This is a genomic window from Anaerobacillus sp. (assembly GCF_046314235.1).
Taxonomy (GTDB): domain Bacteria; phylum Bacillota; class Bacilli; order Bacillales; family Anaerobacillaceae; genus Anaerobacillus.
The window spans coordinates 1-102,328 of the sequence record NZ_JBKBWN010000015.1; the positions used below are offsets into that span (position 1 = coordinate 1).

76 protein-coding genes and 3 riboswitches are annotated in these 102,328 nt (G+C 36.6%); of the genes, 68 read left to right on the top strand and 8 right to left on the bottom strand.

Translation table 11 applies throughout. The features are described from left to right. On the top strand, positions 1-229 hold a 229-nt coding region (locus ACK4M9_RS17705), incomplete at its 5' end, for an LPXTG cell wall anchor domain-containing protein (RefSeq protein ID WP_409853481.1). Positions 230-384: 155 nt separating this feature from the next. On the opposite strand, the gene ACK4M9_RS17710 is transcribed toward ACK4M9_RS17705, so the two are convergent. From ACK4M9_RS17710 to ACK4M9_RS17730, 5 genes are all read right to left on the bottom strand, one after another. Further along, on the bottom strand, positions 385-636 hold the full coding sequence (locus ACK4M9_RS17710) for a YuzF family protein (RefSeq protein WP_409853484.1): 252 nt from the start codon (positions 634-636) through the stop codon (positions 385-387). Positions 637-762: 126 nt separating this feature from the next. Next, positions 763-1,584, bottom strand: coding sequence for a PhnE/PtxC family ABC transporter permease (locus tag ACK4M9_RS17715; protein ID WP_409853663.1), 822 nt, complete (start codon positions 1,582-1,584; stop codon positions 763-765). A 47-nt stretch (positions 1,585-1,631) separates the two neighbouring features. Continuing rightward, positions 1,632-2,417 (bottom strand): PhnE/PtxC family ABC transporter permease, encoded by a 786-nt coding sequence (locus ACK4M9_RS17720; RefSeq protein WP_409853486.1) that lies wholly within the window; start codon positions 2,415-2,417, stop codon positions 1,632-1,634. Next, on the bottom strand, positions 2,407-3,195 hold the full coding sequence (gene phnC, locus ACK4M9_RS17725) for a phosphonate ABC transporter ATP-binding protein (RefSeq protein ID WP_409853489.1): 789 nt from the start codon (positions 3,193-3,195) through the stop codon (positions 2,407-2,409). The genes ACK4M9_RS17720 and phnC overlap by 11 nt, the downstream gene beginning before the upstream one ends. Before the next feature lie 21 nt (positions 3,196-3,216). After that, the gene (locus tag ACK4M9_RS17730; protein ID WP_409853492.1) at positions 3,217-4,317 is read right to left on the bottom strand and encodes a PhnD/SsuA/transferrin family substrate-binding protein; all 1,101 of its coding nucleotides are present in this window, start codon (positions 4,315-4,317) and stop codon (positions 3,217-3,219) included. 405 nt (positions 4,318-4,722) lie between these two features. Between ACK4M9_RS17730 and ACK4M9_RS17735 the strand changes: the two genes are divergently transcribed. The 9 genes from ACK4M9_RS17735 to ACK4M9_RS17775 all read left to right on the top strand — a co-directional run bounded on the left by ACK4M9_RS17735 (position 4,723) and on the right by ACK4M9_RS17775 (position 19,461). Beyond that, on the top strand, positions 4,723-5,520 hold the full coding sequence (locus ACK4M9_RS17735) for a Cof-type HAD-IIB family hydrolase (RefSeq protein ID WP_409853494.1): 798 nt from the start codon (positions 4,723-4,725) through the stop codon (positions 5,518-5,520). Between the two features lie 262 nt (positions 5,521-5,782). Beyond that, positions 5,783-7,354: a response regulator transcription factor gene (locus ACK4M9_RS17740; protein WP_409853497.1), complete on the top strand. Its 1,572-nt coding sequence runs from the start codon at positions 5,783-5,785 to the stop codon at positions 7,352-7,354. A 16-nt stretch (positions 7,355-7,370) separates the two neighbouring features. Next, on the top strand, positions 7,371-9,173 hold the full coding sequence (locus ACK4M9_RS17745; protein WP_409853500.1) for a sensor histidine kinase: 1,803 nt from the start codon (positions 7,371-7,373) through the stop codon (positions 9,171-9,173). 134 nt (positions 9,174-9,307) lie between these two features. Further along, positions 9,308-10,597, top strand: a complete 1,290-nt coding sequence (locus ACK4M9_RS17750) for an ABC transporter substrate-binding protein (RefSeq protein WP_409853503.1) — start codon at positions 9,308-9,310, stop codon at positions 10,595-10,597. Positions 10,598-10,723: 126 nt separating this feature from the next. Then, positions 10,724-11,680, top strand: a complete 957-nt coding sequence (locus tag ACK4M9_RS17755) for a carbohydrate ABC transporter permease (RefSeq protein ID WP_409853505.1) — start codon at positions 10,724-10,726, stop codon at positions 11,678-11,680. Then, the gene (locus tag ACK4M9_RS17760; protein WP_409853507.1) at positions 11,673-12,500 is read left to right on the top strand and encodes a carbohydrate ABC transporter permease; all 828 of its coding nucleotides are present in this window, start codon (positions 11,673-11,675) and stop codon (positions 12,498-12,500) included. The genes ACK4M9_RS17755 and ACK4M9_RS17760 overlap by 8 nt, the downstream gene beginning before the upstream one ends. 20 nt (positions 12,501-12,520) lie before the next feature. Beyond that, positions 12,521-15,586 carry a beta-galactosidase, LacZ type gene (lacZ, locus tag ACK4M9_RS17765; protein WP_409853509.1) on the top strand — a complete coding sequence of 1,022 codons (3,066 nt, stop codon included), beginning with the start codon at positions 12,521-12,523 and terminating at the stop codon, positions 15,584-15,586. A gap of 34 nt (positions 15,587-15,620) precedes the next feature. Beyond that, positions 15,621-17,807, top strand: coding sequence for an alpha-galactosidase (locus ACK4M9_RS17770; RefSeq protein WP_409853512.1), 2,187 nt, complete (start codon positions 15,621-15,623; stop codon positions 17,805-17,807). A 568-nt stretch (positions 17,808-18,375) separates the two neighbouring features. Beyond that, complete coding sequence (locus ACK4M9_RS17775; protein ID WP_409853514.1) at positions 18,376-19,461, top strand: Gfo/Idh/MocA family protein; 1,086 nt, start codon at positions 18,376-18,378, stop codon at positions 19,459-19,461. A gap of 190 nt (positions 19,462-19,651) precedes the next feature. On the opposite strand, the gene ACK4M9_RS17780 is transcribed toward ACK4M9_RS17775, so the two are convergent. Continuing rightward, on the bottom strand, positions 19,652-20,428 hold the full coding sequence (locus ACK4M9_RS17780; RefSeq protein ID WP_409853517.1) for an AraC family transcriptional regulator: 777 nt from the start codon (positions 20,426-20,428) through the stop codon (positions 19,652-19,654). A gap of 235 nt (positions 20,429-20,663) precedes the next feature. Between ACK4M9_RS17780 and ACK4M9_RS17785 the strand changes: the two genes are divergently transcribed. The 38 genes from ACK4M9_RS17785 (at position 20,664) to ACK4M9_RS17970 (ending at position 68,969) form a co-directional block, all read left to right on the top strand. Continuing rightward, the gene (locus ACK4M9_RS17785) at positions 20,664-21,416 is read left to right on the top strand and encodes a sugar phosphate isomerase/epimerase family protein (RefSeq protein ID WP_409853519.1); all 753 of its coding nucleotides are present in this window, start codon (positions 20,664-20,666) and stop codon (positions 21,414-21,416) included. Positions 21,417-21,450: 34 nt separating this feature from the next. After that, positions 21,451-22,173: a ThuA domain-containing protein gene (locus ACK4M9_RS17790; protein WP_409853521.1), complete on the top strand. Its 723-nt coding sequence runs from the start codon at positions 21,451-21,453 to the stop codon at positions 22,171-22,173. Positions 22,174-22,273: 100 nt separating this feature from the next. Further along, on the top strand, positions 22,274-23,242 hold the full coding sequence (locus ACK4M9_RS17795) for a sugar phosphate isomerase/epimerase family protein (RefSeq protein ID WP_409853523.1): 969 nt from the start codon (positions 22,274-22,276) through the stop codon (positions 23,240-23,242). Positions 23,243-23,266: 24 nt separating this feature from the next. After that, on the top strand, positions 23,267-24,319 hold the full coding sequence (locus ACK4M9_RS17800) for a Gfo/Idh/MocA family protein (protein ID WP_409853525.1): 1,053 nt from the start codon (positions 23,267-23,269) through the stop codon (positions 24,317-24,319). Between the two features lie 221 nt (positions 24,320-24,540). Next, complete coding sequence (locus tag ACK4M9_RS17805) at positions 24,541-25,656, top strand: sugar ABC transporter substrate-binding protein (protein ID WP_409853527.1); 1,116 nt, start codon at positions 24,541-24,543, stop codon at positions 25,654-25,656. A gap of 90 nt (positions 25,657-25,746) precedes the next feature. Further along, positions 25,747-27,267 carry an ATP-binding cassette domain-containing protein gene (locus ACK4M9_RS17810; protein ID WP_409853529.1) on the top strand — a complete coding sequence of 507 codons (1,521 nt, stop codon included), beginning with the start codon at positions 25,747-25,749 and terminating at the stop codon, positions 27,265-27,267. A 12-nt stretch (positions 27,268-27,279) separates the two neighbouring features. After that, positions 27,280-28,452, top strand: coding sequence for a sugar ABC transporter permease (locus tag ACK4M9_RS17815; RefSeq protein WP_409853531.1), 1,173 nt, complete (start codon positions 27,280-27,282; stop codon positions 28,450-28,452). Positions 28,453-28,591: 139 nt separating this feature from the next. Next, positions 28,592-30,280, top strand: coding sequence for a methyl-accepting chemotaxis protein (locus ACK4M9_RS17820; protein ID WP_409853534.1), 1,689 nt, complete (start codon positions 28,592-28,594; stop codon positions 30,278-30,280). Positions 30,281-30,500: 220 nt separating this feature from the next. Beyond that, complete coding sequence (locus ACK4M9_RS17825) at positions 30,501-31,478, top strand: sugar ABC transporter substrate-binding protein (RefSeq protein ID WP_409853537.1); 978 nt, start codon at positions 30,501-30,503, stop codon at positions 31,476-31,478. Beyond that, complete coding sequence (locus tag ACK4M9_RS17830; protein WP_409853539.1) at positions 31,475-32,938, top strand: sensor histidine kinase; 1,464 nt, start codon at positions 31,475-31,477, stop codon at positions 32,936-32,938. The genes ACK4M9_RS17825 and ACK4M9_RS17830 overlap by 4 nt, the downstream gene beginning before the upstream one ends. Continuing rightward, positions 32,913-34,439 carry a response regulator gene (locus ACK4M9_RS17835; protein ID WP_409853541.1) on the top strand — a complete coding sequence of 509 codons (1,527 nt, stop codon included), beginning with the start codon at positions 32,913-32,915 and terminating at the stop codon, positions 34,437-34,439. The genes ACK4M9_RS17830 and ACK4M9_RS17835 overlap by 26 nt, the downstream gene beginning before the upstream one ends. Positions 34,440-34,481: 42 nt before the next feature. Next, a complete protein-coding gene (gene xylF / locus ACK4M9_RS17840) occupies positions 34,482-35,576 on the top strand; it encodes a D-xylose ABC transporter substrate-binding protein (protein ID WP_409853543.1) in 1,095 nt (364 codons plus the stop codon). Positions 35,577-35,737: 161 nt separating this feature from the next. Further along, positions 35,738-35,926, top strand: a riboswitch (cobalamin riboswitch). 241 nt (positions 35,927-36,167) lie between these two features. Then, a complete protein-coding gene (locus ACK4M9_RS17845) occupies positions 36,168-36,782 on the top strand; it encodes a TetR/AcrR family transcriptional regulator (RefSeq protein ID WP_409853545.1) in 615 nt (204 codons plus the stop codon). 382 nt (positions 36,783-37,164) lie between these two features. Further along, a complete protein-coding gene (locus ACK4M9_RS17850; RefSeq protein WP_409853547.1) occupies positions 37,165-37,758 on the top strand; it encodes a hypothetical protein in 594 nt (197 codons plus the stop codon). Between the two features lie 86 nt (positions 37,759-37,844). Then, a riboswitch (cyclic di-GMP riboswitch) is annotated at positions 37,845-37,939 on the top strand. A 252-nt stretch (positions 37,940-38,191) separates the two neighbouring features. Then, positions 38,192-41,272: an Ig-like domain-containing protein gene (locus ACK4M9_RS17855; protein ID WP_409853549.1), complete on the top strand. Its 3,081-nt coding sequence runs from the start codon at positions 38,192-38,194 to the stop codon at positions 41,270-41,272. Between the two features lie 106 nt (positions 41,273-41,378). Further along, positions 41,379-41,505, top strand: a riboswitch (adenosylcobalamin (AdoCbl) riboswitch). A 151-nt stretch (positions 41,506-41,656) separates the two neighbouring features. Next, on the top strand, positions 41,657-42,643 hold the full coding sequence (locus tag ACK4M9_RS17860; protein WP_409853551.1) for an ABC transporter substrate-binding protein: 987 nt from the start codon (positions 41,657-41,659) through the stop codon (positions 42,641-42,643). Then, complete coding sequence (locus ACK4M9_RS17865; protein WP_409853553.1) at positions 42,643-43,647, top strand: FecCD family ABC transporter permease; 1,005 nt, start codon at positions 42,643-42,645, stop codon at positions 43,645-43,647. Before ACK4M9_RS17860 ends, ACK4M9_RS17865 begins: the two co-directional genes overlap by 1 nt. Further along, positions 43,644-44,450, top strand: coding sequence for an ABC transporter ATP-binding protein (locus tag ACK4M9_RS17870; protein WP_409853555.1), 807 nt, complete (start codon positions 43,644-43,646; stop codon positions 44,448-44,450). The genes ACK4M9_RS17865 and ACK4M9_RS17870 overlap by 4 nt, the downstream gene beginning before the upstream one ends. 56 nt (positions 44,451-44,506) lie before the next feature. After that, a complete protein-coding gene (locus ACK4M9_RS17875; RefSeq protein WP_409853558.1) occupies positions 44,507-45,172 on the top strand; it encodes a Dph6-related ATP pyrophosphatase in 666 nt (221 codons plus the stop codon). A gap of 215 nt (positions 45,173-45,387) precedes the next feature. Beyond that, positions 45,388-46,401 carry a LacI family DNA-binding transcriptional regulator gene (locus tag ACK4M9_RS17880; protein WP_409853561.1) on the top strand — a complete coding sequence of 338 codons (1,014 nt, stop codon included), beginning with the start codon at positions 45,388-45,390 and terminating at the stop codon, positions 46,399-46,401. A gap of 215 nt (positions 46,402-46,616) precedes the next feature. Next, complete coding sequence (locus ACK4M9_RS17885) at positions 46,617-48,956, top strand: glycoside hydrolase family 65 protein (RefSeq protein WP_409853563.1); 2,340 nt, start codon at positions 46,617-46,619, stop codon at positions 48,954-48,956. Positions 48,957-49,041: 85 nt separating this feature from the next. Then, positions 49,042-49,716 (top strand): beta-phosphoglucomutase, encoded by a 675-nt coding sequence (pgmB, locus tag ACK4M9_RS17890; protein WP_409853566.1) that lies wholly within the window; start codon positions 49,042-49,044, stop codon positions 49,714-49,716. A gap of 106 nt (positions 49,717-49,822) precedes the next feature. After that, complete coding sequence (locus ACK4M9_RS17895; protein ID WP_409853568.1) at positions 49,823-51,109, top strand: ABC transporter substrate-binding protein; 1,287 nt, start codon at positions 49,823-49,825, stop codon at positions 51,107-51,109. Positions 51,110-51,362: 253 nt separating this feature from the next. Continuing rightward, positions 51,363-52,277 carry a carbohydrate ABC transporter permease gene (locus ACK4M9_RS17900; protein WP_409853571.1) on the top strand — a complete coding sequence of 305 codons (915 nt, stop codon included), beginning with the start codon at positions 51,363-51,365 and terminating at the stop codon, positions 52,275-52,277. A 15-nt stretch (positions 52,278-52,292) separates the two neighbouring features. Then, a complete protein-coding gene (locus ACK4M9_RS17905) occupies positions 52,293-53,123 on the top strand; it encodes a carbohydrate ABC transporter permease (protein WP_409853573.1) in 831 nt (276 codons plus the stop codon). Positions 53,124-53,466: 343 nt separating this feature from the next. Then, on the top strand, positions 53,467-54,693 hold the full coding sequence (locus ACK4M9_RS17910) for an ROK family transcriptional regulator (protein ID WP_409853576.1): 1,227 nt from the start codon (positions 53,467-53,469) through the stop codon (positions 54,691-54,693). A 169-nt stretch (positions 54,694-54,862) separates the two neighbouring features. Continuing rightward, positions 54,863-55,786, top strand: a complete 924-nt coding sequence (locus ACK4M9_RS17915) for an ArsR/SmtB family transcription factor (RefSeq protein ID WP_409853578.1) — start codon at positions 54,863-54,865, stop codon at positions 55,784-55,786. Between the two features lie 198 nt (positions 55,787-55,984). Beyond that, positions 55,985-57,025: a family 43 glycosylhydrolase gene (locus ACK4M9_RS17920; protein WP_409853581.1), complete on the top strand. Its 1,041-nt coding sequence runs from the start codon at positions 55,985-55,987 to the stop codon at positions 57,023-57,025. A gap of 119 nt (positions 57,026-57,144) precedes the next feature. After that, positions 57,145-58,446 (top strand): ABC transporter substrate-binding protein, encoded by a 1,302-nt coding sequence (locus ACK4M9_RS17925; RefSeq protein ID WP_409853583.1) that lies wholly within the window; start codon positions 57,145-57,147, stop codon positions 58,444-58,446. Positions 58,447-58,529: 83 nt separating this feature from the next. Then, on the top strand, positions 58,530-59,501 hold the full coding sequence (locus ACK4M9_RS17930) for a carbohydrate ABC transporter permease (protein WP_409853586.1): 972 nt from the start codon (positions 58,530-58,532) through the stop codon (positions 59,499-59,501). 12 nt (positions 59,502-59,513) lie between these two features. Further along, positions 59,514-60,356 carry a carbohydrate ABC transporter permease gene (locus tag ACK4M9_RS17935; RefSeq protein WP_409853589.1) on the top strand — a complete coding sequence of 281 codons (843 nt, stop codon included), beginning with the start codon at positions 59,514-59,516 and terminating at the stop codon, positions 60,354-60,356. A 4-nt stretch (positions 60,357-60,360) separates the two neighbouring features. After that, positions 60,361-61,029: a YesL family protein gene (locus ACK4M9_RS17940; protein WP_409853592.1), complete on the top strand. Its 669-nt coding sequence runs from the start codon at positions 60,361-60,363 to the stop codon at positions 61,027-61,029. Between the two features lie 27 nt (positions 61,030-61,056). After that, entirely contained in the window at positions 61,057-62,835 is a 1,779-nt protein-coding gene (locus tag ACK4M9_RS17945) for a glycoside hydrolase family 2 protein (RefSeq protein WP_409853595.1), read from the top strand. Between the two features lie 86 nt (positions 62,836-62,921). Next, positions 62,922-63,863, top strand: a complete 942-nt coding sequence (locus tag ACK4M9_RS17950) for a glycoside hydrolase family 43 protein (RefSeq protein ID WP_409853598.1) — start codon at positions 62,922-62,924, stop codon at positions 63,861-63,863. Positions 63,864-64,076: 213 nt separating this feature from the next. Continuing rightward, a complete protein-coding gene (locus ACK4M9_RS17955) occupies positions 64,077-65,240 on the top strand; it encodes a galactokinase (protein WP_409853600.1) in 1,164 nt (387 codons plus the stop codon). A gap of 50 nt (positions 65,241-65,290) precedes the next feature. After that, on the top strand, positions 65,291-66,283 hold the full coding sequence (gene galE, locus ACK4M9_RS17960; protein WP_409853603.1) for a UDP-glucose 4-epimerase GalE: 993 nt from the start codon (positions 65,291-65,293) through the stop codon (positions 66,281-66,283). 28 nt (positions 66,284-66,311) lie between these two features. Then, positions 66,312-67,835 (top strand): UDP-glucose--hexose-1-phosphate uridylyltransferase, encoded by a 1,524-nt coding sequence (galT, locus tag ACK4M9_RS17965; protein WP_409853605.1) that lies wholly within the window; start codon positions 66,312-66,314, stop codon positions 67,833-67,835. 84 nt (positions 67,836-67,919) lie between these two features. Next, complete coding sequence (locus ACK4M9_RS17970) at positions 67,920-68,969, top strand: aldose epimerase family protein (protein WP_409853608.1); 1,050 nt, start codon at positions 67,920-67,922, stop codon at positions 68,967-68,969. Positions 68,970-69,140: 171 nt separating this feature from the next. Here the strand turns inward: ACK4M9_RS17970 and ACK4M9_RS17975 are convergent, their stop codons facing one another. Then, positions 69,141-70,130, bottom strand: a complete 990-nt coding sequence (locus ACK4M9_RS17975) for a LacI family DNA-binding transcriptional regulator (RefSeq protein WP_409853610.1) — start codon at positions 70,128-70,130, stop codon at positions 69,141-69,143. Between the two features lie 551 nt (positions 70,131-70,681). Between ACK4M9_RS17975 and ACK4M9_RS17980 the strand changes: the two genes are divergently transcribed. From ACK4M9_RS17980 to ACK4M9_RS18050, 15 genes are all read left to right on the top strand, one after another. Then, positions 70,682-71,638 (top strand): carbohydrate kinase family protein, encoded by a 957-nt coding sequence (locus tag ACK4M9_RS17980; RefSeq protein WP_409853614.1) that lies wholly within the window; start codon positions 70,682-70,684, stop codon positions 71,636-71,638. 12 nt (positions 71,639-71,650) lie between these two features. Beyond that, a complete protein-coding gene (gene gtfA, locus ACK4M9_RS17985) occupies positions 71,651-73,120 on the top strand; it encodes a sucrose phosphorylase (protein ID WP_409853617.1) in 1,470 nt (489 codons plus the stop codon). Between the two features lie 492 nt (positions 73,121-73,612). Continuing rightward, positions 73,613-75,475 (top strand): LTA synthase family protein, encoded by a 1,863-nt coding sequence (locus ACK4M9_RS17990; RefSeq protein WP_409853620.1) that lies wholly within the window; start codon positions 73,613-73,615, stop codon positions 75,473-75,475. Positions 75,476-75,899: 424 nt separating this feature from the next. Then, positions 75,900-77,936 (top strand): methyl-accepting chemotaxis protein, encoded by a 2,037-nt coding sequence (locus ACK4M9_RS17995; protein ID WP_409853623.1) that lies wholly within the window; start codon positions 75,900-75,902, stop codon positions 77,934-77,936. Positions 77,937-78,196: 260 nt separating this feature from the next. Beyond that, entirely contained in the window at positions 78,197-79,204 is a 1,008-nt protein-coding gene (locus ACK4M9_RS18000; protein ID WP_409853626.1) for a LacI family DNA-binding transcriptional regulator, read from the top strand. Between the two features lie 313 nt (positions 79,205-79,517). Then, on the top strand, positions 79,518-80,867 hold the full coding sequence (locus ACK4M9_RS18005; RefSeq protein ID WP_409853628.1) for an ABC transporter substrate-binding protein: 1,350 nt from the start codon (positions 79,518-79,520) through the stop codon (positions 80,865-80,867). Between the two features lie 74 nt (positions 80,868-80,941). Further along, positions 80,942-81,826, top strand: coding sequence for a carbohydrate ABC transporter permease (locus tag ACK4M9_RS18010; protein ID WP_409853630.1), 885 nt, complete (start codon positions 80,942-80,944; stop codon positions 81,824-81,826). A gap of 12 nt (positions 81,827-81,838) precedes the next feature. Continuing rightward, positions 81,839-82,669: a carbohydrate ABC transporter permease gene (locus ACK4M9_RS18015; RefSeq protein ID WP_409853633.1), complete on the top strand. Its 831-nt coding sequence runs from the start codon at positions 81,839-81,841 to the stop codon at positions 82,667-82,669. A gap of 25 nt (positions 82,670-82,694) precedes the next feature. After that, entirely contained in the window at positions 82,695-84,029 is a 1,335-nt protein-coding gene (locus ACK4M9_RS18020; protein WP_409853636.1) for a GH1 family beta-glucosidase, read from the top strand. Positions 84,030-84,067: 38 nt separating this feature from the next. Then, positions 84,068-85,405, top strand: coding sequence for a glycoside hydrolase family 30 protein (locus ACK4M9_RS18025; protein WP_409853639.1), 1,338 nt, complete (start codon positions 84,068-84,070; stop codon positions 85,403-85,405). A gap of 143 nt (positions 85,406-85,548) precedes the next feature. Beyond that, positions 85,549-88,719, top strand: coding sequence for a hypothetical protein (locus ACK4M9_RS18030; RefSeq protein ID WP_409853642.1), 3,171 nt, complete (start codon positions 85,549-85,551; stop codon positions 88,717-88,719). Between the two features lie 314 nt (positions 88,720-89,033). Beyond that, positions 89,034-93,833, top strand: coding sequence for a carbohydrate binding domain-containing protein (locus ACK4M9_RS18035; protein WP_409853644.1), 4,800 nt, complete (start codon positions 89,034-89,036; stop codon positions 93,831-93,833). Positions 93,834-94,129: 296 nt separating this feature from the next. After that, positions 94,130-94,705: a YesL family protein gene (locus ACK4M9_RS18040; RefSeq protein ID WP_409853666.1), complete on the top strand. Its 576-nt coding sequence runs from the start codon at positions 94,130-94,132 to the stop codon at positions 94,703-94,705. A gap of 19 nt (positions 94,706-94,724) precedes the next feature. Next, positions 94,725-95,717, top strand: a complete 993-nt coding sequence (gene mgrA, locus ACK4M9_RS18045; RefSeq protein ID WP_409853647.1) for an L-glyceraldehyde 3-phosphate reductase — start codon at positions 94,725-94,727, stop codon at positions 95,715-95,717. A gap of 260 nt (positions 95,718-95,977) precedes the next feature. Beyond that, the gene (locus tag ACK4M9_RS18050) at positions 95,978-98,047 is read left to right on the top strand and encodes a bifunctional aldolase/short-chain dehydrogenase (protein WP_409853650.1); all 2,070 of its coding nucleotides are present in this window, start codon (positions 95,978-95,980) and stop codon (positions 98,045-98,047) included. Between the two features lie 176 nt (positions 98,048-98,223). Here ACK4M9_RS18050 and ACK4M9_RS18055 read toward each other — a convergent pair whose 3' ends face one another. After that, positions 98,224-98,979 (bottom strand): IclR family transcriptional regulator, encoded by a 756-nt coding sequence (locus ACK4M9_RS18055; RefSeq protein WP_409853652.1) that lies wholly within the window; start codon positions 98,977-98,979, stop codon positions 98,224-98,226. 170 nt (positions 98,980-99,149) lie between these two features. On the opposite strand from ACK4M9_RS18055, the gene ACK4M9_RS18060 reads away from it, so the two are divergent. The 5 genes from ACK4M9_RS18060 (at position 99,150) to rhaM (ending at position 102,271) form a co-directional block, all read left to right on the top strand. Beyond that, a complete protein-coding gene (locus tag ACK4M9_RS18060; protein WP_409853654.1) occupies positions 99,150-99,368 on the top strand; it encodes a hypothetical protein in 219 nt (72 codons plus the stop codon). Positions 99,369-99,372: 4 nt separating this feature from the next. Further along, positions 99,373-100,203, top strand: a complete 831-nt coding sequence (kduI, locus tag ACK4M9_RS18065) for a 5-dehydro-4-deoxy-D-glucuronate isomerase (protein WP_409853656.1) — start codon at positions 99,373-99,375, stop codon at positions 100,201-100,203. A 38-nt stretch (positions 100,204-100,241) separates the two neighbouring features. After that, positions 100,242-101,024 (top strand): 2-dehydro-3-deoxy-D-gluconate 5-dehydrogenase KduD, encoded by a 783-nt coding sequence (gene kduD / locus ACK4M9_RS18070; RefSeq protein WP_409853658.1) that lies wholly within the window; start codon positions 100,242-100,244, stop codon positions 101,022-101,024. 92 nt (positions 101,025-101,116) lie between these two features. After that, positions 101,117-101,950 (top strand): sugar phosphate isomerase/epimerase family protein, encoded by an 834-nt coding sequence (locus tag ACK4M9_RS18075; protein ID WP_409853669.1) that lies wholly within the window; start codon positions 101,117-101,119, stop codon positions 101,948-101,950. Positions 101,951-101,956: 6 nt separating this feature from the next. Continuing rightward, positions 101,957-102,271, top strand: coding sequence for an L-rhamnose mutarotase (gene rhaM / locus ACK4M9_RS18080; RefSeq protein ID WP_409853661.1), 315 nt, complete (start codon positions 101,957-101,959; stop codon positions 102,269-102,271). Positions 102,272-102,328: the final 57 nt, after the last annotated feature.

Below are 102,328 nucleotides of genomic sequence, written 5' to 3' on the forward strand. Positions count from 1 at the left end.
AGGTGATGGAGACGAAACAGCAGTACCAGGTGATGGAGACGAAACAGCAGTACCAGGTGATGGAGACGAAACAGCAGTACCAGGTGATGGAGATGAAACAAAACCTGATTCAAAAGAAAAACTTCCTGATACCGCTACAACAACATACAATAGTTTAATGGTCGGAACATTACTACTACTGATAGGGCTTATACTACTATTTATTAGTAGAAAAAAATTGCTACAATAAGATTTTAAATATTTCCAACGTTTATATAAGTAACTTGCAAAATGTGGGCATAGCAAAAGAGATGCAGCTTCTATTAAAACGGAAGGAGCATCTCTTTGTTTTGTACAATTGAATTCTTTCTAGGAACTATTGTGAATCAGCAATTCAATTCTCTACTAGTCAATTGGCATAATTGATACAATTTGTTGAATGCGAACAAAAAACGGGAAGTTGCCAGCCAGCAGCATGACATGATCTGGTTTTACATCCTTTAAAACTCCACGAATGGTGTCTTTTGTCGTTTCAACGACAAGTTGCTTTCCAATGACTGTTTGTAACGTCTGAATTACAAATGGGTCCACGTTTGTTTGATACTGTGTATTAAAATTATTAACTTGCTCACGTTGCGTATCATATCCGTAATACATTTCCAAACCTCCCAAAATCAATAATCAAAAACATTATATGTTTGATTGCCTATTGTGTATGGGCGGTACGTAGATTTCTTTGTTTTATAAAGTCATCTAAAATCTCTAAATCTAAAAACTATGTTACTATTGGACAGTTCTTAACTTCGATTTAATTTTTGTCGCTAGTAATTCAAGCATAATTGCAATAAATAATACGAAGTAAGTAATTGTACCAAGTTCTCTTATATCATAATAAAATGCGCTAGCCATAAATAATTCAAAACCAATACCACCGGCAGCGGCTGCCGCTCCCATTGCTATAGCTACTCCAAAGTTAATTTCAAACCGGAGAAATGTCCAAGAAATTAAGTAGCTCATAGTCGATGGTATGACAGCTTGAAAGACGATCTGCCACCAGCTTGCACCACTAGCTTTTAAGGCTTCGATAACACCTTCGTCTAGCTCTTCAAATGATTCTGAATAGACTTTAACCAAGTAACTAACGGAATGAAAGGTCATCCCAACGACAGCTGCAACACTTCCAAGTCCTGCAGCAATTGCAAAAATTAAAACCCATAGAACAGTTGGAACAGCTCTGACAACGGCAACAACACTTTTAACTGCGGCGGATACTCTCGGAGTTGATAAGTTTTGCGCTGCTAGTAAACCTAAGAATAAAGCAATCATCGCCCCAAACAATGTAGTTAAAACTGCAAGACTCAATGTTACGGTCGAGGCGTAAATTGCTTCACTAAATGTAAAATGATTAAAATGAGGCTCTGTAAACATAGTCTTAAAGTTTAGAACTGTTGCTGTTATTGCCTCTATAATATTAATACCTTTGTAATCATAAAAGTAAAACCCATAAATCGTTATTAAAAGCAGAGACAGAAGTGTTGCACGAATGACGAAGGTGGCTTTCGTAAGCTTTTTAACTTTTATTGTTTTTGATAAATATTGATCTATTAATATACTTTGGGCAGGTTGTGTCTTGGTGAAGTTTTCAAGTCCCACTACAAAATCACCCTTCTTACATAGTTTGAAATATACTCAATTAATAAGATTGTTAATACTATGACGATTACAACTAAGCTAGCTGCATTGTAATTCATACTTTTATAGTACAAATCAAACGCAAAGCCAATTCCCGTCCCTGTTAAAATTCCGATTAAAGTAGCACTTCTAATATTGGTCTCTGCAACAAATAGAACCCAGCTAATCAGCATTGGAATACTAGATGGGATGACAGATTGAAAGATCGTTGAGAGGTAAGGCGCTCCAGTTGCTTGTAATGCTTCAACAGAACTGCTACTAGCCTCATCAATAACTTCAATAAATGCACGTGTTAAAAATCCGAATGAAACGAAAAATAAAGCAAAGAAACCAGTAAGTGCGCTTTGACCAAATGTAAAGAGTAAAATCATTGACCAAACGGCAATATCAATATTCCGAAATAGAGTTGCAAACCCCCTTGCCATTCCACTTAAAAATCGATTTACTCTAGTCGTTGTTGAACCCATGATGGCAAAGGCAAGAGCAAAAATAGCTGCTACTGTAGTAGCACCAATCGATACGAGGATCGTTTCAAAAAGTTTATCTAAGATATTCGGCAATCGTTCGAGAGACTTTGTATTTGGATAAAAGTTTGTTATTCCCCACTCAAATGCTTTTGGAATAGAAGCAAGCCCTTTAAGGAGGCTAAATTCAGTAATAATCATCGCGCCGTACGTTACTAGAAAAATGATAAAAAAGATAACGGAAGATTTGATCCTTTTTTTTACAAAGTATTTATCCTGCATTTCTTCCTCCTAGATCTAGCATGAGGTCTCCTGCTTCTGAACCATAAATATTGTTAATCTGAGTAGTTGTAATTTCTTTGGGAGAACCGTTATATACAATTTCACCTTTACTTACACCGATTATTCGATCTGAATAGCTTAACGCAACATCTACTTGGTGTAGATTAACGATTACAGTAATACCCATTGTTTTCGAAACAGATTGTAGATAATCCATAATAATTTTGGAGGCATTAGGATCTAAAGAAGCAATCGGTTCGTCACACAATAATAATTTCGGGTTTTGAATTAATGCTCTTGCAATACCAACACGCTGTTTTTGACCACCACTTAATTGGTCACAACGTTTATACACTTGTTCCTCTAACCCAAGCATTCCTAATAGCTGAATAGCCTGTCTTTTTTCTGCTTCATTATATAACCCTAATACTCCAGCTAACGTTGATTTGTGCCCAAGTCTACCGTGTAAAACATTTTCAATAACGCTTAAGCGGTTAACTAGGTTGTAATGTTGAAAGATCATACCAATCTTTGTGCGTAACTGTCTTAAGTTACGCTTTTTATAATTTAAAATATCTTCGTTATCAAAAATAATTTCTCCGCCAGTTGCATCAATCATCCGATTAATACAGCGAAGGAGAGTAGATTTTCCAGCGCCAGATGGGCCAATAATGGAAACGAACTCTCCTTCATTTACAGAGAAGTTAACATTGGATAACGCTAATGTATCTTGGCTATATCGCTTTGAGACATTTTTTAAATCCAATAACGTATGCATAGTTAACTCCTTTATACAAATTTATTGTAGTTCTCTAAGAGGGTTAAACCAACTGTCTTCAACACGAACGAAACGCTCATCGGCTCTTTTACTAAATAAACCTTTGAATTCAGAGTCTCCTGGAACAAACACTGATGGGTTGTTTGCTACTTCATCAGAAGTAAAGGCTACGATGATTTTCTCAATCATTTCAGCACTTAGATTATTTGTGTTTGCAACAAACGGTGCATTTAATACTGGTGTAACTGAGATAATCGTAAACTCTTCACCAGGGAACCCGTTTAAAGGCTCATCTGCATCATCTCTTACACGATATACAGCTCCACGAACGTTCTCTTCACCCTCAATTAATTCAATATAGTTGTCTATACAAGCATCACAAAATGCTGCCACATCTGAGCGATCTAATAGGAGGTTAACTAATGTACCTTGATGTGAATTTCCGTAAGCTACCTCACTGAAAAGCTTGTTACTACCACCTTCTAATAAGTCTTCTGATGAGAGGTTTTTCCACTCATCTTTTTGATTAAAATAACCTGTAATTGTACTAGCTGGAACAACAAAGCCAGAAGCTGAACTTGTTGATACGAAAGAAAATCTTTTCCCTTGAATGTTTTCTATTGTAAATTCAGAACCAGACTTGTATAGATCTGCATTTTCTCTTTTAACACCAATCCAAGCATTGTATAAAGCATCATCGAGTGTACCTGACTGCCCACTTGGTACAACGATTGGAACAACTGCACTATTCTTCTTGTTTGCTTCAATATATCCAACTGCTCCCATGAATGCTAAATCGGCATTTCCATTAGCGATTGTTTCTATCGCAATATTGTAATCAGTTGTCGTACGATGTTCCACCTCTAAACCAGTTGCCCCTTTAATAATTTCAGCAAGGGCGTCTCTGGCCTCGGCTAAATCAGAGCCAGATTCATTGGGATACCAAACGATCGATATTGGACCGGTTGGTTTAGCAGGTTCCTCAGTTGCTTTGCTTTTTGTTTCAGTAGAAGTATTACTTTTCGCTTCAGTTGACGTATTTGTCGAAGACTCGTTAGATGTGCTACATCCTGCTAGGAACATAAAAAAGGTGGCTAGTGAAATAATAAGAAATTTTTTCATTTATAATTCCCCTCTCATTTTTGTTTTTCCGTTTTGATTACTGAAAATTAATAGAAAAGAAATCTATATGTATTCCCTCCCAATTCATTCAATTTTATTTACAAATGTTATTCTATCTAGCAATTATTAAGTGTGTGTGGTTACAGTGTAGAGAAAAGGTAAACTTTTTTAAAAATGGGCATTATTTGTAAAGGTTATAGAGTTGGTAAAACGAGCTGGTCTTAAGGATATATTAGGAAAAAGATGTTCAAGTTAGAATCAAATGTAAAAAACATAAACACAAATGAATTAAAAACTAATTGATATTTACAATCATTTACATTATTTTAGCGTTTGTTTAATAGTAGATTTATAGCTAGTTGTTATGATCACAGAATAAGTGATTATTATAACTAGGAGGAACATATGAGTAGATTAAAAGCAATTGTCCTTGACTTAGACGGAACCCTACTTAACAATGATAGTAAAATATCAGCTCAGACAAAGAGATTTTTACTAGAACAGAAACAACAAGGAACGAGAATTATTCTGGCAACGGGACGACCGTTGAATATGACTACCAAATTTCATAAGGAGCTAGCACTAGATACACCAATTATTTGTTTAAATGGTGCACTAGTTTATGACTGTCATCAAGATCGAGTCATTTATCATGTACCACTACGAAATTATGAGGTTGATCATGCCCATAAAACGGTATGTAATGAAGCGGAACTGTTACTTTACCATACATCCCATGCTAATTTTCAGATGAAAAATATCTCTGGTTTGAAAGTAGAAGACGAATATCCAATTGAGAAATTAGGTTGTATTCCAGAAGCGTCTGCCACAATTCTAAAAATTTCTGTATATATAAAAAATCAGAAAAAGCTTGAACGTACGTTGAATGAATTGTCTCGTGATTTTGAATTAGCTATATGGGAAAATAACTTTGAAATTACAAAGAAATCAGTCACAAAATGGCATAGTCTTCAAGTTGTACTGAAGCAACTAGAGATAAATCCAACGGATGTAATCGCATTTGGAGATGGAACAAATGATTTTGAAATGATAAAGAATGTTGGCATTGGCGTGGCAATGGCTAATGCAATTCCCTCATTAAAGGTGGTGGCTAATTTCATCACATTATCAAACGATGATGACGGAATTATTCATTTTATTAAGAATTATCAATTGAATAATACTCTCGTAGAAATTGACTAGTAAGACAAAAGACTGTCCCATCAACCCCAAATTGAACTATAGGTTGATGGGACAGTCTTTGTTTAAAAATAGTTTCAGTATAACGAAATTTCATGAGAAACATGAAAAGTGAATTCGACCAATTGTGTTGAAAGAGGTGAATAAAGTTTCGGCATTAGGGCTTTTTCCTTTGTTTCATTATACTTCCAAAAAATGTACAACACTCATCTAGAAAAAGATATAATACTAAATATAAAACGCTTCATATAAAGGAGTGAGTACAGTGATAAACGAGCAATATTGTAGAGTGGTGATTGTCGACGATGAACTATTGATTAGACAAGGAATTAAGCATTATATAAATTGGGAGCAGGAAGGCTTTCGTATAGTTGGTGAGGCTTCAAATGGAAGAGAAGCCCTCGAACTTATTTCAACTACTGCTCCACATATTGTTATCACGGATATCGTAATGCCTATTATGGATGGGGAAGAATTGACGAGATCAATTAAGGAGAATTACTCTCATACGGAGGTTATTATTCTTAGTAGTTTTGGAGAGTTTGACTACGTCAGGTCTACTTTCCAAAGTGGGGTTGTTGATTATATTTTAAAGCCAAAACTTAATGGGAAAATACTTTTAGAAGCGTTAAAAAAAGCTGTCAGCAGAATACCAAACTTTCAATTACTAACTCAAAAAAATGGTGCTAACAATTTCGAAAACAATTTATCGATAGAGCAAGTGATCAGCAAATTAATATCTGGTTACGAAGTTCAACTTGAGTCGCAACTCCTATCACGAGCTTTTCCACATGATTATTATTGTTTATTAGGTGTAAGTTTAAAAAACAATCGATGTAATGAAGAGGCTAATCTCATTGCTAATAAGCAAAAGGCGATAGAAAAAGCATTAAGTCTCAACCTTAGCAAAACTCAATACTACTCCTTTAGACCAGAGGAATACCTCCTGGTGTTCGTGATCAATTTTGACAAAAGTGAAAGCGCTAATCTATTTTCTTTTATAAAAAAATTAGCGGCATCTGATCAAGGTCTCTCACTTACAATGACAAAGAAGTTTACTAGGATGAAAGATTTATCTACGATTTATAAAGATGACCTAATGAAATTGTTGCGTTATAAATTTTACTTTCCGGAGCAGCAACTGCTACTTCAGGAGGAACTACCGAATCCATTGCCAAAGGTTGAGAGTTTTAACTTGGAGTGGTTTACAAATGAATTCAAGAGAGAGCAGTTCGACTCTGCCTTTACTTATCTAGAAGAATTTATCTCGTCTTTTTCCATCTGTTTTACGACAGATGTTTACGAATTTAAAGCGTTTTTTAATAACATTATTTTTAATATTACCATTCTTCTTAGTAATATGAACTATGATATTGGGGATTTGGATAAAGCTAAATACACATCTTTTAAAGCGATAGATGAGGCAGAGGCGGCTGAAGTTGTTCTGCAAGAATGGAACAAGTTTCTTTTAGATGCGAGAAAGCAAATTGCAGATAGTAGAAGTCAGACTGGGAATCCAAATATGAAGAAGCTATTGCTTTATATTGCAGATCATTATGCAGAGCCAATTACTCTTACTGATGTTGCACAACATTTTCATTTTAATCCATCATATCTCTCAAACTATTTTGCTACACACAATAAAGAAGGCTTCATTGAACACTTAAATAATATTCGGATAAAGGAAGCGACAAAGCTGTTAACTAACAATTCAGCTGCTATCTCGGAAATCGGCAGCTTGGTGGGCTATTCGGATCATAGTTATTTTTGCAGGGTTTTTAAGAAGAAAATGGGTATGTCACCTAGCCAATACCGAAGGAAACAACTATTGAAATAGAGATGAGATGTTTGATATGAGAAAAATAATATGGCGTTTAAAAAGAAGTAGAATGTTTATTATTATGTTTTTAATAACGGTTTTTAGCATTATTAGCGTTACAATCACAATTACGTGGACGACGATTCGAATGTCCGAGGATTTCTTTATTGAAACGTTTAGCATAACGAATGCAAAAGTACTAAATCAAATAAAGGATAATTTCGAGTCTTTTAATTATTCTGTAGTCATCGCTTCTAACAATCTTTTGCAAAGTGGGACAATGAAGCAACTTCTATCAGATGAAATACTAACAAATTTTCAGTTAATGAATGCGTATTATGATATGAGACTACAAATCAATCGGGTAAAATCAAATTTCAATACATATGAGGTTGGAATTATGGTTTCTGGTAGTAATGGCATTGGTTTTGCCACGGATTCATCTTATTGGTCTATTTCAGCTAAGGAATTAGAAGAACATTCAATTACGTTGAGCACGATTAATGAGCCATATTGGTTGAAATACCATTTCTACCAATCATCAGATGAGCGCGAAAACAGCAAAATAATTGCCTCTAGAGCCTTTATTGAGCGATCTTCGGGAAGCATTTACGGTACAATGTATTTTTCATATAACGAAAGTGAACTGAGAAAGTTCTACAATAGTTTTACAAGTCCAGGTAATGATATTTTTGTTCTTAATCGTTCTGGCATTATCGTATCTAGTAATCATACCAAGCAGATTGGTGAAAAAGCAGAGGATCTGCTTGGTTTTGCAATAAAGTTAGCTGAGGGGTCAGAAACCCATATTAAGGCCAATTTAATGGGTAAGAACCATATTGTTTTGTCTGAATATCTTCCTACGTATGATATGTACTTAATAAACTTAATTGATAGAAAGACGGCTATTGGAAACTTTGTAGACAAGAAGGCGATTGCCCTTATTAGTATGTCGATTGTTGTAGTAGCGTTAATTATCGTATTTTTCATTTCGCGTAAAATGACAAATTCATTATCTAGATTAGTTAAACAAATTGAAAATGCACCAAAAAAACAGTTTCATGAATACGTTACAGTGTCAGGTATGTATGAAACGAGACAAATCGGAAATGCCTTCAATGCTATGCTTGATGAGCTTCACGAATATGTAGATCAACTTGTCCTATCTCAAAAGCAGAAACAGGAAGCAGACCTTGCTGCACTTCAACAACAGATTAACCCCCATTTTTTATATAATACACTTACTTCGATAAAATTTATGGTACAACAAGTCAATAAAGAGGATGCAGACAATACGATAAATGCACTTATTTCACTTTTACAAAACACGATTGGTAATGTGGATGAAACAGTATCAGTAAATCAAGAATTAGAAAACCTAAAAAACTACGTCTTTATAAATCAAAAAAGATATGGAAATCGAATTAAGGTTAATTACTTCGTAGATCCTAAATGTGTTGACTATCAAATTCCAAAACTAGTCCTGCAACCGTTTATTGAAAATTCCTTTTTTCATGCGTTTAATCAGAAGGCAGAGGGGTACATTAATGTTCTTGTCTGGCAAGAGGGCGAAACGTTAATTTGTGAGATAGTAGATAACGGCGATGGAATGGAAATTTCAAGAGAACATAAATTACCAAATACGAAGCGGAACCAGCAACTATTTAGTGGAATTGGTGTAAAAAATGTCAACGATAGAATTCAATTAATATATGGTGAGCCATATGGAGTAACAATTTCGAGTAAATTAGGTGAAGGAACGAAGGTCAGAATTTCCTTTCCAGTGAATAAAAAGATAAAAAATTTAAAAGAATCTCAAAATAATCTTATTTTATAAAAACCGAAAATTCAAAATATAAAAATAACCCAAAACTGCGTAGAAATCGTCCTAACAATAACAATTAGGTAGGTGCTAACATTAAATCAGGTAAGAGAAAGCGCTTACAAAATATAATACAGGGGGCAAGTAAAATGAAGAAAATTGTTATTGGATTAGTGTTTTTAGTGAGTTTCATGATTTTAGTTGTGGGATGCTCATCAGGTTCTAACAAATCAGTTTCTGGAGATAATGTAGAAAAAATTACAGTCTGGACTTGGGACCCCAATTTCAACATTAAAGCAATGAACTTGGCAAAAGATGCTTATGCTTCTATTAATGAAGATTTAGAAATTGAAATCATCGAATATGCTCAGGATGATATTATTCAAAAATTAAACACAAGTTTAAGCTCTGGAACGAAATCAGGACTACCTAATATTGTTTTAATTGAAGATTACCGTGCCCAAAGCTTTCTTCAAGCATATCCAGATGCATTTCACAAACTAACGGGTTCCTTTAACGCGAGTGATTTCGCACAATACAAAATGGCACCAACAAGTTTTGATGGCGAAAATTACGGATTGCCATTTGACACTGGGGTTACAGGATTGTATATACGAACAGATTATTTAGAGCAAGCAGGATATACATTAGAAGATATTAAGAATATCGATTGGAATCAATACATTGAAATCGGAAAAAAAGTCAAAGAAGCCACAGGAAAGCAAATGCTTACACTTGACCCCAACGATCTAGGTCTTATTCGAATGATGATTCAATCTAGTGGTTCATGGTATGTGAAAAGTGATGGAATTACACCTGATTTAGAAGGAAATGAAGCACTAAAAGAGTCCTTTTCTTTATACAAACAAATGATTGAAGCAGATATAATCAAACCAATTTCTGACTGGAGTCAATTTTTAGCTGGCTTTAATAGCGGAGATGTTGCATCAGTAGTTACTGGTAACTGGATCACTGCCTCAGTAAAAGCAGAAGCCTCTCAAGCAGGAAAGTGGGCAGTTGTTGGTCAACCTAAGCTTCCTGGAATGTCAAACTCAGTAAACGCTTCTAACCTAGGGGGAAGCTCATGGTATGTGCTAAATATTGATGGGAAAGACCAAGCTGCTGATTTCTTAGGGAAAACCTTCGGATCAAATGTTGAGTTATATCAAAGTTTCATAACTGAAATTGGGGCTATGGGAACGTACAATCCAGCAGTAGAGGGAGACGCCTATAAAGTGGAAGATGAATACTTTGGTGGACAACAAATCCTTGCTGATTTCTCTAAATGGTCCGAAGAAATTCCACAAGTTAACTATGGCGCACACACATATGTCATTGAGGATATCCTAGTTGTTGCAATGCAAAAATATCTGAACGGAACGGATATTGATACTGTTCTTAAAGAGGCTCAACAACAAGCAGAAGCACAAATTAAATAAAATAATGAGAATTGAGCCTCGGTAACTCGTTGGCTTTGGCCATTCGCAACATAGGAGCGGTCCTATAAGTCAGGCGAGTTGTATCGGGGCTCTTTGCTTTTACAGAATGGTAAGGAGTGACTTCACATGATAGTAGCAACTACTAAGAGTGATCCGGGTATCCACCCACCAAAACCGAATTTCCCCTTAAAGCAAAAGAAATCAAGATTTAGTAATCGAACGAAGAATGCAATCGTTGGCTGGGTCTTTATTGGCTTATCTTTTTTATTAATTAGTATATTTTATTTCTATCCAATGTTTCAGGCTTTATTGTTGTCTTTTCAATCGGGAAAAGGGACGAATTTAACTTATGCTGGACTCGATAATTATCGACGGTTATTTGGAGATCCTACTTTCCATGCAGCTGTAAAAAATACAGTGATTTATCTATTAGTCCAAGTACCCTTAATGATTATTCTTGCATTAGTATTCTCTGTTTTATTAAATGATAAAAAATTAAAATTTAAAGGTTTTTATCGAACTGCGATTTTTTTACCGTGTGTAACCTCTTTAGTTGCCTATTCAGTCATTTTTAAATATTTGTTTGGTACAGATGGGATCATTAATATGCTGTTAATGAATCTAGCTATTATTAGCCAACCGATTCAGTGGATAACAGACCCATTCTGGGCGAAAATAACCATTATTATTGCAATTACATGGCGTTGGACAGGTTACAACATGATTTTCTATTTATCAGCACTTCAAAACATTGATAACTCTATCTATGAAGCAGCAAGAATTGATGGGGCAAATGCTTTTCAACAGTTCTTTAAGATTACTGTTCCGATGCTAAAACCGATTATCTTGTTTACTTCGATAACTTCTACCATTGGTACACTCCAATTATTTGACGAGGTTATGAATATTACAGGTGGTGGACCTGGAAATGCCACAATGACGATTTCACAATACATCTATAATATTTCTTTCAAATATACGCCGGACTTTGGTTACGCGGCAACTGTTTCGTACGTTATTGTTGTTATGATCGTCTTCTTTTCTATCATTCAGTTTAAAGTAGCGGGTGAAAAAAATGGCTAAACTTAAAAGAATATTTATCTATCTATTTCTAACGGGAGCTGCCATCATCTCAATTTTTCCATTCTTGTGGATGATCGCTAGTGCCACGAACAAATCGGTGGATGTCACAAAAGGTAGATTATTACCAGGGACACATCTCATTGAAAACTTTCAAAACTTAATAGAAACCGTGAACCTCATGCCATCCTTAATTAATTCTGCAAAGGTATCAATTTCTACGACAGTTCTTTCGCTTCTCATAGCCTCATTAGCAGGTTACGGATTTGAAATATATCGAAGCAAGGCGAAGGATGTTGTATTTAATATATTACTATTATCGATGATGATCCCTTTTGCAGCCTTAATGGTACCGCTGTTTCGCATGTTTGCTGGAATTTCGCAAGTACTTCCCTTCATCGGTATTAACACATTATCAGCCGTTGTCTTACCGACACTAACTACGGCATTTTTAATTTTTTTCTTTCGCCAAAGTACTAAAATGTTTCCTAAGGAGTTGCTTGAGGCTGGAAGGATTGACGGATTAACAGAAATAGGTGTATTTTTCCGAATTTACGTTCCAACAATGAAGACAACTTATGCAGCAGCAGCAATCATTACGTTTATGGCTAGCTGGAACAATTATTTATGGCCGTTAGTTGTCCTCCAATCAACGGATAAAATGACGATACCATTGCTTATTTCGAACCTAGGCTCAAGTTATACACCTGATTTTGGTGTGATAATGACAGCGATTGTCATTGCAACCTTACCAACAGCTCTCATCTTCTTTATTATGCAGAAGCACTTTGTTGCTGGAATGATGGGATCTATTAAAGGTTAGATAGCTATAAATAAAAAAGGATGTGTACTTTAAACGTGAAAACTATCCCTAGTATCAACTGGTTAACAGATCTTTCTATATTTGCAGTAAACCGTCTTCCTGCTCATTCGGATCATATTTACTTTGAAACAATGAAGGAAGCACTAAGAGGTGAGCCAATGCCCTTAAGGCATGATTTGAACGGGTATTGGAAATTTAATTATGCTATCAATCCATTAAATCGCCCCATAAAGTTTTATGAGCTTGATTTTAATTGTGCTGGATGGGGAGAAATTTCAGTACCTGGTCACATTCAGTTACAAGGACATGGGGAACCACAATATGTGAATACAATGTATCCATGGGATGGTCATAATGATATAAGGCCACCAGAAATTCCTGCTGATAACAATCCAGTAGGAAGTTATATAAACTATTTTCATGTTCCTGAGAATATGAAAAACGGAAAACCAGTTTATATCTCCTTTCAAGGTGTAGAATCAGCTTTTTATGTTTGGTTGAATGGTGAATTCGTAGGGTATAGTGAAGACAGCTTTACCTCAGCTGAGTTCGAATTAACTCCATATCTGGTTGATGGAGAAAATAAGCTCGCAGTTGAAGTGTACCAACGAAGTACTGGCAGTTGGCTTGAGGATCAGGACTTTTGGAGATTTTCAGGGATATTTAGAGATGTATATCTTTTTACAGTCCCAGAAATTCATGTTTATGATTTGCATGTTCATACAGAACTAAGCTCGTCTTTTGATAACGGGACAGTTAATGCAGATCTCAAGTTCTGCTCTCCTGTCCCTCAGGATTCTAAGATAGTAGCTGAGTTGATGGATTCTAATGGACAATCGGTTGCTAGTGGTGATGCCAAGGTTTCCGATAGCGTTAGTTTGAAACTTTCTCTCCCTGTCAATAGACCAAAGCTATGGAGTGCGGAAAAACCAACTTTATATACGCTTTATCTTCAAATTTATAACGAATTTGGTAGCTTAGTAGAGGTTATTCCTCAGAAAGTAGGCTTTAGAAAATTCGAATTGAAAGATAAACTAATGTACTTAAACGGTAAGCGCATTGTTTTTAAAGGAATAAATCGCCATGAATTTAACTGTCGCCGTGGCCGTGCTGTTACGAAGGAAGATATGCTTTGGGATATTAGAACGTTGAAACAAAATAATATTAACGCTGTTCGTACATCCCACTATCCGAACCAGAGCTATTGGTATGAGTTATGTGATGAATATGGCGTATATGTCATTGATGAGATGAACTTAGAAACGCATGGCTCTTGGCAAAAGATGGGTGCTGTAGAACCTTCTTGGAATGTACCAGGTAATAAACCCGAATGGCAGGACATTGTTATGGATAGAGCAATTTCAATGTTAGAGCGCGATAAAAATCATCCATCAATACTGATTTGGTCTTGTGGGAATGAATCCTACGCTGGTGAGGTCATTCTTAATGTAAGTAAATTTTTTAAGGAAGCTGACCCAAGTCGCCTTGTTCATTATGAAGGTGTATTCTATGACCGAAACTATCATGAGACGAGTGATATGGAAAGTCGCATGTATGCTAAGCCACATGAAATTGAAGATTATCTAAAAAATCACCCTGATAAGCCTTATATTAGCTGCGAGTATATGCATGCCATGGGTAATTCTGTTGGCGGGATGTATAAATATATAGAACTTGAGCAGAAGTATCCAATGTATCAAGGCGGTTTTATTTGGGATTACATTGATCAATCGCTTATAAAAAAAGATCGGTATGGTAAGGAATTTCTTGCTTTTGGTGGTGACTATGGTGATCGCCCTACAGATTATCATTTTTGTACGAATGGGATTGTCTACGGGAACCGCGAGTTATCACCAAAGATGCAAGAAGTTAAATATTTGTATCAAAATCTAAAATTAACCGTTGCTAAAAATAATGTAAAGCTCAAAAATGACAACCTATTTATTAATACGAATGAGTATGATTTAGAATATATTTTGTTTTTTGAAGGGAAGGAATTGTATCGTAATAAGATTGGTGTTGCTGTCGCCCCACAGAGTGAAAAAGAAATAGCATTTAATTGGCCACTAAATATTAATGTTCAATCTGGAGAATATTGTATTCATGTTGCATGTCTTCTCAAAGAGGATAAGCTTTGGGCTAAAAGGGGACATGAGGTAGCATTTGGGCAATATGTTTATAATGAAGGAACGGTATCAAGACAATCCACAACACCTAATTCAGATAAATTACGGCTTGTCCATGGTGATGTAAATATTGGTTTACACGGCTCTGACTTTAGTATCCTATTTTCAAAGCAGATTGGTAGTTTAATTTCCATCAATTACGGTGGAAAGGAAATGATTTCCCTACCTCCTGCACCGTTGTTTTGGAGAGCTACTACCGATAATGATAGAGGATTTTCACAAGGATTTCACTCAGGTTGCTGGCACACAGCAAGCATCGCTAGAAAGTGTGTTGCCGTCAATACGGTGGAAGGCGATGGCTTGGTAACGGTTACGTTTACTTATAAATTTTCATTTAATGATGACATTGAAGTGAAGGTCGCTTATTCCGTTTACTCTGATGGGAGAATGAACGTTAAGTCAAGTTATCTCGGTGCTAAGACAGAACTGCCACCTATGCCAATTTTTGCGTTAGCCTTTAAGGTTCCGGCAGACTATGATCAATTGGATTGGTATGCTCTTGGACCAGAAGAGAATTACTCAGACCGAGCAATGGGGGCAAGACTAGGTAACTTTAAAAATTGCGTGAAAGATAATATATCTAATTATGTGATGCCGCAGGAGTCAGGTAATCGCACTGGTATACGTCAAGTAAGCCTGACAAATATGGACGGAAAAGGTATTAAAATCTCTTATGTGAAAGAACCGCTAGAATGTAACTTTTCACCATACACTGCTTTTGAATTGGAAAATGCAAACCATCATTACGAACTACCAAATATTCACTACACGGTTGTCACTATAGCTGGTAAACAAATGGGGGTCGGTGGGGACGATACCTGGGGGGCTCCAGTACATGACGAGCACCTTATTAACCCCAATGCAGATCTGGAATTTGAGTTTGTCATTCAGCGAATATGATCGTTTTAAACACTTATAAATCAAGGAGGTTAATATGTCTATAAGCTTCTGCGAAACAACGCGTACATTTCATTTAAAAGCCAATAACACAAGTTACATTTTCCAAGTGGCCAAGGACGGCTACTTAGCGCATCTTTATTGGGGCAAAAAAATAAACGAGTATAGTCATTCTAATGAATTAAGATTTGCTGATCGCGCGTTCTCTGGAAATCCAGTAGCAGAAGATCGAACCTTTTCTTTGGATACACTTCCACAAGAGTATCCTTCCTTTGGGCATACGGATTACCGAAATCCAGCTTTTCAAATCCAGTTAGAGAACGGCACGACTGTAACTGATTTAAGATATAGTTCTCACAAGCTGATAAATGGAAAACCAAACCTAGAGGGGTTACCGTCGACCTACGTGGAAAGTGACGATGAAGCCGAGACGTTGGAAATAACGTTAAAGGATGACCTCATAGGATTAACTGTGATTTTGTCGTATACAGCATTTCATCAGTTTGATGTGATAACGCGATCAGTGCGTTTTGTTAATGAAGGGAAGACAAATCTAATACTATTAAAGGCAGCTAGTGGAAATGTTGATTTCAGAGCTTCTGAGTTTGACCTCATTAGTCTTCCTGGGGCTTGGGGAAGAGAAAGGCATGTCGCAAGAACTGAGCTAAGACCGGGGATTCAGTCGATTGAAAGCAGGCGTGGCGCGAGCAGTCATCAACACAATCCATTTATGGCTTTAGTTAGCAAAGAAACAAACGAAGATTATGGTGATGTATTTGCTTTTAGCTTCGTTTATAGTGGGAATTTTTTAGGCACTGTTGAGGTCGATCAATTTGGTTACAGTCGTGCGACAATGGGAATTAATCCTTTTGACTTTTCTTGGTTACTAGAACCAGACCAGTCTTTCCAAACTCCAGAAGTAGTTATGGTTTATTCTGCAAATGGTTTAAGTGAAATGTCTCATACATTCCATCGCTTGTATCAGACACGTCTTTGTCGTGGAGAATTCCGAGATAAAAATCGTCCAATCTTAATTAACAACTGGGAAGCAACTTATTTTAACTTTGACGAAGGGAAAATCAAGGAGATTGCTAGACATGGCAAAGAGTTAGGCATAGAACTATTCGTTTTGGATGATGGCTGGTTTGGCAAAAGAGATGATGATACAACTTCATTAGGTGATTGGTTTGTCGATAAAAGGAAGCTTCCAAACGGATTAGAGATTTTAGCTCAATCTATTCGTGACATGGACATGGAATTTGGATTATGGTTTGAGCCTGAAATGGTTTCTGTGGATAGTGAGCTTTATCGCAAACACCCGGATTGGTGCATTCATGTACCGAAAAGAAGACGTTCTGAGAGTAGGCAGCAATTAATCTTGGATTATTCAAGACAGGAAGTTTGCGATGAAATCATTAATCGTGTTTCTGATATCCTAAAAAATGCACCAATTACCTATGTTAAATGGGATATGAACCGTCATATGACAGAGGTCGGCTCTGCCAGCTTACCAGCTGAACGGCAAAGGGAAACGGCACATCGCTATATGCTAGGTCTTTACCGTGTCATGGAAACGATTACGACAAAATTTCCGCATATTTTATTTGAGAGCTGTTCCGGAGGAGGCGGTCGATTTGACCCAGGGATTCTCTATTACATGCCACAGACGTGGACGAGTGATAATACTGATGCGATTTCTCGCTTGAAAATTCAATATGGAACGAGTTTTGTTTATCCAACAAGTTCCATGGGTGCTCATGTTTCAGCTGTTCCAAACCACCAAGTCAATCGAATTACCTCACTGGAAGTTCGTGGCCATGTAGCGATGTCCGGAAATTTCGGTTATGAGCTTGATATTACACAATTATCTTTTGATGAGAGAGAAACGATGAAAGAACAAATTAATTTCTATAAAAAAATAAGAACGATTATCCAGTTTGGAAACTTTTATCGTCTATCAAGCCCTTTTACAAATAACCATACTGCGTGGTTACATGTATCGCAAGATCAGTCAGAGGCAGTCTTAACATATGTCATGGTCCTTGCAGAACCTAATGATCCGTTTAGAAAAATTCGTTTAAAAGGGCTAGACCCAACGAAGAAATATCAGATCTGTGGTGAAGGTAAAAGTTTTTATGGCGATGAATTAATGAATGTAGGAATTAATATACCAAGATTGAATGGTGACTTCAAGAGCATTATGTGGAGGTTAAAATCAGAATAAACGATCGGGTAATTTAATGCTAGTTTTAAAGCCGTATGACTATTGATTATGAAATTTCTTAGGCTATAAAATAAATACTAATAAAAGGAGGTCATATTTACCCTTGACCTTCTTTTTTGTATGAAACTGTATTTTGGAATACTAACTATATGTCGCTGGATTTCTCTAAAATTCGTTAGAGTTTTACAGCGAAGAGAAAGGGGATTCAGCGACTTTTAAAATGAAATGGGTGGCAGCTTATTTTTACCGTCACGGAGGTTTACTGTAAAACTATTTTCGGGCTGAATATATGATGGCAAACAACTGACTATAATAAATAGCAAAATAGTATAGGTTTTAATGATATTATCTATTTTTATTTATTGCTGGATCAAATATGATGAAGTCAAATAAAAAATGAATACAATGAGGAAAGGAAGTGTTAGACAAGCGCATTGGTACAATCAAATAGTGAAGATAGGTTATTGTGGGATTTTTTTTTAGAGGTGTTAGGGTTTTAATTAAAACCGATATTTGAAAACGCTTTATATATAAGCACATGTAAAAATACTAAGGGAGTTGTTTGAGTATGGAAAAGAAATTAAAAGTTGCTATTATTGGTTGCGGAGGAATTGCTATCGGGAAGCATATGCCAAGTCTTTCAAAACTCGAAACAGTAGAAATGGTTGCTTTCTGTGATATTGAGCTTAAACGAGCTGAAGAAGCAGCTACTAACTTTGGGACGAAGGATGCAAAAGTATATAGTGATTACCAAGAGCTACTAAAAGATGAAGCGATTGATGTCATTCATGTTTGTACACCAAATAGCTCACACTGTGAAATTACCGTTGCATCTTTAGAGGCTGGCAAGCATGTGATGTGTGAAAAGCCAATGGCTAAAACGACTGAAGAAGCGCGGTTGATGGTGGAGGCAGCTAATCGTACAGGGAAAAAATTAACGATTGGCTACCAAAATCGTTTCCGCTCGGACAGCCAATATCTACATACAGTTTGTTCAAACGGGGATCTAGGTGAAGTCTATTATGCTAAAGCCCATGCAATTCGCCGCCGTGCCGTACCAACATGGGGCGTGTTTCTAGATGAAGAAAAGCAAGGTGGAGGACCATTAATTGATATTGGAACGCATGCCTTAGATTTAACATTGTGGATGATGGATAACTATAAACCACAAGTCGTTATAGGGTCGACGTTCCATAAGTTAGGTAAAAAAGAAAAAGCTGCTAATGCATGGGGATCTTGGGATCCGAAAAAGTTTACTGTAGAAGATTCCGCATTTGGGTTTATTAAAATGGAGAATGGCGCAACAATTGTTCTTGAGTCGAGTTGGGCTCTTAATTCTCTAGAAGTAGATGAAGCAAAATGTACCCTTTGTGGTACAGAAGGTGGAGCTGATATGAAAGATGGCTTACGCCTAAATGGTGAAAGATATAGTCAATTATTTACTGAAAAAGTAGAGTTAAATGCAGAGGGCGTTGCTTTTTATGATGGATCTGAAGAAAGTGCTGCAGATAAAGAAGCAAGATTATGGATCGAAGCCATTCTAACTGATAAAGAACCAGTGGTTAAACCTGAAGAAGCATTGGTTGTTACACAAGTTTTAGAGGCGATCTATGAGTCGGCTAAAACTGGAGAACCTGTATTCTTAAATAGGTAATTACTAGAGTAGAACAAAATAATAGTTAAATGGTTATCTTATGACTTGAGGCTGCCCAAAAGCCAAGTATCAGTCACCACGTCTACTATAAATAGATCGTTTACAATCATCCCCTTCTATTTATAGAGTAGTTCGAGGTGTGCTGACACTTATGGGACAGCCTCTTTGCTTTAACTCAAAAGAAAAAGGGCTACTCCTTACGACGATACTCTCCAGGTGAGACACCGTACTTCTTTTTAAACACACGATGAAAATAAGGATAGGTACCGAAGCCACAGTTTTCAGCAATATGTTCGAGTGTCATGGGTGTGTACTTCATTTGGTTTAAAGCAGTAGAAAGTCTTATTTCTAGAGCGTATTCAATCATCGTTTTACCAACGCTGCTTTTAAACAAGTGTAGGGCTCGGGAGACACTGAGGCCTGAGAATTGGGCAACATCTTCAACCTTGAAGGCTGTTGTTGCATGCTCTTCGATATAGCGCAGCATTCTTGTCACCGTGAAAGGTCGACTGACAGTTGGAGAAGTTTCGTCGATTGCTCGTTCTATTGTCAAACAAAGTGCCTTTAGCAAATAAGACGATAGCTCGTTGTTTTTTTCGGTTAATGGCCGACGTTCTTCAATCGTCAGATGGCGCCACAATGTGAGGAGCTTTTCATCAAGACCAATTTGAGAGACTGTCCGCTTGTGGGAACGATTCCACCACTCATCCAACCAAGAACCCTCGCACAATAAGTTATAGTCACCACTAATTTGGTTGCCATCAATTCGTATTTCATATAAGTCTCCAGGCTTAGCAAGAAAAAGATCCCCTTTTTTGATGTTAAACTTTCTCTTGTTAACGATGATTTCGCAATCTCCTTCTGTTTGAAGCCGAAATAAATAACCTGGTAATCCTGATTTATCTTCTTGGGAGGAATACCCTTTTGTGTGATGAGAATAACTACAAAAACGAATGTGAGAAGACATGATATCGCTCTCCTTAATAAGTAGCAAAATAGTATATGTTTTAATTATATAATCTATTTAAAAACTAATCTATATCGCATATAATTTTTTTGAAGTAAGAAATGAAGAATATGTGAAGAGAAATAGGATGATAGTCTATGTTATGAAGATGAATAGACACCCCGTAATTCAACTAGTAAATTCCAGTTTGTTTGCAATGTAAGCGTTTAATTATCTAGTGAAATGAGGTAAATGCATGGCGAAAATTCCAATTGCTGTACAAATGTATACTTTGCGTGAAGAGGCAGAGCGAGATTTTGCAGGAACACTTAAAAAGGTTGCAGAGCTGGGCTTTGATGGAGTGGAATTTGCAGGATTCGGTGGCTTGACGGCAAAAGAAGTAAAAGTCTTATTAGATGAATATGACCTACGTGTAGCAGCTTGTCATGTTCCACTTGAAGAGTTTGAAACGAATTTAGATAAGGTTATAGAAGAACAAAAAATAATAGGAAGTAACTATGTTGTCGTCCCTTTCTTAACGCCAGAACGTCGAACGGAAGAAGAGTATCAAGCGCTAATTTCCTTTTTAAATAAAGCTGGGGAAATATGCAGACGTGAAGGCATTACCCTTTGCTATCATAACCATGATTTTGAACTTGAGCACCTTACAGATGGAAGGAAGGCGCTTGAAGCAATCTTTGATGATACTGAAGAAAAAAATGTAAAAGCAGAATTTGATATTTATTGGCTTACAAAAGTAGGGGAAAACCCAGTTGCATGGATGAACCGTTATAAAAATAGAACTCCACTCGTTCATTTAAAAGATATGACAACAGATGAAGAACAATTTTTTGCAGAACTTGGAACTGGTGGCGTTGATGTTGAAGCTGTTCTAAAAATTGGTGAAGAAACAGGTGTCGAGTGGTGGATTATTGAGCAAGATATGACTCGTCGTCAACCATTGGAAAGCATTGAAATTAGCTTGAATTATTTAAAAGCAAAACTATAAAAATAAAACAAACCTTAGTTGGGAGAGAGAATTAATGTTAAAGGTAACTGTCTGGAATGAGTTTCGTCATGAACAAAAAAATGAGCGTGTAAGAGAGATTTATCCAAAAGGAATTCATGATGCTATTGCTAGCTTTTTAAAGGATGATTTTGAGGTTAGAAAAGCTACATTAGATGAAGAGTCTCATGGTCTAACCGAAGAAGTCCTACATGAAACTGATGTTTTAATTTGGTGGGGACATATGGCGCATGGAGAAGTTGATGATGTAATTGTTGAAAAGGTCAAGCAACGAGTCCTTGATGGGATGGGATTGATCGTACTTCACTCAGGACACTTTTCGAAAATATTTAAAACATTGATGGGTACATCTTGCGATTTGAAATGGCGTGAAGTGGGTGAGAAGGAACGTCTGTGGGTTGTTGATCCAAGCCATCCAATTGCTGAAGGGCTCGGAGAATATATTGAAATAGAAAAAGAAGAAATGTACGGCGAGCATTTTGATATCCCGGCGCCAGATCAATTATTATTTATTAGTTGGTTTGAAGGTGGAGAAGTGTTTAGGAGTGGTTGTACATACCAACGTGGAAAGGGAAAAATCTTTTACTTCCGTCCAGGACATGAAACGTACCCAACATATTACCATAAGGATATTCAAAAAGTTATTAAAAATGCGGTTCAGTGGGCAACGCCGACGAAACTACCAAAACCTGTCTATGGCAATTCACAGCCAATAGAAGACATAAAACCTAAAAACTAAACAGCAAGAATATTGGTCCATGTAATCAATAGTATCGTTACCTTCGTATCTATGTTGTTAAATTTAGTAGTTACTATCATTTAAAGGAGTGTTCTTAATTATGAAATTAGGCGTATTTACAGTGTTATTTTCACAAAGTAACTTTGAAGAAATGTTAGATATCGTTCAAAAAGCAGGTGTTCAAGCAGTAGAAATTGGAACAGGATGTTACCCAGGAAATGCCCATTGTAACCTCGATCAGTTATTAGAAAGTGAAGAATTACGTAACGAATATTTAGAGAAAGTTAAATCACGTGAGTTAGAGATTAGTGCCTTTAGCTGTCATGGTAACCCGATCTCTCCAGAAAAAGCCTTTGCAAATGAGTCTCATGAAACATTATTGAAAACGATCAAACTTGCCAGTCTTATGAATGTTCCTGTTGTCAATTGTTTTTCTGGAACAGCTGGAGACCATGAAGAAGCAAAATATCCGAATTGGCCTGTAACACCTTGGCCAAATGAATATGGTGATGTACTGAAATGGCAGTGGGAAGAAAAGTTAATTCCATATTGGAAGGAAGTTGGAAAGTACGCACAAGATCATAATGTGAAAATTGGCTTAGAACTTCATGGTGGTTTTCTAGTGCATACTCCTTACACACTACTAAAACTAAGAGAAGCTACGTGTGAGGCGATCGGTGCCAACCTTGACCCGAGTCATCTATGGTGGCAAGGAATTGATCCAGTTGCGGCGATTAAAATCCTTGGTAGGGAAAATGCGATCCATCACTTCCATGCCAAAGATACGTACATTGACCAAGAGAACGTCAATATGTATGGTTTAACAGATATGCAGCCGTATGGTGAAGTGCAAACAAGAGCTTGGACATTCCGGTCTGTCGGATGTGGTCATAGTATTCAAGAGTGGTCAGACATGATTAGTGCATTACGGACATATGGATATGATTACGTTGTTAGTATTGAACACGAGGATCCGCTAATGTCAATTGAAGAAGGTTTTCAACGAGCTGTTACAAACTTAAAGTCAGTGATAATCTCAGAGAAACCAACAGCAGCTTGGTGGGTATAAGGTGAGAAGCGGAGGGAATATATTATGAAAATGAAACTTGGAATTATTGGTTATGGTGGCATGGGTTACTGGCATGGTGAGTATGCACCTCGTGCTGGTGTTGAAGTTGTCGCAGCCTATGATGTTGACCCTAAAAGGCTGGAAATGGCCAAAGAAAGTGGACTTGAGGCCTATGATAATCTAGAAGAATTCTTCAAACATGAGGGTATGAATTTTGTTGTTATTGCGACTCCAAATGACGTTCATAAAGACTTGACGATTAGATCTATGCAAGCAGGAATGCATGTCATGGTAGAAAAGCCAGCGACGATGTCTGTCGCTGATTGGGATGAGATGGTTGCAGAAAGTGAGAAGACTGGCCGTATCCTTACTGTCCACCAAAATCGACGTTGGGATAAAGATTACAACGTGATGCGCAAAGTTGTAGAAGAAGGCAAGATTGGCGAAATAAAATCAATTGAAAGTCGTGTGTTTGGAACAGGTGGTGCCTTCTTTGGTTGGCGTAGTTTCCCTGAGTACGGTGGTGGCATGATTTTGGATTGGGGTGTCCATCTCTTTGACCAATTACTAGGTATGTTCCCCGATACAAAGGTAACAAGTGTTTATGCGAAATTGATGACGGTTCTTGATCAAAAGGTAGATGACTACTTTAAGGTAACTCTTACCCTTGAAAATGGACCACTTCTGCACGTGGAAGTAGGGACATATGCCTTTTACAAGTTGCCAAGATGGTATGTGATCGGAAATGGTGGAACACTACAAATTGATGATTTTGATTGTAAGTCAGGTGGCTATACGAAGCCTCGCTACACGGATACACCAGTTGCTGAGGTAGTCGTAATGACATCAGCAGGTCCAACTAGGATGATGGCCCCTCGCCCGCCAGAAACAAAAGAAGACTTTCCGTTACCAGAGCTAGAAACAGATTGGACAGAGCTCTATCAAAACCTTGTAAATGTGATGGAAGGAAAAGAAGAACTAATCGTTAAGCCTTACCAAGTTCGTAGGGTATTAGTGATTATTGAAGCTGTTTTCCAATCAGCAGAAGAAGAAAGATCATTAGAGGTAAGTATCTAAACATTTTAACTATTGTTTCTATATACTAAAAAAACTAAGAGTAACAGGATGAATTCCTCATCCTGTTACTTTTTTTGTGAAAAAGAGTTTTTAAGTCTTAGTTTAAAAAAGTATAGATGATATTAAAAGAATGCTATATGTTAACGCTTTCACCTTGAGGGATAGGTTATATAATCAACTCGTAACATAAAAAGATAACAATTCGAGAGGGGTACAAAAAAATGAATAAAAGATTGAAAACGATTTCTCTTATGCTTGTTGTAATGATACTTTCTTTAGCGCTTGCAGCTTGTAGCAGTAGTAGCACAGGTAGTAACAGTGGGGTTAACGTTGGTATCGTATTACCTACTAAAGATGAACCAAGATGGGTACAGGATGAACAAAGATTTAAAGATGCATTAGCAAATTCTGAATATACAACAGAAATTTTATTTAGCCAAGGATCTTCAGGTAAGGAAAAAGAAAACGTTGAAACGTTAATCAACAAAGGAATTAAAGTTTTAATCATTAGTCCACAAGATGGTGATGCAGCTGGATCAGCAGTTGAAGCTGCTAAAAAGGAAGGTATCACAGTTATTTCTTACGACCGTCTTATTACAAATACAGATGCGGTTGATTATTATGTAACGTTTGACAGTGTAGCAGTAGGTGCAGCTCAAGGACAATACTTAATTGATAACGTTCAAGGTACAAACGTACCGTTGTATCTGTATGCTGGAGCAGCTTCTGACAATAATGCATTCTTGTTCTTCGAAGGAGCTTGGAGTGTTCTTCAGCCGAAGATCGCTGATGGTACGTTTAAAATTGCAAACTCTAGTGAAGCAATTGCATTAAAAGATACAGCAGAGCTTACTCGTGACCAAATGAGTAAAATTCTTGGGCAAGTAACAACAAACTGGGATCCAAATGAAGCGAAAAACAAAGCCCAAACACATTTAACAGCTGCAGCTGCAGACATGAAAGGAAATGTAGCGGTACTTGCACCAAATGATGGAACTGCGCGTTCGATCGCAGATGTATTCGCATCTGATAGTGAAATTACAAGCTATGCTATTACAGGGCAAGACGCTGAGAAAGCATCTATTCAATATATCATTGACGGCAAACAATCTATGACAGTATTTAAGGATGTTCGTACACTTGTTCAAGATGCAATGGGTATGGCAGTTGATATTTTAGACGGCAAGACTCCTGTCACAACAGGTTCTTACAACAACGGTAATACCGAAGTAAAAGCGAAACAAACAGATGTTATCGTTCTTAACGAAGATAACGTGAAAAAAGAATTGATTGACTCAGGATACTACGAGGCTAGTGAGTTTACTGGGTTGAAATAACCATAAACATCAAAAGGACGTGAAATAGTGATAGATTCGTCTATCACTATTTCGCAATTACAATAGTTGTTTTGTTGAGGGGGGATAACGATGAGCGAATATATATTGGAGATGAAAGGGATTTCCAAGGAGTTTACAGGAGTCAAAGCGCTCAGCAATGTCAATTTCAAAGTGGAAAAAGGTGAGATTCACTGCTTAATCGGTGAGAATGGAGCAGGGAAATCAACGCTAATGAAAGTACTCAGTGGTGTGTATCCCTATGGAACCTATGATGGTGATATTGTCTTTGAAGGCAGTGTGCAGAAATTTAACAAAATTAATGACAGCGTGAAAACAGGGATTGCCATTATATATCAAGAACTAGCGCTGTTCCCAGATCTATCAGTTTATGAAAATATATTCGCTGGTAACGAAGTGAAGCGTGGGGCAATTATTGACTGGAACCAAACGATCCTCGAAGCCAAAAAAATGCTAAAAAAAGTAAAGTTAGATGTAAATCCAGAAACATTGGTTAAAGATTTGGGTGTCGGCAAGCAGCAACTTATCGAAATAGCTAAAGCTTTGAGCAAAGACGTAAAACTGCTGATATTAGACGAGCCGACTGCAGCACTTAATGAAGATGACAGCGAAAACTTATTGGAGTTATTGTGTGAACTGAAAAATCAGGGGATCACCTGTATTATGATTTCACACAAATTAAAGGAAGTCATATCCATTTCAGATAAAGCAACTGTGCTCCGCGACGGTCAAACGATTTGTACGCTCGATGCTTCAAAGGGAGAAATTTCTGAAAGCATTATTATTAAGAACATGGTTGGTCGTGAAATTGAAGATATCTACCCTAAAAGAGAAAAGAAAGCGTTCGGAGATAAAATTCTGGAATTAAATAATTGGTCTGCCTATGATGTCCAGCTAGGTCGCCAAGTTGTCAAAAATGTAGACCTTCATGTTAGAAAAGGTGAAATTGTTGGGATAGCAGGCTTGATGGGCTCGGGAAGGACGGAACTGGCGCTAAGCATTTTCGGTAATGCCAAGTCTTATAAACTTCAAGGCGATTTATTGTTGGACGGTTTGTCTAAAAAGTTAAATCATCCTAGTGACGCAATTGATGCGGGTATCGCTTACGTCACTGAAGATCGAAAGGGTGATGGCTTGTTTCTGATCCAAGACATAAAGAACAATATTTCAGCAGCGAATTTAAAGGGCATTTCATCGAATGGAGTTATCAACCATAACGAAGAAATTAAGATTGCTGATCACTATAAAAATTCTCTTTATATTAAAGCACCTTCATTGGAGCAAATTGTCGGTAACTTAAGTGGTGGCAACCAACAGAAAGTGTCGTTAGGAAAGTGGCTATTCGTTGGACCGAAACTACTGATTTTGGATGAACCGACTCGCGGCATCGACGTCGGTGCAAAATTTGAAATTTATTCAGTTATGAACAAGCTAATTAACGAAGGTATGAGTATTATCATGATTTCGTCAGAGCTTGGCGAGGTGCTAGGGATGAGTGATCGTGTTTATGTCATGGCCCAAGGCGAAATTAAAGGTGAGTTGTCAACTGAAGAAGCTAATCAAGAAAAAATTATGCAACTTGCTACGCAATAGGAGGTTAATCTAATGAACTTTTATACTGAAGCAAAAACGTTATTTAATGAAAATATACGTGACTACGGCATGTACATTGCTCTATTCGTAATTATCCTTACATTCTCCATTATGACGGACGGACTATTTATGTCTTCCCGTAACATTAGTAATCTACTAGATTCAGCTGGTTATATTGCAGTATTAGCGGTTGGTATGACGCTTGTTATCGTTATTCGCCACATCGACTTATCGGTCGGTTATGCAGCCGGATTTCTTGGAGCAATCGCTGCGATCCTTTTAATGCAGGCGGGAGTACCTTTGTATGTTACGATTCCAACTATTCTTGTTCTCGGTGTTTTTATTGGCTTATTTAATGGCCTACTTGTCGCTCAAATTGGGATTCCAGCCTTTGTCGCGACCCTAGCAGGGATGCTTATCTTTAGAGGGGCACTTCTAATGGTGACCGAAAAAACAGGAACAATTATTATCCAGAATGATCATTTCAATGCGATCGGAAACGGGTTTATTCCTTCTCTTGTCCAAGTTAATGGTTTACATCTGCTATCTTTACTTGTCGGCTTACTAGGTATTTTATTGTACATTTACAGCGAAGTATCTACGCGCAAAAATAAAATCAAGTATCAATTTGAAGTGATTTCAAAAGAATTTTTTGCAATAAAATTAGTGTTCGTTTCAGCGATTATTGCTTATATTACCTGGATTTTAGCAGGCTATAACGGTTTTTCTTGGACAGTCATCATTATGTTGTTTGTTGTAATTGTATATCATTTCCTTACAACAAAGACGGTACTTGGAAGACATATATATGCAGTAGGAAGTAATCCAGAAGCTGCACATCTAAGCGGGATCAATGTAAAGAAGATTACCTATATTGTATTTGGTTCAATGGGAATGCTTGCAGCACTTTCTGGAATTCTTTATACGGCGCGTTTGCAATCAGCAACTACAACTGCTGGTACATTGTTCGAGCTTGATGCCATTGCAGCTGCTTATGTAGGCGGTGTATCATCTGCTGGTGGAGTTGGTAAAGTAACAGGCGCGATTATTGGAGCGATTGTTATGGCGTCGTTATCTAATGGGATGAACCTACTAGGAGTCGGTATTTCCTACCAATACATTATTCGTGGTGGTGTTTTAGCAGGAGCGGTTATTTTTGATGTTATGACTAGGAAAAAAAGATAGTTCTAAAGGGGTACTTACCGCAAAGGGAACATAGGAGGGGCTCAATGTAGTCCCTCTATTATTTTAGGTAGGATGCCTTTACATGAACTTTCTTGATCAATGTATACCTCAAAATAATAAGCAAAGGAATTAACTAAAGATGAGTTTAAAAACTAAGTTACTATTTGGGTTTGGTTCTGTTTTGTTTATTTGCATTATTGCATTTGCTAGTATTTATTCCTCCTTAAAGGAAGTAGGACAATCCTATCAAAATTTAGTTGAATACGAGATGTACAAGTTAAGTCTTGCCCATGAAATTCAATATCAAGATTTAGCATCGACAGATTCAATTAAAGGTATTATTATCGATGCTGACAACATTCAAGAAAAACAAAGATATGATGAATATTCAGTTAAAATAAAAAATAGTATTGAAGAAATAAAGCCGCTTCTTGACGATGAGCGTGCAATTCAAATGTTTAATCAGTTAGACAGTTATAGTCAACAACTAATCAATTTAGAAGAGATAATGATGGAACTGGCAAAAACAGATCAGAAAAAAACGATGGAGATATTCAACAACCATTATGCGGAGATTCGAAATATATTTTCTGCTAATCTTGAAGAATTTAAGCAAATTCAGCTAGATTTAATTTCGTCAAAGGTTGCAAAAGACAGTAAATTCATTGAGACAAGATTACTACTTGGTATGTTAGCAATCATTACAACTATCTTTGTTGGTATTATCATTTCGATAACTATTGCTAGAAGGACAACAAAACCAATCAATGAAATTGTAAAAAAGCTAGAGGAACTTTCAAGTAACGAAGGGGACTTAACTGCACGGCTCACAGTTTCTAGTAAAGATGAGGTCGGACAATTAGCTACTGCTTTTAATAAGATGATTGAGACGATCCAACATCTTGTTAGAAATGTTAAATTAACAACAATGGTCGTAGCTTCTGCTTCCCAACAATTATCAGCAAGTGCTGAACAAAATGCAACTGCAACAACCAAAATTACCGAATCTATACAGGAAATTGCTGGAGGTACTGAACTACAAGCTAAACAAGCGGAAAGTAGTACTGCTGCCACACAGGAAATGATCACTAGTATACAATTTATTGCGGAGTCCTCTACAACCGTTTCCGCTTCTTCTATTGTAGCCTCAAAAGAAGCGGAAGAAGGAAATAAGGTGATACTACAGTCGATTAACCAAATGGATTTAATCCAAAAAACTGTAAATGCAGCTGGGTTAAAAGTAAAAGAGCTTGAGTCGCTATCAAATGATATTGGCCATATACTCAATGTTATTACAACTATTGCGGAGCAAACGAACTTACTCGCTCTTAATGCTGCAATTGAAGCTGCTCGTGCAGGTGAAGCAGGTAAAGGGTTTGCAGTAGTAGCAGATGAGGTGCGAAAATTAGCAGAAGGATCAAAAAACTCAGCAACGAAGATCACCGATTTAATAAAAGAAATACAAGTGAACACGACAGATGCTGTAGACTATATGAATAAAGGTGAGCATGAAGTCCAATCGGGAATTATATTAGTTAATGAGGCTGGAGAAGCGTTTGGAAGAATATCTAGTTCAGTTCAGCAGGTCACTGAACAAATACAACAAGTATCCCGTGCTTCAAAACAGTTAACGGCAGGAACTGAAATAATTACTTCTTCAATTGAAAATTTAGTAAATATATCTAATGAATCATTTACCGCTGCTCAAAACGTTGCAGCTTCATCTCAGGAACAGTTAGCCTCTATTGAAGAGATAGCAACCTCAGCTGATAATCTATCTGCTACAGCTACAGAATTACAAAATTTAGTTAGTAGACTTAAAGCTTAAGAATTGCATAGATTTGGTCAGTGGGGTATTAACCGAATTTCTGAGTGAAATTCTAACTTATATGCATTAATTCATTTGGCAATCTATCTAAAGTAACGTCAAATTGAATTATCCTTACTATTGTCACAGTTTGATACGTATTATATCTAAGGTAACATTTCCCCATAGATGAAATGTTACCTATAGTTTATTATTAGGGAGGAGGGAAGGGGATATCTACTTGCGAAAATTAGCAATTACTACACTTTGTTTCGTACTGGGCTTCCTTTGTTATCTAACACTCCTCTCGGCAGAGAAAGTCTTTCGCTCGGATTGGCAATTGCCTCAGGCTATCGACCAAAATCATACACCATATCGTCTCGTTTTAATTACAAGAGATATGGAAACTCCATTTTGGGACAAGGTAGGGAAAGGCGCTCTAGCACAAGCCGAAAAGGATGGAGTAAGCCTTGAAGTCTGGGGAAGTTATGGAAACAATCAAGAAGATTTTATGAGGAAAATGGAAATTGCGATCCACTCAAAGGTGGATGGTATCATCATACAAGGTCTTGATACGGACGAGTTTAAAAAAATGGCGAAAATTAAGGCATCGTTCTATGGGATTCCTATCATTACCGTCGCAAATGATGTACCGATGTCGGAAAGCCTTAGAAAAACGTACGTCGGTTCAGATCAGTATTTGGCGGGGCGAATGATCGCGAGGCAGTTATTGACTGACATGGGTTCGAAGGGAAACGTTATTCTGATGTACGGTGATCAGCAAGAATACTATCAAAAACAACGATTAAGTGGCATTCAAGACGTTCTGAAAAACTACTTAAACGTAAAAACGATTTATGCAGAAACCTCAGACACGAGGGAGCAGGTGATTGCCACTACCCAGGATTTGTTGAACCGAATGCCTGAAGTAGATGCCTTTATCGCAGTCAATGCGAATATCTTAGGTGCGATGATTCAAGAAATTGGCAAGCGCTCCCAAGTTGAACCCTATCATATATACTCATTTGACGACGGTCCTGAATCGATGTCACTACTGACGCAAGGGAAACTCGACGGCATTATTGAGCAATCCCCGGAAATGATGGGCAAAATCAGTGTGGAGCTAATCGTGGAATGGTTGAAGGGTGAGACAGTTCCACTCGATATGAATGGTCATTTCACTGACATACGTTTTTTGAAAGCGATGGACGAACAATGAATAAAATTCAAAAGAAAATACTAATGCTCACAACTGTCGTTTTGATCATCATGTCGGCTATTTGGATTACGCTTACATTTTATAATCATAAAACACAAAATCAATACCATGAAATTTTACAAAGGTATTTAAGTATGAATGAAGTGACGCGAACGAGCCAGCAAGTGATCACAGATTTAAATAATTATATCCTTACACCTTCTTCTAGTAGTCTCTATGAGCTGAATTTGAGCAAGGGAAAAATTGGAAAAGCAAAAATGGAGGTTAACAGTCTCAGGAACACAGAAAATGATTTCGCATTAACAAACTATATAAATTTAATTGATAGTTTCATTGAAACAACGGACAGGTTATTGTTGTTCCATTCAAAGCTTGATACAGAGGCTTATGTTAAAGAATTCACGGAGGTTACAAGAATTTCTAACTACATTTCTGAAATGACGTTAACCTTAATTGATACAGATTTGAAAACGTATGATCTGTTTTATCGTGGGATTATCGAACAATCTAAAGAATTGATAAAGCTTGGTATTTGGCTACTACTCTTAATCACATTTCTATTGTTACTTGTCACATATTGGTTTTCACTAACTATTACACGGCCAATTCTTAATCTAACAGAAGCCGCGAATGAGTTATCCAAAGGTAGGTTTGATTTGCAAATCAAAGTAAAGACCAATGACGAAATCGCCTTCCTCGCTGAAACGTTCGATCGAATGCGGATCAACATTAATAATTTGATCTCGGAAATTAAACAGAAGGCACTACTCGAGCGTGAGCTTCAGCAGAATAAGATTTTGCTTCAGGAAAGTCAGTTCCGAAGTCTGCAAAGTCAGATCAATCCACACTTTTTGTTTAATACACTAAACACGCTTTCCAAGAAGGCTTATTTGGATGGAGCGGACGAAACGAGTGATTTGCTCGTAAGTGTTGCAGGGCTATTACGCTATAACTTAAAGCGTTTAGACAGATCTGTGACCTTACACGAGGAAGTCGTAGTTTTGCAACAGTATATGGACATCCAAAAAGCAAGGTTCACAGAACGACTTCACTTACACACGGAAATAGATGATATGTGTCTTGATGTGAAAATTCCTGCGTTGACTTTACAACCGATCATTGAGAATGCGGTTATCCATGCCGTGGAGCCTAAAGAAGACGGCGGCATCATTTCATTTAGGATAAAAGATAGAGGGAACTGGGTATTAATTGAGATTGAAGATGACGGAATGGGGATGCCACAAGAGAAGATTAAACAAATTCTAGAAGAACATCCAATCGAAATGGAAGGTCATTCGACTGGAATTGGTTTTAGTAACGTCGTTAAGCGCCTCCGACTTTTCTATGGATATGATGACGTAATAGATATCGAAAGTAAAATTGGACTGGGCACGAAAGTGTCGTTAAAAATCAGAAAAACAAGGAGTCGAGAAGATGATAAAACTCCTAATTGTCGATGACGAACAGATAGAGCGGGACGGCATGCAAGCGATATTGCAAAGAGCCTATCCAGACCTCGTCATTGAACAAGCGAAAAATGGTAAAATTGCTATCGAATTGGCAAACGAATTCAAACCACATTTAATATTAATGGATATTAAGATGCCTGGAATGAATGGCCTTGAGGCTGTTCAACATATAAGTACAAGTGACAGACAAGTAAAATTCATCATGGTTACGGCTTATGATACATTTGATTACATGCGTCAGGCAATTAAGCTAGGTGTTAAGGATTATTTGCTTAAGCCAAGCAAAGTCAGTGATATCTTGGCGACCGTTGGGAAAGTTCTAAAACAGATTGAAGAAGAACAGAAATCGTTGGAGATGAGCAAGGTTGCTCTTCAAAAAACGTTAACTCTCGTTGAAACCGACGTTGTGACACAACTATTGTTCGATCATGTGCATGAGGTTCATTTAGACATGCTTGTAGAAATGTTAGACATTCGTTCAACGAATGAAATGTTTGTGATGCTCGTGTTGCTTCCAAAGGGATCAGAAAATTTGTATTCGAAAGTAAAAGAAAAAGTTAGGCAAACGAGGAGTGGTTGGGTCGGTGCCATGTATGGCAATCAACTTCCGATCATCGTGTTTAGGCAACCGGACAAATCATACCGTTCCCAGGCTATTACTCTCGCCAGGGATATTCTTACCTTAGCAAAATCCCATCACGAAACAGGGTGGTTTGTTGGGATCGGCAATGTTTGTGCTACCTTGGATGAAATTAGGAAATCGTACCAGAACTCGCTAATAGCTACTATTGATGCAACACTTCCTGTTAAATACAGGTTTTATTCGGATGTAACGATTTTACGCGATGTTAACAATGTGCAACTTGTCAAACATCAGAAAAAAGAATTTTCTGATCAAATTCGTCTTGGGAATTGGGAAGAAGTTCGTACCCATGTTATGAACTTAATACAATGTTATGAAAATCAAGGAGCTGCTCTGCTGCAAACACAACAACGAGTGCTAGAAGTGCTCTGGATCGCATCTCGGGTAATGAGTGAAATGGGTGTCGAGACAGTTACTCCTCTTTATTCGATTCAGACCGTTGATTATCGTCAATTTCGCCTAGAAACGAACTATTTACTTGACCAAATGAGGCAGTCTTATCTCGAGCATTATGACCGTCTAGAAGCAGATACGATCCATCAGATCAAACAATATATTATCGAACATTCTCATGAAGATATTTCTTTGGACTCCTTAGGGAAGAAGGTCGGCTTAAGTCCGATTTATATTAGCAAAATGTTTAAGGAAAAGTTAGGAATTAACTATATCGACTTTTTGACAGAATGCCGGATTGAAAAAGCAAAAAAACTAATGACGGACCCTGGAAAAAGTATTAAAGAGATTACCTTCGAGGTTGGTTATCACGAACCAAACTATTTCAGTAAGGTTTTCAAAAAAATGTGCAACGTTTCGCCCAAAGAGTATCAGAGAATGCTTTTTGGCAAGTGAGAATACTAGTTTATAAGTCTTAATGGAGAAGGAGACAGGTTGATGAGAAAGTGGTTAAGCAAAGCTATGTTTGTGATGAGCGTCATTGCTTTATTCTTCGTTGTCTCAGCTTGCGAAGAAGCTAAGGAGACTTTGGATCATAATATTCCTTCTCAGTTAATGGAAAAAGAAAAGAATAAAGAAGCTGCCTCTGAGGAGAAAATCAAAATTGGTTTCTCAATGGATACGTTAGAAGAGGAACGTTGGCTAAAGGATAGAGATCTTTTCAAAGAGGCAGTTGAGGCTTTGGGGGCTACAGTTGAGATCATGGCCGCCAATGGCGACGACGCGGTCCAAATTTTACAAGCTGAGACGTTAATTAGTCAAGGTGTTGATCTTCTCGTTGTCGTTCCTCACAATGCAGAGGCAACAGCGGCAATCGTCAATAAAGCACATTTGATGGGAATTAAGGTCCTCTCATATGATCGCTTAATTAAAAATGCTGATATTGATTTCTATATTTCCTTTGACAATGAACGGGTTGGTGAATTGCAAGCAGAGGCAATTACGAAATTGGTTCCAAAAGGGAGATATGTTTACATTGGAGGCGCTGTTACGGACAATAATGCTCATTTATTCAAAAAGGGTGTATTCAACGTTCTTCAGCCCTTGATCGACAATGGTGACATTACAATCGTGTTCGACCAATGGACAAAGGATTGGAATCCTGCAAACGCATATACCAACATGGAAGCGGCTCTAAAAGCAAATCATAATCAGATAGATGCAGTGATTGCTGCAAATGATGCTACGGCTGGTGGAGTCATAGAAGCTCTTGCTGCTCAGGGACTCGCAGGCAAAATTCCAGTCGCCGGACAAGACGCTGAGCTTGCAGCCGCACAGCGTATCGTCGAAGGGTCTCAGACAATGACTGTTTATAAGCCGATTAGAACCCTTGCTGAGGAAGCAGCTGAGCTTGCGGTCAAGCTCGCAAAAGGGGAAGAAGTAGCAGCTGAAAGATTAGTCAATAATGGAAAAATCGAAGTTTCGTCTATTTTACTTTCACCGATCGCTGTCGACAAATTCAATATCGATAGAACGATTATTACGGACGGATTCCATTCATGGCAAGAGGTATACCGGAATGTAGGGAAGTAAACGGTTAAAAGTATAAATTTCATAGGTTAGCAAACAAAGAGCAGGCATTATTAAAAGACCGGTTTCTTTGTTTTATAGGGATTTATACTAAATCAAAAAAATACTTAATAATAGAAAATATTGACAAAAGCTTTTCGGTAGTAATAAGATTAATGCAATTAAATAATCAGTTCATTTCTAGGTTTCTTTCTAAGAATTAATAGGGAATTTGGTGAAATTCCAGAGCTGTCCCCGCAACTGTAAGTGTGGATGAAATGATAAAGCCACTGCGCCACTTGAAAAATGGTGTGGGAAGGATCAGAGTAGTATGAAGCACAAGTCAGGAGACCTGCCTAAAATGAATACCTTGTCAATTCTTCGGGGAGTGAGAATTGAATTTGGAGTAGGCACAAGAATATAGTAATGTATAGGTGAACATACCTAGCTATTTTGTGCTTTTTCAAAAATCTATGTTACTCTTCCATTTTGGAAGAGTTTTTTGTTTATTGTGACTCCCAAAAGCATCACTTTAGTGACTATGTTTTCTAAAAATAGCTAAAGCTTTAGTTTAACTAGTTGCATTTAACTTTAACTCACGACAGGGGGATTACAGTGAAGAAATTAACCATTCCTACTCAGGTCAAGTGTGACCGAAAGGTTAAGGAAAGACGACAACAATTGGTAGAAGCGGCCAAAGTCTTATTTTTGGAAAAGGGATTTCATAAAACGACAACTCGAGATATATCAAAAACAGCCAAATTAAGCTTTGGAGCAATTTATGAATATATTGGAAGCAAGGAAGATATTTTATACTTATTAATAGAGGAATTTTACGATCAGTTGGATGGAACCTTACAGACTATTCATTTGGACAATAACAGAGTCAGTTTATATACGTTTATTAATGCATATTTCAGAGCGATCGATCGACTAAGTGGTGAAATCAAAATTATCTACAGAGACCTTCAATCATTACCAGCCACATATATTGAGTATGTGCTCTCTAAAGAAGCAGAATTTTTCAATTTTGTTAAAAAGGTACTTAAAAGAACATATCAACTAGAAAACGCTATAGTAAGTGAAGAATATATTTCTTTGTTGGCTCGGAACCTAATCATTCAAGGGCATATGTGGGCGTTTAGAAGCTGGGACTTAAAAGATAAGCTATCGTTAAAAGAGTATATTGATCTCCAAAGTACATTTTTTTTGAATGCCATTCAGGAGTAGCTTAAATTTTATATGCTTTTCACCCCTGCTCCTTCAGAGAATTTGAAGGGGCTTTATGTTGATGTTTCTCAATAGGGGAAGCTAATGAGCGAGGAATCATGACATTGCCAGTGAGTAATAACAAAAAAATCTAAAAATAGTATACCCCTAAAAATATCATTTATTGTATAAAAATGTATAATTATGTTATTCTACTACTATATTTAACTACCAAATGTTGAATGCCTGTACAACAACTCTTACCATCGTTGGTAACTAGTTGTAAAAACAGTTTACTATGGTTTCGAGTGGGTCTATAGAAGTTTCTGTGGTAATTCATTAGGTGGTTGCATATATTCAGTAATAGTTTAAAAAAAAATGAAATGATTAGGGAGGTAAGAAAATGGAATTTTTAAAATTTTTATTGGCATTATTCAGAGGTCAAAAATCAATAGCAGACATTAATGTAAATGAAATGTTTCGACCTGCTGCAATAACATTAGGTTCAGCTTCTATAGCAATAGGACTACTATATTCTTATATTGGAGCAGTTAGTTTTTGGAATGACAAGTTAGATTGGAAAGATTTTTTTACAGGATTAGTGAAAAACATTCCTTTAGTTGCTGTAAGCTTTGCTTTAGTAGTAGGATTACTATTTTTGTTTTTCACGGTTTTAAAAATAGATAAAGACTGGAAGTTCTTTGTTGTACACACAGCTATCATGTTTCTTGCAGTTTTACCTTTTTTACTACTGGCTCTAATTTTCTCATCTAACGTAACGTTAAGTGTCGTATTTGGGCAGGTTAGTAGTATCGTTCCATTCTTGTATTTGTTTTGGTTCTTAAGTAACGAAAGAGAAATTGCGATCATTAGAGTGTTTTGGGGCGTAGTATCGTTATCAATTTTAATGAGTGCTACATTTAATTTATTGGGGGTTAATCCTTTTTCAATAACTACAATTAATACGATTAAAACAATATTAGGTAATATTTTTTAACTAGTCTGTTTGATTAACTGAAAATTGGGAATTATATGAGGCTTTTCCATCATTTCCAAATGCTAGTTTAGTTGATATATTATTTTTAACCGAAAAGGCAAACCTAAGGAAACTTAGGGACGCAAAGCTAAAGGGGCTTCATCGTAGAAGATATTCGTTAAGCACTGGCAATGTTATCATTACCTTTCCAGGTGCACAGGTGATTATTTTTCCAATCCCTATTTAAAATACTTCAATAAATTTTAGCACTTAGGATAAAAAAGCTACATAAGTTCCTCATCTAAATGGCTAGATTCTGTCTCTTTTCTATTAGTACTTTCTAGCAAAAATCTACCAAATTTACTCTTCATATTTTCTATTTAAAATCAGTAAATGATGATATATTAAATATACTATTAATATAGTAGAACGTTTTGAAATTGAGGCGAATAGGATGTCAATTGATTTAAAGAGATTGGTAAAATTGTTACTTATTTTAGTTTTTGTTTTTCCCCACTACCCATATGTAATAAATGCAGAAGGAGTAGAAGGAACAGTAGTCAGTGGATTTTTAAATGAGGACACGACTTGGACCAAAGAAGGCTCACCTTATAGGTTAATAGGAAACCTTACAATACCGAAGAATGTCACGCTAACGATCGAGCCTGGAGTGTCTGTTGTTGGTAAAATTGGTGTCTGGATCCAAACGTCTGGGAAATTGGTTGCAATTGGTGGAGAGACAGAAGGTGAGCGAATCAATTTTAATACTGCCTATATTCAAAGCACATCTTTTCCAGAAACCTATGTCCATCTTGAAAATGCAAATCTAACTCATGGATTTAACGGTGGCTTTTTGGTGACAGGAGCGAACCTTTATTTAAAAAATAATAGATTTTCCAATGGTTCGATATCTGTATCATACCCGAAAACAATAGAACCACTGATTTCAGGAAATTTATTTCAACAAAACGCTACAGTAGATGTTTGGCTCGGATCTAAAAATACAAAAATTACCAATAATACGTTTTTAAACATTACGGGTGATGCAAAGTTCCCTGACATTAGTATTGGTTGTAGCCTTGACTGTCAAAGTCCAAACCTTGAATTGTCAGGAAATAACTTTTTCGGATTAGATCATGCTTTTATAAAATTTCAAAGTGATAAACTGCTCACCTTTGATGGAGCAAATAATTACTGGGGAACTACAGACATAACAAAAGCAAACCAATTCATCATTGATGCAAGTGATAACCCCAATTTTAGAGCCTTGTTAAAAATAGATCCGATTGCCTACAAGCCATTTGATTACGGGCATCCATTTGGAGAACTTACGGTGCCATTCGTTCATTCGGTGGGGGATGATCATCAAGTGGTTACTGGTCTGACAGATTCTGATAGCAAAATCGAAGTTTGGAACGCTACTGGAAAGATAGGGGCGGGATTCTCAATTCAGAACGGAACGTTTTCAGTGGATATTCCAAACCAAAGAGTTGGTACTGAGCTCACGATTTTTGTAACTGACAGTTATAACCGAATTAGTGAACCTTTGACTACTATTGTTCTTGATAAGACAGCTCCTGAGGCGCCGATTGTTGACGAAGTGACAGATGCGATAGATTACGTCTCGGGTAAAGCTGAACCTGGGGTTAAGATTACTGTTATGGCAACGGGGAAAGTGCTTGCTATAGGCAATGCCGATCAAGACGGCCAATTTAAGATCAGAACTGGCACACTCCGTGCTGATAGTACGATAGAGGTTCAGGCTGAAGACGATGATGGAAATAAGAGCTTAGTTGTTACAGTAACAGTCCGAGATGTCACCCCTCCAGCGAAACCTGAATTAATTGAGGAATTTACTGACGCAGTCAATTTTATTAGGGGGCTTGCGGAACCAGGTTCAACCGTTGTTGTTACTTCAGGTTCTACTGAACTATTACGTCAAACTGCAAAATCCAATGGTGAATTTGGAAACTATATCCAACCACAAAAGTCAGGGGAAATAATCAAGATAGTTGCTATAGATAAGTCAGGAAACAAAAGTGAACCATTAATTGTTGAGGTGAAAGATGTCACCCCGCCTTCTCTTTATGTATATCGATTTGGTGACAGTAACGAATACCTCTATGGTGTATCTGAAATAGGTGCCGAAATCTACGTATTAAAAGATGGGCTACTCATCGGAACAACTATTGTTGTAGGAGACCAGGACTTTAAGGTAGAAATCCCTCGCCAACTGGCTGGAACGAAATTAACCGTCATTTCTAAGGATAATGCTGGCAATGAAACGAAAACAGAAATAGTTGTTGAAGACGTTACTTCCCCTACAAAGCCAGTGGTGGACACAGTGACGGATAAGAGTAATGTGGTTACAGGTAAGGCTGAAGCTTTGACAACTGTTCAAGTTCAAATTGGTACTAGTGTTGTTGGGACTGGTCAGGCCGATATAAATGGTAGTTTTTCAATAAAAATCCCTGTCCAAGTTGCAGGTACGGTCATTAAGGTAACTGCCAAAGACGCTGCGGGTAACATCAGTGCTTCAACGAACGTAACCGTTAAAGATGTGATACCACCGGCTGTTCCAAAGGTAAATGGGGTAACGAATAAGACTTCTACTATCTCCGGGAAAACAGAAAAAGCCGCTACAGTTACCGTGAAGATTGGAACAAAAACGTATTCAGGGAAAGCTGATGAATTTGGTAGCTATAAACTATCCATTCCCATCCAAAATGCTGGAACGGTCATTTCAGTTACAGCGAAAGACGTTGCTGGAAATACTAGTGCGACTAGAACTGTAACGGTGACAAGGGTCGCGCCAAATGTTCCTGTCATCAATACAGTTAATAATAAAGCAACGTCTGTATCGGGTAAAACAGAAAAAAATGCTACTGTTTCGGTAAAAATCGGAACAAAAACGTATTCAAGTAAAGCAGATGAAAACGGTAATTATAAACTATCCATTCCAGTTCAGAATTCTGGAGCTATCCTTTCAGTAACAGCAAAGGATACTGCAGGGAATACTAGTGCGACTAGAACTGTAACGGTGACAAGGGTCGCGCCAAATGTTCCTGTCGTCAATGCGGTAAACAATAAAGCCGCTTCAGTGACGGGAAAAACAGAGAAATATGCTACTATTTCGGTGAAAATCGGAACAAAAACGTATTCTAGTAAAGCAGATGTGAAGGGTAACTTCAAAGTATCAATTCCAATTCAAAATGCCGAGACAACGCTTTCCATTACTGCAAAAGATAGTTCAGGGGCGGTTAGCTATGCTAGAAAAGTAAAGGTAGTAAAAGTAGCACCGAATATACCGGTGGTAAATCCAGTTAGGTATTATTCTACGACAGTTACTGGTAAAGCAGAAAAGTCCTCTATTGTTACTGCTAAAATTGGTACGAAGGTATATTCAGCTAAGGCCAACGCTAATGGCAATTTTGCGATTTATATTCCGAAACAACGCAAAGAAACACTCATTAATGTTACTGCAAAAAATTCAAAAGGTAATATTAGTGCCACAAGACAAGTGAAAGTGTATTAAATACTTTTGATTTTTGACACAGAGTTTAAATAAAATTATTGATTTAATAGAAAAATAGAGTTATATTTAAGAACGTAATTAGCATTTCTATGTTACGAATATGACAATTTAAGCATCTAAGATATTGGATGGCGGAAGTTCGGTGAAAATCCGACACTGTCCCGCAACTGTTAAAGTCAGACACGTCGCCATTATCTTTTAGCTATATCCTTCGAGGTAAAAGGATGGCTATTGGCGATACATTTGCTATATATACTAACGTATTATCTACGTTGCTCTATTTATGTATATATACTACACATTGGCCTTTAACCACCCTCTACCTATTTTTAGTAGAGGGTTTTTACTTTTTAAGGAAACAACAAATATTGAGGAGGAAGTATAATGAATAACATTTTTAGACAAGCTGCAATTCTTTTATTAACTTTACTGGTAGCGATTGGACTGGTAGGTTGTAACACTCAGGAGGAAGTAAAGAAAGAAGAGACACCAACGAAATCGGTGGTTGACGAAAAGGAAGACCAAAAAGAAGCAACCGAAGGAACTCAATATCCTGTAACATTTACTGATGCAACAGGAGTAGAGGTTACGTTTGAAGCAGAGCCAACTAAGCTAGTATCGCTTATCCCAAGTGAAACCGAGATTTTGTTTGCTTTAGGAGCTGGTGAAAAAGTATTAGCTGTCGATGATTTTTCTGATTATCCAGCCCAGGTGGCTGACCTACCAAAGTTAGGTAGTACATATTCAGGAGTGAATGTAGAGCAATTAATTGCTCTACAACCAGATGTAATTTTCCTTAATGCAGCTTTACAATCAGCAGCTGCTGGGGAGCTGAGAGACCAAGGTTTCAAAGTGTTTGCATCAAATCCACAATCAATTGAGGAAATTATTGAAACAATTAAGGAAATTGGCGTTGTTCTTAATCACCAAGAAGAAGCTGAAGCGATTACAAAAGAAATGACAGAAAAGGTAGAGTTTGTTAAAGAAAAAGTGAGCAATGTTGAACCTAAACGAGTGTATGCTGAGTTTGCTGCAGGATGGTCGTTTGGTTCTGGTGAATTTGCTAATGATTTAATTAGTATAGCAGGTGGACAAAATATTTTTGCTGATTTGACAGGCTGGTTTGAAGTTAGTCCTGAAGAAGTAATTAAGAGGAATCCAGAAGTAATTCTTTACACATCTGGAGAAACAGGCATTCAGGAAGAGAATAAAGAGCAGATTATTTCCAGAGATGGTTGGGGAGTAATTGAAGCGATTCAAAATGAAACGGTAGTCGGAATTGACGCAAATAAAGCTAGTCGTGTAGGTCCAAGAATTACTGATAGTTTGCTAGAAATTTTTAAGGCAATTCATCCGGAGTTGGCTGAATAGTGAAAAGGAGATTACTTCTCTATGGAGGAGGGGCAACTCTGCTCCTCTTCTTTTCATTTACAGTAAGCTTATCGATTGGCTCCTCAATGATTCCACTCACTGAGGTGTGGTCCGTATTATTAGGCAATGGTGATGATGTTAGTAACGCAATCATCCTAAATGTTCGACTACCAAGAATTGTTCTAGCGATCCTTGTAGGTTCAGCATTAGCAGTTGCTGGTGCTGGTTTCCAAGGTGTATTAAGAAATCCTTTGGCTGACCCTTACATCTTAGGTGTTTCTTCAGGTGCATCAGTAGGAGCTGCTTTTATTATTTTATTTGGCTTACAATCAGTCATCTTTGGAAAGTATTCTATACCAGTTGTTGCGTTTATAACTGGTGTACTGACGTTATTATTGGTTATTAAAATAGCAATGAAAAATGGACAAATAAAAAAAGAAACATTAATTCTATCAGGAGTCATTGTCCAAGCATTTTTAGGTTCGTTTATTTCGCTGATGGTTTCAATGTCAAACACAGTAATAAATGAAATTATCTTTTGGATGATGGGTAGTTTGACGATGCGTGGCTGGGAATATTCAAAGATAATGGCTCCTTATGTTTTTATAGGGATTGTTATTTTATTATCTCAAGGTAGAGCCTTAAATTTATTTACATTAGGTGAAAGACAGGCGCTTCATTTAGGGGTAAACATTGAAAGAACGAAGATTATTGTATTAGTCACATCTACTTTATTAACTGCAGCAGCCGTTTCTGTTTCAGGTGTCATCGGTTTTGTCGGGTTAGTGGTTCCACATCTAATTAGACTAGTTGTTGGACCCGACTATAGGCTTATTATTCCACTATCTGTTTTTATTGGCTCAGTCTATGTACTTTGGGCTGATACGATCGCAAGAATGATTTTAATGCCGAAAGAAATTCCTTTAGGTGTTGTGACAGCAATCTTAGGTGCACCTTTCTTTGCCTATTTATTAAAGAAAGGAAAAAGAGGAGTACATTTATGATAGTCGTAAAAAATCTCTCAAAAAACTATGAGTCAAGGAAAGTATTGAAGGATCTTAATTTTTCGGTGAAGTCCGGTGAGATACTTGGGATTATTGGTCCAAACGGTTGTGGGAAATCAACGTTAATGAGGCTACTCTCTGGAGCTGAACACCCTACTGAAGGTTCTATTGAGATAAATGGAAAATTAATTAGAAAATACAAGCCTAAAGAATTAGCTAGAAAGCTCGCTGTTCTTCAACAAGAGGCTTTACCACAAGTTGGATTTACAGTCCGTGAGATTATTGAAATGGGGAGATATCCATACCAAAACTGGATGGGTGAAGAAGTGACAGATAGACATCATCAATATAACATTGTTGATGAGACGATTAGAAAATTGAATTTAAAGCACTTAGAGGACGAGTCAATTGATAACCTTAGCGGCGGAGAACGACAAAGAGTTGCCTTAGGTAAAGTAATGGCCCAAGAACCAACGATCCTTATGCTTGATGAACCTACGACCTTCTTAGATATAGGGTTTCAATTACAAATGATGGAGATTGTGAAGGGCTGGCAAAGAGAGTGCTCATTAACAGTTGTCGTGATTTTACATGATCTTAATATAGCCTCGTTGTATTGTAATCGCATTATGATTATAAAGGATGGGGAAATTGAAAAGATAGGTTTACCTTCTTCAGTTATCGAAGAAAAGTTAATCGAAACTGTCTACGATACAAGACCCTTTGTCATTGCACATCCAAGCCAGAAGGAAGCGCCACAGATCATACTTAACCCAAACGCCAATTCTAAATACCAGAACTAGTCGGACATAGAGAATAGATTTGAAAGGGAATAAATTGAAAAAGGAGGTTGAAAAAAATGAAAGAACGAGCAGCCGTGTCATGGAGTGGTGGAAAAGATAGTACATTTGCACTCTATAAAATGTTAAAAGCTAACAATTATCAAATAGATTCGTTGCTTACAACAATTACAGAGGAGGTTAATCGGATTAGCATTCATGGAGTAAGAGAGAGCCTCCTGGAAAAACAAGCAGCTAGTCTGAACTTTCCCTTGAAAAAAATTTACATTCCTCAAAATAGTTCTAACGAGGTATATCAACAAAGAATGGAAGAGCAGTTAATCGAATTAAAAAAACAAGGCATTGAAACGGTTATATTTGGTGATATTTTGTTAGAGGATGTAAGAGCTTATCGAGAAGAGTTGATTGAAAGGCAAAAGATGAAAGCTATTTTTCCACTCTGGGGGCAATCAACAGATGGTCTGATTAAAGAGTTTTTGTCACTCGGATTTAAGACGATCACGACATGCATTGATACTGAAAGGCTCTCTAATAAGTTTCTTGGTAGAGAAATCGATGAGCTTTTTATTAAGGAATTGCCAGAAAATGTCGACCCATGTGGTGAAAATGGGGAATTTCATACATTTACTTTTTCGGGCCCGATATTCAAGCAGAAAATTGATTTTAGTTTAGGGGAAACGGTTGAAAAAGGAAGGTTTCACTTTCGAGATTTGTTAGATTGCTGAAATTATTGATTAGTATTAATATGACGTCTTCTTTGTGTAAATCGAAGACGGGCTCAAATTTTATTCAGGCGCTCCCACATACACCTTATTAGAGTTAAGGTGTATGTTTGTAACCATATCGACAAAAAATAATTGAGAAAAATTTCTTGTAAACGATAGCAGTTCGTGTTATTGTGTGTTTATACGAATAACCAAAACGTTTCGGAGGGCTGGTAATGGCAACGATAAAAGATATAGCGAAAGCAGCAGGAGTTTCCGTAACAACAGTTTCTCGTGCGTTAAATGGGTATTCAGATGTAAATGAAAAAACACGCGAAAGAATTAAACAAATCGCACAAGAGTTACAATACAGCCCGAACACACTTGCGAGAAGTCTTGTCATGAATAAAACAAAAACAATCGGGCTACTTGTTTCAGGGATGACAAGAGGCAGTATCAAGGATAACTTCACCTATGAAATTCTTTGTGGTATCAATGATACAACCTCTTCGTTAGACTATGATTTGATCTTTTTTAGTACCAATACGAGTAAACAAAAGGAAAAGTCTTATACACAACTATGTCGTGAACGAAAAGTCGATGGAGTGATTATACAAGGTATTAAAACGGATGATCCGTATTTGCGGGAAGTCATCGATAGTGATATCCCTTGTGTTTTAATTGATATTCCAATTGAAGGAGCGAGTGTTGGTTACATTACTACTGATAATGTCCTAGGTGCGAAGAATGCGGTTAAACACTTATTACAACTAGGTCATAAACATATTGGTATGATTAATGGTCATAATCAGGCATTTGTTAGTCAGCAACGGCTAGAGGGGTATCGGTTAGGATTAATTGAAGACAATATAGACTTTAATTGGAACTATGTAGTTAATGGTGCATTTGATGAAGACCAGGCGTATCTAGTTAGTAAGAAACTATTACAAACAAATCCACAGCTAACTGCGATATTTTCTGCTAGTGATGTGATGGCTCTGGGTGTACTACGGGCAGCGAAAGAATTAAATCGTTCTATACCGGATGACTTATCGCTCGTTGGTTATGATGATATTGTTTTGGCTTCCTATGTATCACCGCCACTAACTACAATTGCTCAAGATAAATATCTAATGGGACAAAAAGCTGCAGAATTACTAGTAGCTATGCTACAAGGTGGGATTGAGGAACGAAGGATTGTGATCGATACTGTTCTAGTCGAAAGATCTTCGACTACTAAGGTTAATTAATAATAAAAAGAGACTAATCAGAAATGAATTAGTTCTTTTAAAGCTCAAAATCCGAAACGTTTCGGAAGTAAAGGTGTTTTATGGTTTACTAGTTTTTTTTGTTCTTTTACCGAAACGTTTCGGCAAAAGAACAGTGGAGTATTGCTATAATCCAATACTCTAGTGACAGTTAACTGTATTTTAGCGTTTATAAGTTTTTTAAGGAGATGTTTTCGTTGTTAAATTATGAGTCAGGAACTAAAGAAACAAAAGGGTGGATTGTTTCAGAGACAGAATTTAGAACCGAATATCAAGGGAAAGCAGAGGCAATCATGTCTCTTGGAAATGGATACCTTGGGGTTCGTTCTTCTACAGAAGAATCGTATTTAGGGCAAGTAAGGAATTTATTTGTAGCAGGTACGTTTAATCAGTTTGATGAATTAGAGGTGACGGAACTTCCTAATGCTGCTGATGTTATTGAGCTAAACATTACCTTAGCGGGTGAAAAATTTTCCTTAGAAAAGGGAAATGTGAAAGAATATCGTCGTTACTTAAATGTAAGAAATGGCGAATTAGTTCGAGAAATTGTCTGGGAAAGTCCAAAGGGTAAGTCTTACAAGATGCTTTTCCGTCGCTTTGTATCGTTGAAAAATTTACACCTAATTAGTATGAAGGTTGAAATTACACCTTTGACAGAAGGGGCGGAAATAAAGATAGGCTCAGGAATTAACGGTCAGGTTACTAATTCTGGTGTACAGCATTTCCATGAGGGTGAAAAACGGATATTTGATAAGAAATACATTCAATTTTTGCAGCAAACGACAGAATCTAAAATTGATTTTGTTATCAACACCGTTCACTCGTGGAAAGCAAATGAAACAGAAGTGGCAATGGAACCAAGAATGGTTATGGACCGCCGCAAAGTATTTGTTGAGGGAAGCTTAAACGTTGAAAAAGAGCAAACTGTAGCCTTAGAAAAGTTTAGCAATATTTTTACTAGCAGAGATAAAGCATACGACAATAGCGATTATTCGTTAGAAAAACTGCGTGAAAATTCTCTTACGAACTTAAAAGAGGAAGCGGTGAAGGGATACGAAGCGTTATTTTCTGAGAGTGTAGCTGAATGGGAAAAGCGTTGGGCGCAAATGGAAATTCGTATTAACAGTGAGGATTCATTTGACCAGCTAGCGATCCGATTTGCTCATTACCACTTAATTACGATGACACCTGCTCATGATAACCGATTTGGGATTGCTGCTAAGGGACTATCGGGTGAAGGGTATAAGGGTCATTCATTCTGGGATACTGAAGTATTCATTTTACCATTCTTTATTTATACGTACCCTGAGATTGCTAGAGGTTTACTTGAATATCGTTTCAATACAATTGATGGAGCTCGTAAAAAGGCAAAGGATAATGGCTATGAAGGCGCGATGTACCCGTGGGAATCAGCTTTTACAGGAGAAGAGGTAACACCAGTTTGGGGTGCGGTAGACATTGTCACTGGTAAGTCAACGAAAATCTGGTCTGGTTTTATTGAGCAGCATATTACATCTGATATTGCTTATGCTGTATGGCAGTATTATCAAATCACCGGTGACCAGGATTTTATGGACAAATACGGCTATGAAATGCTATTCGAAACAGCGACGTTCTGGACTAGTCGATTGGAATGGAATGAGGAATTTAATCGCTACCACATTAACGAAGTCATTGGTCCGGATGAATATAAAGAGCATGTCAATAACAATGCTTTTACAAATCATATGGCACATCAAAACATAGAGTTAGCAATCTCTTATTATAACGATCTAAAAAATAATCATAAAGAGCTATTTGATCAGTTGAATAGCAAGCTTCAGTTAGACGAAGCGGTACAAAAGTGGCAGGGCAAAATAAATATGATCTATTTACCAGCGCCACGAGAAGAGGATTTGGTTGTACCTCAAGATGATACGTATCTTCAAAAAGAGATTATCGACTTGACGAAATATAAAAATCAAACACATGTTGGTTCGATTTTCGAAGATTATAACCTTGAACAAGTGAATAACATTCAAGTTTCTAAGCAAGCGGATATCATGATTTTATTTTATCTATTAGAAAACAAGTTCTCAAAAGAGGTAAAGCGAGCAAACTGGAATTACTATGAGCCAAAAACGTTGCATGATTCTTCATTAAGTTTATCGTCACATTGTGTTCTTGCTTGTGATATGGATGACAGAGAATTAGCTTATGCATTGTTCCAACAAGCAGCAAGAATTGACCTAGGTCCTAACATGAAAACTTCTGACCATGGGATGCACACAGCCTCAATTGGTGGCATTTGGCAATCAGTTGTTAGTGGGTTTGGTGGTGTAAGAATGTTAGGAGGTAAGCTTCGAATTGATTCGAAACTACCACCTAAATGGAATGGTTTAGCGTTTCCAATCTATTGGAAAGGTGACCGTTTAGAGGTAGAGGTTACAAACAGTGTGCTTACTATTAAAAATGCTACTAAGAATAATTCAGAAATTGAATTGTCTGTCCATGGAACTGAATACCAACTTTTAGATTGCATTAAAGTAGAATTTTAAAGGCTACGTAGCTAGACGCACTTCATGAAGGTGCCTGAAATGGCGTTAAAGAGGCACCTTCATCTATTAGGAAAGGATTGAAATCATGAAAGAAATTAAAGCAATTATTTTTGATTTAGATGGTGTCATTACAGATACAGCTGAACAGCATTTTCTTGCATGGAAGAAGCTTGCTGATGATCTTGGAGCTCCCTTTGATCGAGAATTTAACGAGAATCTTAAAGGTGTAGGACGAATGGAGTCATTAGAGCTAATCTTAGAAAATGGAGACTTGCAAAATAACTACACGATAGAAGAAAAAATGGAGTTAGCAACACAGAAAAATGAGCACTACAAACAGCTGATAGAAGAGATTACTCCAGCAGATATTTTACCTGGGATCAACGAGCTTCTTCATGAACTAAAAGAAAATCAAATAAAGGTTGGGCTGGCTTCTGCTAGTAAAAATGCCCTCACTGTTTTAGATAGATTAGCAGTTACCGAGTTCTTTGAGACAATAGTCGATGTCACTACTCTAGCAAATGGAAAGCCTGATCCTGAAATATTTCTTAAAGCAGTCGAGTTGCTAAATGAGAGCATAGAGAATTGTGTCGGAATCGAAGATGCAGAAGCAGGGGTACAATCGATTAAGTCTGCAGGTATGTTTGCTGTTGGCGTCGGAACTCCAGAATCAATGGCTAAAGCCGACATCATTGTTCAGGATACAAGTGTTTTAACCCTTGATTTCATTAAAAATGGATTTATAAACGCCGAAAAATAATATCTACTTTCAATTGGAAACGATTACAGATGGATTAATAGAGGAATCATAATTCTTCTTTAATTAATAAATAAAAATTATAACGAATGGGAAGGGGTTAATTAAAATGAGTATGAAAAAATGGTTTAAAGGAATTGGAGCAGCAACATTGCTTGTTGGGATGCTGACAGCTTGTGGAGGAAATGACACGAACGAGGCTACCGATACGACACCGACACCAACACCTACTGAAACTGATGTTGTCATTGAAGAACAAGTAGAAATTACACTGAGCGGTTGGGGTGGTAACCCTGAAGAGACTGCTTTATTAGCTGAAACTCTTGCTGAATTTGAAGCGAAGTATCCACATATCAAAGTAAAACATGATGTTATTTCTGATCAATATATGGATGTGATGCAAACGCGTTTAATTGGTGGAGAAGCAGCAGACGTTTTCTATCTTGATGCGTTTGAGGCACCTGCATTAATCGAAGCTGGTGTGTTAGAGCCACTAGATTTATATGTTACTGCAGATTTTGATATTGATGATTTCGAAAAACCAATGTTAGAGGCTTTCCAAGCTGAAGGGGTTACATATGGCTTCCCTAAAGATTACTCAACATTAGCACTTTTCTACAATAAAACAATGCTAGAAGCAGCAGGAATAGAAGTTCCAACAACTTGGGAAGAGTTCCGTGAAGCTGCAATCGCACTTACACAAGGAACAGATGTTTATGGTTTTGGAGCAGCACCTGAATTAGCACGTTCTTACTATATTGGTGAATCAAAAGGTGGAAAAATCGTAACAGATAACCAAGCGTCTTTTGGTGATGACAGAGTGATTGAAGCGTTACAACCAATCGTTGATATGCGCAATATTGACAAATCTGCTGCTCAACCAAGTGAAGTTGGTTCTGGTTGGGGTGGAGAGATGTTTGGTCAAGGTAAAGCGGCAATGGTTATTGAAGGAAACTGGGCAATTCCGTTTATTGAGAACAACTTCTCAGACATTGATTTCGGTACAGCAGAAGTTCCAACGATCGATGGTCAACAAGGAACGATGGCTTACACAGTTGCTTATGTGATGAACAAAGCCTCTGACAAGAAAGATGCTTCTTGGAAATTAATTGAATTCTTAACTGGTAAAGACGGTATGGAGATCTGGACTAGCAAAGGGTTTGCATTACCGACACGTGTATCAGTAGCAGAAGCTCTTGGTTGGGATAAGGATGAAAAACGTGCAGCGATCGTTGCAGGAGCTCCTTATGCAACAGTTTGGCAACAAGGAACAAACTTACCGATCATTACGCAAAACTTCAACAATCAATTTTTAAGTGCTTTTATCGGTCAACGCCCGTTAGATGAAGCTTTAAAAGAAGCTGAAGAAATTGCGAACAGAGAAATTAATAGATAAATAATTTATTTGTTTGAAAGTTAGAAGGTTGAGGCTTTCCCAAACTCTAATGATCAGTCATCTCGCTTATTATAAATAGATTGTATACAAATATACTGCTATCTATAGTATCGCTTCGAGGTGCTCTGACACTTAGGGGACAGCCTCACCCTTTCCTGTATTATTCTTTCTTGTGTGGAAAAGAAAGTAGAGACTTTATATTCTTCATCAGAAAGAGTAATACAGCTATAGTCCTAAGAGAGGGAGAGTAGTTATGCAAAATATAATGAAGAAACGGAAAAATGTTAGCAGAAAGTTAAGAGAGTCAGGTCAAGCTTACTTTTTTCTAGCGCCAATGTTATTTACGTTAGGATTATTCATGCTTGCTCCAATTGTCTATGCCTTATTTCTTTCCTTTCATAAGGTACAACTACTTGGGGGAACAAGTTACGACTTTATTGGAATTCAGAACTTCCTTAACGTTTTCGATGATCATCGAGCGCTTATCGCCTTACGAAATACATTTAAATATGTAATTATTGTTGTTCCGCTACAAACAGCACTTGCGCTTGTTTTAGCAGCAACCTTAAATGCAGGGCTGAAAGGGCAAGGATTTTTTAGGATTGTCTACTTTTTACCTACCCTTACATCATCTGCCGTACTAACGCTTATCTTCATGTGGATGTACAACCAAAATGGACTTGTAAACCATGTTTTAAGCATCTTCGGGCTACCGACGTATAACTGGATTGGTGACCCACAGGTAGCTTTAACTGCCATTATGATCATGAATATTTGGTCTACGGCGCCATTCTTTATGACAATTTATTTAGCAGCACTACAAGATATACCTGATTCCCTTTATGAGGCGGCAGGACTTGATGGAGCAAATGTCTTTCAAAAGTTCTGGCATGTAACTGTTCCGAGTTTGCGTCCAGTAACATCGTTTGTTGTCATTATCGGGATCATTGGTACATTCCAGTTATTTGACCAATCATATATTTTCTCCGGAGGATCTGGTGGACCGGATAACTCCACATTAACCGTAGTGCTCTTAATTTATCAATATGCCTTTAGAACGATGGGAACGATGGGTTATGCAGCAGCATTAGCATTTTCATTGGCGGTATTTATTCTTGCAGCGACCCTTATCCAACGTAAACTTTCTAAAGAAGAGTCGCTATATTAAAGGAGGGGAAATAGATTGGAAACGAGAGCTAAGAAATTCGGAAGAATTATTCTATATATTATTTTAACTAGTTATGCCATTGTAACACTGGTGCCTTTCTTGTGGGCGTTATCTTCATCCTTTAAATCGCTTGAGGAGATTGTTTCTGGTACGCTAAACTTTATACCTAGAGACTTTACATTAGACAATTACAGGGAGATCTTTATTCGCCAACCGCTGTTTGCGAGGTGGTTATTTAACTCAGTATTTATAGCTGTAGTTGGAACAGGCTTAAATGTGTTATTTAACTCGATGGCAGGTTATGCGTTAGCAAGATTAACTTTTCCAGGCAAAAAGTCAGTATTTATTCTTGTCCTAGTTGTATTGATGATCCCTGGCCAAGTTACATTAATACCGAACTATTTAATTTTAAGAGATTTAGGCTGGTTAAATTCGTATCAAGGGATGATCGTACCAGGAATGGTAAACGCAACCTTCATTTTCATGATGCGCCAATTCTTTATTAACTTTCCTAAGGAGTTAGAGGAATCAGCAGAACTTGATGGTCTTAGTCGTATTGGTACATTTTTTAAAATTGTTTTACCACTAGCAAAACCAGCGATAGCGGCACAAATCATTTTTGTGTTCATGGGCTTTTGGAACAACTTTATGCAACCACTCATCGTGTTGTCAGATCCACAAATGTTTACATTGCCATTAGGGTTAAATAGCTTCAAAGGACAATATATATCCTTCTGGAACTACATCATGGCAGCATCGATGGTCTTTACGTTGCCTGTATTATTAATTTATGCATTCTTTAACCGCTACTTCATAAAAGGAATAACTTTTACAGGAAGTAAATAAAAAGGTCAATATGATGTGTCTTGTGTAGTAAATACGAAGCTGAAAAAACAATATTAAAATTGAGAGTAACAGGGAGAAGAGGCTTATCCTGTTACTTTTTTTTGCATCCAATGTCGCTAGATTTCTTTGAACAGTCTCTAAAATTCGTTAGAGTTTTACAGCGAAGAGAATGGGACTCTGGCTACTTTTTTCAAGAGATGGCAGTATGGTTTTCGTTTCCATCTGAGTTTTGTTTGACTCTAAGCGTTAAACATAATAAATTAAATTAATAAAGATAGAAAATAAAAGTAAAGAGTAGAACTAATTATTTTTAATTAGGACTAGCCCAAAGGAGAAAGTGATAGTGACAAATTCGCCAAAAGCCGGAAGCTTTCAATTGATGAAATCGATTAACAGAACGCTGATCTTAAATACAATTCGTAAAGAAAATTTGATTTCTAGAGCTGAAATTGCCAAAAAAACAAAGTTAACGCCACCGACTGTAACGAATTTGGTTAATGAGTTACTTGAGGCTAATCTAGTAAAAGAAAGTGAGATGGGTATTTCTAAAGGTGGCAGAAAGCCAATCTTGTTATCAATTAATGCAACAGGTTTCTATGTGATCGGTGTCGACGTAGGCGTCCAAAAATTACGCGTCGTTATGACAGATTTAAGTGCAAATATCATTGAAGAGATTGTTGTTCCCTTATTGAATGGGATTACAAAAGAGGAGTTAATTCAAGTCATTAAGGAAAACATTCACTCTGTAATCAATATCTCAAAAATTAATAGAGTGAAAATCATTGGTGTAGGCGTAGGGATGCATGGAATTGTAGATTATAAAAAGGGGATTGCTATCTACGCACCTAACTTACACTTGAAAAATATTGCTTTAAAAGAGGAACTCGAAAAAGAATTTCAATTGCCAGTAAAAGTTGAAAATGATGCAAAGGCATTGGCTTTAGGAGAGAATTGGTTTGGATATGGCCTTGATGTCGATCATATGGTCTGTATCAATGTAGGTATTGGTGTTGGGGCTGGAATTATCTTTAAGGATAGGTTGTTTCATGGCCTAAATGGAATTGCTGGTGAAATTGGCCATACGCTTGTTGATATAAATGGACCAATATGTGCCTGTGGAAATTATGGCTGCTTACAAACTCTTTGTGCTGGAGAGGCAATTCGGAATTATGCAATCGACGAAATTGATTTAGGTAGAGAAACAGTTATTATGGATTTGGTGAAAAATGATATTAGTAAAATCGAAGCCAAAACGATACATGATGCTGCCAAATGTGGCGATGAATTAGCGGTAGAAATACTTGAAAAATCAGGGCGATTTTTAGGTATAGGCATTGCTAATTTAATTAATAGTTTAAACCCACAGTTGGTTGTATTAAGTGGAGGGATTTCAAAAGCTGAAAACTTTATACTAGAACCAGTGAAAAATGAGGTTCAAAAAAGAGTATTAACTGATGAGGCTAAGAAAACCCCAATTCTAATATCCAATTTGGGCGATCGTGGTACTGTTATTGGAGCAGTAACCTTAGTTTTATCTGAGTTGTTTATACCAGAAAATGTTAGCCATTAGATTGGCAAAATATTTTTTATTATCTATAGAAAAAAGAATTGACTATTAGTTATGAAGGAATTATGATTAAGGCAAGAAAAGTTGTTTCAAACCAAAAATAGTTGTTTCTAAGTGTTAATTCTTGAAAAAAGTAAATATTGTTGGTTTAATCGGAGGGGCGTTTTCTCAAATGAATCGTATTTGGTCAGTTGGAATAAATGAATTTAATGAAATTGCGAAAGCGTTATCGTCAGATTTAAGAGTCGAAATATTTAAGGAAATACAAAAAAAAAGTTTAACGGTTAACGAAATAGCGGCTATATTCAACCTACCCTCTTCAACAGCTACAGTTAATGTAAAAAAGTTAGAAGAAGCTAAGTTGATTAAAACCGAGTTAGTACCAGGAACAAGGGGATCACAAAAGGTTTGTTCAGCTTTATATGACAGGCTAGTCATCGACCTTGAACCTATGTGTGCGAATACTGATACAAATTATAAGTATATTGAAATGCCGATTGGTCATTTTGTTAATTGTGAAATCAAACCATCCTGTGGTCTTGTTACTGAAGCAGATATCATTGGCTATGTTGACGATCCACGCAGTTTTTTTGAACCGGAAAAAATGAAAGCGCAGTTGATTTGGTTTAAACATGGTTTCATTGAGTATCGCTTTCCAAATAAAGTTCCATACAATTGTCGTTTAACAGGAATTGAATTATCTATGGAGATTTGTTCAGAAGCTCCTAACTATGCCTTAGATTGGCCTTCAGATATTACGCTTTGGATTAATGGAATTGAAGTTGGAACGTGGATGAGTCCTGGAGACTTCGGGGGTGAGCGTGGCGTTTTGACACCTGGCTGGTGGGATAGTCATATGACACAATTTGGTTTGTTAAAAAAGTGGCGAGTGAATGGAACAGGTAGCTTTATTGATGGGAGTTATTTGTCTGACGTAACGGTTCCTGATTTAGCGATAGATAATGAGCCGTCTTTAACTGTTCGACTGGGCATTAAAGAAGATGCAAAAAATCAGGGTGGTTTAAACTTATTCGGCCAGAGATTTGGAAATTATGATCAAGATTTAATTATGAGGCTTGAATTTGAACAAAAATAAAAAATAGATTAACCTCTATTTTTTTGTTTAATACCTCAATAAAAGTTGTTTCAAAACAACTTTAAACTATTTTAAAATAAAAATATTAGTGTTTTAACGATATATGCATATATCTTGTTGATTAAAACAAATAAAAACACTTTGAAACATCTTTATAGTGTGCTGTGAAATTTATTAAAAGGGTGTGTTGAACGTAAAATGAAAATATTAAAAAAACTTTCAATTGCAGTAGGCGTTGCAGCAATGCTCAGTGGATGTAGTGCTGAATCCGGAAATACATATATTGAAACAACTTATGTAAACCCGGTATTTGAACCTGTCCTTGCGGATCCCTCGATTATTAAGGCTGAAGATGGCTATTTTTATGCGTATGGAACCGAAGATAATTGGGGTGACGGATTAGGGTCGCGGTATGTTCCGATTGTTCGATCTAGTAATCTAGTAGATTGGGAATATGTCGGTGAAGCTTTTGAAAAGAAACCAGACTGGAAGGCAGAAGGTGGAATATGGGCACCTGACATTGTTTATCACAATGATCAATATTATCTCTATTATTCGCAATCAACATGGGGAGATCTTAACCCGGCAATTGGGGTAGCAATCGCAGATAATCCAAAAGGTCCTTTTGAAGATAAAGGAAAAGTTTTTGATAGCCAGGAAATTGGAGTCCAAAACTCAATTGATCAAATGTTTTATGTGGATGAGGATGGAACGCCATATCTATTCTGGGGTAGTTTTCATGGAATTTATGGTATCCAACTATCAGAAGATGGATTTTCAACTGTCGGAGAAAAATTTGAAGTTGCTGGTCGAGCCTTTGAAGCACCTTACATTATTAAGCGAGATAATTACTATTATTTGTTTGGATCACTTGGATCATGCTGTGAAGGATTTTGGAGTACATACCGTGTTGCTGTAGGGAGATCAGAATCGATTAGAGGTCCTTACCTTGATAAAGAAGGCAAAGAGCTTCTTTATTCTGAAGGTACATTGATCTTAGCAGAAGGTGAAGGGTTTGCAGGACCGGGACATAATGCCATTATTACTGATGACGCAGGAACTGACTGGATCATTTACCACGCTGTTGATAAAGACCAAGGCTTCATGTCTAGTGGAATAACGAGACGATCGCTAATGATCGATCCATTAATTTGGGAAGATGGTTGGCCGACAGTACAAAATCTATCTCCGAGCTATGAAGAAAGACCAGGACCTAAGTTTCTGGATGAAAATAAATAGCTAAAAAGAGAGCGCTTTATAAATTTTGATAGCGCTTTCGATTAAGGAAATGGAAAGTTACCAAAGGGATTAAGAGTAGCAATGCTCATCCAAATAAAAAAATCATGGGGGTATACCTAATGAAAAAAATGAAATGGTTTTTGTTTTTACTTCTTAGTATCACAGTAATTTTAGCAGCTTGTTCAAACTCGAAAGAAAGCGGAAAGACTGATGATGTAGACAGTGGAGAAAAAGAAAAGAATGAGCCAGTCTCAGCGGAAGTAATCTCGCTAAACTTCTGGAACGGTTTTACTGGTCCAGATGGTGAAGATATGAAAAAGATCGTTGATCAATTTAACCAAGAGTTCGCTGGTGAAATTAATGTAAAAACGGAAACAATGCAATGGGGCGTTTTTTATGACAAAATTCGTACAGTTGTTACCCAAGGTCAAGCACCTGATGTAGCAATAATGCATTTGGACCAAATGCCAGGAATGGCTCGTAATGGAATTTTATATGAATTAGACGAATTAGCAAAAGATTTAGATATGACTGAAGAAGAGTTTATTCCAGCAGTTTGGAATGCAGGGGTTTATGAAGATAAGCGATATGCTATACCTTTAGATGTTCACCCAATTGCTTTGTATTACAATGTTGATTTATTAAATGAAGCAGGATATGATGCACCACCTACGACTTGGGATGAGTTTTTAGAAATGTCTCAAGCGATGACGAAAGATGATCAGTATGGTTTTGCAATGCCAGTTCTATGGCCGAGTCAACTAATTTATTTCTCAGCTTTATATCAGCATGGTGGAGAGTCGGTCAGCCCAGATGGCTTAGAACCGTTATACAATAGTGAAGCTGGTATTGAGGCGTTACAAAAGCTAACAGACTTAGTTCACAAGTATAAAGTATCACCAACAGATATTCAGCAAGATGGTGAGGTAACATTATTCCGTCAAGGAAAAGTTGGTTTTCATATGAATGGTATTTGGATGATCAATGGCTTTGTAGAGCAAGATGGATTAAACTTCGCAACAGCGCCAATTCCAACAATGGGCGACACAAAAGCTGCTTGGGCAGGATCTCATAACTTTGTATTACCAAAGCAAAAAAAGGATGATCCAGCAAAACAGCAGGCTGCAATGAAATTTATTAAATATGTGGCTGATAATAGTTTAGAATGGGCAAAAGCGGGTCAAATTCCAGCAAAGAACTCAGTAAACCAAAGTGCAGAGTTTTTAGCGTTAGAACACCAAGCAAATATTGCTAAACAATCACCATACTTAGTGTTTGCTCCAGCTTCTCCTACGTATGTTGAAGCATGGGTTCCAGCTGAAGAAGGTGTTCAGCTTGCAATTTTAGGTCAGAAAACACCTGAAGCAGCGTTAAATGATGCGGCAGACCGTGGAAGAAAAGAAGCGGCAGCAGCCCAATAAAGCTCAATAGGGAAATAGCAGATTAGTATAAGAGGGGGGATCGGCTTTTCCCCTCTTATATTCTAAAGGAGAGATTAGATACGATGGACTCCCAAATCAATGTTTCAAATGAAATGGCGGCTAAAACGGAGCTAAGAAAAAAGAAAAAATGGAAAAAAGGCACACTCACACCTTATTTATTTATTACACCCCATTTGTTGTTTTTCTTAATCTTTCTAGTTTTACCAACACTTCATGGGATTTATATTAGTTTTCATTCATGGAATTTTTTCAGTGACCCTGTATTTGTAGGGTTTCAAAATTATGCAGACATTCTATTCAATAAGGATAGTCTTTATTATGAGTATTATTGGATGGCATTCAGAGCAACATTGATTTTTGTCGTCTTTTCTGTCCCATTTTTAATTTTTGTTCCATTAATTATTGCAATTGCAATGAATAATAAACCATTTGGAAATACATTTTTTCGAGTTTTATTCTATGCACCGAGTCTTTTTTCGGTAGCAACTGTAGTATTAATTTGGGTGTGGATGCTTGATACAAACGCAGGTCTAGTAAACTATTATTTAGTTCAGCTAGGATTTGATCGTATTCCATGGTTAACTTCAATACCTTGGGCTTGGGTAGGGTTAGTGATTATGACGATTTGGTGGACAATGGGTTATAACATGATCTTATTTTTGGCAGGCTTACAAGATGTTCCAGAACAGCTTTATGAAGCAGCGAAAATTGATGGTGCAAATTTCTTGCAACGTTTTTGGCATATTACTATTCCGGGGATTAAAGGGCCACTTCTTTACGTTCTAGTTATGACTACTATCGCATCATTTAATGTATTTGGGCAACCGTTCCTTGCTACAGATGGAGCCCCAGGTCGAGAAACTAGAGTTTTAATGATGTATATTCGAGATGTTGCTTTTGCAGGTTCAAACCCAAGGGCAGGTATGGGAGCAGCAATGTCAATCGTAATGGGAGTATTTATGTTAATCGTCACGATTATTCAGTTTAAGTTAATGAATCCAAAGCAAAAAAAAGCAAAAATGAAAGTTTCATAGGAGGTTATAAACATGAGCTTAAAAAGTGAACAAAAAATTGTTAAATGGTCGAGCTTTATTTTTCTATCAATCTTAGCCGTCGTTTGGATTACTCCTATGCTTTGGATTATATCAACTTCACTTAAACCTGAAAGTGAAGCGATTAGCCATCCGATTACATGGATCCCAAAAACATTTACATTACAAAACTATGAACATGTCATTATGAATTCAAGTGAGTCGCCAATCCTTAGGTGGTTTTTTAATAGTTTATTCATCGCAACAACATATACGACATTATTGTTAATTATTACGTCCCTAGCAGCTTTTGCTTATGCTAGATTGAAGTTCAAAGGTCGAGAAGTTATTTTTTGGACACTGATGTCAACGATGATGATCCCGACGGTTATGAACTTAGTACCTTTATATAGTTTGGTTAGCTTATTTGGTTGGATTGACACACCTTGGGCGATGATTTTTCCTGGTTTAGGCTCAGTAATGGGGATATTTCTGTTACGTCAATTTTATATTGGTATTCCTCCTGAATTAGAAGAAGCAGCTAGAATTGATGGAGCGAATACATTCCAAATTTTCTATAAAATCATTCTACCATTAGCAAAACCTGCTCTAGTCGTTGTTGGGTTATTCTCATTTATGGGTAATTGGAATGATTTCCTTTGGCCATTAATTGTTACAAATAGTACAGAAATGCGTACTTTACCAGCTGGTCTATCGATTTTACAAGGGAATTATAACATTCAATATGCAAAAATGATGACAGCAACTGTGTTATCTGCCATCCCAGTGATTATTCTATTTTTATTTACACAGCGATTTTTCGTTAAAGGAATTGCCTTATCAGGTTTAAAGGGATAATGCTATGAATAATGGATTGAAAGTAGCTTATCGGTCATTTTTTGACATGTATACAAACCTAGGAGCTGTGCTCTTCTTTTCAATCATATCGATAATTGGATCATTACCAATCATAACAATTGGCCCGATGGTTGCAGCTCTTTTCTATGTCATGAAATTAAAGCTAGCTGGAAAAAATATCGGATTTAAGGATTTTAAGTTTGGATTAATTAAATATGGAAAAAAGTCATCCTTGATATTTGTCATTTACTTATTTGTGATGGTTCCAGGGGTGTTCTATATGATTACTGTTAGTGCTATGAATTCCACAACTGGGCAAATTGTTGCTATAGCTATTTTTTCTATTCTACTATTATGGAATTTGCTTAATTTTTATCTCTATCCATTGTTAGTTGAACAGTTAGATTCAGATATTGGAACACTTTATTTAAGAAGCTATCGCTTAATTGTCGAGAACGCTATTTTTACATTAGTAATCATATTTAATTTACTTGTATTTACAGTTATTAGTATTCTTCTCCCAATCTTGCTATTTGTTTGGGCAGGATGGAGTGTAATCACAATTTATAATGGACTTTGCTATTTACTTTCAAAGTATGACGCCAAAAACTATCAATTTGATCTAGATGTTTCTTGGCGAGGTGCTTGGAATTGTTGGAGCGAAGTGAAATAGATACTATTTTTGGAGGTTTTATATAAGATGACAATACCACGCAGTGAATACCCTAGACCACAGTTTGTAAGAGATAGTTGGTTGAATTTAAATGGAACATGGGAATTTGAATTTGACGATGAGAATAAAGGGCTTGAGCAAAAATGGTATAAAAAAGATGCACCGTTCTCGCAAGAAATAACGGTTCCTTTTTCCTATCAAAGTGAGCTCAGCGGAATTGGAGATACTAGCTTTCATGATTTAGTTTGGTATAAAAAGACGTTTACAATTGATGAAAACTGGTCCAATAAAAGAGTTGTTCTTCACTTTGGAGCAGTTGATTATCGCACCTGGGTATGGGTAAATGGACAATTTGTCACATATCATGAAGGTGGCCACACACCATTTAAAGCAGAAATTACGACGGTTCTGCAACAAGGAGATAATGAGATTACAGTACGTGTTGAGGATCCATCGTTAGATTTAGATCAACCACGTGGAAAGCAATATTGGAAGGAAAAGTCGGAATCGATTTTTTACACTAGGACAACTGGAATTTGGCAAACGGTTTGGTTAGAAGCCGTTTCAAATACGTATCTTGAAAAAGTGAAGTTAACCCCTAATATTGATACAGATGAAATTCACATTGAGTATGTCGTGAATAATAGTAATCTTAACCAACAGTTGGAAATTGAGATTTCATTCAAAGGTGAGCAGGTTAAAAAGGAATTAGTTCAACTTATCCATCCTAAATCTTCTCGTAAAATCTTTTTAAATGATTTTAATTGTCATGGTCAAGGACGCTTATGGAGTCCGGAAAATCCAAACCTTTATGATATTACGTACCGTATCATTGAAAATAACCATGTTATTGATGAAGTAAATGGTTATTTCGGAATGAGAAAAATATCGATTGAAAATGGTAAAGTTTTTCTAAATAATTTCCCTTATTATATGAAGCTAGTACTCGATCAAGGATATTTTCCTAAAGGTATTTTAACACCACCTTCTGACGATGATATAAAAAGAGATGTTGAGTTAACAAAGGAGCTTGGGTTCAATGGAGCAAGAAAGCATCAGAAAATTGAAGATCCAAGATATCTTTATTGGACAGATCGCTTAGGCTTACTTGTGTGGGGTGAAATGGCAAATAGCTATACGTATACCGATGACGCTGTTCGTAGAATTACATCAGAATGGCAAGAAGCAATTGAGCGGGATTACAATCATCCATCTATTGTTGTATGGGTTCCATTAAACGAAAGCTGGGGAGTTCCGCGCCTTTTAGCTGATAAACGACAGCAAGATCATTCACTTGCTTTATACTACTTAACTAAATCACTGGATTCATCACGTCCGGTTATTTCAAATGACGGTTGGGAGCACACGAAATCAGATATTTGTACCATTCACGATTATGAACCAGATAAAGAAGAGCTTAAGAGAAGATATTCTTCAATTGAAAATGCTCTAGGCGAAACACCGGGTCACAGATTAATTTACACTCCTGGTCATGAGTATAACGGAGAGCCGATCCAGGTGTCTGAATTTGGAGGAATTGCCTATAAGAAAAGTGAGTGGGAAGGCTGGGGCTATTCAGGTGCTTCTTCTGACGATGATTTTATTGAACGTTATTATAAAGTAATCTCTGCCATGTTAGAATCTCCTCTTGTTCAAGGGTTTTGTTACACACAATTAACAGATGTTGAACAGGAAATTAATGGTTTATTGACGTATGATCGTAAGCCGAAGGTAGATCTAGAGGTAATCAGAAAGATCAATAATGGCGAAGATCACCGTTTAGTTAAGCAAAAACAAAACATCTAACATTAAAGGATGTCAATCAATTCTCGAATAGAGTTGATTAACATCCTTTTATAATCATTTCGTAGAAAAAAATGGGGGAATTTAAGTTGGCTGGAGTATTTTGTAATCCAATAATGGAGAGTGGAGCAGATCCTTGGGTGATCGAGCATGGTGGTTGCTATTATTACACACACACAACAGGAGATAATATTCAATTGTGGAAATCAAATTCGTTATCTCGAATTTCTGTAGGCGAACATAAGATAGTTTGGACACCACCTTTAACTGGACTATATAGTAAAAATATTTGGGCTCCAGAACTTCATTATCTTAATAACAGGTGGTATATCTACTTTGCAGCAGATGACGGTCAAAATGAAAACCACCGTATGTATGTTCTTGAGTCTGTCAGTGAAGATCCTATTGGAGAGTATATCTTTAAAGGTAAAGTAACTGATATAACTAACAAGTGGGCTATTGATGGAACGGTTCTCAAAACAAATGATCAATCACTTTATTTTATTTGGTCTGGATGGGAAGGGAACGAAAACATTGCACAGTATTTATATATCGCAAAAATGAGCAACCCGTTTACAATAAGCTCTGAAAGAGTAGAAATATCACGCCCGAAATATGATTGGGAAAAAGTCGGCACACCGGAAGTTAATGAAGGTCCTCAGGTTTTGGTGAAGAATAACAAAATATTTATTATTTATTCAGCTAGTGGTAGTTGGACAAATGATTATGCATTAGGGATGATTTCAGCAGAGGTCAATAGTGATTTGTTACATCCGAAAGCTTGGATGAAACATCCAAAACCTATATTTTCAAGAACAGCTGATGTCTTTGGACCAGGGCATGCATCATTTGTAAAATCTCCAAATAAAGAGGAAGATTGGATCGTGTATCATGCTGCTAAATATGAAAATAGTGGTTGGGAGCGAGATGTACGAATGCAGCCGTTTACGTGGAACGAAGATGGGACTCCTAATTTTAAAGAGCCTATATCACTAAACAAAGCGCAATTAGTACCAGGAGGAGAAAAGTAAAAAACAAAAAAAATTAAAATTTATTCATCGTTTTCTCTTGAACAGTCGTTGAAAAACGACTACAATAAACTTAGTTAATAAAATTAATTAATTAAGTTTTAGGTGGCTGTTCAAGAGATATTTTTGCGAATGCCCACAATCTAAAAAAAGTTTTAAAGATAATAATTTAATAAAATGATTAACCAATGATTTGTTTGAAGGGAGACTAGTAGTATGGTAGAAAATTTAAAAGACCAATTTAACTGTATTTTTGGAGGGGATGGAGATTTACAAACATTTTTTGCGCCAGGACGAGTCAATTTAATAGGTGAACATACAGATTATAACGGTGGACATGTATTTCCTTGTGCATTAAGTATTGGAACGTATATGGTCGTTAGAAAACGAACAGATGATATTGTTCAGATGCATTCGTTAAATTTTGAAGACCTAGGCGTAATTTGCTTCAATATAAATGAGCTTGAATTTGTTAAGGCGCATGACTGGGCGAATTATCCTAAAGGTGTTATGAAGATGTTTAACGAAGCCGGTTTAACAGTTACCTCTGGATTTGACGCTTTAATATACGGAAATATTCCTAATGGGTCAGGTCTTTCTTCTTCTGCCTCACTTGAGCTTGTGACATCGGTGATGCTGAAACATTTATTTGCTCTTAATGTATCAATGGTGGACATGGTCAAGTTAAGTCAAAAGGCTGAAAATGAATTTATCGGTGTTAGTTGTGGAATTATGGATCAGTTTGCAATTGGTATGGGTAAAAAAGATCATGCAGTTCTATTAGATTGTCAGACTTTAGAGTATACGTATAGTCCAGTGAAATTAGAGAACGCATCATTAATTATCGCAAACACGAATAAGCGTAGAGGTTTACTAGATTCAAAGTATAATGAGCGTCGTTTTGAGTGCGAGCGTGCTTTAGGCCAATTAAAAGAGAAAGTTGAAATTACATCATTAGGTGAATTAACGGTTGAACAATTTGAGGAACTAAAAAATACCATTACAAATGAGGTTGATCGTAAACGTGCTAAGCATGCCGTTTATGAAAATGCTCGTACAATTGAAGCTGTCGAACGCTTGCAAAAGGGTGATATCGCTGGTTTCGGTCAATTAATGAATCAATCGCATACCTCTTTAAGAGATGATTATGAAGTGACTGGATTTGAATTGGATGCACTTGTTGAAGGAGCTTGGTCACACCCTGGCGTCATTGGATCACGAATGACTGGGGCAGGTTTTGGTGGATGTACGATTAGCATTGTTGAAAACGATGAAGTAGACAATTTTATTGAAAACGTTGGTAAGATTTATAAAGATAAAACGAAGTTAACTGCAGATTTTTATGTTGTTCAAATCGGTGATGGTGCAAAGCAGTTTTAAGAAGATATCAATATCACAACCAATTATTAATTTACAAGGAGGAAATGGGAATGGCGATTTTAGTTTGTGGTGGTGCAGGTTATATTGGGAGTCATACAGTTTCAGAGTTGCTTGACCGTGGTGAAGAAGTAGTTGTAGTAGACAATTTGCAAAGTGGGCATAAAGCTGCTGTTTTAGGAAAAGCAACCTTATGTGTCGGTGATTTACGTGATGAGAAGTTTCTTGAAAATGTATTTCAGGAATATAAAATAGATGCAGTCATTCATTTCGCCGCTGATTCTCTAGTCGGTGAGAGTGTAACTGTTCCGCTAAAATATTATGAAAATAATATGTATGGGACACTATGTTTGTTAAAAGTAATGGAGAAATATGGTGTAAAGAAAATCGTCTTTTCTTCAACAGCGGCAACTTATGGTGAACCGAAAAACATTCCTATTTTAGAGACGGATCCAACAATTCCAACGAATCCTTATGGAGAAACAAAGTTAGCTGTAGAAAAAATGCTGAAGTGGGCAGATGAAGCTCATGGAATTAAATATGTTGTTTTACGTTATTTCAATGTGGCAGGGGCTCACGTGCACGGAATACTAGGCGAGGATCACTCTCCAGAGACACATTTAATTCCAATTGTTTTACAAGTTGCACTCGGGCAACGCGACGCTATTTCGATTTTTGGAGATGACTATGATACAGAAGATGGAACGTGTATTAGAGACTACATTCATGTTACGGATTTAGCAGATGCGCATATTCTTGCTTTAAATAAGTTAACTAAAGATCATACGAGTGCCATTTATAACTTAGGAAACGGAAATGGCTTTAGTGTTAAAGAGGTGATCGAGGTCGTACGGAAAGTGACAGGTCATCCAATCCCAGCAGTTGTTGCTCCGAGAAGAGCAGGTGATCCTGGGAAACTAGTTGCCTCATCAGAAAAAGCAATGATAGAATTAGGGTGGCGTCCACAATATGCAACCTTAGAGGCAATGGTACTAAGTGCCTGGGAGTGGTTTCAGAAAAATCCAACCGGTTACCCGAAACAATGAAACTAACTTTCGAAAGGACTGAGTAGCTATGTCAGTAAATATACACCTACAGCTCGAAAGGTTAATTCAATTTGCCATTGAAAGCCGGTTAATTAGTCAGTGGGATAAAGATTATTGTAAAAACTTAGTGTTAGATATTTTAAGTCTTAATGAAGCGGTAAGTATGGAAGTTGAATCCCAGAGACTCGAGTCACCAGTAGACATTCTCGAAGAAATTCTAGATTGGGCTGCAGATAATGGTCGAATACAGGAAAATACTATCACATATCGTGATTTATTGGACACGAAAATTATGAACTGTTTTGTTCCTAGGCCTTCAGAGGTTATTCGTGTATTTAGTGAGAAGTTTGAACAAGATCCTAAAAAAGCAACGGAGTATTTTTATCAATTATCAAAACAAAGTCACTATATTCGAACTGATCGGATTGCCAAAAACGAACATTGGTACAGCCCAACAGAATATGGCGATATTGAAATTACAATTAATCTTTCAAAGCCAGAAAAGGATCCTAAAGCAATTGCTGCAGCCAAGCATTTAAAAGCAAGCTCCTATCCTAAATGTTTACTTTGTAAGGAGAATGTCGGGTTTTCCGGGAGTCTGAACCATCCAGCAAGACAAAATTTACGAATTATACCGGTAACACTCGCAAATGAACAATGGTATTTACAATACTCTCCTTATGTTTACTATCATGAACATTCGATTTTATTTTCGGAAAATCATGTTCCAATGAAGATAGGAAAAATGACATTTTTGAGGTTACTAGAGTTTGTTGAGCAATATCCTCACTATTTCTTAGGTTCCAATGCTGATTTACCAATTGTTGGTGGTTCTATTTTAAGTCATGACCATTTCCAAGGCGGCTATCACGATTTTCCGATGGCGAAAGCAGAGATAGAGGAAACCTTTACTTTTTCCAAATATCCGAATGTTACAGCAGGTATTGTCAATTGGCCAATGTCAGTTCTACGCTTGCAAAGTGAGGATCGCCATAGTTTAGTCGATATAGCAGACGAAATTCTTGATGCTTGGAAACGATACTCGGATGTAGAAGTTGATGTAATTGCCTATTCTGGTGATACACCCCATAACACAATTACACCGATTGCGAGAAGACGAGGGGAGCTTTTCGAACTTGATTTAGTATTACGAAATAACCGTACAAATGAGGAGCATCCACTTGGAATTTTTCACCCGCATTCAGAGGTTCATCATATTAAAAAAGAAAACATTGGTTTAATTGAAGTGATGGGATTAGCGGTACTGCCTGGTAGATTAAAGGGTGAGCTCCACTTATTAGCTAATGCACTAGTAAAACAGGACTATATAACTGAAATCAACGAGACCGAAGCGATTACTAAGCATTTACAGTGGGCCCTTCTGCTCAAAGCAAAATATCAAGATTTAAATGACGGTAATGTGACTGAAATACTAAAGAGTGAAGTAGGAGCAATTTTTTCAACCATTCTTGAACACGCAGGTGTCTTTAAGCGAGATGAAAATGGAAAAAGAGCCTTCGTGAGATTTATTAAGGAAGGGTTAAATCTATAAAAAAAGTGAGTTAATACGACTGGCTATCCAAATAAAAAATGCTGCGGAGTCATTCATGGGAATTAGGAAGGGGAAACGGATACGATGGGAATTAAGAAAGAGGTATTTGCAGAGCTAAATGGACAAAAGGTTTATTCTTATACGCTAAGAAATCAACTAGGAATTGAAATGAAATGCATAGAGTATGGCTGTATCATCACAGACATTCTCATTCCTGATGCAAATGGAACAGTTGAAAATATCGTATTAGGCTTTAATACATTAGAAGAGTATCAAAAGTATTCACCATACTTTGGTGCTGTCTGTGGGCGAGTGGCTGGCAGAATTACAAGAGGTCAGTTTGAACTAGATGGTAAAACATATCAGCTACCAGTTAATGATGGGAATAACCATTTACATGGTGGAGTGGCAGGCTTTGATAAGGTTGTTTGGAATTCAACCGCAATCGAAACAGCTGATGGATTATCGGTCGTTTTTACACGCTTAAGTCCGAATGGTGAAGAGGGTTATCCTGGAAATGTTGAAATGAAAGTAACTTATACAATAACAAACGATAGTGCCTTCAGCATTAAATACGAAGCAGAGACAGATGAAACAACATTATTGAATGTTACGAACCATACGTATTTTAACTTAAGTGGAGATGCCAAACGTGATATTTTAAATCACAGCTTGCAGCTTAAGAGTAATCAATTTGTTGAACTTAATGCAGAATTAGTCCCTACTGGTGAACAATTATCGGTTGAGGGTACACCGTTTGACTTTCGTACAGGTAGAAAGATAATCGATGGTGCCACTAGTGCACATCCGCAAAATCAATTAGCAGGTGAAGGATATGATCATCCATTTCTATTGAGTGAAAATAAGCAAAATGAGATCATTCTTTCAGATGAAGAAAGTGGCCGCAGCCTCGTTATCGAGACTGATCAACCTTGTGTTGTTCTATACACGGGAACACAGCTGCAAGATGACTACAAAATAGGTGATGTACAATCAAGAAAATATCTTGGTTTATGCTTAGAAACACAAGGAGTCCCTGATGCAATTAATCATCCTCATTTCCCATCTGTCGTTTTAAAAAAGGGTCAAAAATATTTCTCTGAAACGAAGTATTCGTTTCGAGTAAATGCTTGATTTTATCATTTATGTCGCTGGATTTTCTCGAACGAGCCTCTAAAATTCGATAGAGTTTTACAGCCAAGAGAGAGAGGAAATCCAGCAAGTTTTAATTAAAGATGGTGGCTGCATGCTTTTGGCAGCCATTTCGGTTTTCTGTGGAAAAACTTTCGGTCGAGTTCTATCGTTTTACGTTGTTTGTCCTTTCATTAATTCAACGTCTACAACAGTATTGTTAATGGTGTCTTGGTCCTTATTTTCAATCATATCAATAATCGTAGAACTCAAAACTTTGCCCAATCGTTTTATTGGTTGAGCGATTGTTGTTAATTGTGGTGTTTTTAGCATTCTTGTAAAACTGTGAAAGTCATACCCGATGATTTTAAGTTGTTCAGGAACTTTAATCCCATTTTCCGTAGCGTAAAGATACAAGGCGTAAGCGACAATATCATTACTACAAAATACCCCATCGAAATTGCTAAGAGACCCAGCTACCTCATTTTCAATAAAATCAGTGAAATATTCAAATGTTAAATTGCTATTTAAACCCTCAATAATTGTATAAGGTAAATTGTGCTTTAAACATATAAGTTTAAACGCATCTGCGCGCCTATTGGCTAACAAATCAAGGTTCAATGGACCAGAGATGTGCAATAACCGTTTACATCCTGCCGCGATTAAGTGTTCTGTTGCTATTTCCCCACCACGAAAATTATCTGATGCAACATAAGGAAATTGATTAGAAATAATTCGATCAAATGTAACAATTGGTAGATGTAGTTTTTTATATGCTTCGACATCTAATGTGTGACTACACATGATAATTCCATCAACTCTATTTTCACTTAACATACTAATATAATTTGCTTCTTTTTCTGACTGATCTAAAGAGTTACAAATAAGAATTTTATACTGTTTTTCGGTTGCAGACATCTCTACATGTTTAATCAATTCCGAGAAAAAAGGATGATTTAAATCAGGGACAATCATACCTAATATATGTGACTGACTTTTTTGAAGAGCTCTAGCAATTTGATTTGGAGAATAATTCAATTCGGCCATTGCCTCTTCAACTTTTCTTCGTGTTTCTTTACTAATATAACCTCGACTATTTAACACACGTGAAACTGTTGTAACAGAAACCCCCGCTCGGATCGCAACGTTTTTTATGTTTGCCATTAGTAGGTCTCCTTTCATTATAAAAAAATCTCTCGAAACAGAATGATGGAAGTATCCATAAAAACAATCAGAATGATTGAGTAAGAATAATGAATTTCATAATTCATTATTTTCGCTATTAAGTTCTATATGTAGTTACGTAAAAACCTTCGCAACTACAAATTTTTTGATATAGCTTGATTAAGGTAATTATGAAATTCACTCAGATAAAAAAATTATACATTTAGTTTTTACGGTTGGTAAGTCATTCTATGAAAATGAGTAAACTCACAATAATATTGTGGTAACATTACCATACTCAGTGACAAAAATCAAAAATACTACGAAAGGGTGAATTTTTATTGTTTTTAAAGGATTTTTAGTTATATTGTTAAGTTGGATATCGGATTTTCAGTTTATTATTTTTGATTTTTTTATGAATTAGTATGAAAACGTTTGACATAAAAAAATCTGATGTAATATACTATTGTTAATTATTCAAGTTTCAATGGATGTCTGGTGTACGACCTGGATAACTTATACATAAATAAAAGAAAGTCTGGAGGTTTGAGATGCTAAAATTAGATGGAAAAATAGATCTTCAAAATAAAAGTAACGATATTATCACAGTCGGAGAACTTCTTATCGACATGATATCAACAGATTATGTTGAAAATTTCGAATGTGATACGTATAGAAAATTCTTTGGGGGATCACCTGCGAACATTGCTATGAATGTTAAGAAACTAGGGATCTCTTCTCTTGTAGCCTCTGCTGTTGGCAATGATGGATTAGGAAAGTTTTTACTTGAGCATTTACATGGAGCTAATATTAATACACGTTGCGTTCAAGAGGTCGACTATGCCACAAGTATGGTATTAGTTACTAAGAGTAAAAATAGTCCTATACCAATCTTTTATAGAGAAGCAGACTATCATTTAGCCTACACTGCAGAACTTGAAGAGGCGCTAATCAATTCTAAAATTGCTCATTTTTCTTGTTGGCCAATATCAAGGATGCCAGTCCGTGACACGATAGAGAAGGTTTTAAAAGTAGCACGAGAAAACAATCTGTTAATTTGCTTTGATCCAAATTATCATCCGATGATTTGGCAAAAAGGGGAAGCTGGCATCGAATATGTAAAATCTATCATTAGCAAGATTGATATTGTGAAGCCTTCTGAGGATGATGCCGAAAGATTGTTTGGGAAAGATAGTCACCAAAATCAAATCGAAAAGTTTTTAAAGCTTGGGGCAAATCTGGTCATCATGACGTTAGGTAAGGATGGAGCGATTGTTTCTGATGGAACAGAGACGATTACATGTAATACTTTAGCAACAGAGGTAGTTGACACGACGGGAGCTGGTGATGCTTTTTGGTCAGGGTTTTATGCGGCAGTAGTTAAAGGTTATACAATTCGAGAAGCGCTAAACTTTGGTTTTGCCGTCAGTGCCTACAAGTTAAAATTTACAGGCGCAGTCGTAGACTTACCAAAGCTTGAAGTGATAAAAGAAGTTTATGGAATTTAGGAGGTTTATAAAATGGCAGTAAAAAATCAGGTACAACTTATCACCTATCCGGATTCAATGGGTGGAGATTTGAAGAGTCTTAATCACGTTCTTTTAAACTATTTTCCAGAAATTTTTAAAGGCGGAGTTCATATCCTGCCACCATTTCCTTCATCTGGAGACCGAGGCTTTGCTCCATTAACCTATTTAGAAATTGAACCTAAATTTGGTGATTGGGATGATATAAAAGCAATTGGTGAAAACTTCGATGTATTGTTAGATTTAATGGTTAACCATATTTCGAGGAAGTCTAAGTATTTTCAAGATTTTCTAGAAAAAGGACGAAAATCTGAATATGCTGATCTGTTTATTACCTTAGATAAAATCTGGGAAGATGGAAATCCTGTTCAAGAAGATATTGATAAGATGTTCTTACGGAGAACTTTACCATATTCAACTTTTACGATCGAGGAAACTGGTGAGCAAGAAAAGGTATGGACGACATTTGGAAAAACCGATCCTAGTGAGCAAATTGACTTTGATATTAAATCAGAGAAGGTAAAGCAGCTTTTCACTGATTTTTTTATGAACTTCAAGGAACAAAATGTAAAGATTGTAAGACTTGATGCTGTAGGATATGTGATTAAAAAGCTTGGAACTAGCTGCTTTTTCGTAGAACCTGAAATATATAAGTTTCTTGATTGGATTAAGGAATTGGCGGATTCTTTAGAAATTGAATTGCTTCCTGAAGTTCATTCACATTATTCTATCCAATACAAGCTAGCAGACTATGGCTGCTGGATCTATGATTTTATTTTGCCTTATCGAATCCTTGATACATTAGTAAATAAAACGAGCGCTGATCTTTGTGAGTATTTGAAAAACCGTCCGGAAAAGCAGTTTACAATGCTTGACTGTCATGATGGCATTCCTGTTAAGCCAGATATGGATGACTTAATCGATACGAAAGAGGCAAAAAAAATAGTTGATGTTTGTTTAGATAGAGGTTCGAATCTTAGTCTAATTCTTTCAGAAGAGCATAAGGCAGAGGATGGTTTTGATGTTCATCAGATTAGATGTACCTACTATTCTGTGCTCAATTGCGACGATGATGCCTACCTAGCAGCAAGAGCAATCCAGTTTTTTGCACCAGGAGTTCCTCAGGTGTATTATGTAGGACTACTTGCAGGAGAGAATGACGAAGAGAATATTAAGGCCACTGGTGATGGACGAGAAATTAACCGTCACAACTATACGCTAGAAGAAATTGAACAATCGCTAGAAAAAGATGTAGTACAAAGACTCCTTAAGCTTATTAAGTTTAGAAACGAGTACGATGCCTTTAATGGACAGTTTACAGTTCTAGATTCAGCTAACGATGAAGTAAGACTTTCTTGGAAAAACGATGATAACTCATGTACATTATTTATCGACCTTAAAACGAATAAGACTGTCATCGACTATATTGATCAGAATGGTAAAGAAGTTAGTTATTTTGTCTAAAAAATGAGAGTTTCATCTAAAAAACAAGGGAACCTGCTAGGGGTACTCCCTTGTTTTTTTGAATGGATAACAGTGGTAAAGGACATTTTTGGAACAGCCTTTTTCTGTGAAATATTTTCGGTTGAGTTCTTGAACGAGCTTCTTATACAGGAAGAGGATAACAGCGAAGCAAAAGAAGTCGACCGATATTTTCATTCAGGCTTGGAATCGAAAAATCATAAATATTTTTTTTGTAGATTTAATTAAAAGTTATTGAAAGTCGTGCTGATATAAAGTTTAGTGTAAACAAATTTTAAAAGTAATGGATTTATTTTACAGTATGAACTATAATAATATTACTATATTGTTACAAGATGTTAATAGTGTTACAATATAATCTTATTTTAGATTGTTGTACATTAAATGCCAAGTGGGGGGCCAACTATTAGGTTCCTCTATTTCTTGTCAACATAAGAATACTATTACTGTTTAATATGTAAAGGAGAAGGAACTATGTTTTATACTAAACTGAAAGATTTATTTGCAAGATATAAGTTTATGGGAGTAGCTATCCTTTTTTTATGGATAAAAACCTACTTGCTTTATAAACTAGGGTTTAAAATTTCTACGGATGGACTATTGCAGGAATTTTTGTTATTCATTAACCCACTCAGCTCAGCTGTTTTTATACTAGGATTGAGCTTGTTTTTTAAAGGGAAACTAAGAGATATCATGGTAATTATTTTAAGCATGGTGGCGACGTTCATACTCTATGCTAATCTATTATACTATCGCTTTTTTTCAGATTTCATAACTTGGCCATTGTTGTTTCAAACGAGTAATGCCAAAGATTTGCAGGGCAGTGTCTTTGAATTAGGAAGTTTCTTCGATATTATACTACTAGTAGATATTGCTATTCTTATTAGTATTTTAGTAAAATCCAAGAAACCTAGCCTAGTTTTTGTAAGATTTGAAAAGAGTTTTATGTTTGCTTTGGCGGCGGTACTATTTTTCGTGAATTTAACGATTGCCCAAATAGAACGTCCGCAATTATTAACACGTTCATTCGATCGTGAGATGTTAGTCAAATATATTGGTACGTTTAATTATCACGTTTATGATGGATATCTCCAAACGAAATCGAAAACACAGCGTGCGTTCGCTAGTAGTTCGGATATTGTCGAAGTTAGAAACTATACGAGATCTAAATATAAAAAACCAGATGAAAGCTTATTTGGCTTAGCAAAAGATAAAAATATCATTGTTTTGTCTTTGGAATCTCTACAAAGTTTTGTCATTAATAAAGAAGTCGATGGTGAAGAAATTACACCTTTCTTAAATAAACTAATTGATGAAAGTTATTATTTTCAGAACTTTTACCACCAAACAGCTCAAGGAAAGACGTCAGACTCTGAATTTCTAGTCGCTAATTCCTTATTCGGTAAGGATAGTGGTGCTGTATTTTTTACTCATTCAGGAAATGAATATAACGCGCTACCGAAGATATTGAAAAATCAAGGTTACTATGCGTCTGTTATGCATGCCAATAATAAAAGCTTCTGGAACCGTGATGTTATTTATAACTCATTTGGTTACGATCGTTTTTATGATATTGAATCCTACGATGTCAATGAAGAGAATTCGATTGGGTGGGGATTAAAAGACGCCGACTTTTTCGAGCAATCGATTGCTCATTTAAAGTCTCAGCCACAACCTTTTTACACAAAGTTGATTACTTTGACAAATCATTTCCCATTTGAACTATCTGAAGAAGACCAATTCATTAATCAGTTGCAAACAAATAGCCGCACGTTGAATCGCTATGTAACGACAGTTCGCTATATGGACTATGCATTGGAATTGTTTTTTGACCAATTAAAAGCAGAAGGGTTATATGATAACTCTATATTCATCCTATATGGGGACCATTATGGGATCTCTGAATTGCACAATCGGTCAATGGCGATGTTTTTAGAAAAAGAAGAAATTACTCCTTTCGATACAGTTCAATTACAACGGGTGCCAATGTATATTCATATACCTGGCCACGATAATCATCAAGTACTAAAAACCGTTAGTGGACAAATTGACGTTAAGCCGACAATTATGCATTTGGTAGGAATTAAAGATAGATATGACATCCAATTCGGTTCCGACTTATTCTCGCCTGACCGTCATTCTTTTGTGTTACTTCGAGATGGCAGCTTTATCACAGACACTCTCGTTTATACGAAAGAAACGTGTTATCAAAAAAGTACAGGTTTAGAAGTGGAGAAAACACATTGCGAACCGTATTTCGAAAAAGTTAGATTAGATTTACACTACTCGGACAAAATGATATATCGAGACTTGTTACGCTTTGATAACGAAGATTAGAAAGAAATAAACAGTTCGTTTAATTTCAAATGAGGTTGTCCCGTAAGTGACAGCTCACCTAGGTTAGGCACGAGACTAGTATTGTTTAACTTTACATCTCGTGCCTAAGGTGACTGTTACTTAGCTTTGGGGGCAACCTCATTTTTAAACTTAACATACACGGAACCTTCATAACATTCTTCAATTAAACAGTCTCTTCTAAGTGAAAAATAGTCACAACTGCACAACACTCCCTTTAATTTTACAAAAACAGCATTGACATCGAAGATTAATATAATTAAACTATATCCGAAAGCGCTTTCGTTATTTATTACATACATTTATTTTTTAGAATAGTATCAAAGGTTATTAGGAAGGGGTTTATTCACTACAAAACCGAAAGCGCTTTGGGTACTTTGTTAATCACATTTTTATGGAGGTTAAAATGTTTAAATTCTCTCTAAAGGCAAAAATGACATTATTCTTTCTTCTTTCGTTATTTCTCTCATTATCTATTGTGTCTGGAACGCTTATGCATCGTAGTTATAATTATACAAATCATGTAATGCTTGATCGAGTTGACGAGAATTATTTAATATTTGACACGATTATGAAACAAGAAAATTTAAGATTAGCAGCATTAGTTGAGACAGTAGCCGCATCAAATTATCTCCAAGAAAGCCTTTCAGCGCAAGGAGTTCAAGACATCCAAGAATTAATTAAAGAGCAATCCTATCAGTATCACCTTAATTTTGCTTCGAATTTTAAAACCAATATTTTCGCCATTTACTCACCTGATATGAAAACAATCTACTATATAAATAATACTAGTCGTCAGTTAAATGGAGATCCATTTTTAAGTAAAGCATTGGAAACCGGAAAGCGTTTGGAGCAGCAATCTGTGAACCGACATGGAATGGAATTAAGATCAATTGGTCCAATTTATAACGCTGATAAACAACTAGTCGGCTTTGTAGAAATAGCGAAATACTTTGATAATGCTTTTTTTGATCATCTTGTTCATGCCACGGGGACCGAAGTATCTATTTTTAACGAGCGTGAGAGTGTAGTTTCGACGATCTTCGATTTAGACGAGGACATCCCTAACACTCCAGAGGTTCGTCTCGTTGGTGTGGAGTTAGAGGATAAAGGCATTTTAGATGCTGTTTTTGTTGAAGGGGAACCCATAGTATCACATTTAAAACTAAAAAATGGCAAAGTTATCCAAGGGGGTTATTTTCCGATCAAGTTAGTGAATGGTGATGTTGCAGGTGTATTATTTGTAGGTTTCCCAATTGATAAGTTTAAACAACAACAGTCAGAAGATGTATTTGTTACATCGATTATTTTCGTTATTTTGCTTGTTTTAGTAGGTAGTATTACAATGATCTATCTTCATGTAAAATTAAATCCAATTAAAAAGTTATCTTCGATAGTTTCCGATTTCTCTAAATATGATTATCAGTCGTTAGTAGATAAAAAGTATTTAAAGAAAAATGACGAAATTGGTGATATTTCAAAAAGTTTAGCGGTTATGCATGATAATACAAAGAGCTTAATCGAAGTAATTCAAGGCTCATCGGCTAATTTAAACAGTTCTGCTGATGGTGTATTTACGTTGGCTGAGAGCAACCTGTCTTCAATAGAGGAAATTACGATCCTCGTGGAAGAAATTAATAAAAGTGTGGAATTGGAGCATATTAATTTACTGGAAAGTTCAACAGCGTTAGAAGAGGTTGCAGGCGGCGTCAGTGGGATAGTCAATAGTGTAAACGTCTTTGCAGAAGAAATTCAAAAGGTGAATGAACAGACTTTTTCCGGTACTCAATTAATTAAAAATAGTGTAGAGAAATTTGATGAAATTACGCTTAACTCGTCTCAAATTAAATTAGATGTGTCAGAATTAGTGTCTTCTCTAACTGATATAAGCAGATTTGTAACGATCATCAAGGAAATAGCTGATCAAACAAATTTATTATCTTTAAATGCAAGCATTGAAGCAGCTCGTGCGGGTGTTCATGGTAGGGGGTTCGCTGTTGTTGCAAAGGAAATTAGAGATCTTGCCGCCCAAAGTGGAAAAGCGTCGGAGGATATTAATCATATCGTTGCTGATATCAGTGAAAGTTCAAAGCGATCAGTAGACTCACTTAACAGAAATGAAATAGGCATTACAGAAGGTGTTAACGTAATTTCAAAAATTGTTTCGTCATTTGAAACGATTGAACAATCAGTAAGAGAACTATCAGGCCAAGCTGATATTTTGTCAGCTACATCAGAAGAAATATCTGCTACTATTGAAGAAGTAAATTCATCTGTCATAGATATTGAAAACCTTTCCCAAAAAAATAGGGATGCAGTCGCTTTGATTGCTGGAAACCTAAATATCCAAAAGGAAAGTACCGAAAAATTAGTTATATCGTCCAAAGGGCTAACGAAATTATCAGACAGTTTGTCCGAGAAAATAGATCTGTTTAAATTGTAAGTATTTCTTTCAAAACAGGCAGGGGAAGGGCATTTCAACCGAAAATTTAGATGACAGACGACTTCTTTTAGCCACTCTGTTATATCCCGTAAAAAGCTTGTTCAAAAGTGGCGCAATTGACATAAAAACATAAGATTTCTTATTCTAGTGCTGAGTCGTTTAAAAAAGTTCACAATTATATTTGCTAGCATACTTGACTTTTGATAGCTTCAATAATATTATTATATCGAAAGCGCTTTCGGTTTATGGAGGAATGACGAGTGGCTACAATATATGATATAGCAAAAAAAACAGGCTTTTCTATTACAACTGTTTCTAGAGCATTAAATAATTACCCAGATGTAAGCGCTAAGACAAAAAAGTTAATCTTAGACGCAGTAGAAGAGATGGATTATTATCCAAACTCGATCGCTCGCTCTTTAACGACAAAAAAGTCTTGGACTTTAGGGGTTATCTTTATTGAAGATTTAGGTGTAGGTATTAAGCATCCCTTTTTCAGTGCAGTAATTCAAAGTTTTAAACAACGAGTGGAAAGTTTCGGATATGACATTATCTTTTTAAGTCAAAACGTTGGCTCAGAAAAAAAGAGTTACTTAGATCATGCGCTACATCGCGGAGTTGATGGTATTATTGTTGTTTGTTCAAATTATGATAATCCAGAAGTTCAAAACTTAATGGAATCTAATATTCCAAGTGTAGTCATTGACTTGCATAGTAATAAGTCAAGTGTTGTATACAGTGATAGTTTTTCTGGTAGTGAAATCGCAATCAATCATCTCTATTCTCTTGGTCATCGTAAGATCGCTCATATTAGCGGTCACACCAAAACATTTGCTGGAACTGAGAGGTTAAGAGGATTTGTAGAAGCAGTTGATAAGCTTAATCTAAATATTCCATCATCGTATATCGTTGAAGGAGGATTTTTCTCCTATGAAGATGGTTACGATGCAATGAAAGTTTTACTAGAGTTGAAAGACAGACCTACTGCCGTTTTTGTGGCTGGTGATTTGATGGCTCTTGGTGCAATAAGTGCAATTAAAGAAGTTGGACTAAATGTACCAGATGATATTTCGATAGTCGGTTTTGATGATATTGAGATAGCTAAATACACAACGCCAAAACTAACAACAGTTAGACAAGATACTGACTTAATAGGTGAAAATGCAGCCAAAGTATTGTTAAATCAGATTAATGATAACAATAAAGTATATTCGGCTGTAACAGTTCCAGTTGAGTTAATCAATAGAGAATCAACGAAGGAAATTTAGTTGGATAGAGGGATACTTAAGAGTGTATCTCTTTATCCGAAAGCGCTTTGGCAAATTACTCAAATAGGCTCCAAGCGAGTTAATGGAGAGTGGGTTTCAAAGTAAAAAACGGTTGATTTTAACTGTTTTCGAAAGCGCTTTGGATAGCTGATATTTAACTAAGTTTCAAATGCGTCTTAGGTAGATGGTTTTAAAATTTAATATCAATTTTAAAACTATTTTCGAAAGCGCTTTGGATATAAGGTTTTTTCTTTCACGGATAGTAGTGAAAAAGAAACCAACACTAAAAAAAATGAAGTGGGGGAAAGAAAAAATGAAAAAAGTACTTATGTTTTTATTAGTAGCTGTATTGAGTTTCAGTCTTATCGCTTGTAGTAATTCGGATGATACTGTTTCCAACGGAAATGGTGAAGAGAAAAAATCTGGTTCTAAAGAAAAACTTACTGTATGGTCATTTACAGATGAGCTTCAAGAGCCAATTGATGTGTTTATGGAAAGGCATGATGTTGACATTGAGTTAACAATCATTCCGATTGCTGACTATCCAACACGTTTAAGGCCTGTTCTTGAAAGCGGTTCAGGCGCACCTGATATTTTCACTGGTGAATTAGCTTTCATTAAAGATTGGGTTGAACAAGGATACTGGGAAAATCTTTCTCAAGCACCTTACAATGTAGAAGAGTTAAAAGGTGACTTTGTTGATTATGTTTTTGATTTAGGTAGAGGATCTGACGGTAATATTAAAGCGTTGTCATGGCAAACAACACCAGGTGGTATTTTCTATAGAAGAAGTATCGCACAAGAAGTTTTAGGCACTGATGATCCTCAAGTTATTGGTGAAAAGTTCAGTACAATGGATGGATTATTTAAAGTTGGTGAAGAACTAAAAGCACAAGGATATCGTTTATTCCCAGATGAGGGAGCTGTTCGTTGGTTTGCTCAAGGGAATAATCCACAAGCATGGGTAAATGAAAATGACGAACTAATAATGTCAGAAGGACGTATAAATCATTTTGATTATGCTAAAGAATTACGTGAAAAAGATTTAACTGCGTTTGCACCAGAATGGTCTCCAGCATGGTTTGCTGCAATGGACGGTGCGATTAACTATAACGCAGGTTGGGATGCAGTAGATGAAAACGCTTCAAATGAAGTGGAAGTATTTGCTTATGCTTTACCAACTTGGGGGCTTCACAGTGTTCTTAAGATGAATACAGAAGAAACTTTCGGAGATTGGGCAGTTACAAACGGTCCAAATCCATACTTCTGGGGTGGTACATGGTTAGGAATTTATAGTGGTTCGAAAAATAAAGACTTAGCTTGGGAATTCGTGAAAATGATGACTCATGATGAAGCGTTCTTAACTGATTGGGCTTTAGAAAGTGGAGACGTATTATCATATCTACCTGTTACAGAGAAGATTAAAGGTGACTTTAGTGAAGAGTTCCTTGGTGGACAAAATAACTACACTTACTTCTTAGAGCAAGCAGAAAGTATTAATCCAGGTCTTGTTACAAGATACGATCAACAAATTGATACTTTATTTGGAGATATGGTTTCAGAGTATGTAGAAGGTGTAAAAACAAAAGAGGAAGCAATTCAAGAATTCTATAACTTAGTAAGAAACGCTTACCCACATATTAAAACACCAGATCAACAATAACAAAACAATGAAAGGGGATAGAGCTTCTTGCTATCCCCTTTTATATAACAAGATCGGAGAAGGAAGGCGCTGTTATGAAAAATAAAAACTACTATGGATATCTGTTTATTTTACCTTTCTTTATCGTCTTTGCTACGTTTAGCATATATCCTATTTTACTAACGTTTTATTATAGTTTTACAAATTATTCAGGGATGGGATCTCCAGATTTCATTGGTCTAGCGAACTATAAAAGATTGATTACAGATACCTATTTTCTTCAGGCGTTTATTAATACTTGGTATATTTGGGGGATTAACTTTTTCTTCCAATTAGGAATTGCTCTTGGGTTAGCTGTTTTATTTTCAGATATTCGCTTTAAAATGAAAGGTTTAGGTTTCTTTAGAGCGATGTTTTATTTACCAAATTTAATTACAATTGCCTCTGTGGCTTTATTATTCGGTATTTTATTAGGATGGCACCATGGTACACTTAATCACTTGTTATTGGACCTAGGACTGATTTCTAAACCGATCAACTGGTTGAATAGTCCAACTACAGCCCGTTGGTCAGTTGCTTTAATTGGGGCTTGGATGTGGTTTGGTCATACATTTATCGTCTTAATGGCTGGTATTTCAGGAATTTCTCATGATTATTATGAGTCAGCGCTTATTGATGGTGCGAATCGTTTTCAGACTTTTATCAATATCACGATCCCATTATTAAAGCCAATTCTACTATATGTACTAATTACATCGCTTATCGGTGGATTACAAATTTTTGACTTGCCTATGTTACTTACTAATGGGTTAGGGGCTCCGCAAGGGTCATTAAACACAATGGTATTGTATTTGTACAATCAAGCATTCCGCTTTAATAATTACGGCTATGCTGCAGCGGTAGCATATGGACTATTTTTAATTACAGTCGTATTTTCATTTATTACGTTTAAAGCAATGTATCGCAAAAGTGTGAACTAGGGGTGAACAACAGTGAATAAAAGAAACATCGTAAAAGGTATTTTTTATGCCCTATTAATTATTCTTTTAATTATTAGCTTCATACCGTTTTATATGATGATTATTAATGCAACTCGCTCAACAGCTGAAATTCTACGTCACGGTTTCACATTATTACCGGGTAGATCATTAATAGATAACTATAACGTGCTATTAAGCTATATGGATATTTGGAAAGGTTTTAGAAACAGTTTATTTATTGCTGTTAGTGTAACAATTTTAAGCTCATACTTTTCGGCATTAACTGCGTATGGCTTTGCTGTTTATAAGTTCAAAGGTAGCAATGCCCTATTTGTTACAGTATTAGTGTTGATGATGGTCCCTGGTCAGTTAGGGTTAATCGGTTTTTATGATTTAGCGAAAACGTTAGGGATTCTTGACACGTACATTCCGTTAATCATTCCTTCAATTGCAGCACCATTTACAGTTTTCTTTTTACGACAATTTGTTGTTTCAACTTTGCATCCATCTTTATTAGAAGCTGCACGAATTGATGGAGCGGGTGAACTAAGAATTTTTCACCAAATTGGTTTTCCAATAATGATGCCAGCTATTGCTACAATGGGGATCTTTACTTTCATTGGGTCTTGGAACAATTATATCCTTCCGCTTGTTGTGTTATTTAGTCCGAGTAAATATACATTACCAGTTATGATGGGGGCATTAAGAGGATCACAAGTAGAGTCAAATATCGGGGCGATGTATCTAGGAATTGCGATTTCCGTTGTTCCAATTATGATTATCTTTTTATTCTTATCTAAATACATCATCAGTAGTATCTCAGCAGGATCAGTTAAAGAATAATAGACTTATAGAAGAGGTGTCATTAATGTCACAATTTAAGAAAGAATTTATTTTTGGAACGGCAACGTCTTCGTATCAAATTGAAGGTGCTTACAATAAAGGTGGCCGCTCGTTATCGATATGGGATACATTTTCTAGAACTCCAGGAAAAGTAATTAACGGTGATACTGGAGATGTTGCTTGTGACCATTATCATCGATTTGAGGAAGATATTCAGCTTATTAAAGAGTTAGGTGTTGATTCTTACCGTCTTTCAATTGCATGGCCAAGAATTTTCCCGCAAGAAGGCGTATATAACGAAGAAGGAATGAATTTTTACAAATCGTTAATTTCTGCGTTGTTGAAAGCCGGAATAAAGCCAATGGTAACTCTTTATCACTGGGATTTACCAATGTGGGCACATGAAAAAGGTGGGTGGGTTAGTAGAGACTCGGTATCATGGTTTTTACAATTCGCAGAAAAATGTTTTGAGGAATTAGACGAATACGTTTATTCGTGGATAACTATTAACGAGCCATGGTGCGCAAGTTTCTTAAGTTATATTCAAGGACACCATGCACCAGGTCATAAAAATGTTGAAGAAGGGTTAAAAGCGGCCCATCATATTCTCTTGTCTCATGGTAAAGCGGTGCAACTCTTAAAGGGGAATTTTAAATCTAACACTCCGATTGGAATTACACTTAATTTAACTCCGACGTATCCTGCAAGTGAATCATTTAATGATCAAGTTGCTAGTAATAACATTGATGGCTATTCAAATCGTTGGTTTTTAGATCCTATTTTTAAGGGAACCTATCCATTAGATATGGTAAATCTTTTCGCAAAATCAGTTCATGACTTTAGTTTTATAAAGACAGGTGACTTAGAGACAATTTCAGTTGAGTGTGACTTCTTTGGAATTAACTACTATAACCGAACACTAGTTGAATATGATGCAACGAATATCTTTCTCTTTGAATCCGCCTATTCGGACTATCCAAAAACCGGAATGGGTTGGGATGTTTCACCAAAAGAGTTTAAAGAATTAATTCATCGCCTAAGACGAGAGTACACAGATCTACCAATTTACATTACTGAAAATGGAGCTGCGTATGAGGATATTCTAGAAACAGACGGAACGGTTCATGACAATGAGAGAACAGATTATGTTGAAAAACATATTACAGCTGTTCGCGAGCTTGACGAAGAAGGCATGAATATAGCTGGATATTTTCTTTGGTCGCTTTTTGATAATTTTGAGTGGGCCTTCGGCTACGAAAAACGTTTTGGAATTTTCTATGTTGATTTCGAAACACAACAAAGATACTGGAAAGATAGCGCGAAACGTTATAAGGAGATTGTAAAGAATAGATCAGTATAAGAAATTTTTCAAGAGCCTAAATAACGGGAGGGAATAAGATGGAGAGAAGCATGAGATTTATCCAAACGGCAAAGGATGATCAAGAAAAATGGAAAGATAAAGGTTCCTTATCGTTTAAAAAAGGAACTACTTCAGACAGTAATGTCATTCGAATTAATCCAGAAATAGAATATCAAGAATGGATTGGATTTGGGGGAGCGTTTACTGAGGCGGCGACATATACCATGTCAAAAGTGTCAGAAACTCATCGAAGCAACATTTTACGGGCTTATTATAATAAAGAAGAGGGCTTAGGTTATACACTTGGTCGAACACACATCAACAGCTGTGACTTTTCACTCGAAAATTACACGTATGTTGAGAATGAAGATACAAAACTCGAGACATTTTCAATTCAACGAGAGCAGAAGTATGTCATTCCTTTTATAAAGGATGCAATGAAAGAAGCAGAACAAGAACTGACAATTTTAGCCTCGCCATGGAGCCCACCTGCTTGGATGAAAACGAATGGTGAAATGAATAACGGTGGCAAATTAAAGGCAGAGTATCGTGATCTTTGGGCTACGTATTATGTGAAGTATATTGAGGCTATGGAAAAGGAAGGTATTCCTATTTGGGGAGTATCAATTCAAAACGAGCCAGAAGCAACGCAAACGTGGGATTCTTGTCGGTATACTGCAGAGGAAGAGCGTGATTTCATAAAGAATCATCTTGGACCAATCTTTGAGGCTAATGGTCTTCACGATAAAAAGATCGTTATTTGGGATCATAACCGTGACATCATCGTAGAACGTGCAACTACGATTCTTTCAGACCCTGAGGCGGCAAAATATGTTTGGGGAACTGGAAACCACTGGTATGTTTCCGAAGACTTTGAAAATCTTTCAATGGTCCACGAAGCGTTTCCTGACAAGCACCTCCTCTTTACTGAGGGGTGTATTGAAGGTGGTGTTCAACTAGGTGCATGGCATACTGGTGAAAGGTATGCAAGAAACATTATTGGCGATATGAATAACTGGTTAGAAGGATTTATCGATTGGAACATCGTGTTGGATGAGAATGGTGGACCTAATCATGTAGGCAACTATTGTGACGCGCCAATCATTGCTGATACAAAAACAGATGAAATTCACTACAATAGTTCTTACTATTATATTGGTCATTTCAGTAAATTCATTAAGCCAGGTGCTAAAAGAATTGGTCTCACATTAAATAACGAGAACATTGCTGCGACTGCATTTAAAAATAACAATGGTGAAATTGTGTTAGTCGTGTTAAATGAAACAGAATTAGGACAATCTTTTACCGTGCAAGTCGAAGGTGAATATGTTGAAGTTGAAGTTGAAAGGCGATCAATTGCAACATTTATCATTTAATCGAGTGAATTTCATAATTACTTTAATTGAACTAAATCATTCTAAATGTAGTTGCGAATGGTTTCTACGCAACTACATTTAAAACTTAGTAGCGAAAAATAATGAATTATGAAATTCATTAACGAACTTTTTGGGGGAATGACATGTATTCACTAAAAGAAAATCAAAACTTTCAAATTGAAAACTTTCAACAACGCCCAACATTCTCTAGTTTCTTACCAGGAATCGCAGGAGTTAATGGAATTCCGATGTGGGTATTTTATGTAAATCGTGGCCAAGGAATTGCGAGCTTTGGTGTCCAAGATAAAGACCATGCAATAATGGAATTTCTACCAGCAGATAAATCTTATCAGCTTGTACAAGTTCAAGGATTTCGAACATTTATTAAGATTATTGAGAATGACAGGACAACCTTTTTAGAGCCATTCTCGTCGCAATTATACTCAGACGCGAAAGAAACAATGGTGATTTCCGAGAATAAACTAGCACTAGAGTACGTCAACGAAGCAAACGGCATTAAGATGACAGTAGAGTATTTTATTTTACCAGAGTCACCTGTGGCTGGCCTCGTTCGTCATGTGAAGTTCCAAAATTTATCCAATAGTAAGAAGCAATTCGAATTATTAGATGGACTACCGTCTGTGTTTCCTAGCGGGGTTCCTAATGCCGCATATAAGGAATTAGGGAATACGATTAAGAGTTGGTTTGACGTTTATAATCTTGATAATGACATCCCTTTCTATAAGTTGAGAGGAAGCATGGAAGATACGGCTGAAGTGAAAGAAGTCCATCAAGGAAACTACTTTATGAGCTTAATCTCTTACCGTGGTGAGGAAAAACGTTCGAAGCCAATTATTGATCGAGATATCATTTTTGGAACGGATACAACACTACAGTTGCCTAAAAACTTTATGAAAGAGAACATCGAAGCGTTAATGGCTGAAGAAGCTCAGACAACGAATAAAGTGTCATGTGGTTTTACAGCAACTAAAGTGGAGTTAGAGACAAATGAAGAACTAGAGATTTATACAGTTGTTGGTCATGCTAGTGAGCTTCAAACCGTTAATACGTATGTGAAAGAAGAAATTACGATATCAAGGTTACGCAACATGAAGAAGATTGCAGCAACGATTACGGATAAAATAACAAAACCGATTAAAAGCAAAACAGGCAAACCGCTCTTTGATGCCTATAGTCGCCAAAGCTATTTAGATAATGGCCTTCGTGGTGGCTTCCCGGTTGTGTTCGGAAATGACGAAAAGCAAAGCTTGTATTATTTATATTCACGTAAGCATGGTGATTTAGAGCGAGATTACAATTTCTTCTCACTTAGTCCTACTTACTATTCTCAAGGGAATGGGAACTATCGTGATATTAACCAAAATCGCCGTTGTGATGTCTTTTTTGAGCCAAAAGTAAAGGATTACAATGTTAAACTATTTATGAATTTAATCCAATTAGATGGATACAATCCTCTTGGAGTGAAAGGTGTTAGATTTTCAATCGATTCGACGTCGTTTGATTTTACTCCTTACATACCAAAGGACACTGAAGAAAAAGTAAGCAAGTTCTTAAGCTCTTCCTACACGCCAGGAGAACTTAAACATTTCTTAGAGGATGAAAAAGTAACCTTGTTAACGTCCTTCGATGTCTTTTTAGCAGAAGTCCTGAGTGTTTCAGAGCATTTATTCCAAGCTGAATTCGGCGAAGGATACTGGATGGATCATTGGACATATAATCTTGATTTAATTGAAAGTTATTTAGCGATTTATCCAGATAAAAAGGCTGAATTATATTTTAACAAAGATTATCAGTACTTTGAGAGCCCAGCTCGAGTTAAGAAACGTGCTGATAAATATGTCATAAACAATGGCAAATTGCGTCAGTACGGTGCGATTTACGAGGATAAACAAAAAGAGCGTGAAGCTGCCCAAAATAATGGAGTAATGTGGGTAAAAGATAAGAGTGGACAAGGTGACGTTTATAAAACAACGCTTTACTCTAAGTTATTCCTTCTTGGTCTCGTAAAAACATCAACATTAGCCCCAATGGGACTAGGTGTGGAGATGGAAGCAGATAAACCAGGATGGAACGATTCTTTAAATGGTTTACCAGGAATGATTGGTGCGAGTACTTCAGAATTATTTGAAGTAAAACGACTATTTGATCTTCTTTTAGAGGTAACAGGTGAAGAGAAAGTAGCACTGCCAATCGAAGTAGCTGATTTTCTAAGTGGCGTTGTAAAGGCAATTAAGAAAGTCGAAGCTTCAGAGATTAATGAAGACGAGTATTGGCATGAGGTTTCTACATTTAGAGAGAACTACCGCGAGACAATTTATCAAGGTATTGGTGGTGAAGAGTCAGTATTCACGGTAGAAGAAATAAAAGGAATAAGTCAAATCCTTAAGACTAGAGTTGAGAAAGGGATTGAGCGTGTTCGTTCTTATAATGGAGAGCTTGTTCCTACGTACTTCTATTTTGAACCGAAGAACAGTTTAGATCATGGAGTACCACCGATTTCAGAGTTAGAGTGGACACCAAAAGCAGTAACACCGTTTCTTGAGGGAATCGTCAAATCATTAAAATTGACAGAAGACGGGCAAGAAGCGAAAAAGATTTATGATGCCGTTCGTGCTTCTGATATTTATGATAACAAGCTAGGTATGTACAAGACGTCGATGTCAATTCTAGAAGAGCCGAATGAGCTTGGACGTGCAAACGCATTTACCCCAGGATGGTTAGAGAACGAGTCGATCTTCTTGCATATGGAATATAAGTACTTGTTAGCGACACTTAAGTCAGGATTAGCAGCGGAATTTTATGATGATGTGAAAACAGCATTAATCCCATTCCTAGATCCAAAAGTATATGGAAGAAGTACGCTAGAGAATAGCTCATTTATTGCAAGTAGTGCAAACCCTAATCCGAAGCTACACGGTCGTGGCTTTGTATCAAGGTTAAGTGGTTCAACGATTGAGTTTATGAATATGTGGTTTGTTATGATGACAGGTGGAAAGCCATTTAAGGTTGAGGGTGAAGAGCTTGTTTGTCAACTTTCTCCAATCCTTCCAAGCTGGATGTTTACAGAAAACGGTGAAGTCTCTTGTACGTTCCTCGGAGCGTGTGAGCTTACGTATGTAAACGCTAAGAAGCTAGACACATTTGGAGATAACGCAGCCTTACCTGTACAATATACATTAACCTATGGCGATGGAGAGACCGTTATCCTCCAAGGTGACTCTGTAAGAGGATCCGATGCTGAAGATATTCGAAGTGGTAAAATACTGAAAATTTCAGTTCAATTGGCTGAATAAACAGTAACTAAGCTATCAAACTAAATGTAGTTAAGAAAGCCTATATGGGAAGTACATTTAGAACTTAAGAACGAAAATGGTGAATTATGAAATTCGTTAGCTTAGTTTTTATTGAAACTGAGTGATGGAAAGTGGGTGATGATTTTGCCTACTTTCAACTCTTGGATCAAATCGAAAGCGCTTTCGGTTTGAATTTAAACATCTATGATTCTCACCCGTATAACGATTTAGTTAGTTAAGGAGGTGATTTTGAACGCATTCTTACCTTTTAACTGTAATTCTATTTTTATTTAAAAATGGAGGGAAGTCAAATTATGTTAAAGAAGTCTATTAATATTCTATTAGTTTTTCTATTAATTCTTTCTAATTTTAGTTTGGTTGTAAAAGCGGAGGAAACTTCTGGAGTGAATGAAGAATGGACATTAGTTTGGGAAGATAACTTTGATGGAGACGAGCTAAACTTAGATAATTGGACAATAGACACAGGGAATGGTTTTTATGATGGTGAAACATTTATCCCAGGTTGGGGAAATGAAGAGCTGCAATATTACCATGAAGATAATGTGCGTGTAGAAGACGGTAAATTAATCTTAGAAGGGCGAAAAAAATCGCATACCGACCCGCGACAAGGTACATTTAATTATACGTCTGGAAAAGTTCACAGCCAAGGTAAGTTTAGTCAAAAATATGGTCGATTTGAAGCGAAAATGTCACTCCCAAAAGGTCAAGGTTATTGGCCTGCGTTTTGGATGATGCCTGAAGATGATGTTTACGGTGGATGGGCTGCTTCTGGTGAAATCGATATTATGGAAAGTGCTGGTGGAAGACCAGATCATATTGGTGGAGCAATTCACTATGGTGGACAGTGGCCAAATAATACGTACACTGCAAAAGATTATTACTTCCCTGAAGGTCGCGACATTACTGATATGAATGTTTACGCGGTTGAGTGGGAGCCAGGTGAAATTCGCTGGTATGTCAATGATGAGTTATTCCAAACATTAAACAATTGGTCAACGACGAGTACTGGAAATCCAGCTAAATTTGCATATCCTGCACCTTTCGATCAAGAATTTTACATCATTTTAAATCTTGCGATTGGTGGTTGGTATGGTGGAAATCCTAATGAAACTACACCATTCCCAGGAGAAATGAAAGTTGATTATGTAAGAGTGTATGAGTTAACTGGTAGAGACTACAAAGAGCCAGTAGAGCCAGTATTTGAACCGGTAGAATTACCTGTTGATGCAAAAGTAGCTATTAATGGTAACTATGTGTATGACACGAACTATGAAAAAGGTTTCACAGTTTTAAGATCTGGTGAAGAAGAATGGAACAATACTTATTGGAATTTCTTAAATTTAAATGAGTTCAACGGAACGGGTTCAGTATCAGTTGATACGTTAAACGGCGATAAATTCGCAAAAGTTGACATCGCCAATGGTGGGAATCAAACTTATTCAATTCAATTAATTCAAAATGTTACGATGGGTACTGGTAGATGGTACAAACTAAGTTTTGACGCTAAGTCGAACACTAACCGTAACATCAATGTGAAAATTGGTGGGGGAGCAGATCGTGGTTGGACAGCGTATTCTCCAAATATGGACTATCAACTGTCGAATGAAGTCCAATCATATGAAATGATCTTCCAAATGCAACATGACACAGATCCACGTGCACGACTTGAGTTTAACTTAGGGTTAAACGCAAACCCTGTATGGATTGGTAATGTAGTAGTTGAAGAGGTAGATGCAATAGACCCATATAATGAAGATGCACCAAAACGTCCGTTAAGAAACGGAAACCATGTTTATAACGGCACGTTTGATCAAGGTAGAATGGACCGTATGACGTATTGGAATTTCGATACAGACGGTGGAGACGCAACAGCTTCTGTCGATCAAGATTCAAGAGAGCTTTCTGTAGCTATTAAAGATGGTGGTTCTAACGTTGACTCTATTAAACTAGTACAAAAAGGAATGAATCTTCTTCCTACTGATGAATATAAGTTAACGTTTGATGCTAAAGCAGCAGCAGCTAGAAATATCGAAGTTGCATTGCTAAGCAAAGATGGTAGTGTTAATTATTCTAGTAATCAAGTGATTCAACTAACTACGAATATGGGAACAAAAGAAGTAGCATTCGTTATGCTAAATGTAGAAGATATTGAGGGACAACTCGTCTTTTTCTTAGGTGGAAATTCTAATGATGTAGTAATTGATAACGTAAAAATGGTCCGCACAACAAATAATAATGCTAGTGTAACAGTTGAGCAAGCTTTCCCATTAAAAAATGGTAATTTTTCAAATGGAATGGCGCATTGGGATCAACATATTCATGGGATTTACGAGCCATCTTCAGAAGCGACGTTTAATGTTGAAGATAGTACATTCAAAGCAAATATTATTAACACAGGTTGGGAGCCTTGGCATGTCCTTTTAATGCAAAATGGGATGAAAGCTTTAGGAAACCAAACGTATGTAGTAGAGTTTGATGCTAAATCTACAGTAGATAGAGTAGTAGAAGTAGTATTAGAAAATGGGAGTTATCACCGTTATTTTGCAGAAAAAGTAGAATTAACAAATTCCATGAAAACATATAAGTATGAATTTGTAATGGCTAATGATGATACAGTAGACTTGAAATTCTTATTAGGAAAAATTGTTGGTACTAATGATATTGGCAGTCATGAAGTATTGATTGACAACGTGAAGTTTGAGGTTAAAGGTGAAAGAGAACGATACTTCCCATTAAAGAATGGTGATTTCTCTAATGGAATAGAAGGATGGCACAATCACGTTCAAGGTGTTTGGGAAGGGCAATCAAGGGCATCTTTTAGTGAAGAAGATGGAAAAGCTAAAATAACTGTCGATCACACTGGAAATGATACTTGGCATGTACAGTTTTTCCAAGATAATATTACATTAGAAGAAGGACTAACATATGTCATTGAATTTGAAGGAAGTGCGTCAATTGAAAGAAAAATTGAGCTAATTGTTGAAAATGCTAGTTACCACCGTTACTTCTCAGAAGAAATCGCACTAACAAATCAGGCTGAAACATATAGATTTGAATTCGATATGAATTCAACTGACGTAACTGCATTAAAATTTTTACTAGGTTCGGTAGGTGGTGTCATAGCTGATAGTCACGATATTTTTATTGATAACGTAAGATTAGAAGTAAAAGGTGCAAGGGAAGTTCTAAATGGTAGTCAAGATGGTGAAGAACCATCAGACCCAGAAGTTCCTTTTGACCCAAAAGATAAAGAGTGGAAAGAAATTGGAGATAACTTAATCGTTGATGGTACTTTTAATACGACAACAGAATTCGGTGCTCCAGATAGTGATCTTCCATGGCAGATACACAACCAAGGTCTCTATGAAGATTGGGCAGGGCTTGTAGAATTTTCTGTAGTAGATCAAGTTTTAAATGCAAAAATTAATCAAGTTGGTTGGGCTTGGTGGCAAATTCAATTATTCCAAAATGTTGAAGTCCCAGCTGGAATTTACAAAATCGCATTTGATATGCAATCGGATCATGAACGTATTGTGAGAGTAGAATTAGCAGAAACAGGAACCGGCATACACGAATTTACTGTAGGTAGTACGATGGAGACATATGAAACTATCGTTGAAGTTACGAATTCTGGTAAATTTAAATTCATGTTCGGTTTAGGTAGAGAAGGTGCAGATGCAGAATTACCTGTGCCATACACTATTCTTATCGACAATGTAAGATTAGTAGAAGTTGAAGAAGTAAAATCGGTAGACCCGGTAGACCCGGTAGACCCGGTAGACCCGGTAGACCCAGTAAATCCAGTAGATAAAGAATGGGTAGAGATAGGAGAAAATTTACTTATTGATGGTACTTTTGACACGACAACTGAATTCGGTGCTCCAGGTAGCGATCTTCCATGGCAGATTCACAACCAAGGCCTCTATGAAGATTGGGCAGGGCTTGCAGAATTTTCTGTAGTAGATCGAGTTTTAAATGCAGAAATTAATCAAGTAGGTTGGGCTTGGTGGCAAATTCAATTATTCCAAAATGTTGAAGTCTCAGCTGGAATTTACAAAATCGCATTTGATATGCAATCGGATCATGAACGTATTGTGAGAGTAGAATTAGCAGAAACAGGAACCGGCATACACGAATTTACTGTAGGTAGTACGATGGAGACATATGAAACTATCGTTGAAGTTACGAATTCTGGTAAATTTAAATTCATGTTCGGTTTAGGTAGAGAAGGTGCAGATGCAGAATTACCTGTGCCATACACTATTCTTATCGACAATGTAAGATTAGTAGAAGTTGAAGAAGTAGAAGTTACTAAACCAGGAGATCAAGATGGAGAAGAAACTGTAGTACCGGTAGAGAGAAATGTTCTAACTCCAGTAGCAAAGAATAGCCGAGTTAATCTGATTGGAAGTAACGTATCAATAAAAATGCCAGCTAACTTACCAGAAGGTACACAAGTAGCTATTGAATTAATAGAAGAAGTAGCTACTCCTCCTCAAGGTCTTAATAAAGCAGGAGAAGTGATTAAGGTAGATCTTCAATTAGGTGACGGAGAATTTGATGGGGAATTTGAGTTAACTTTAGGGTATGAAGATGGTTTTGAAGAAGTAGCAATTTACTATTTAAATGAAACAACAGGGAAATGGGAATTCATTGGTGGAGAGTTGAACCCTGATACTAACACAATTACTGTAACGGTTACCCATTTTTCAACATATGGAGTATTTGGTCAAGTTCCAGACGATCAAGTTGAACCAGATAAACCAGTTGAACCAATTAAACCAGAACCAGTTAAACCGGAACCAGTTGAACCAGTAAAACCAGATAAACCAGTTAAACCAGTTGAACCAGTAAAACCAGTTAAACCAGTTAAACCAGTTGAACCAGTAAAACCGGTTAAACCGGATAAACCAGTAAAACCAGTAGACCCAGTTGATGATCAAACAGGTGAAAATACAAAAACTAAAAATGATACGGATAAAAAATTACCAAATACAGCGACAAATAGTTATAACTTGTTACTTGTAGGTTTAACATTGATTATCCTAGGTGGGATCGCTCTCATTGTGAAACGCAGAAAAAGTTTAGCATAATTATTTTTTAGATTAAAGGTGAAATGTCTGTTCTCGTTAGGAGTCAGACATTTTTACTTTGATATTGGTGTTTTTGCCTAAATTGTTTTCTATTTGTTAAAATAATCAAGACTACCATTGGTGGTGCCTTTCAGTAGATTGATTTCAGAACCTAGTTTATTACAAAAAAATTAATAAAATTTGATAAAATTAATCTACAGGTACTTTGACGTACAAGTACAAAAATGTGATTTTGAGGTGATTAGATGAAATCAGAAGGATTTGGTGGAAAGGTATATCAAGCTCTCGATTTATTCATGAAAATAGCATACCTAAATTTATTATGGATTATATTCACGGTTATTGGATTATTCATTTTTGGAGTCTTCCCTGCATCAGTCGCTTTACTCTCGGTTATTAGAAAATGGCTAATGAAAGATGCTGATATACCAATTTTTAAGAGTTTCTTTCTAGAGTTTAAAAAGGAATTTATTCGTTCGAATATTTTTGGGTTTATTTTTATCGTCGCAGCTGCCATTTTATACACTAATTTTAGTTATATACTCCATGGGAGTGGCCCACTACAGGGCATTCTTACAATAGGATTAATTATTAATGGGTTCATATTTCTAATAACATTCATCTATTTTTTCCCTGTATACGTTCATTATAAGTTGAAATTTCGTGAATATTTTAAGCATTCATTTCTCATGGGTTTGATAAATATCCATCATTTTTTATTAATATGTTTCCTTTTTTTTACAATCTATCACCTCTTCATTTACTTTCCCGTTTACGTGGGTTTATTTTTACCAAGTATGATTGGATTGACGGTTATGTCAATAACCTTAATTTCTTTTAATAATTTTGAAAAGAAGAAATCAGTAATTTAACATTTATGGAGGAATAAAAATGAGATATAAACCGAATGAGCAAAGATACGAGTCAATGGTTTACAATCGATGTGGGAGGTCCGGCATTAAACTACCGGCACTTTCATTAGGGTTATGGCACAACTTTGGTGGAGTAGATGTTTTTGAAAATGGGCGTGCTTTAATTCGAAAAGCTTTTGATTTAGGTATTACCCACTTTGATCTTGCAAATAATTACGGTCCTCCACCTGGATCGGCAGAACAAAATTTCGGGGAAATCTTACGTCAAGATTTTTCTGGGTTTCGAGATGAAATGATTATCTCTACAAAAGCAGGCTACGGAATGTGGCAAGGGCCATATGGTGATTGGGGGTCTAGAAAGTACTTAGTTTCAAGTCTTGATCAAAGTTTAAATAGAATGGGATTGGATTACGTTGATATATTTTATCATCACAGACCGGATCCCCAAACACCACTGGAAGAAACAATGATGGCACTTGATCATATTGTTAAACAGGGTAAAGCCCTTTATGTTGGGATTTCTAATTATGGGGTAGAAGAAACAAAACAGGCAATTGAGATTTTAAGAACATTAGGCACACCGTTACTTATTCATCAGCCAGCTTATTCGATGTTTAATCGCTGGGTTGAGGATGGGTTAACATCCCTTCTAAAAGAAGAAGGGGCAGGCTGTATCGCCTTTGTTCCGCTAGCACAAGGATTGTTAACAAACCGTTATTTAAACGGTGTACCAACAGATTCTCGAGCATCTAAAGCGAATAGCTTTTTAAATCATGGCGATATAACAGAAGAAGTCATTCAAAAAGTACAAAAACTAAACATATTAGCACAACAACGTGGTCAATCTCTTGCGCAAATGGCAATAGCATGGGTGCTTCGTGAGCAAAAAATTACTTCTTGTTTAATTGGTGCTAGTAAAGTAAGCCAACTTGAAGAGAATGTCGCTTCCCTTAATAACCTTAACTTTAGTTCGGATGAGCTACAGTTGATTGATCAAATTCTATCAGTTTAAAACGCTAGCTGAAATCATCAAAGAACGCGTAAAAATAGGTTACTTCTTTATAATAATATTGAGACACAGGTGCTAGGCTCTTAAGAGAGTTAAGCACCTGTTTTTTTGTTGATTTTATTAGATTACAATACCTGCAAAATTTTGTATTCAATCTAAAGATTCAGAAAAAAATACAATCAAATAGAAATAACAATTCAAAAATAAAACAAACTGTGATAAGATGTAACCATATAGTGAAAACAACATAAACGGAGGTAAATATGGTAAAAAATCTTTGGAATCCGAAAGAAACAAAAGATATGCAACCTGGATTGGATGAACTTGTTTATCGATCGAACTTAATCGGAGCTAATCGCGCTGTATGTAATTGGGGTGGTGGGAATACATCGATGAAAACAGTCGTTCAAGATTTTCGTGGTCGTGATGTTGAGGTAATGTGGGTGAAAGGTAGTGGCTCCGACCTTGCTACGATGAAAGCAAAAAATTTCACTGGTTTAAATTTAGAAGCCATACGTCCGTTATATGAGCGTGATGAGATGTCTGATGAAGAGATGGTTACTTACCTTGCGCATTGTATGTTTGATAGTAAACACCCTCGTGCTTCAATAGAGACTTTACTTCATGCATTTTTACCATTTAAACATGTGGATCATACACATCCTGATGCGATCATTAGTATATGTTGTGCTGATAATGGAAGAGAAGTAGCGGAAGAGATTTTTGGAGATCGCTATGTTTGGGTACCGTATGTGCGACCTGGATTTAAATTATCTAAGATGATCGCTGAAGGCGTTCGAGACAATCCGAATGCTGAGCTTGTCCTAATGGAGAAGCATGGTTTAGTTGTTTGGGGAGACACTGCAAAAGAAAGCTACGATAAGACGATTTCAATTATTAATGAGGCTGAACAATATATTGAGGCAAAAATTAAAGAAGATTCAGTTTTTGGAGGACAAAAGTATCCAGCGTTAGCCGAAGAAGAACGTAAGGAGATTTTAGCGGAAGTGATGCCGGCCATCCGAGGGAAAGTATTTGTTGAAAAGTCTATGATCCTTACCTATGACGATAATCATACCGTCCTTCAATTTGTAAATAGTGAAAGTGCAAAAGAATTATCACAAATTGGTGCAGCGTGCCCTGATCATTTGGTACATACGAAGATGGTGCCGTTATACATTGACTGGGATCCAAGAACAAAGGATGTCGACCAGCTACTTCATAAACTTAAAGTTGGGATTGAAACTTTTAAAGCAGAATATACAGCATACTTTAATCGTAATAAAGTAGAAGGAGACAAGATGTTTGAACCTTCACCACGTGTTATTTTAATTCCTGGTCTTGGGATGGTGAACACAGGAAAGAACTTAACAATGGCAAATGTTAGTGGATCGTTATATAACCGTGCCATCTCTGTCATGAGAGGTTCAACAGCACTAGGAAATTTCGTTTCCTTAAATGAAAACGAATCCTACCATATTGAATACTGGCCACTAGAGTTATACAAGCTTACATTAGCGCCTGCAGAAACAGAGTTTTCTAGAAAAGTAGCCTTTGTTACAGGAGGAGCTGGTGGGATCGGTAGTGAAACATGCCGCTTACTAGTTTCAGAGGGAGCTCATGTCGTGATTGCGGACTTGAATTTTGAAGGAGCTCAAAAGGTTGCAGTTGAAATTAATGAAACCTATGGTGAAGGCCGTGCAATAGCTGTAAAAATGGACGTGACGAAAGAAGAAGAAATTCAAGTAGCATTTAAAGAAGCTGCAATAAACTACGGTGGAGTAGATATTATCGTTAATAACGCAGGTTTAGCAACATCAAGTCCTTTTGATGAAACATCGTTAAAAGAATGGAATTTAAATATGAACGTGCTTGGAACAGGGTATTTTTTAGTTGCTCGAGAAGCGTTTATTCAGATGAAGCAACAAGGCACAGGTGGTAGCATGGTGTTTGTTGGTTCGAAAAATTCAATCTATGCTGGAAAAAATGCAGCTGCCTATAGCTCGGTGAAGGCACTTGAAACTCATTTGGCAAGATGTATTGCTGCAGAAGGTGGAGAGTATGGCATTCGCGTAAACTCAGTTCTTCCAGATGCAGTACTTCAAGGATCTGCGATTTGGGGTTCGAACTGGCGTCAAGAAAGAGCAACAGCATACGGCATTGAGCCAAGTCAACTTGAAGACCACTATCGTAAACGTACAACTTTACTCGTGAATATCTATCCTAGAGATATCGCTGAAGCTATTGCTTTTCTTTCTTCGTCGAAAGCAGAAAAAACAACAGGTTGTATGATTACAGTTGATGGCGGTGTCCCAGCATCGTTTACTCGTTAAACGACATTAGAGAGGTTGAACATACAGGTCATCTGCAATGACTATATGAGTCAATCTCTCTTTTATTGTTAATAAAATAATAAGGTTTTTTCACTTGTGGATAAAGTGAAAGAGCATACTTTTTTCTCGGAGATCAATTGCTAGTCGGGGTTTACCTATACCTTCCTCTTTTTGTTCTACTGTAAATCTGAGAGTATAGCTGCCTTACAATTTAAAATCTCTAGAATCATTTTTTCAAGAAAACTTTCTGTTAGTCTGTAATTTGGGATACTAACACTAATGGCACCGTAATTGTTTTGATTTACGGTAAGTGCTGTACCTACACAAAACACATCGTTCTCATGCTCCGAATTATCAAAAGCATAGCCGAACTTACGAACTTTTTCTATCTCTTCCAACAGTTCCTGTTTGGTCGTAATCGTATTTTTCGTATGCTTAGTAATTGTATTTGAGTCAAAATATGTTTCAATTTCATGATTTGATCTTTCAGCTAAAATCGCTTTTCCCATTGCCGAACAATAAAGTGGGATGACTTTACCAACTTGAGAATATAAACAGATTGGATTTTTGCTTTCCAATTTCGTTACATAAACAATATTTGTATTATTTAAAATACCTAAGTGCACAGTTTCATTTGTTACCCTATTTAAATTTTCTAAATGTGGCTTTGCAATGTCTTTTATACTTAGCTGGTTAATTGCTTTATCCGCATATTTAATAAGACCGTGGCCAATAGTGTATTTCTTCGAATTAGTATTTTTTTGAACATAACCAATAAGTTGAAGTGTATCTAGGATTTTTAATGCAGTAGATGTCGTTAAATTTGTATTTTTGGCAATTGAGTTCAGACTTTGTTCCTCACTTGAAATAGATAAAAAATCCAAAATGATCTTTGCTTTAATAAGGACAGTTCCATAGGGTTGTTTTGTCATGTCATAAGAAATCCTTTCAAATATAAGTAGTAATATAGCAATTCTAACATCTTAAGTATAAAGATTGAAATTTACAGAATAATCATTGAAGTCTTTTAAAGTATTATATATAATAAATTTAAGATTTCCAAATAATAAATCGTATTTCCAAATAAGAAATTTTAATCAAAGTGAAAAAAGCAAAAGAATTAGGTGTAAGAACTAGCTTTGATTTTAACTGCCGAGCACGTCTTTGGAGTCATAAGGAAACATCAGATGCAATTAAAGCCATTTTTCCATTTGTAGATCATTGTTTCTGTGGAGAATTAGATGCTATTTATTTGCTTGGTTTTGAAAGGGGTAAGATAACCTCAATTAAACTATTTAAAATTGAAAGAAAAGGAGAATGAATTTATGCAAACGCGCTATGCAACAAATCCTGAGGATGTAAAGAGTTATACTACTGATAAGTTACGCGAGGAGTTTCTTGTTGAAACGATATTTGAATTAGGGAAAGTTCATTTAACCTATACACATAACGATCGAATGATCTTTGGTGGAGTTACACCTGCTGAAGAAGAGTTAACAATTAAACTAGACAAAGAGCTAGGTGTTGAATATTTTTTAGAACGCCGCGAGATGGGGATTATTAATATCGGTGGTCACGGTATAGTTATTCTTGATGGGACTGAATACGATATGCAACTTCAAGATGGATTATATGTCAGCAAAGGAACAAAAGAAGTTTTATTCCGTTCAAAGGATGCTGCTAATCCAGCCAAATTTTATATTAATTCTACTCCTGCACATCACATATATCCAACAGTAAAAATTGATATTAACAAAATTTCTCCTCTTGAAGCAGGATCATCAGAAACATTAAACGATCGTAAAATTTATCAATATATTCATCCAAATGTGTGTGAGAGCTGCCAATTGCAAATGGGGCTAACAATGCTCTCGCAAGGAAGCGTCTGGAATACAATGCCATGTCATACTCATGAAAGACGTATGGAAGTTTATTTATACTTTAATATGGAGCCAGAAACAAGAGTTTTCCATTTTATGGGTAAACCTGAGGAGACTAGACACTTAGTTTTGAAAAATGAACAAGCAGCAATTTCACCAAGCTGGTCTATTCATACTGGTACGGCAACGAGTAACTACACATTCATTTGGGGGATGTGCGGTGAAAATATTACTTACCATGATATGGATTTTGTGAAAATGGAGGAATTAAGATAATTATTACAATAGCTATGTAAAAATTGGAGGAATTAACTATGGTAAACCAATTACAAGATTTTTCTTTAGATTTCTTTAGCTTAAAAGGTAAAACGGCTATCGTAACAGGTGGAAATACAGGCTTAGGCCAAGGATATGTAGCAGCCCTTGCAAAAGCAGGAGCAGATTTATTTGTTGTCACATATGATACAAATTGGGACGAAACAAGAGAGTTAGTTGAAAAAGAAGGACGTAAAATCGAATTTTTCCAGGCAGATTTAACGAAAAATGAGGTTATTAAAGATGTAGTTGACGGTTGTTTAAATGCATTTGGAAAAATCGACATTCTAGTTAATAACGCTGGTACAATTCGTCGTAATCCATTGCTTGAATACAAGCAAGAGGACTGGGATGCTGTAATGTCCATTAACTTGGACTCTGTATATTTCTTAAGTCAAGAAGTTGCAAAAGTAATGGTAGAGCAAAAGAGTGGGAAAATTATCAACATCGCATCAATGCTTTCATTCCAAGGTGGTAAATTTGTTCCGCCGTATACAGCTAGTAAGCATGCTGTAGCTGGTATTACAAAGGCATTTGCTAATGAGTTAGCAGAACACAATGTTCAAATTAATGCAATTGCACCTGGCTATGTTGCCACGGCTAATACTGCACCAATTCGTGCAGATGAAAAGCGTAATGCAGAAATTTTATCTCGTATTCCAGCAGCGCGTTGGGCAGATCCTGCAGATTTAATGGGAACTGTAGTATTCTTATCAAGTAAAGCATCTGATTATATTAATGGTCATATTTTAGCTATAGATGGCGGTTGGTTGGCTAGATAATAACAACTAAAGAACGCAACACATGTAAGAAGCCGTACTACCTCATCTAAGTGGTACGGTTATTTTTTCGAAAGGTTGGAGGGATCTATATGATGAATATTGGAATAAGAGCACATGATATTGAAAAGCTTCCACTTGAAGAGCTAGTTAAGGTAATAGCGGACAAAGGGTTAACCTCTGTCCAATTAGCTTTAGCGAAATCTCTTGATTTTAATACAGCTAACGGGAGTTTAAGTCCTGGGATTGCTTATCATGTCGGGAGTGCTTTCCGACAAAAAAATATCCAAATTGCTGTATTAGGCTGCTATATTAATATGATACATCCTGACAAAGAAGAAAGAAGGAAAGCATTAGAGCGTTTTAAGGAACATTTACGATATGCAAGAGACTTTGGCTGCAGTATTGTCGGAACTGAAACTGGAAACGTGAATGCTGAAATGGGCTATACAGAAGAAAATTTTAAGGAAGAGCCTTTTGGGGAAGTTGTAACAAGCGTTCGTGAGTTAGTAGCAGAAGCAGAAAAGTTTGGTGTCATAGTTGGAGTAGAGGCAGGAGTTAACCATCCGATTTATTCGGCAGCCGCCTTGAAAAGACTACTTGATAATGTACCATCTAATAACCTTCAAGTAATTCTCGATCCAGCCAATTTAATAACGGCTGATACTTATAAAGATCAAGATGAAATCATTAAAGAGGCGTTTGAGTTACTAGGAGATCGATTGGCTATTATTCACGCTAAAGATTTTGTCATAGAAGAAGGTAAATTAAAGTTTGTACCAATTGGTACTGGGCAATTAAATTATGATCTAATTATGAAGTTGGTTAAAGAGAAGAAGCCTTTCATCAATATTTTAATGGAAGATACTCAAGAGCCATATATAGATGGTAGTATCTCTTATCTAAGAAATAAATACGAAGGAGTGTGAGCATAAATGATACGTAAAGCTACAATCATGAAAGTAAATCATGATAGCTTTGAAGAGTATAAGAAGAGACATGATGAGCTTTGGCCAGAAATGGCAGTGATGTTAAAAGAACATGGCTCACATAACTATTCTATTTTTTTAGATGAAGAAACAGCCACATTATTTGCCTATGTGGAGATAGAAAGTGAAGAGAAATGGGATCAAGTAGCCAAAACTGATATTTGCCAAAAATGGTGGGCCTATATGAAGGATATTATGGAAACAAATGAAGATAATAGTCCGGTATCGAAAGAATTACAAGAAGTGTTTTATTTAGGTTAAATTCAATTAATTAGTGGAAAGAGACAAACCAAGGTGATATGCTCCCCTAAAGGTAGA

What these genes read in the sequence shown, in the direction of transcription:
- ACK4M9_RS17710 (WP_409853484.1), bottom strand. Translation starts at nt 636, where the DNA reads ATGTATTACGGATATGATACGCAACGTGAGCAAGTTAATAATTTTAAT.
- ACK4M9_RS17720 (WP_409853486.1), bottom strand. Translation starts at nt 2,417, where the DNA reads ATGCAGGATAAATACTTTGTAAAAAAAAGGATCAAATCTTCCGTTATC.
- phnC (WP_409853489.1), bottom strand. Translation starts at nt 3,195, where the DNA reads ATGCATACGTTATTGGATTTAAAAAATGTCTCAAAGCGATATAGCCAA.
- ACK4M9_RS17730 (WP_409853492.1), bottom strand. Translation starts at nt 4,317, where the DNA reads ATGAAAAAATTTCTTATTATTTCACTAGCCACCTTTTTTATGTTCCTA.
- ACK4M9_RS17735 (WP_409853494.1), top strand. Translation starts at nt 4,723, where the DNA reads ATGAGTAGATTAAAAGCAATTGTCCTTGACTTAGACGGAACCCTACTT.
- ACK4M9_RS17745 (WP_409853500.1), top strand. Translation starts at nt 7,371, where the DNA reads ATGAGAAAAATAATATGGCGTTTAAAAAGAAGTAGAATGTTTATTATT.
- ACK4M9_RS17750 (WP_409853503.1), top strand. Translation starts at nt 9,308, where the DNA reads ATGAAGAAAATTGTTATTGGATTAGTGTTTTTAGTGAGTTTCATGATT.
- ACK4M9_RS17755 (WP_409853505.1), top strand. Translation starts at nt 10,724, where the DNA reads ATGATAGTAGCAACTACTAAGAGTGATCCGGGTATCCACCCACCAAAA.
- ACK4M9_RS17760 (WP_409853507.1), top strand. Translation starts at nt 11,673, where the DNA reads ATGGCTAAACTTAAAAGAATATTTATCTATCTATTTCTAACGGGAGCT.
- lacZ (WP_409853509.1), top strand. Translation starts at nt 12,521, where the DNA reads ATGTGTACTTTAAACGTGAAAACTATCCCTAGTATCAACTGGTTAACA.
- ACK4M9_RS17770 (WP_409853512.1), top strand. Translation starts at nt 15,621, where the DNA reads ATGTCTATAAGCTTCTGCGAAACAACGCGTACATTTCATTTAAAAGCC.
- ACK4M9_RS17775 (WP_409853514.1), top strand. Translation starts at nt 18,376, where the DNA reads ATGGAAAAGAAATTAAAAGTTGCTATTATTGGTTGCGGAGGAATTGCT.
- ACK4M9_RS17780 (WP_409853517.1), bottom strand. Translation starts at nt 20,428, where the DNA reads ATGTCTTCTCACATTCGTTTTTGTAGTTATTCTCATCACACAAAAGGG.
- ACK4M9_RS17785 (WP_409853519.1), top strand. Translation starts at nt 20,664, where the DNA reads ATGGCGAAAATTCCAATTGCTGTACAAATGTATACTTTGCGTGAAGAG.
- ACK4M9_RS17790 (WP_409853521.1), top strand. Translation starts at nt 21,451, where the DNA reads ATGTTAAAGGTAACTGTCTGGAATGAGTTTCGTCATGAACAAAAAAAT.
- ACK4M9_RS17795 (WP_409853523.1), top strand. Translation starts at nt 22,274, where the DNA reads ATGAAATTAGGCGTATTTACAGTGTTATTTTCACAAAGTAACTTTGAA.
- ACK4M9_RS17800 (WP_409853525.1), top strand. Translation starts at nt 23,267, where the DNA reads ATGAAAATGAAACTTGGAATTATTGGTTATGGTGGCATGGGTTACTGG.
- ACK4M9_RS17805 (WP_409853527.1), top strand. Translation starts at nt 24,541, where the DNA reads ATGAATAAAAGATTGAAAACGATTTCTCTTATGCTTGTTGTAATGATA.
- ACK4M9_RS17810 (WP_409853529.1), top strand. Translation starts at nt 25,747, where the DNA reads ATGAGCGAATATATATTGGAGATGAAAGGGATTTCCAAGGAGTTTACA.
- ACK4M9_RS17815 (WP_409853531.1), top strand. Translation starts at nt 27,280, where the DNA reads ATGAACTTTTATACTGAAGCAAAAACGTTATTTAATGAAAATATACGT.
- ACK4M9_RS17820 (WP_409853534.1), top strand. Translation starts at nt 28,592, where the DNA reads ATGAGTTTAAAAACTAAGTTACTATTTGGGTTTGGTTCTGTTTTGTTT.
- ACK4M9_RS17830 (WP_409853539.1), top strand. Translation starts at nt 31,475, where the DNA reads ATGAATAAAATTCAAAAGAAAATACTAATGCTCACAACTGTCGTTTTG.
- ACK4M9_RS17835 (WP_409853541.1), top strand. Translation starts at nt 32,913, where the DNA reads ATGATAAAACTCCTAATTGTCGATGACGAACAGATAGAGCGGGACGGC.
- xylF (WP_409853543.1), top strand. Translation starts at nt 34,482, where the DNA reads ATGAGAAAGTGGTTAAGCAAAGCTATGTTTGTGATGAGCGTCATTGCT.
- ACK4M9_RS17850 (WP_409853547.1), top strand. Translation starts at nt 37,165, where the DNA reads ATGGAATTTTTAAAATTTTTATTGGCATTATTCAGAGGTCAAAAATCA.
- ACK4M9_RS17855 (WP_409853549.1), top strand. Translation starts at nt 38,192, where the DNA reads ATGTCAATTGATTTAAAGAGATTGGTAAAATTGTTACTTATTTTAGTT.
- ACK4M9_RS17860 (WP_409853551.1), top strand. Translation starts at nt 41,657, where the DNA reads ATGAATAACATTTTTAGACAAGCTGCAATTCTTTTATTAACTTTACTG.
- ACK4M9_RS17870 (WP_409853555.1), top strand. Translation starts at nt 43,644, where the DNA reads ATGATAGTCGTAAAAAATCTCTCAAAAAACTATGAGTCAAGGAAAGTA.
- ACK4M9_RS17875 (WP_409853558.1), top strand. Translation starts at nt 44,507, where the DNA reads ATGAAAGAACGAGCAGCCGTGTCATGGAGTGGTGGAAAAGATAGTACA.
- ACK4M9_RS17880 (WP_409853561.1), top strand. Translation starts at nt 45,388, where the DNA reads ATGGCAACGATAAAAGATATAGCGAAAGCAGCAGGAGTTTCCGTAACA.
- pgmB (WP_409853566.1), top strand. Translation starts at nt 49,042, where the DNA reads ATGAAAGAAATTAAAGCAATTATTTTTGATTTAGATGGTGTCATTACA.
- ACK4M9_RS17895 (WP_409853568.1), top strand. Translation starts at nt 49,823, where the DNA reads ATGAGTATGAAAAAATGGTTTAAAGGAATTGGAGCAGCAACATTGCTT.
- ACK4M9_RS17900 (WP_409853571.1), top strand. Translation starts at nt 51,363, where the DNA reads ATGCAAAATATAATGAAGAAACGGAAAAATGTTAGCAGAAAGTTAAGA.
- ACK4M9_RS17915 (WP_409853578.1), top strand. Translation starts at nt 54,863, where the DNA reads ATGAATCGTATTTGGTCAGTTGGAATAAATGAATTTAATGAAATTGCG.
- ACK4M9_RS17920 (WP_409853581.1), top strand. Translation starts at nt 55,985, where the DNA reads ATGAAAATATTAAAAAAACTTTCAATTGCAGTAGGCGTTGCAGCAATG.
- ACK4M9_RS17925 (WP_409853583.1), top strand. Translation starts at nt 57,145, where the DNA reads ATGAAAAAAATGAAATGGTTTTTGTTTTTACTTCTTAGTATCACAGTA.
- ACK4M9_RS17930 (WP_409853586.1), top strand. Translation starts at nt 58,530, where the DNA reads ATGGACTCCCAAATCAATGTTTCAAATGAAATGGCGGCTAAAACGGAG.
- ACK4M9_RS17935 (WP_409853589.1), top strand. Translation starts at nt 59,514, where the DNA reads ATGAGCTTAAAAAGTGAACAAAAAATTGTTAAATGGTCGAGCTTTATT.
- ACK4M9_RS17940 (WP_409853592.1), top strand. Translation starts at nt 60,361, where the DNA reads ATGAATAATGGATTGAAAGTAGCTTATCGGTCATTTTTTGACATGTAT.
- ACK4M9_RS17945 (WP_409853595.1), top strand. Translation starts at nt 61,057, where the DNA reads ATGACAATACCACGCAGTGAATACCCTAGACCACAGTTTGTAAGAGAT.
- ACK4M9_RS17955 (WP_409853600.1), top strand. Translation starts at nt 64,077, where the DNA reads ATGGTAGAAAATTTAAAAGACCAATTTAACTGTATTTTTGGAGGGGAT.
- galE (WP_409853603.1), top strand. Translation starts at nt 65,291, where the DNA reads ATGGCGATTTTAGTTTGTGGTGGTGCAGGTTATATTGGGAGTCATACA.
- galT (WP_409853605.1), top strand. Translation starts at nt 66,312, where the DNA reads ATGTCAGTAAATATACACCTACAGCTCGAAAGGTTAATTCAATTTGCC.
- ACK4M9_RS17970 (WP_409853608.1), top strand. Translation starts at nt 67,920, where the DNA reads ATGGGAATTAAGAAAGAGGTATTTGCAGAGCTAAATGGACAAAAGGTT.
- ACK4M9_RS17975 (WP_409853610.1), bottom strand. Translation starts at nt 70,130, where the DNA reads ATGGCAAACATAAAAAACGTTGCGATCCGAGCGGGGGTTTCTGTTACA.
- ACK4M9_RS17980 (WP_409853614.1), top strand. Translation starts at nt 70,682, where the DNA reads ATGCTAAAATTAGATGGAAAAATAGATCTTCAAAATAAAAGTAACGAT.
- gtfA (WP_409853617.1), top strand. Translation starts at nt 71,651, where the DNA reads ATGGCAGTAAAAAATCAGGTACAACTTATCACCTATCCGGATTCAATG.
- ACK4M9_RS17990 (WP_409853620.1), top strand. Translation starts at nt 73,613, where the DNA reads ATGTTTTATACTAAACTGAAAGATTTATTTGCAAGATATAAGTTTATG.
- ACK4M9_RS17995 (WP_409853623.1), top strand. Translation starts at nt 75,900, where the DNA reads ATGTTTAAATTCTCTCTAAAGGCAAAAATGACATTATTCTTTCTTCTT.
- ACK4M9_RS18005 (WP_409853628.1), top strand. Translation starts at nt 79,518, where the DNA reads ATGAAAAAAGTACTTATGTTTTTATTAGTAGCTGTATTGAGTTTCAGT.
- ACK4M9_RS18010 (WP_409853630.1), top strand. Translation starts at nt 80,942, where the DNA reads ATGAAAAATAAAAACTACTATGGATATCTGTTTATTTTACCTTTCTTT.
- ACK4M9_RS18020 (WP_409853636.1), top strand. Translation starts at nt 82,695, where the DNA reads ATGTCACAATTTAAGAAAGAATTTATTTTTGGAACGGCAACGTCTTCG.
- ACK4M9_RS18025 (WP_409853639.1), top strand. Translation starts at nt 84,068, where the DNA reads ATGGAGAGAAGCATGAGATTTATCCAAACGGCAAAGGATGATCAAGAA.
- ACK4M9_RS18030 (WP_409853642.1), top strand. Translation starts at nt 85,549, where the DNA reads ATGTATTCACTAAAAGAAAATCAAAACTTTCAAATTGAAAACTTTCAA.
- ACK4M9_RS18035 (WP_409853644.1), top strand. Translation starts at nt 89,034, where the DNA reads ATGTTAAAGAAGTCTATTAATATTCTATTAGTTTTTCTATTAATTCTT.
- ACK4M9_RS18040 (WP_409853666.1), top strand. Translation starts at nt 94,130, where the DNA reads ATGAAAATAGCATACCTAAATTTATTATGGATTATATTCACGGTTATT.
- mgrA (WP_409853647.1), top strand. Translation starts at nt 94,725, where the DNA reads ATGAGATATAAACCGAATGAGCAAAGATACGAGTCAATGGTTTACAAT.
- ACK4M9_RS18050 (WP_409853650.1), top strand. Translation starts at nt 95,978, where the DNA reads ATGGTAAAAAATCTTTGGAATCCGAAAGAAACAAAAGATATGCAACCT.
- ACK4M9_RS18055 (WP_409853652.1), bottom strand. Translation starts at nt 98,979, where the DNA reads ATGACAAAACAACCCTATGGAACTGTCCTTATTAAAGCAAAGATCATT.
- kduI (WP_409853656.1), top strand. Translation starts at nt 99,373, where the DNA reads ATGCAAACGCGCTATGCAACAAATCCTGAGGATGTAAAGAGTTATACT.
- kduD (WP_409853658.1), top strand. Translation starts at nt 100,242, where the DNA reads ATGGTAAACCAATTACAAGATTTTTCTTTAGATTTCTTTAGCTTAAAA.
- ACK4M9_RS18075 (WP_409853669.1), top strand. Translation starts at nt 101,117, where the DNA reads ATGAATATTGGAATAAGAGCACATGATATTGAAAAGCTTCCACTTGAA.
- rhaM (WP_409853661.1), top strand. Translation starts at nt 101,957, where the DNA reads ATGATACGTAAAGCTACAATCATGAAAGTAAATCATGATAGCTTTGAA.